This window comes from Lentzea sp. HUAS12 (assembly GCF_024125735.1).
Lineage (GTDB): Bacteria > Actinomycetota > Actinomycetes > Mycobacteriales > Pseudonocardiaceae > Lentzea > Lentzea albida.
The window spans coordinates 4804814-4895000 of sequence record NZ_CP099738.1 but is presented as its reverse complement, the minus strand read 5'-3'; the positions used below and the strand labels follow the sequence as shown (position 1 = coordinate 4895000).

The following is a 90187-nucleotide window of genomic DNA, read 5'->3' as shown; positions in this document are numbered from 1 at the left end:
GTAGAGAATACCGAGGCGATCGGGCGAACTGTGGTTAAGGAACTCGGCAAAATGCCCCCGTAACTTCGGGAGAAGGGGGGCCGTAGCGCTTGAAGCCTCTTGCAGGCTAGGGCGAGACGGCCGCAGAGACCAGCGAGAAGCGACTGTTTACTAAAAACACAGGTCCATGCGAAGTCGCAAGACGATGTATATGGACTGACGCCTGCCCGGTGCTGGAACGTTAAGGGGACCGGTTAGTCCTTCGGGGCGAAGCTGAGAACTTAAGCGCCAGTAAACGGCGGTGGTAACTATAACCATCCTAAGGTAGCGAAATTCCTTGTCGGGTAAGTTCCGACCTGCACGAATGGCGTAACGACTTCTCGACTGTCTCAACCGCAGGCCCGGCGAAATTGCATTACGAGTAAAGATGCTCGTTACGCGCGGCAGGACGGAAAGACCCCGGGACCTTTACTATAGCTTGGTATTGGTGTTCGATTCGGCTTGTGTAGGATAGGTGGGAGACTGTGAAGCGCTGACGCCAGTCAGTGTGGAGTCATCGTTGAAATACCACTCTGGTCGTATTGGATGTCTAACCTCGGTCCGTGATCCGGATCAGGGACAGTGCCTGGTGGGTAGTTTAACTGGGGCGGTTGCCTCCCAAAGAGTAACGGAGGCGCTCAAAGGTTCCCTCAGCCTGGTTGGCAATCAGGTGTTGAGTGCAAGTGCACAAGGGAGCTTGACTGTGAGACTGACGGGTCGAGCAGGGACGAAAGTCGGAACTAGTGATCCGGCCATGGCTTGTGGAAGCGTGGTCGCTCAACGGATAAAAGGTACCCCGGGGATAACAGGCTGATCTTCCCCAAGAGTCCATATCGACGGGATGGTTTGGCACCTCGATGTCGGCTCGTCGCATCCTGGGGCTGGAGTAGGTCCCAAGGGTTGGGCTGTTCGCCCATTAAAGCGGTACGCGAGCTGGGTTTAGAACGTCGTGAGACAGTTCGGTCCCTATCCGCCGCGCGCGTAGGATACTTGAGGAAGGCTGTCCCTAGTACGAGAGGACCGGGACGGACGGACCGCTGGTGTGCCAGTTGTTCTGCCAAGAGCATTGCTGGTTGGCTACGTTCGGAAGGGATAACCGCTGAAGGCATCTAAGCGGGAAGCTCGTTCCAAGATGAGGTATCCCACCCTTTGTGGGTTAAGGCCCCCAGCTAGACCACTGGGTTGATAGGCCAGAGGTGGAAGACCGGTAACGGTTGGAGCTGACTGGTACTAATAGGCCGAGGACTTGTTGCAAAGACGCTACGCATCCACTGTGCGGTTCTGGAAGAACAACCAGAACCGATCGAGCAGGCCCTTCTCGGGGTTGCTGGTTGTAATTTCATAGTGTTTCGGTGGTTATAGCGTTGGGGAAACACCCGGTCCCATTCCGAACCCGGTAGTTAAGCCCTTCTGCGCCGATGGTACTGCACTGGTTACGGTGTGGGAGAGTAGGTCGCCGCCGAACTTAATTTGCCCTGCGGGTCGAGCGCCACAAGCGCTCCCCGCAGGGCTTTTTCGTGTCTCCGCGCAGGTGGGTCGTCCTCATTGAGCGGCTGACCGGGTGATGAGACCCCGGCGAGCGGGTGACGTGCCTCAGGCCCCTGCCGTTCCTCCCTACCGTGATCGTCATGAACGAGCAGTGGGCAGGGGAGGCACCTTTGCGGTGGCGAGCGCGCAGGAGGCGGGGCAGGCACGCCCGCGAGCCCGCGCCGTCCTCGCAGTCGGTCCTGCCCGCAGTGCTCGGCGTCGTGCTGCTGGTGTGCCTGATCCTCCTCCTGCTGACGTACCTCTAGTCCTAGCGGGACTGCAGCGCGTCGAGCGCCACGGCCTGAGCGATCACGAGCCGGCGGTCGATGCCAGGATCCTGGATCGTGACCAGGTAGTGGTCGCGGACCCAGGTCTTCTTGTCGACGCTGAACACGGGAGCGCCGTTCTCCGTCGCGAAGTCGAAGTGGTAGCGCATGGGGAACGGCGCATCTCCGATGTACGGGATCCAGTCCCACAACCGGCGGAACCCCGCGAGCCACTTGTTGCGCTCCGCCCCGGTCGCCGTGCCGCGGCCCGGCTGCTCGAGGTGCCAGGTCGAGCGCAGCAGCGACTTGCCGAAGTCCTTGCGGAACAAGCCGATCGACCTGCCCTGCTCGTCGACGACGTCGTAGCCGCTGCCCAGGTCGATCACCTTGCGGGCGTTGAACTCGAACAGCACCCGGCTCTTCGACGAGTCGGTGTAGACGGTGACCCGTTCCTTGATCTTGAGCCGCTTCTGCTCGGCGAACCCCACCAGCGCGCCCGGTGCGCCGTTGTCGTCCAGGAAGACCTCGTAGCGGTTCACCATGAAGGTGACCTTCTGGTGCACGTGTAAGGCGTGCGCGTCCTGCAAGCTCACAGCTCCCCCTTCTCCACCGGCACGGGAGTCAGGCTCCCGGTCGGGAATCGCCGCTCGTTGCGGTCGATCTTGGCGAACGCGGCCTCGACGAGGTCGACACCGAGCTTGTCCGCCAGCCTGGTGAGGTAGTGCATCACGTCCGCGAGCTCGTCGCGGACGTTCCAGGCGAGGTCCGGATCCTTCATCGCGTCCCGCGCCTCTTCGGGCGTCAGCCACTGGAACAGGTCGGTCAGCTCGCCGACCTCCGCGGACAAGGCCATCACCAGGTTCTTGGGCGTGTGGTAGCTGTCCCAGTCACGGGCAGCGGCGAACGCGCGCAGGGCGTCCCTCAGGTCCACGAGATCACGCTGACTCATGCACCACTGATTACCACGTGGACGAACGAGCAAGGATGGCGGCCGATCAATCATGGATCGTCCGCATCAACGTTGATTAGCTCTGGTCATGTCAACATTGAGCGCAATCAACACCCCGTCAACGGACGACACCGTTCTCGTCCTCGGCGCCACCGGCAAGACCGGCCGCCGCGTCACCGGTCTCCTCGGTTCCGCCGCACGTCCGGCGTCGAGGTCGTCGGCCACGAGGTTCGACTGGTCCGCCCCGGACACCTGGGAACCCGCGGTCAGAGGCACGACCGTCGTCTACGTGGTGCCGCCGGAGAACCCGGTGCAGTTGGCCGACTTCGTCGGTGTCGCCGTGAAGGCCGGCGTCACCCGGCTGGTGCTGCTGTCGATGCGCGGTGCCCCCGACGACGACCCGTTCGAGGCCGCGGTCAAGGGCGCTGGTGTCGAGTGGACGATCCTGCGCCCCACCTGGTTCATGCAGAACTTCGACGAGGACATCTTCGCGGAGCCGGTGCGCCGAGGTGAGCTCGCCGTCCCGGCCGGTGACGGCGTCCACCCCTTCATCGACGTGGTGGACATCGCCGAGGTCGCCGTCGTCGCGCTCACGCGGCCCGGTCACCACGGGAAGACCTACGACCTCAGCGGACCTGAGGCGCTGTCGTTCCCCGAGGTGCTGGCGCGGATCAGCGAGGTGACCGGTGAGCCCGTCCGGTACGTGGACGTCGCGCCCGAAGAGTTCACCGCTGCCTTGCGCGGGCTCGGCTTCTCGGAGGAGATCGCCGACCTCGTCACGATGCTGATCGTCCTCATCCGCAAGGGCGAGGAGGCGCACGTGTCCGACAACGTGCAGCGGGTGCTCGGGCGTGCGCCGCGGACGTTCGCCGACTACTTGGGCAGCAGCAAGTTCGCCTGAAGGCCGCGGGTCCCCTCGTTGGTGATGACGGCTTCGCAGAGCGCGCGCCCCGTGCGGGCGCGCCACTCCTGCGCCATGTCGCAGTAGCGAAGCCCCATCGCGTACGTGAGCTGGCCGACGCATTCACCTTCGAGCAACACCTCGAGGGTGTGTTCACCGACGTGAGAGCCTCTAACGATCCTGCAGTCGCGCAGTTCCGCGATGACGTGGGCGGGCGTGCGGCCGTTGACGACGCGGTGCAGCACGTGCTGGTGGACCTGCTCGCCCACGACGGCGACCTGCTGTTCCGCGGGCAGCGTCGGTGCCGTGCCGAGTGCCTCGTGGTCGAGCAGCAGGAGCCGCGGGGCGCCGAGGTGCAGGTGCACGCCGTAGCGCTGGTCGCCGCCGACGATGCGGGCAGGGCACGAGCCGATCTCGCCGCGGCCGGCCAGGTCGAGCAGGAGCGGCCGGTAGTCGATGGCCTGCTCACCGCGCAGGTAGCCGGCGGTGACGGCGGTGCCGTCGCCGCGCAGGAGGTCGACCCGGACCGCCGTGAGGTCGTGCCGGGTGGCGGGTTCCGGCACGAGCACCGCGGTGGCCGGAACGGCGGTGCCGTTCCCTGTGTCGGCTTTGAGCTCGTGGGTGGCGAGCGCGGCGATCTCCGCGATGGCGTCCTGGTGGTGCGACTCGCCGACGATCGCGACCCGTCCCGCCGTGGACAGGCGGCGCAGGCGGGACCGCGTGCGCACCGGGGTGATCTGGTCGGCAGTCTTGTTCTTCGTGCCGACGAACATCAGGCCGAACAGCGCGAGGCCGATGACGAAGCCCAGAGGGCCGAAGGCAACGGTCAGAACCAGGGCGAGCACGGCGACGGCGATCAGGACGGCGGCTGGCGAAGGTTCTGTGCGTTGCTGCATCGTCATGGGGCATCCTCACGACTCGGCTTCACGTCACTCTCAGTGTCGGACAAGCCGGGCGATGCGTTTCACAAATCGCTCGTTTGGCCCAGCATCGTGGGCCGAGAACTCCAACCAGTGACGGAAATCCGTCGCGGATCGGGATCGTCCGCCAACGGTGAGTGAGAGTTCTCCTCGGCCATCGCCGCCGTGAGGACGCTGAGCACCAGCCCCTGGGCCCCAGCTTCGGCGGATCAGTGGACCAGGGTGAGGCGTGCACGTCCTCGCGGCCCGGGTTCTCCGCCACCCGGCAGGGCGGTCATCACCAGCCCGAACACGAGACCGTTGAGCTCTTCCAGCCCCAGGTTCAGTTCCTTGGCCACGTGCAGGGGTGTCGTGCCGTTCTCGCGGAGGACCTTGAACACCTTCGTGAGCAGTTTGGACGTCTCACGGCGCGTCATGCCGCCCTCCACGAGGCTGTGCAGGTTCGCCCACTTCGTGAACTGGTCCCTGCCCACGTGCCAGTGGCGGTGGTCGGTGCCGGCCAGGTGCCGCTGGGGCATCAGGAACTCGGCGGCGAACTCGTGCGGCTCGTCGTGGCCGAGCAGCACCGCGAGCTGGACGGCCGCGTCGAACCGCGCCTGCTCCGGCGTCGCCGACGGGATGAGGAACACGAACGGCGTTCCGTTGTGCCAGCAGGAGAACGCCTCCTGCTCGGTGCAGTCGACCGGCAGCGAGAACACCCGCACGCCGTGCGACTCGAGCAGCTGCACCATGTTCGGCGCCGGCCCGGTGGCGAGCCGCCACGCGTCGCGCGTGCCCTGGGGCGACGTGCGCGGGGCAGGCAGGTCGGGCTGGGGCAGCACGAACAGCCGTTCCAGCCAGCCGCCGAACTCGATCGCGAGCTGCGCCGCCGCCGTGGCCTGCGCGTCGAGCGCCTGCCTCGGCACGGTCTGGGGCCGGGGTGGCTCCGGCGCCGCCAGGAACGCGGCCGGGAACCCGAGCGCCCCCGCCAGCGACTCGACGGTCGAGGACTTGGGCGTGCGCAGCCCCCGCTCGTACTCGCCGATGGCCCGCGCCGGCACACCCGACTTCCGCGCCAGCTCGGCCGCGGTGAGTCCGCGCCGGGTGCGGGCGAGCGTGAGTCGCGTGGGCGTGAGCATGATCCGGTCATTCTCGCCCCTGCCGCGGCGCGTTGCCAGGCGGGTCCCAGGTACCGGTCGGTCGTCCGGACGTTCCGGCATCGCAGGCGCGCGTCGCGTCACCTCGACGCGTTCTCACCCTTCACGGCGAGGCAGGCCGAGCTCGGCACAGCCTCCGCCGAGGCACTGCGCCCGCCGGGCTCACCGCCGCAACGAGATCGGGAAGTCCACCTCCTCCGGACCGTCCACATTGGGGGCCTTGAGCTGCGGGAACTCCATCGGCGGCAACGGGATCCGGTGCGCCCACCGCTCGATGACCTGGTTCTGCGGCGTGGGCTCCGGCTGCGACACCTCGCGCAGCACCACAAGCCGGTCCTCGAGCTGCAGCGGGTAAGTCACGAGGAACCACAACTTCAGCCCCTCGTTGCTGCGGACGTTCTCGAACAGCGCGAACTGGTCGTGGTCGTTGTCCCGCATCATCGCCGCGATGGCGGGCCCCTTCGCGTAGTCGCTGCGCAGCGGCGCCTCGGCCGACCCCGTCCCCCGGTTGCCCTGCAACGTGCCCAGCAGCACGGGCCGGGACGGGTGCCGGATGAGACCCGCGTTCCAGTGGTCGAGGCGCTGCCACCCCTCCGCCGCCAGCAGCTGCCGCAACGTGCCCACCCGGTGGATCCAGTCGAGCAGGCCGGGCGCGTTCGTCGGCCCGAACGGCGGCGAGGCGGCGCGGGCGTCGATCCCGGCGGCGATCGCGCGGTCCAGGACGGCCTGGCGCAGGCCGAGGTCGGCGAGCTGCTCGTCGGCGGTGGGGGTGAGCTTGCGGAAGGCGGCGCTGGTCATGGGACGACGGTAGCGACGGGGTCTGACATTTCCGGGAAACTGCTGGTCGTGTACCGCTACGTCGACGCGGGCCCCGCCCCGCCCGCCACGTCCGAGGCGACGTCGAAGGTGATGCGCCGCACCCGCCGCACCGGCACGGCGCCGGAGCTGGCGGTCAGGCGGGCGCTGCACCGCCGGGGACTGCGCTACCTGGTCGACGTCGCGGCGCCGGGCACCAACCGGCGCAGGCGTGTCGACGTGTTGCTGCGAGGCGCGAGGATCGCGTTGTTCGTCGACGGGTGCTTCTGGCACTCGTGCCCGGAACACGGCCAGCTGCCGAAGGCGAACCGCGAGTGGTGGCGGGTGAAGCTGCACGGAGTCGTCGTCCGCGACCGCGACACCGACGCCCAGCTCACAGCAGCAGGATGGCGCGTCGTCCGCGTGTGGGAGCACGAGGACCCCGAGGACGTCGCCGACCGGATCGTCGAACTCGTCTCACCCAAGACGTGAGTGCGGTGCCCAGGGGGAGAGGCCCTGGACACCGCACGGGCGGCCTGCGGACAGGTCAGGCCGCCACCTGCGTGAGCTCGTGCAGCACGTCCCGCTCACCCAGCCGTTCCCGCGCCCACTCGGCCACCGCGGCGTCCTGCGCGAACAGCACGATCTGCCGGTCCGCGGACAGACGGAGCAGCAGGTCCAGCAACGCGAGGGTGCGCTCCGCGTCGGCCTGCACGGTGACGTCGTCCAGCAGGAGGGGGCAGGGTTCCGCGGCCAGGTGCTGGGCGAGGGCCACGCGCAGCAGCAGGTAGATCTGTTCTGCCGTGCCCAGCGAGAGGTGTGAGGCCTCGTGCCACGCGTCGGAGGCCGTGCACACGCGCACGGTCAGGGTTGACGCGTCTACGGCGGCGTCCACGTAACGACCGTCGGTGACTGACGGCAGCCACGCGCGGAGGGCTTCCTCCAAGGCGGGGGCGATGGTGCTGTGCACCTTCTCGCGGGCGGCGGTCAGGTAGTGCGAGGCGAGGTCGATGGCCTCGACCTCGGCGGTCACCTCGGCGAGCACGAGGGTGGCGGCCTGCACCGCCTCTTCGGCGTCCGGGACGCTCGGGAGTGAGCGGGCCATCTCGGTGACGGTGGCCGCCAGCGAGTCGGCGTACGACGCCAGGGACGGGTCGGCTTCGCAGGCCGCGTAGCGGAGGGCGGCCTCCTGCAGCGACGCCAGGTAGGTCTGGGCCGCCGAGAGCGTGGCCTCCAGGTCGTCCGGGGTGCCGGAGGCCAGCAGGGACTGGAGTTCCGCCCACGCGTTGCGCTCGTCCTCGGCCTCGCGGAGCAGGCGGTCCCAGTCCCGCTGCCACTCGGCGATGGCGCGCATCAGGTCCTCGGGGCGCTCGCCGGTGCGGCCGATCGCTTTCACGGCCTCGCGCAACAGGTCGAGCGCCTGGCCGCGGACCGCGGTGGCCTCGGCGACGGCGGCCTCGGTCGCGCGGCGGTCGGCCAGTGCCCTGGCGAGGAGCGGGCGCTGGGCGGCCATCAGCGCCTGGCGGCCGCGCACCTTGCAGTCCGTCTCGTAGTCGACCAGCAGGTCCGGCACGGACATGGAGGCGTCGACCTTGCCGCGTGCCGCCAGTTCCACGCGGACGGCCTTCTCGGTACGGGCGACCTCGGAGACGAGGTCGGCGTGCTCGGCCTCCCACGCGCCGCGGTTCGCCAGGCGCCACAACGTCTCGCGGTCCGCCGGGATGCCGAGGCCCGCGCAGCCGGCGACGGCCTCGTCGTGCGCCCGGACCGCCTCCGCCGCGATGGCGCGCTGGCCTTCGGCCTCGGCCAGGGCGCGGTCCGCGGTGAAGAGCCTGCCGCGCGCCTGGGACGCGGTGGCGGCGCGTTCGGCGGCGAAGGCCACGGCGGCCTCGCGTGCCGGGGCGTCACCACGCGACATCGCGCCGGCGATGCCCGCCACCAGCGCGGCGACGAGGACCCCCGCGGCCGCGAGGTGCTGGCCCGTCAGGATCAGCAGGCCGCCGACGAGGGTCGTCAGGCAGCTCAGCGCCAGCAAGGCGTTGCGCAGGAACGGGTTCGGCATCGCGATCTCCTGCACGTGCGCCGCGGCCACGTCGGCCTCGACCTGCGCGCGGGCCGCGTCGGCCGCCGCTTCGTCCTGGTGCACGCGCGCGGCGTCCACCTCGATCGACGCGGTGGTCAGGCGGCCACCGGCGGCGGGGTCGAGCCGGGTGGCCAGGCCGCGCAGCACCGACGGTTCCGCGGTGGTCGGCGGGGACGGGCGGCGTTCGTCGTGCGCGGCGGCGACGGCGGACGCGGTCGCGTAGGCCGAGGCGACGACGCGGAGCTCGTCGTCCAGCGCGGTCTCGCCGACCGGGACCTCCGGGAGGGAGTCGAGCTCGTGCTCGAGCGCCTCCGCCGACGGACCCGTCAGCACACGGGGGTTCGGTGCGGCACGCCACGCGGCCGTCGCTCGGTTCACCAGGCGCGCCAGTTCCTCCTGCGCGGCGATCCCGGACGGCGGCGAGTCGCCGAAGCGCTCCTGCAGCTCGGCGATGCGCGCCACGCGGGCGGTGAGCGACTCGACCGCCGCGGTGTGCTCCTCGACCTCCAGGCGGGCACGGGCGGCCGCCGCCGAACGGGCCTGCGCGCTCAGTTCCAGGTACCGGGCGTGCTCACGGCGGGCCACGGCGAGGTCGGTCTCGGCCTCCCTCAACCGGTTCCGCGCCTCCTTCAACGCGTCCACCGGCGCGGTCAGCCGTTGCAGCGCCTGTTCCACCGTGCCGTCGGTGCCCGCGGTGGCGGCCGCGCGCCGCAGGTGGCCCTGCAGGCCGTCCGCCGCGTCCAGCACGGTCAGCAGCTGCGCCTGGCCGACGCACGCGGTGGCGGTGAACGACGTGCGGTCGAGACCCAGCCGGCGCGACACGTCCGGCACCGAGTCGTCGTTGAGATCGCGGTCCACCGAGACGACCTCACCGGACTCCAGCGACACCATCGCCGCCACCCGCCACGACTCGCCCTCCCACGGGCGGTGCCGCGCGGACGGGTCACCGCACAAGGCCGCGCGGATCGCGGCGTGCCACGACGACTTCGCCGACTCGTTCACCCCGGACACCACGGTCAGGCCGGGCGCCAACGGCAGCGTGCGGTCGTGCAACGGCCCGAACGCGTGCGCGGTCACGGACTCGATCTTCATCGTTCCTCCAACGCCCGCAGACCGGTGGCGAGCACGCGGCCGCGCAGGGCCTCGTCCAGTCCCGTGTCCGCCAGCACGTCGCGCACGAACTGGCCGCGCACGGTCCGTTCCGCGGCCACGGAGTCGAAGTCCAGCAACGGGAACGCCTTCTCCGAGTCCATCCAGTCGAGCGACCTCGACGCCGACACGTCGAACACCTCGCGCGACACCGAACCGTCGTCGTGGACCGTGCACAGCACGGCCCCGCGCTCGCCCGTTTCCCCCGGTGTCAACGGATCCGGGTTGCCGGGGAACGTGTAGTCGACGGCGTGCTCGGGCGTGTGCACGTGCCCCAGGAAGGCGTGGTCCAGCCCGGTGATCGCGACGTCACCTGGCGCGGAACCGTGGCACAGCGCCAGGTTCACGCCACCGCGGGTCACCGCGAAACCGTCGAGCACGTCCCGCGCCGGGCCGGGCCCGACGTGCGCGGCACCCCACAGCGTCAGACCGTCCGCGAGGTCCACGGGCGTCATCGTCCGCGACGAGAACACGTGCACGTTCGGCGTCCAGTCCACCTGCTGGTAGACCGACTCCCGCCCGTACCAGTCGTCGTTGCCGGGAGCCAGGAACACCGGTAGGGAGCAGTCGAACGACGACCGCAGGAACTCGGCTGTGGAGGGGGAACAGCGGTCGTGCTCGTACAGGTCGCCGGCGCAGAGCACCGCGTCGGCGCCGGTCTCCCCGGCGAGCTCCACGATGCGCCCCAACGTGTCGCGCAACGCCTTCCGCCGCACCGGACCGGCGCTGGGGAAGCGCGTGTCCAGGTGCAGGTCAGCGAACAACAGCAGTTTCACCGGTGCCTTCAGGGATGTCGATCGTGCCGGACAGGGTCAGGTGCAGCTGGAGGGCCTCGGCCACGTCGGCGGTGTCGGCGTGCCAGCCGGCCAGTTCCTCGACGGTCGGGGTGAGCTCGTAGCCGTGGTGGCGGATAGCGCGGCTCAGCGCGTGCCACAGCTGGGAGACGTCGTACGCCACGTCGACGTCGACGTGGGACGCCAGGTTGATCAGCAGCGCCTGCACGGGCTCGTCGGAGTTCTCGGCACCGCACGCGCGGGCGACCGAGCGCTCCACCGCGGTGCGCAGGAGCTCGGCGCAGCAACGGATGCGCACGCCGTCGAGCTGGTCGGGGCGCGCCAGCAGGTTCGCGACGCAGGTCAGCCGGTCCTGGACGTCGGAGGAAAGGGTCATCGCTGCAACCATCCCGCGAGCAGTTCGGTGTCTCTGATCAGCACGTCCAGGTCCCCGCTGTCACCGCCGACGCGGCACGCCTGCAGCAGGTCGACGGCCCACGACCCGACGACGTCCTCCAGGTGCGGCAACAACTTCGCCGGCTCCGCCAGGTCGTCGAGCACGGCGAGCGCGAGCTTCTGCCGGGTCGTCATCGCGAGCTCCAGCTGGCGTTCGACCTCGGCGTGCGGCATCCCGCGCACGAGCCGTTCGCGCCGGAACCTCGCGTGGGAGGCCGATTCCAGGGCCGTGCGGCAGCAGGACGCCACGAGCTCGGCCCGCAGCGCGTCCGGCAGGCTCTCGTCGGTGCGCATCGCGCGGGCGTCGCTCAGGCACCGGCCGACCGGGTCCTCGGCCATCCGCACCTGCACGAGGGACGCCTCGCCGCGGTAGACCTCCCAGACCGTGCTGCTCAGCCGCAACCGCCGCAGCGCCTCCACCAGCCGTTCGTCGTGGGTGAAGACCACGACCTGGCGGGTGAGACCGACGTCCGCGAGCACCTGCGCGAGACCATCCACCTTGGACGCGTCCATCGCCTGCACGGGGTCGTCGATCACGACGAACCGGAACGGGCTCTCGTCGACCATCGCGCGCGGCAGGAACAGCGCCAGTCCCAGCGAGTGCAGCTCGCCCTGGCTCATCACCGCGAGCGCCGAGTTCGAGACCCCGTCGACGGACACGTCCAGCTCGACGTTGCGGGTGCCGCCGAGCCGCACCGCGCCGAGGTCGACGTTGCTCTGCTGGCGCAGCCGCTGCCAGATCCGCTGCGACTCCTTGGCGAACGGCGCGCTGCGCTCGGCCCGCAGCCTGGCCGCGGTCTTGCGGATCCAGTTCTCCGCCTCGGTCACGTCGGCGAGCACCTCGGAGTCGGCGAGTGCCTGCTGCGCCTGGGAATGCCACTCGAACAACGCGATCGCCATCGGCCGCCACACCAGGTCGTGGCGCTCGATCTGCTCGCGCGCCACGGCTTTCAGCTGTTCCACCGCCTGCGCGAGCTCGGCGTACCGGTCGAACATCACCTGTCGCAGCCGCACCGGGTCGTCGATCGACACGCACGCCTGCCACGCCTGCCATGCCTGCACCACCGCTGTCGTGTCGAGCACGTCCTGGACCTCGGTCAGCACGTGCGGCACCGGCTGGCACAACGCCCGCGCCGCGGCCACCGCCACGTCCAGCCGGTCCGCGGCCTCGTGCAGCTCCGCGGCCGCCTTGGCGAGGTGCTCGGCGCGTTTCTTCGCCTTGGTGAGCCACTTGCCGTCGAGCTTGCCGAGGTTGCAGACCGGGCACTCCTGGTTGCCGCCGGACTCCTGCAACTGGATCGCGAGCCGCAGGATCTCGCTGCACCGCAACGAGTCCTGCGCGTTGTCGGTCGCCACCGCGCTCACCGTGCCGAGCGCGAGGTCGAAGGCCTCGCGGACCCGGTCGACCTCGTCCGCCGCGGGCAGTGCCACGTCCATGATCTGCTGCAGGAGGCTGGTCCCGGTGCCGACGTCGGCCCGCAGCGCGAGGTCCGCGATCGCGTCGAGGTCGGGGGAGTCGCTGCCGAGCAGCTCGGCCGCGCGGTGGGCGCGTTCGTCCTGGGACGCCGCGAGTTCCGCCCGCACCCTCTCCCGCCGGTCGTAGGGGCGGGCGACGATCTCGGCCAGGCGTTTGCGGTGCTCGGCGAGCGCCTGCTGCGCCTCGGTGATCGCTTCCAGGCCCAGAAGGCGGTGCATCGCCTCGTAGAGGTCTTCCGGCTGGGCGTCGAGCACGGTTCCGAGCTCGCTGTAGGGCAGGAACGGCCGGTAGGTCTCCAGCGCGTCGCGCCACCTGCGGTCGTCGAACGGCTCGCCGTCCTGCGTCCACTCGCCCTGCGTCGGTTCCTCGCCGGGCGACCAGCGTCTTCGGATCGTCGTCCTGCCCTGCCGCTGCGCCTGCACGAGGTCCAGCTCGACGGCGGTGTCGGGCTGGTGCAGGTTGCGCCAGCCCTGCCGCCACACGTCGTGCCGCGCACGGGTCCAGCGCGCGTTGTGGCCGGTCAGCGCCAGCTCGGCGGCCTCGGCGAAACTCGACTTGCCCGAGCCGTTGCGCCCGGTGACGACGGTCAGCCCCGGCCCCGGCGCGAGCGGCAGGCGTGCCTGGGGGCCGATGCCCCGGAAGCCGCGCACGCGGATCTCCGACAGGTAGATCCCCTGGCCGGGGCCGTCGGACCGCTCGTGCGCGGGTGGTTCCTCGGCCGGCACACCGGTGAGCGCGCGGTCCAGCGCCGCGTCGCCCCGGCACGCCGCCAGCACCAGTTCTGCCGCACGTGGGGTGAGTTCGTACTTGGCCAGTCGCCCGGCCATCAGTTCGAGTAACCCGGCTTCACCCGCCACGGTCACATTTCCTCCAGCTGCCACCACTCGATAGGGCGGCAACTTAGGCACGAAAGTGGAGCTACTGGTGAGTACTCACACGATCGAGTGGTGTTACATAGGGTGACTAAAGGAGGGTTCGGTCGTTAGGGACCCCACACCTGCAGGCCCCTGATCACGAAGTAGGCGTCCGGGACGTAGGTGCCGTGCTTCGGGTAGGTGGTGAACTCGGCCTCCGTCGAGCAGTTCTCCCGCTGGTACACGGTCGCGTCCCTGCTCAGGCGGTTCGCGAACGACTTGCCGGTCAGCGTGAGGGTGATGCACTCGCCGGGATTCGCCGATTCCACGTCGAGGCGCTGCACGGCCCCCGTGTAGTCCGGGCCGGCCCACACGCAGAACTCGCCCTTGTCGCAGCTCTTGTCACTCTGCGCTACGGCGATCCCACTGGAGGCGACCGCGCCCGCAGTGATCACCAGGGCAGCGATGAGGCTCTTCGTGGACATGGGCGCACCTCCGTCGCAGACGAGTGTGCGTCCGTTCGGGTCAATCGGCCAGACGATCTTGGAGCGCTTTCGCGTCGCGCGGGGCGTAGGCCTTGGCGTCGTTGTCGAAGTAGACGAACACGTCACCGTGCTCGCGCCACGCCCTGACCTTCTCCGCCCACCGGTCGAGGCCCTCGTCGGTGTAGCCGCTGACGTAGAGCTCGTCGTGGCCGTGCAGGCGGACGTAGACGAAGTCGCTCGTCACCTCTTCGATCAGCGGGAACTTGCCGGCGGCGTCCGCGACGACGAGCGCGATGTCGTGGCGCTTCAGGAGGTCGATGAACTCCGGTGTGGTGAAGCTGTCGTGGCGCACTTCGAGGGCGTGGCGCATCGGCCGTTCGGCGTCCGTGGTGGTGTGCGCCGGGTCGACGCGGTGGTCGTGGCGCTTCGCGATCTCGGCGGCCTCGGTGGTGGTGCGGGGGAGGCCCTCGAAGAAGCTCGTCAGCAGGTCCGCGTCGAACCGCAGGGTGGGCGGGAGCTGCCAGAGGATCGGGCCGAGCTTGGGGCCCAGCGCGAGGACGCCGGACGCGAGGTAGTTCGCGAGGAGCTCGTCGCCGTCCTTGAGGCGCTTCACGTGCGTGATGAAACGGCTGCCCTTGACCGAGAACACGAAGTCGTCCGGTGTCTCGGCGGCCCACTTCCGGTAGCTCGACGGGCGTTGCAGCGAGTAGAACGAGCCGTTGATCTCCACGGAACCGAGCTGCTCGCTCAGGTACGCCAGCTCGCGCTTCTGCGTGACGCCCTTGGGGTAGAAGACCCCGCGCCAGGGCGGGTAGACCCATCCCGAAGTGCCGATCCTGACCTCGCCCATGTGGTTATGTTGGCACGGTGGACGCATACCTACAGCGCATCGGTGCCGCACGCACGTCGTCGTTGGCGGAGCTGCACGAGCGGCACCTGCTGAGCGTCCCGTTCGAGAACCTCTGCACGCACATGGACACGCGGATCGTGCTGGAGATCCCGTGGCTGCACGACAAGATCGTGGTGCAGCGGCGCGGCGGGTTCTGCTACGAGCTCAACGGGTTGTTCGCGGAGCTGTTGCGGCACCTGGGACATCACGTCGACCTCCTCGGTGCCCGGACGATCGGCGAGGAGCAGCGGCTCGGCCCGCCGCTCGACCACCTGGCGCTGCTGGTCGACGGCACGTGGCTCGCCGACGTCGGTTTCGGCTCGTTCACGCTGCACCCGCTCTCCTGGGAGTCGCGAGAGGACCAGCGCGATCCGTTCGGCGTGTTCCGGCTCGTGGACGTCGGCGACGACGTGGAGGTGCGGATGGACGGCAGGCCCTGCTACCGGCTGGACCGCCGCCCGCGCGAGCTCGCCGAGTTCGTCCCGACCTGCTGGTGGCACCAGACCGCGCCGGAATCGCACTTCCGCGCCGGGCCGATGGCGTCGCTCGCGTTGCCCGCCGGGCGGATCACCGTGACGGACAAGAAGGTGGTGCGGACGGAGAACGGCCGCAAGACCTCAACGGATGTCGAGGATCCCGCGGCCGCTTTCCTGCAGGAGATGGGACTTCACTTCCGGCAGAGCAACGCGTCCGGTGTCCTGCGCCAGTTGTAGGCGACACCGGCGATGTGCTCGTCCTGCGCGCACTGTCCCTTGTAGTGCCCGTTGGCCCAGTCACCGCCCTGGTCGGGCCTGTTGTCACCGCGGTCGAACCAGAGGACACGGGTCTGGTTCCCCTGTGCGACGGGCGCGCAGACCAGCGTGAAGTTCGCGTAGCCGACGGCCGCGTTCCCGTTGGGGCACTGCAGCTTCGTGTACCCGGACGCCCAGTCGTTGGTCACGTGCTGCTCGTTGGTGACCCTCGTGGTGTTGCTCCACTGTGGACCGCTGACGCACAGGCCGCGGTTGCCGGTGTGGCTGATGCCGACGAGCTTCTCGCTCTGCGGGCAGGATTCCTTGAGCAACTGGTTGAACCGGGTCTCGCGCGGGATCTGCCCGGTGCGGCTCGGAGCGTTGACGAGGCGGTTCCACGCACCGGCGCGCCAGTCGTCGCCGTCGTTGACGCCCATGCGGTTGCCGGCGGCGTCCCAGTGCAGCAACGCCCAGCCGTTGCCACCGCGGTTGGTGTGGAAGCCGACCAGCGGCCAGTAGGCGAAGTCGGTGTCGTTCGCGACGAGCTGGTTCACGAACCGCTCGAACCAGTCGCGTGCCTTGGGGTTGTTCTCGCCGCGGCCGCCGACGCCGAACTCGCTGATCCACAGCGGTGCGGTGAAGTGCTTCTGGGCCTCGGTGATGAAGAACGCCTGGCGCTGCAACACGTTGATGTGGTCCTGCGGCGACAGGTCCTGGTACCGCGGGTCGGTCGTCTCGCCGATTCCCGTTGCGCCGCTGTGGTTCGGGCCGGTGTAGCCGTAGAAGTGGGCGGAGTACACGAGCTTCTCGGGGTTGGCGAGCGTGTGGCTGAGGAACCGCGCCGGCTCCAGCGTCGGACGCCCGTGTGCGAAGCCGTCGACCGGGATGCCCGTCCAGTTGATGCCCTCGACGATGACGAGCAGGTCCGGTGCCACCTGCTGGAGGCGGTCGGCGGCCTGCTGCGAGGCCTTGTGCCAGTCGTGGTCGTTGCCCCAGCCCCAGTTCGGGTCGTCCCAGACGTTGCGGCGCACCTCGTTGTAGAGGTCCGCGCCGACCACGCGCTTGTTGGCCTTGTAGCGGTCGGCCACGAACGCCCAGTCGTTGATCCACTGGTCGGTGCTCTGGCTGGTGTTCCAGCGTTCGTTGCCGTCGACGCCGCAGCACCACCGCGACGTGGTGGTGTGGTTGTTGAGGATGACGGCGAGGTTGTTGCGCGTCAGTTCGGCCACGACCGCGTCGTAGACCTCCAGCGGCCGCTTGCCGTTGAGCTGCGCGTCCTTGAGGCCGTTGACGGGGTTGGTGTCCTTGAGCATCTGGTTGGAGAACGGCAGCCGGATGCTGTTGACGCCGATCTCCTTGAAACCGCTGATGATCGTGGCCATCGTCGCGCGGTCGAGTCCGAGCGGGACCTGGTCGGCCTTCTCGCCGGAGTGGTGGTTGGCGGGGTCGTTGATGTCGCCGGAGCCGGTGTAGGTGCCGCTCGCACCGTGCCAGTTGCCGGACTTGAGCTTGAAGCGGTCGCCGTTGGCGTCGACGATCCACCGGCCTCGGGTGCTGAGGGGACCGGTCCAGGTCGCCTCGTCCGCGTTCGTCCCGACGGGGTCGGCGTGCGCGGGCGCCACGAGACTCGCGGCCAGGAGCAGGGGAGCCAAGACGCGAATTGGTTTCACATATGTGACCGTATAGGCGTGCCGAGGCGTTGCGCTAGAGCCAGTGCGTTGTACGGCGCCGCGCCGTGCATGGTGTTGTCGAAGTAGACGTACGCGTCGCGGTCCCAGCCGCGGATCTTCTCCGCCCACTCGTCGAGCGCGCGGTCGTCGTAGGAGCTGATGTACAGCTCGTCGTGGCCGTGCAGCCGGACGTAGGCGAAATCGGCGGTGACGCCCTCGATGCACGGGAACGTGGGTGCGTCCGACACGACGTGGGCGACGTTGTGCGCGCGCAGCAGGTCGAAGTAGGCGTCGGTGCGAAACGACTCGTGGCGGGGTTCCAGGGCGTGGCGTCGCGCTGGCAGTGCGGCGAGGAAGTCCTGCACCAGGGCCCGGTCGAACCGCAGACTGGGTGGGAGCTGCCAGATGATCGGACCCTGCTTGGCTCCGAGCGCCAGGGAGTCGAAGAACGTCCTGAGCGGCTCCTCGACGTCGCGCAAGCGTTTGACGTGCGTGACGAGCTTCGGTCCCTTGACGGAGAACGTCAGGTCCGGCGGGGTCTCCGAGACCCACTTGAGGTAGTTCGTCCGCGGCTGGAGGCGGTAGAACGAGCTGTTGATCTCGACCGTGTCCACGTGCTCGGCCAGGTGGGCGAGCCACCGCCGCTGGGGGACGCCGCGGTAGAAGCCCTCGCGCCATTCCGGGTAGCGCCAGCCCGACGTGCCGATCCTGATCACACGCCCCGGATAGCCGCGAGAGCCTGTAGCTACTCTGTAGCACTTTTTGGCGAACTGCGCTACGATGGTGGCATGCAGCAGCTCCGAGCCATCGGCCAGCGTGAGCTCCGCAACGACAACGCGGAGATCATGCGGCGCGTCGAGGCGGGTGAGAGCTTCGTCGTCACCCGCAACAACAAACCCGTCGCCCAGCTCTCGCCGTACCGGGAGGACCCCGTGAGCCGTCCGCCGCTCGGTGACGTGCAGGTGCTCTTCGGCACCCTGCCGCCCGTCGACGCGGACCGCTGGGAGGCCGACCGGCGAGCCGCCGACCAGGTGTTCGGCGAGGACGACCCGCTGGAAGACCCGTGGCAGAGCTGAACTGCCTGCTCGACACCTGTGTGCTGATCAGGCTCGAGCGGGCGGACCTGGGCGAGTACGTGAACGCCCAGCCGTTCCTCAGTGCCGTCACGGTCGCGGAGCTCGCGTTCGGCCTCGACACCGAGGACCCGGTCGAGCGGTTCGCGCGCACGGAGCGGTACTACGCGGCGCTGCAGACGTTCGAGGTGCTGCCGTTCGGCGTCGAGGAGGCCAAGGTCTACGGCCAGATGGCGTCTCTGGTGAGGCGCGCCGGCCGGTCGCCGCGTCCTCGGCGGATGGACCTGCAGATCGCGGCTACGGCGGCGGTCGCGGGCCTGCCGGTGCTGACGATGAACGTCAAGGACTTCAAGGACGTCGGCCGGCTCGTGGAGGTCGTGCCGATCCGTCAGGTGTGAACGGCCTGCGGGTTCGCGGGACACGGGAACATGACCTGATCGAAACATCCCAAGTGCTAATGATCCCGTGATTCATCCCGATACGTCACACATGACTGTCACGGACATCGCGGCGTGGGGTACGGCGGACCACGTGCGAGCCGCGCTCGAACGCCATCTCGAAGGCGCGCTGGTGGAAGTGCCGGAAGGCGACGGGTCTCCCCGGTGGGCGTTCGGCGAGGCGCTGCGCAGGTCGTTGATGCTGCGCCAGAACCACCCGTTCGACACCGTCGCGATCGGGCTGCCCGACTCGACGCGCTACCGGGAGCTGGTGGCCGGGTCCGAGGTGACGCTGCGCGCCACGAACATCGACGCCTACTTCATCTGCGAGGCCGGCGAGGTCGAGCTGCACCGGCCGGTGATGGTGCCGGAGGCCTAGACGCGACGAAGCCCCGGCTCCGTCGAGGAGGAGCCGGGGCTTCGTGTGCCCGGAACTAGGCGGGCACGGAGGCCACGCCCGGCGCCAGGAAGCGCTTGCCCGTGACCTTCTCCGAGATGCCGGTGCGGTCCAGGTACGGCGTGATGCCGCCCAGCCAGAACGGCCACCCGGCGCCCAGGATCATGCACAGGTCGATGTCCTGCGCCTCCGCGACCACGCCCTCGTCGAGCATGATGCGGATCTCCTCGGCCAGCGCCTCGAGCGCGCGGGTCTTCACCTCTTCACCCGTCAGGGGCGAGGAGCCGAACTCCCACAGCGCCAGGACCTCGGGGTCGACGGTCTGCGCACCGGTGGAGTCCCACTGCCAGACCGCGCCCTTGCCGGCGGCGACGAACTTCTTCATGTTCTCCGACACCGAGAAGCGGTCCGGGAACGCGCCGTGCATCGTCTCCGACACGTGCAGCGCGACGGCGGAACCGACCAGCTGCAGCAGGATCATCGGCGACATCGGCAGGCCCAGCGGCTCGGTGGCCTTGTCGGCGACCTCGAACGACGTGCCCTCGTCGACCGACTTGATGACCTCGCCCATGAACCGGGTCAGCAGGCGGTTCACGACGAACGCGGGCGCGTCCTTCACGAGCACCGAGGACTTCTTGAGCTGCTTGCCGATCGAGAACGCCGTGGCGAGCGTGGCGTCGTCGGTCTGCTCGGCGCGCACGATCTCCAGCAGCGGCATGACCGCGACCGGGTTGAAGAAGTGGAAGCCCACGACCCGCTCGGGGTGCTTGAGCTTCGACGCCATGTCCGTGATCGACAGCGACGACGTGTTCGTGGCGAGGATGGCCTCGGGGGAGACGTGCTCCTCGACCTCGGCGAACACCTGCTGCTTCACGGCGAGGTCCTCGAACACGGCCTCGATCACGAAGTCGGCGTCGGAGAACGCGGACTTGTCGAGCGAGCCGGACACGAGCGCCTTCAGGCGGTTCGCCTCGTCCGGCGAGATCCGCTTCTTCGACGCCAGCTTGTCGATCTCGGCGTGCACGTAGCCGACGCCCTTGTCGACGCGCGCCTGGTCGATGTCGGTCAGCACGACCGGCACGTGCAGGCGGCGGATGAACAGCAGCGCCATCTGCGAGGCCATCAGGCCCGCGCCGACGACACCGACCTTGGTGACCTTGCGCGCCAGCGACTTGTCGGGAGCACCCGCCGGTCGCTTCGCGCGCTTCTGCACGAGGTTGAACGAGTACAGGCCCGCGCGCAGCTCGTCGCTCATGACGAGGTCCGCGAGGCCCTCGGTCTCGGCGGCGTAGCCCTTCTCGAGGTCGTTCTCGCGCGCCAGCTCCAGCAGCTCCAACGCCTTCAGCGCACCCGGCGCCGCGCCCTTGGTCTTGCCGTGCACGATGCCCTTGGCGCGCGCGACGGCCGCGTCCCACGCCTCGCCGCGGTCGATCTCCTTGCGGGGCACGGAGATCTCGCCGCGCACGACGCCGGACAGCCACAGGAGCGACTGCTCCAGGTAGTCGGCGGAGTCGAACAGGACGTCCGCGATGCCCAGCGCGAGAGCTTCCTTCGGCTTGAGCATCTTGTTCTGGTTCAACGCGTTCTCGAAGATCACCGTCACGGCGTCGTTCGCGCCGATCAGGTTCGGCAGCAGCTGCGTGCCGCCCCAGCCCGGGAACAGGCCCAGGAACACCTCGGGCAGTGCGATCGCGGCCGCGTTCGACGCCAGCGTGCGGTAGTGGCACGACAGCGCGAGCTCGAGGCCGCCACCCATGACCGCGCCGTTGACGAAGGCGAAGGTCGGGATGTCCGAGTCGGTGAACTTCTTGAAGACCTCGTGGCCCAGCGCACCGATCGTGACGCCCTGCGAACGGTCGGAGGCCTTCTCGACGGCGGTCAGGTCCGCGCCGACGGCGAAGATGAACGGCTTGCCCGTCACCGCGATGGCGGCGGGGGAGGCCGCGTAGGCCTCGTCGAACGCGGCACCCAGCGACACCAGCGACTGCGGGCCGAACGTCGACGGACGGGTGTGGTCCAGGCCGTTGTCGATCGTGATGAACGCGACCGGCTTGTCCAGGCCGGGAACGCTGATCAGACGCGTCTTGGCGTGGGTGACGACCTCGTCGGGGAAGATCGCCTTTGCTTCCTCAGCGGTGATGGTCACTTGCCACTCCAGTTCGGGTTCTCCCAGATGACGGTCCCGCCCATGCCGATGCCGATGCACATGGTGGTGAGGCCGTAGCGCACGTCCGGGCGCTCGGCGAACTGACGCGACAGCTGCGTCATCAGGCGCACGCCGGAAGAAGCCAGCGGGTGGCCGGTCGCGATGGCGCCGCCCCACTGGTTCACGCGGGGGTCGTCGTCGGCGATGCCGAAGTGGTCGAGGAACGCGAGCACCTGGATCGCGAACGCCTCGTTGACCTCGAACAGGCCGATGTCCTCGATGGACAGACCGGCGCGCTCGAGCGCCTTCTCCGTCGCGGGGACCGGGCCGATGCCCATGACCTCGGGCTCGACGCCCAGGAACGAGTAGCCCACCATCCGCATGCCGATGGGGAGACCCAGCGAACGAGCGGTCTCCTCCTCGGCGAGGATGCAGCCGGTCGCGCCGTCGTTCAGACCGGCCGCGTTGCCCGCGGTGATCCGGCCGTGCGGGCGGAACGGCGTCTTGAGCTTCGCCAGGTCCTCGACGGTGGTGCCCGGACGCGGCGGCTCGTCGGCCGTCGCGAGGCCCCAGCCGTTCTCGGCGGAACGGGTCGCGACGGGCACGAGCTCCGGCCCGATCTTGCCGTTCTTCAGCGCGTCGGCGTACTTGGCCTGGGAGGCGGCCGCGTAGGCGTCCGTGCGCTCCTTGGTGATGTGCGGGAACCGGTCGTGCAGGTTCTCCGCGGTCTGGCCCATGACGAGCGCGCTGGTGTCGACGATCCTGTCGGACAGGAAGCGCGGGTTCGGGTCGACGCCCTCGCCCATCGGGTGGCGGCCCATGTGCTCGACGCCGCCCGCGATGGCGACGTCGTAGGCGCCGAACGCGATGCCGCTCGCGGCCGTGGTCACGGCGGTCATCGCGCCCGCGCACATGCGGTCGATCGAGTAGCCGGGCACGGACTTCGGCAGGCCCGCGAGCAGGGCGGCGGTGCGGCCGAGCGTCAGGCCCTGGTCGCCGATCTGCGTCGTGGCCGCGATCGCGACCTCGTCGACGCGCTCCGGCGGCAGCTCGGGGTGCCTGCGCAGCAGCTCACGGATGACCTTGACGATCAGGTCGTCGGCACGGGTCTCGGCGAAAATCCCCTTGGGGCCGGCCTTGCCGAACGGCGTGCGGACGCCGTCGACGAAGACCACGTTCCGAACCCGTGCCGGCGCTGCTGGTGCGGCCACGGCGTCTCCTCCACTTGTGGTGACAACTCTGTCCACTCCGGCCGGGCTGCGCGACATCCCTACCGGTCGGTAACGCCAACTCTAGCCCTAGTTACTGGCCGGTAACCACAGCGGCACCCCTGTTCGTTGTGTCACACACCTTGCGCACGATCAGGAACAGCGGCAACCCGACCGGGGCCAGCAGGATCGTGATCACCAGAACGGGTGCCATCACCAGCGGGTGGACGTCCAGCCGGCGTCCCTCGAGGTACATCCAGCGGCCGACGAACAGGTCCCACGCGAGCATGTGCGCCCACACCAGCGCGGTGCCGGCGGGCGTGGCCAGGTAGTCGGCCAGCGGACCGATCTCGGGCCGGGTGACCAGCGGCAGCACCGTGGTCAGCTCCGGGATCAGCAGCACGACGTAGATCAGGGCCGGTGGCAGGACGATCAGGTACGACTCGGCGATCCGCTTCGTCCACGACCACTTCGGCGCGAGGATCATGAGCGCCCAGAACGGCGCGGCCACCAGGAACGTGAGGTCGAACAGCAGGGCGGTCATGCGGACACGAGCTCCTTCTTCGGTTCACGCGCCCACACCAGTCCCAGTGCGGTCGCGACGACGATTCCGGCGAGCGCGAGCAACGTCGTGCTGTCCGGCTGGACGAGCGACTGGCCGCGCAACGCCTGCCAGGTCACGAGCAGGAAGATCCCCAGGAACGACGCGCTGGTCACCCAGGCGATCCTCGTGGTGGCGCGGGCGCCGAGCAGGGCGATGACCACCGGCAGCACCTGCAGCGCGTGCATGCCCACGAAGTGCCCGACCCGCAGGTCGCCGTGCTCGGTGCTCCACCCGGTGAGTGCCATGTAGGCGCCGCCGTCGGGTGCGCCGACCGTGTGCGAGCCGAGGGTGTCGCCGTCGAGCGCCTGACCGGGCTTCGGGCTGGTCATCAGGAACCCGACGCCGAGGCCGAGGAACGAGATCACGAGCCCGAGCCGGATCGACCACGAGAGCGCCTTGTTCTCGATGTCGGTGCGCCACAACAGGATCGCGATGATCGCGTGCGTCACCCACAACACCACGATCGTGGAGCCCATGATCGAGAACAGCGTCGTGTCGAGCGGCGTCTCGAAGTTGAAGTGGCTGCGCCGGCCGCGGATCACCTGGCCGACGATCACGACCATCTCGATCGCGCCGGCCGCCGCCAGCACGGTGCCCGCCCACCAGCCGACGCGCTGGAACCTCTTCAGGTACGTCAGCAGCCACGCCAGCGTGAACGAGTAGAGCGCGAGCGACACGGCGAACTTGAACGGCTTGAGCCAGATCGGCGAGTTGACCACCGTCCGGTCGTCGACCAGCAGCCCGACGAGCGCGACGGGGATCAACAGCACCATCAACGACCCGAAGACCACTAACGGACGGTGCCACGTGCGGAACATCTCGATACCCCCTGAATGGATAGCGGCACTCTCTACTATCCGGAAGCTACACTATCCATATGCGTGTTGGCGAGCTTTCGAAGAGAAGCGGCGTTCCGGTGCCGACGATCAAGTACTACCTGCGCGAGGGACTGCTGCCCGCCGGCGTGCTGACCAGCCCCAACCAGGCCCACTACGACGACGAGCACCTCCGCAGGCTGCGGCTCGTCCGCGCGCTCGTGGACGTCGGCGGCCTGTCGATCGCGTCCGTGCGGGAGGTCCTCGAGGTCATCGACACCCGCGAGGAGTCGTTGCACCGCAAGCTCGGCGCCGTGCAGGAGGCCATCAGCCAGCCGAGCCCGGTCGAGCTGGACCCGATGGCGGTCAAGGACGTCCAGGCCTTCTTCGAACGCCAGGGCGAGACCGAGTGCGCCGACGTCACGGCGAGCAACGTGACCCACATGCTCGCCGCCGCGCTGTCGGTGGCCCGCTCGATCGGTCACGACCACTTCCAGGACCTGCTCGACCCCTACCTGGAGGGGCTGAAGTTCATCGCGCGCGCCGACCTCGAGTACATCGCCACGCGCGGATCGCGCGACGACGTCATCGAGGCCATGGTGGTCGGGACGTTGATCGGCGACACGGTCATCAAGGCCGTCCGGCGGCTCGCCCACGCCCAGGTCTCGCGCGACGTGATCGGCGAAAGGCCCCCTTCGGACGAGGTCTAATCTCCGTTAGACCCCTTAACAGACACATCCGCTTGCAACTCCGGTGAAAGAGCGGGCGTCCTGCCGGACATGACCCGGGGTGGAGCAGGTGGACGTGGAACCGCGCCAGACGGGCTTCGAGGCCGTCGCGCAGGCGCTGATCGAGCCGCTGCGCCGGTACCTGGCGCGCCGGACCGACGCCGCGACCGCGGACGACGTGCTGTCCGAGACGCTGCTGGTCGCGTGGCGGCGGCGCGACGAGATGCCGGCCGAACCGCTGGCGTGGGCGTACGCCGTGGCGCGCAACTGCCTCGCCAACGCGGAACGGTCTCGGCGCCGGCAGGACCGGCTGCTCGTGCGGATCTGGCAGCTCGCCAGACCGCCGGAGCACACACCGGCGCGCGACGACCCGGATCCGGGGCTGGCCAGAGCGCTCGCGCGGCTGTCCTCCGCCGACGCCGAACTGGTGCGGCTCTGGGCGTGGGAGGAACTGGGGCCCGCCGAGATCGCCCAGGTGGTCGGGACGACCGCCAACGCCGTGAGCATCCGCCTGCACCGGGCACGCCGGAAGTTGAAGTCCCTGCTGGACGAGCAGGCGGAAGGAGAGCGGCCATGACCGACGACGACCTGCGCGACCGGATGCGCCGCGCCGACCCGGCGCGCTCGGTGCGGCCCCTGCCGGACGACGAGGCACGGCGGCTCGCCGCCGGTGCCGCGCTCGACGCCCCCGCCACGCCGAGGCCGGCCTCGCGGCTGCTGCCGGTGCTCGTCGGCGCCGTCGCCGTCATCGCGGTGGTCGCCGGGGTGGTGGTGCTGGGCGGCGGGGACTCCGAGCAGGCGCCCAGGCCGGACGTGGCGCTGCCGACGACCACCCGGCCCGGTCTGGAGAACGGGCCGGGCCTGCCCGACACCAGCGGGGGACGGCCGGCGACCAGCGCCCCGGCCCCGTCCGGTACCAGCACGACCCAGGCGCCACCGACGACGGCGACGTCGTCCAGTGGCCGCAAGACCACGGTCGCCGTGCTCACGGCGGCGCCGCCGGACGGGGACGTCCGGTGCCGCGCGCCCGAGGCGGCGGTGCTCGCCGAACAGGCGGGGATGGCGTTCGAGGCCACCGCCCTGAAGGTCGAGGCCGACGTCGTGACGCTGCAGGTCCACCGCGCCTGGACGGGGGAGGCCGATGTCGTCGAGGTCAGGAACACCACCGGCGCGCCCGTGCTGCTCGGGTTCGAACCCGAGGCCGGCAGGAGGTACCTCGTCGCGGCCAGCGACCTGAAGGTGATGGGCTGCGGGTACAGCGGGCCCGACGAGCCGTCCCTGCGGGCGCTTTACGAGGCGGCGTTCCCGAAGCGCTGAACGGCGGGCGCCCGAGGGCGCCCGCCGCAGCACCCGCTACTTCGCCAGGTAGGCGTCGATCACGGTCTGGGTGACCGAGTCACCGCCCTTGCCGACGGCCGTGGCCCGCAGCGAGACGCTGCCACCGCGGCCGGGGTTGACCACGATCATCGAGCCGCCGATGACCAGCGTCCGCTGCCAGGTGCGGCCCTTGTCGTAGGACACCTGCGTGGACAGCGACTTCACCTTGCCCTGCACCGTCAGCGGGATCTGCTGGACCCGGTACGCGGGCAGCGTTCCGTCGAGGCCGAGTTCCGGCGTGAACCGGACCATCGACAGCGGCACCTGCGTGACCGCCGGCGTCGTGGCCGAGTCGAAACCCCACGTCGTGGTGACCGAGGTGCTGATCGCCGCGACGCCCGACCGGTTCGCCGTGGTCGTCAGCTCGTAGCGGCCGGGCGTCGCCGGCAACGAGAAGAACGTCTCGAGGTCCAGCGGCCGGTCGGTCGAGTCGACCACCTTCCCGCCCCGCTTCATCACGGTCGACCCCGAGTCCACGATCGAACCGCCCGAGCGGCCCTGGCCGTCCGCGAAGAACGGCAGGCTGCCGAACAGGACGTCCCCGTCGCGGTAGAGGCCGACGCGGCGCTCGTTCGTCAGCGCCGGGCCGAAGACGCCGGTGTTGAACGTCCTGCGGTAGGTGCGGCCCGGCTTGAACTGCTCGTCGGCCGCGGCCCAGAACGCCTCGGTGCCGGCGCTGGTGTCCTGCTCGAAGCGGAAGCCCCACGTGTGCGTGGGCGAGTAGAGGTACATCTTCCTGGAGTGCGGCAGCGCGTGCCCGAACGCGACGCCGAACAGCGGGCTGTCACCGACGGCGGCGCTGGCGTACAGGTAACCCGTGCGGTCCGGTGCGGTGGTGCCCGACGCGGCCTCGACGGTCACGACGTCCTTGGACTTCAGCTGCTTCTGGTAGCCGGTCCAGAACTTCGTGAGCGTCGTCGACTGGTCGGCGAGGTGGAACTCCTCCCGGTCGGCGCCGGTGTAGGAGGCGACGAGCAGTTCGTTCATCTCGCCCTGCCTGCCCTCCGGGCCGACGTGCGCGGTGTTGAGGAAGCGCAGCGGCACGCCCAGCAGGCCGAAGCCGTACTCGGTCACCGGCATCTTGTGGCCGACCCTGATGTACGAGTGGCGCTCCTCGGCCTTGCCGGGCCAGGTGACGTCGACCGGCTTGGCCTGACGGGCGTCGAGCGTGATCGTCGTGTCGGCGGCGATGTCGATGTCGGTGCCGTTGAACCAGTTGTAGTTCGGGTTCGGCTGGGTCGGCTCGACCCAGCTGCGGCCGGTCATCAGGTAACGGCCCTTCGGCACGCGCAGGGACTCGAGCCCGGTGCCGAGGCCCGCGAAGCCGCCCTGCGCGTCCCCGGTGACGCCCTGCAGTTCGGCCCGCCAGTCCGCGGCGGGCTTCCCGTCGCGGCCGATCGCCTTGATCGTGAGCGTGTAGCGCTCGTCTTCCCGCGTCACGGCCGCAGGGGTGACGACGGACTGGCCGCCGCCGCTCGCGTTGACGTACGCACTGAACGCGCCGGACGCGTCGCCACCGATCTTGGTGTCAGCGGTGAGAGTGGTGGTGGCCGTGCCGTGCGCGGGCACGGTCAGAGTGGCGTCCTTCAGCGTGAAGAAGCCCTGCGGCGCCGCCGTGTCGAGCTTGAGTGCGAGCGTGACGGGCTGGTCGCCCTCGTTGCGGTAGACGACGTCGCGCGTCATCGGGACGTCGTCGTTGTGCGGCCACAACGCCGTGCCGAACGAGACCGAGCTCGACGTGACGGTCTGCTTGATCGCCTTGGCGATGTCGGCACGCCCGGCACCCTGCTCGAACGGGGTGTGCGCGCCCGGCTTCGCGGACGCCGTGAGCGCGGCCTTGAGCTGCTCGCCGCTCCAGTCCGGGTGGACCTGCGCCAGGATCGCCGCCGCGCCCGTGACGTGCGGGGTCGCCATCGACGTGCCGCTCAGCGCGATGTAGCCGTCGGCGGGCTTGGGCCTCGTCTGTCCGAGCACCCCCGCCGCGGCCGCGCCGATCTCGACGCCGGGTGCGGTGATGTCGGGCTTGATGGCGCCGTCACCGTTGCGGGGACCGGTGCTGGAGAACGGCGCGAGCTCGTCATCGCGGTCCACGGCACCGACGGTGAGCGCGGCGTCCGCGCTTCCGGGTGACCCGACGCTGTTCGGGCCGGAGTTGCCCGAGGCGATGACGAACAGCGTGCCGGTCTCCTGCGACAGCTTGTTGACGAGGACCTCCATCGGGTCGAGCAACGGGCCGTCGTCACCGCCGAGGCTCATGTTGACGACGTCCGCCTGCTGCTCGACGGCCCACTCCATGCCCGCGAGGATCCCGGACTCGAACCCGGACCCGTCGTCCCCGAGCACCTTGCCGTCGAGGATGCGCGCGCCCGGCGCCACGCCCCGGAACTTCCCGCCGGACTTCGCACCGGTGCCGGCCGCGATGGACGCGACGTGCGTGCCGTGCCCGACGCGGTCGACGTTGTCGGGGGAGTCGGTGAAGTTCTTCTCCGCGATCTCCTGCGTGGCGAGGTCGGGATGGGTGTTGTCGACACCGGTGTCGAGCACGGCGATCTTGACGCCCGTGCCGTCGAACCCGGCCTGCCACGCCTGCGGCGCCCCGATCTGGGCGGTGCTGCGGTCGAGCGCGGCCTTGCGCACCGCGTCCAGCCAGATCGTGGTCTTCGCCGTGCGTGCGTTCGTGAGCGACTTCCACACGTCCGGCGCGGTCTCGGCCGTCACCGTGACGGCGTCCACGCCGATGCGGCTGAACTGGCGCGCGTTCCGCAACCCGGTGCCGCCCGACACGAGCACGCCGAGCCCCTTGCGCTTGGTGTACTCGGGCCTGCTCAGCAGCGCGAGGTCGAACAGGCGCCGGTCCAGCCTGCCCTCGGAGATCATCGCTTCGACGTCCTGAGGCACGGCGTAGAGGTGCGCGCCATCCTCTCTCGTGGCGACCATGATGTGCTCACGGCCCGGTGCGGGCTTCCACTGCTTCGGCTTGCCCTTGTCGTCGGTCAGCACCTGGTCACCGGTGACGAGGGTGATCCACTGCTCGCTCGCCGCGCCCTGCTGGGGCCCGGCGGTGGTGTTCGCGGTGGTTTCTGCGGTGATTTTTGCGGTGATTTTTGCGGTGGTCGCGGCGGCGGGGGTGGCGCCGCTCAGTGCTGTGGCCAGGACGACGCCGGCCACGGCGAGGGGGAGGTTTCGCTTCAACGGAGGCCTCTCTGGGGACGGAAAACTCCTCGGCGGCATATGTCCGTCACCCCGGCCCGATATTTCGCAACGGCAACTTTCAACACTTCACCGTTGTCGCGTGCGTACCCGCCAACTCGGCCTGATGCGTCAGGTGAGGTGCAGCCGCCAGCGGATCTCGCCGTCGTGCACCTCGTGGGTGGCGGTGAGACCGGCGGACGCGGCGACGGCGGCGGACGCGTGGTGGTCCGGGTGGACGTGGGCGATCACGGTGTGGACCGGCTGGGTCCGGAGCCAGGTGACGAGGCCCTGGGCCGCTTCGCGGGCGATGCCCCGGCCCTGCCACGGGGTGCCGACGACCCAGGCGATCTCGGCCGTGCCGTCGGCGACGGTCGCCTGGACGGTGCCGGTGAGGCGGTTCTCGTCGCGCAGGCGGATCACCCAGTTCAGCCAGCGGACGGCTGGGTCGGGGGAGCCCGCGGTCAGTCGTTCGTAGCGGGCCCGGAGGGCTTCGGGGGTGTGCGGGGTGCCGCCGGTGAAGGTGTGCAGGGCCGGGTCGGCGAGGACCTCGGCCATCTCGCCGGCGTGCTCGACGGCCAGGGGGAGCAGGGTGAGGCGGTCCGTGGTGACGGGTGAGGGGGCGGTAGGGGAGGGGCCGGTGTTTGTTGGGCTGGTGGCTGCGGAGCCGCTGCCCCCTAGATCGCTGCCCCCTTGACCGGTCATCGCGGCCCCGCCCGGTGGCGGTCCAGGAAGGCGGCGACGAGGTCGTCGGTGAACTCGCGGGTGACCGGCGCGCCGGTCACCAGGACGCGGTAGTGGATCGGGCCGACGAGGTGGTCGAGGGCCGTGTCGACGTCGAGGTCGGCGGGGAGGTCGCCGCGGGCGATCGCGCGGCGCAGGGGGAGGGCGTCGCGGGTGCGCTGGTGGCTGAGGTGGTCGTCGCGCAGGCGTGCCGCCAGCTGGGGGTCGTGCTGGGCCTGGCCGGTCAGGGCGCGGAAGACCGCGCCGGGGTCCGACTCCGTCAGGAAGTCCGCCAGGCGTGCCAGGTGGACGCGCAGGTCGGCGCCCAGGTCGCCGAGGTCCTCCGGGGTGAGGTGTTCGGCCATGTCCTCGGTGAACGCCTCCAGCAGGACGTCGACCTTGGACGGCCACCAGCGGTAGATCGTCTGCTTCGCGACGCCCGCCCGCGCGGCGATGCCCTCCATCGTCACGCCGGCGAAGCCCCGTTCGGCGAGGAGGTCGTCGGCCGCCTCCAGGACAGCCTGGCGCGCCTCTTCGCTGCGGCCGTGCCTGTTGCCGCGATGCCGGGTGTTGTCGCTGTGTGCGGTGCTGCTCCCCATCGTTCGCCTCCCTGGGGCCGTACCTTAGTGCGAGCTAGTCAAGACGCAACGTTGCGTCTAGTCTAGCCGTCATGACGAACACTTTGAGGGAGCCGCGGGTGCGGTCGGTGCTGGACCGGTTGTTCGACAGCGCCGGGGGAGACGACGACACGTTCGAGGCGCTGGAGTGGGACGCGGTGCGGTCGGCCGGGGCGCAGGAACGCGCCGACCTGCTGGCCGGCATCTACATGCCGATCTCGGCGCGGGGCGGCGACCTGCTCTACGCGCTGGTGCGGGCGAGCAGGCCGAAGACCGTGGTCGAGTTCGGCACGTCTTTCGGCATCTCGACGCTCTACCTCGCGGCGGCGGTCGCGGACAACGGCGAAGGGCACGTGTACGGGACCGAGATGTCCGAGGCGAAGGTCGCCACGGCGAGGAAGAACCTCGACGAGGCGGGGCTCGGAGGCGTCGCGACGATCCTGCCCGGCGACGCCCGCCGCACGCTGGCCGACCTGAAGGGGCCGATCGGGCTGGTGCTGCTCGACGGGTGGAAGGAGCTGTGCCTGCCCGTGCTGCGCGACCTCGAACCGCGGCTCGCGGCCGGGGCGATCGTGGTGGCCGACGACATCGACCAGGAGTCGATGGCCGGCTACCTCGCCTACGTGCGGGATCCGGCGAACGGGTACGTCAGCGTCGCGTTCCCGGTCGAGGACGGCATGGAGATCAGCTGCCGGGCATGAGTACGAGCACCTGGACGACGGCACCCGGCCTGCGAAGGGCCGGGTGCCGTCGTCAGCGAACGGTTCGCGCCTAGCCGGCCGGAGGAGGCGCTGACGCGGCCAGCGCCTTCGTCAGTGCTTCCAGCGTGAGGTCGATCTGCCACGACCGGGCCCCGCCTTCGCGCAGCACGGCGGCCACGGACTCCGGGGAGAGGTCGGCGGGCGGTTGCCAGCAGGTGCGGCGCACCAGGTCCGGCAGCAGCAGGTTCTCCACCGGGAGGGTGTTGGCCTCGGCGATGGTCGCCAGCGCCGCGCGGGTCGCCGCCAGGCGGGCCGCGGCGTCCGGGTCCTTGTCCGCCCAGCGGTTGGGCGGAGGCGGGCCGTCATGCTGGCCCGCGGGTTCGGGGAGCTCCGCCTTGGTCAACGCGCCGGCCTTGCGCAGGGCGTTCATCCACACCCCGGCCATGCGGCGCTGGGAACGGCCGCGGAAGACGGGCAGGGCGAGCAGCTCCGCCTCGTTGGCGGGGTTGCGGGAGGCGGCTTCCATCAGCGCGGAGTCCGGGAGGACTCGGCCGGGAGCGATGTCGCGTTCACGGGCCACGGTGTCGCGGGCTTCCCAGAGCGCGCGCACGAGGGCCAGTTGCCTCTGGTTGCGCACGCGGTGGATACCGGACGTGCGGCGCCAGGGATCGGTGCGGGGACGCGGCAACGGCGCCGTCCGCACGGCCTCGAACTCCTCGAGCGCCCAGGCGAGCTTGCCCTGGCGCTCCAGTTCGGCTTCGAGGACGTCGCGCAGCTGCACGAGCAGCTCCACGTCGAGAGCGGCGTACGTCAGCCAATCGGCAGGAAGAGGCCGGCGCGACCAGTCGGCCGCGCCGTGCCCCTTCTCGAGCCTGTAACCGAGTAGCCGTTCCACCAGCGTGCCCAAGGCGACGCGTTCGAACCCAGCCAGCCTGCCCGCCAGCTCGGTGTCGAACAGCACGCCGGGTCGGAGACCGAGTTCGGCGAGGCACGGCAGGTCCTGAGACGCCGCGTGCAACACCCACTCAGTGCCCTCCAACGCCTGCACCAGGGGATCCAGCCGACCGCCGAGGGCGATCGGGTCGACCAACCAGGTGCCGGCGCCTTCCCGGCGCAGTTGCACCAGATAGGCACGCTGTGAGTAGCGATAGCCCGAGGCTCGCTCGGTGTCCACCGCGACCGGGCCCTTCGCCCCGGCGAGCGCGTCAGCGGCTCGCCGGAGCGCAGCTGGATCGGCGACCACGGGCGGGACCCCATCAGCAGGTTCCGTCAGCGGTACCGGTTCTGGTCCGGTTGGTGCGGTTGGCTCGTCGGCGGGTACATCCACAGCGGATGACCCTACGACGATCGCACCACTCACAGGTGTTCTCGGCCGGTTCAGTGCTTCAAACCGGTATCTAACGGATCACGCCGGCACGCATGGCCAGCGCGACCATCTGAGCGCGATCTCCTGTGCCCAGCTTCCGGCCGATCCGCGACAGGTGAGACTTCACCGTCAACGCGGACAGGCTCAGAGCCTCGCCGATCTCCTTGTTGCTCTGGCCATCGGCGACCAGCTGGAGCACCTCGACCTCACGCGCGGAGAGTTCCCGCGGCGTGTTGTCCGTGCCCGGCACCCGAGTACCCGCTGCGAGTACTGGTGCCACGCTCGGATCTGCGTAAACGCCGCCGTCGAGGACCCTGCGCACCCCGTCGGTGACCACCATCGGCGAGGCGGACTTCAGGAGGTACGCCTGGGCGCCCGCCTGGAAGGCCGACCTGACCGCGTAGGGGTCGTCGGAGGATGCGAGGACCACGATGCGGGGCCAGCCCTGGGCACGGAGTTCCGTGACCAGGTCGATGCCGGTGCCATCCGGCAGGCCCAGATCGAGGATCGCGAGGTCGCAAGGACCGGTTGCAAGTGCCCGCGCCCGAGCCTCTGCCACCGATGCGGCCTCATGCACTGTCCCGGCTCCCATTTGGGTGAGCCGAGCTGATATCGCCTCCCTCAGCAGTGGGTGGTCGTCGACCACCAGCACTGAAAAAAGCTCTTCCCGCGGGTGCGGGACCATGTTCGCCGGCAACGAGCCGGCTGGCGTGGTACGAACGGCCTGACCTAAGCCGACGGCAGCCACGTCACTACCTCCCTGGAGTCGGTCGTGCCCCCCGACCGGCACCGGAGACTTTCGTCCAATCAGCCGCGCCACTGATCGACCGAAAGTGGTGTCGTCTGGGGCAGCGTAGCCGCCCATGCGGGTCTACGGGACGATCAATCGGGTATCTATCCCTATTGAGTTGTGACAGATGGCCTCATGTGTCACACGATTGGATGACAACTGGATAGGGGGTGTAACGCGAGCCCCTCTCAGAACGACATCTAGGAGTTGGTTGTGCCGAGCGGTTCCGGTCTCGAGCGAGCGCGGGCTTTGCTGCAGCGTGTGCCCCTCGTCGACGGCCACAACGACCTGCCGTGGGCTCTTCGCGAGTTCGGTGACGGAACGGGCGAGGACGTCTACACGACCGCCGCGAAGATCGATCTGACCGAACGTCACCCCAGCCTGCACACGGACCTCGTGAAAATGCGCGAGGGCGGTCTCGGGATGCAGTTCTGGTCCGTCTGGATTCCCGGCAGGCTGGCGGGCGACGGAGCCGTCACCGCCGTGCTGGAGCAGGTCGAACTGGTCTACGAGCTGGCGGAGCGGTACTCCGATCACCTCGGCGTCGCCACGACCGCCGCCGAAGCCGAAAAAGTCTTCGAGTCCGGGCGTGTCGCTTCTCTGCTCGGGGCCGAGGGCGGACATTCCATCAACTCTTCACTCGGCGTTCTGCGCGCGTTGCGCCGCCTGGGCGTCCGCTACATGACGCTGACCCACAACGACAACACCCCGTGGGCCGACAGCGCCACTGACCAGCCGGAACACGGCGGTCTGACCGAGTTCGGCCGCGACGTCGTGCGCGAGATGAACCGGATCGGCATGCTCGTCGACCTGAGCCACGTCGCGCCCAGCACGATGCACGCCGCGCTCGACACCAGCGTCAAGCCGGTGATCTTCAGCCATTCGTCGTGCCGCCAGGTTGCGGACCACCCGCGCAACATTCCGGACGACGTGTTGATCAAGCTGAGGACGAACGGCGGTGTGGCCATGATCACATTCGTCCCGGACTTCGTCTCAACTGGTGTCGCTGAATGGGACGCAGCCCTTCGTGAGGCCATGACCGCCGCCGGCGCGAGCCACGCCGACATGGACGAGCGGAAGGCGTTCACCGAGAAGTGGGTGGTGGACCACCCGAAGCCGCCCGCGACGCTCGACGACGTCGTCCTGCACCTCGAGCACGCGCGCGAGGTCGTCGGCATCGACCACCTCGGCATCGGTGGCGACTACGACGGCGTCCAGGCGCTCCCGCGGGGCCTGGAGGACGTGTCGGCCTATCCGAACCTCTTCGGCGCGCTGCTCGACAAGGGCTGGTCGGAGGACGACCTCACCAAGCTCGCCGGGGCGAACGTGCTCCGGGTGCTGAAGGACGCCGACTAGCGCTGCCCGAAGAGGGTGACGCCGACCGGCGGCAGCCCCACGGCCGTCGCCATCAGCTCGTAGAAAGCGGTGCCGTGCTCGGCGAGTTCCCCGTCGAGCGCGGTCCACGACGCGCGCAGCTCGAGGTCGTCGGTGCGAGCAGGACCGGCTATGTCGCCGAACCGGGCCGACGACGTCTGCGTCACGGTGCCGCCCAGCGCGGTGAACCCGGCCCCGGACTGCTCCAGCGCCTCGGTCAGCCACGACCACCCGACCTCGGGCAGCAGGGGGTCCGACGCCAGTTCGTGGTCCAGTTCGACCCGCACGTACGCCACGACGCGAAGGACACCGCCCCACGCCTCGTCGCCGTCCGGGTCGTGCAGCAGCACGAGCCTTCCTGTCGACAGTTCGTCCGACGGGCCGGTGACCTCAGCCGTCAGCGCGTACGCCCACGGAGCGAGCCGCTGCGGTGGGCGAACTTCGGTGAGTTCGATCTCGGGCCTGTGGCGAACCGACTTGAGCGTCCCCACCGCCCGGCGGAAGATTTCCGGCTCGGTCACGCAACTGACTGTATGCCTCGCAATCCGGCCGAGTGACGGCGGCACGCCGGGACGTGGGACCATGAAAGAGATATGAGCACTCAAGTCCCCCTCCTCGTGGCCGCAAGTGGCGGCACCCCGTCGCACACCCCTGTCTGGTTCATGAGGCAGGCGGGACGGTCGCTGCCGGAGTACCGGGCCCTGCGCCAGGGCACCGCCATGCTCGACGCGTGCATGGACCCGGAGATGGTCTGCGAGATCACCATGCAGCCGATCCGGCGGCACGGGGTCGACGGCGCGATCCTCTTCTCCGACATCGTCGTGCCGCTCAAGGCCGCGGGCGTCGACCTCGACATCGTCGCGGGCACCGGTCCCGTGGTCGCGAACCCGGTCCGCACGCTCGACGACGTGAAGTCGCTGCCCGAGCTGCACGCCGAACAGGTCCAGCCGGTGCAGGACGCGATCGGGCTGCTCCTCAAGGAACTGCCGCAGGAAGTCGCCCTGATCGGGTTCGCGGGCGCGCCGTTCACGCTCGCCTCGTACCTCGTCGAGGGCGGGCCGAGCAAGAACCACGAGCGCACCAAGGCGCTCATGCACGGCAACCCCGAGCTGTGGCACGCGCTGCTCGCGAAGATCGCCGACGTCACGGCGGCCTTCCTGCACGCGCAGCTCGACGCGGGCGTCCAGGCGGTCCAGCTGTTCGACTCGTGGGCGGGCGCGCTGTCCGAACGCGACTACCGCGAGTTCGTCCTGCCGCACTCGAAGCGCGTCCTGGAGACGATCAGCACCGTCCCGCGCATCCACTTCGGCGTCGGCACGGGCGAGCTGCTGCCCGCCATGCGCGAGGCCGGCGCGGACGTCGTCGGCGTCGACTGGCGCCTGCCGCTCGACGTGGCGGTCGAGCGGTTGCAGCGGGCGCACCCCGAGCTGCCGAAGCCGGTCGTGCAGGGCAACCTCGACCCGGCGCTGTTCTTCGCGGGTTTCGAGGCCGTCGAACGCGAGGTGCGCCGCATCCACGCCGAGGGCAAGGCCGCCGCGGGCCACATCTTCAACCTCGGCCACGGCGTGCTGCCCGACACCGATCCGGAGATCATCACCCGGACCGTCGAACTGATCCACAGCTTGTAATGCACGCCAGAGCGCCGCACGTCGCCGTGGTCGGGGGAGGAGTCTCCGGCCTCGCCGCCGCACACCGGTTGCGCATGCTGCTCGGCCCCGACGCCAGGATCACGGTGGTCGAGCAGTCCGACCGCCTCGGCGGCAAGCTGCGCACGACCGAGCTCGCCGGGGTGCGGTTCGACGTGGGCGCCGAGGCGTTCCTGCACCGCAAGCCCGAGGCGCAGGAGCTGATCAACGAGGTCGGCCTGCAGGACCACGTCGTGCACCCCACGGGCGCGAAGGCCTCGGTCCACGCGGCCGGGCGCACGCACCAGCTGCCCGCGCACACGTTCATGGGCGTCCCGGCGAGCGTCGAGACGGTGCGGCACATGCTGTCGTCCGAGGGCGCTCTGCGCGTGGAGATGGAACCGACGCTGCCGCCGGTCGAGCTCCAGGGCGGCGACGTGGCCGTCGGCGCGCTGATGAAGGACAGGTTCGGCTCCGAGGTCGCCGACCGCCTGGTCGGCCCGCTGCTGGGCGGCGTCTACGCGGGCCGCGCGGACGAGCTGGGCCTGCGCGCCACGATGCCGCAGATCGCGACGCTGCTGGACAAGGGCGTCGGCTCGCTGCTCGCGGCCGCCGCGATGATGATGCCCGCGCCGCCCCAACCGCGCGTCGCCCGCCCGCCGGTGTTCGCCTCGCTCGCGAACGGCGTGTCGTCGCTCGTCGACCGGCTCGCCGAGGTCGCGCGGCCCGAGGTCAGGCTGGGGCTGCCGGTCCGCGTGCTGTCGTGGCTCGGCCACGGCTGGCGCCTGGAGATCGGCTCGGCCGCGACCCCGGAGTACCTGGAGTGCGACGGCGTCGTGCTCGCGGTCCCGGCGCCGTCCGCGCGCAAGCTGCTGCACGAGATCGCCCCGCAGGTGTCCGCCGCGTACGGCAAGGTCGAGGTCGCCTCGATGGCCGTCGTCGCGCTGGCGCTGCCGCCGGGCACGGAACTGCCGCAGCGCTCCGGCATCCTGATCGCGGAGGGGGAGCGGTACTCCGACCGCATCACCCCGTTCACCGCCAAGGCGTTCACGTTCTCCAGCCGCAAGTGGTCGCACTACGGCGACCCCGTGATCCTGCGCGGCTCGGTCGGGCGGCACGGCGAGACGGCGCTGCTGCAGCGCAGCGACGCCGACCTGGTCAAGGCCGTGCGCAACGACCTGCACGAGTTGACGGGCATCAAGGCCTCGCCGATCGACTCCGTGGTGCAGCGCTGGGGCGGCGGGCTGCCGCAGTACGGCGTCGGTCACGTCGACCTGGTGGAGACGATCGAACGCGGCATCGCGGACGTGCCGGGCCTCTCCGTGGCGGGCGCCACGCTGCACGGCGTGGGCGTGCCGGCCTGCATCGCGTCCGGCGACGCGGCCGCCGCCCGTGTCGCAGCACACCTGCTGGGCCGCGTTCGCCGTTGAGGGGCGCGTGCCAAGATGGACGTATGGCGCGCTTGAACTACAACGAGCTCAACGACACCATCCGCTACACGATGTGGTCGGTGTTCCGGGTCGAACCCGGCAAGCTCCCGGACGACCGCTCGGCGGCCGCCAGCGAGACCCAGAACTACCTGGACGCGTTGGAGGGCAAGGGCGTCGTCGTCCGCGGCGTGTACGACGTCGCCGGCCTGCGCGCCGACGCCGACTTCATGATCTGGTGGCACGCCGAGGAGATCGAGCAGGTGCAGCAGGCCTACACGGGCTTCCGCCGCACGCCGCTCGGCAAGGTCTCCACGCCGGTCTGGTCGCAGGTCGCCCTGCACCGCCCCGCGGAGTTCAACCGCAGCCACATCCCCGCGTTCCTCGCGGGCGAGGAGGCGCGCAAGTACATCTGCGTCTACCCGTTCGTGCGGTCCTACGAGTGGTACCTGCTGCCGGAGGAGGACCGCCGCAAGATGCTGGCGGACCACGGCAAGGAGGCCCGCGACTACCCGGACGTGCGCGCGAACACCGTCGCGTCGTTCGCCCTCGGCGACTACGAGTGGCTGCTCGCGTTCGAGGCCGACGAGCTGCACCGCATCGTCGACCTCATGCGGCACCTGCGCGGCACCGAGGCGCGGCTGCACGTGCGAGAGGAGATCCCCTTCTACACGGGCACCCGCGTCCCGGCGTCCGAACTCGTGCTCAACCTGCCTTAGGGCTGAGAGGTGACCTTGTAAGCCCGGATCACGGTCACCTCAACGGTTCCACCCCTGGCGTCCGTCGCAGTGGCCTTCAGTGAAGTCCACTGCGCGTTCGCCGGGTTGTAGACCAGCGCGCTGTTGCCGACGACGCCCGCACGGCGCCACGTCCTGCCGTCGTCGTGCGAGTACTCGACACCGGTGATGCGCACCTTGCCCGCGTCGCCCTGCGTCTGCGTGAGCAACCCGATGCGCTGCAACGTGCCCGCGGGCACCGCGCCGTTGTCGTCGAGCTTCGGCTCGAAGCGCACCACCGACAGCGGCGGCGACTCGACCCGGCCCTCGACGCCCTGGGACTTGAACGTCCACACCGCGGACACCTTGGTGCTGAACTCGAACTGCGAGCTCCGGTCGAGGCTCACCTCGGCGCGGAAGTCACCCCGCGGCAGCGGCACGTCCGAGAACAGGCCGCCGGGGGTGGTGGTCTCCCCGAGCAGCACACCGTTGCGGTACAGGGCGGCCCTGGCGCTGTCCACAGTGGACGAGCCGGTGCCGTGCGTGCCGTCGCTCGTCATCGGCGGGCTGACGTAGAGCTGCGTGCCGTACCGCTCGACGAAACCGTACGGCGACTCGGGCAGACCCGGCGAGAACACCGGCCGGACTTCCCTCTCCCGATAGGTCTTGCCCGCCGTGTACTTGCGGTTCGACGAGGTGATGCGTTCCTGCGCGCCGTTGGCGTGCCGCGTCATCACCGCGGACTGCCAGAGCACGTCCTCGGTCGACACGTAGTCCACGGAGGTGGCGCCCACGGCCACCGGGTAGAGCGCGGTGCCGCTGCTCACCCCGAGCGCGGTGACCGGGAGCTCGCCCTTCTGGGCGAGGCTGTCCGGCTTCAGGCCCCCGATCGTGGACTCGACCCTGGCCAGGTCCTTCTTGGCCGGCGCCTTGTCCAGGCCGACGGGGAAGCCGCCGGGAACCGGGTAGGCGAGCCGGTAGTACGTGTGCGGGTCGGCCGTGGTGTTGGCCTGGAGCATCGCGATCGAGGACAGGTCGGCGGGTGGCAGCGGCCCGCCGGCCTGGGCGATCGCGAGACCGTCGAAGCCGCCGAACATGAACAGCGTGCCTCCCAGGCGGTCCTGTCCGTCCACCGAGCGGCGGAAGCTGATGATGCCCAGCGTGAAGTCACCGGTCTCCTCCGGCGCCTTCACCGACACCGGCTGGGCCTGGCGGGCGTCCTGCGTGATCGTCAGGTCGCGGGTGAGTTCCACGTTCGGCTGGTACAGCAGGTCGAAGCCGCGTTCGCCGTTGGACAGGGAGGTCTCGACGAAGTACCTGCCCTTGGGCAGGCGCACCTTCAGGTCCCCCGCGCCACCGATGGGCTTGAACACGCTGTTGTCCAGGCCGACGAGGAGCGAGGACGACTCGGCCGGGTCAGCGCCGTCACGGCCGATCGAGTCGATCGTGAGCGTGTAGCTCTCGACCTCGCGGTCGATGCCGACGAGCGTGCGGACGGTGTGCGTGCCGGACGTGGCGACGACCTCGCCCGAGTACGCGGCGTCCTGGGTGCCGGCGCGGGTGTTCCCGGTGACGTTGACCGACGCGGTGCCCTTGGCCGGCACGGTGACCTTCTTGGCGCCCAGGGTGAACATGCCGGTCGGCGCGGTGGTCTTGAGCGCCAGGTCGAGCGTGATGGCCGCGTCCGTCGGGTTGGAGTAGGTGACGGGCTTGGTCACCGGCTTGTCGTCGCCGTGCGGCCACTCGTGCAGGCCGAGGTTGACGGTCACGTCGCCGGTCAGCACCTGGTCGATCGCCTTGGCGACGTTGACGCGGCCCGCGCCCTGGTCGAACGCGCTGACGCCCTCGGTCGGCTTGGCCGTGGTCGCGAGCACCGACTTGAGCTGCGCGGGCGTCCACTCCGGGTGCTGCTGCCTGAGCAACGCCGCCGCGCCCGCCACGTGCGGGGTCGCCATCGACGTGCCGCTGAACGCGACGTGGTCGGAGGAACCGGCCTTGGCGGCGACGATCTCGACACCCGGTGCGGTCACCTCCGGCTTGAGGCCGCTGTCTCCGGTGCGAGGGCCTCTGCTGGAGAAGTCGGCGAGCTTGTCGTCGCGGTCGACGGCGCCGACCGTCAGGGCCGCATCGGCCGAACCCGGTGAGCCCACCGTGCCCGGTGCACCCGAGTTGCCCGCCGCGATGACGAACAACGTGCCGTACTGGGCCGTCAGGTCGTTGACCGCCTGCTCCAGCGGGTCGACCTCCGGGGTGTCGGTGCCGCCGAGGCTCATGTTGATCACCTGGGCGCCCTGCTCGGCGGCCCAGCGCATGCCGTCGAGGATCCAGGACTCCTGGCAGCCGAATTCGACGCAGACCTTCGCGTCGATCAGTTGCGCGCCCGGCGCGACACCGCCGTACTTCGCGTCGTGGCTCGCGACGGTCGACCCGACGTGCGTGCCGTGGCCGACGTTGTCGGTGTTGTCGGGGTCGGTCGTGAAGTTCTTCTCCGCGATCTGCTGACCCACGAGGTCGGGGTGCTTCTCGTCGACGCCCGTGTCGACGACGGCGACCTTGATCCCCTTGCCGGTGATGCCCTTCTGGTGGGCGGCCGGCGCGCCGATCTGGGCGACGCTGCGGTCGAGGCTCGGCTTGCGGATGCCGTCGAGCCAGACCTTCTCGCCCCGCTCCGCCGTGGAGCGCAGCGCCGTCCAGTCGTTCGACGACCGGGCGCCGACTCTCGCCCGGCCGTCCACGATCAACGGCATGCGGTCGCGGTAGCCGAACTCCAGCAGCGTGGTGACGTCGAAGAGCCTGCGGTCGAGCCGGCCCGCCGCCAGGGGCTCGAAGGCGTCCTTCGGCACCACCATCGTGTGACCGTCCGCGGTGCGGGCGGTCTTGAAGACCATCTTCTGGCGGCCCTCGCCGGGCTGGATCGCGACGACCTGCCGGTCGTGGCCCAGCAGGACCTTGTCCCCCGTGACGAGCGTGACCTCGTCGACGGCCTTGCCGGGTGCGTCCGCCGGTGCCGCCGTGGCGACGGCCGGTGCCGCTGTCAGGGCGAGCGCCGCGACGGCGCCCAGCACTTTCGTTTTTCCGCGCATTCGAATCCCCTTGACGGTTCGAATTTCTGCGCGCTGTGGTCCGCGCAGGCCGGAAGGCCTTTGCGGCAATGTTGACGCAATGGAAAAAGTGCCCCCCGACCCTTTCGAACGTATCGATGGCGATCTGGGTCACACAGGGCCGAACGGGGGATTCTGGCCCTCGGATCACTCGCCCGTCAGTTCGACTGCCAGAACTTCCAGCGTGCCCTGCGCTTCTCCGGCAGTTCTCCGCGAGCGCGGCACCATTCCGCGAACGCCGCGGCGTCCTCACGGGCCCGAGAGCCCGCACGACGTGGGTTTTCGACGGCGTACGCGTCGAAGAGCGGCCGGAACCGGTCGCCGAGCTCGTCCGCGACCGCCGGACCCAGCATCCGCACGATGCCGCGCCGTTTCGACAACAAAGCGCGGCGTTCGACACCGAGGCGTTGTTCGTCGAATCCCGCCGGTGCCGGTCCGTTCGCGAGCAATGCTTTTAGCAGCTCCGCCTGCTGCTCGGCAAGCCTTTCGCGTGCAACCAAAAGTTCATTCTCGTTCACGATTTCAGCCACGGTGCTTGTCCACGACGGCGCGGATCGCGGCCAGTTCGCTCGCGATTTCGGTGTCGGACGGGTAGTTGTCGTCGCGTTCCAGCAGAACTCCGGGCGGCGCGACGCGGGAGCACAGTTCGTCGAGCACTTCCAGCACTTCGGGCAGAACCGCGTGGGCGTGCGTGTCGTGGTAGATGTCGCCGTGCTGCTCGCCGCCGGCCACGTGCACGTACGCCAGGCGTTCCAGCGGGATCTCGTCCAGGAACCGCTCGGGGTCCGTGCCGATGTTGCGGGCGTTCGCGTAGAGGTTCGCGACGTCCACGAGCAGCCAGCAGTCCGTGCGCTCGACGAGTTCGGCGAGGAACTGGCCCTCGGACAGTTCGCCGTCCGGCCACTCCAGCAGAGCGGCGACGTTCTCCAGCGCCAGTGGGACAGGCAGGTTCGCCTGGGCCAGCTCGACGTTCGCGACGAGCACGTCGAGCGCGTCCCTGGTGCGCGGCACCGGCATCAGGTGGCCCGAGTCGAGGCCGCCCGCCCGCACGAAGCACACGTGGTCGCTGACCATCGGCGCGCCGACCGCCTCGGCGACCGCGCCCAGGTGCTCGACGCGGTGCAGGTCGACGGGGTCCGCGCCGCCCAGCGACAGCGACACGGCGTGGGGGAGCACCGGGACGCCGCGTTCCAGCAGCAAAGTCACCGACTCCGGCAGGTGTCCGATGTGGAGGTTCTCGGCGACGACCTCGACGAAGTCCACGCCGGGCAGCCGTTCCACGGTCAGGTCGATCTCCGAGCGCCAGCCGATGCCGACGCCCAAGTCCTTGATCCCCGCCATCAGTCGCCTCCTCCGCCGCCGCCACAACCGCCGCCGCAGCTACTGCCGCCCGACGAACAACTGCTACCACAGCTGCTGCTGCCACACCCGCTGCCACAGCCCGCGCTGCCCGACGCGGTGCCGCCGCCCGTGCCCCGTCTCTTCCTCTTGCGGGGCAGGGTCTTGACGACGCTCTGCGGCAGGTCGAAGAGGTCACCGACCGGCCGGCCGCTGACCTTGCCGCGGAAGCCCTCCAGGGCCACCGCGATGACGCGGTCGCTCGTGCTCGCGTCCTCCAGCGCCGCCCTGCCCACCCTGGTGAGCGGTTTCGCGCCGTACGTCCACCAGGCGGACCCCAGGAAGCCCACCGTGCCGATGAGCAGCCACGGTTCCGTCAGCGAGGCGAGGGCGAGGACACCCCCGATCACGAGGAAGATCCACCACACCCCGAGCCGGGGACGGGCCCTGCGGGTCAGCCCCTCGGCGCGCAGCCGGTCGTGCAGATCACGCATCTCCTTGCTCTTCGCGGCGTTGCGCACGACCGCGTCGAACCTCACCGGCCTGCTCAGGCCGGTGAGGATGCACACCTCGACCGGCGTGGTGGTGTCGTAGGAGCCCTGGTGCACGGCCGAGACCAGCCCGTCGCGCGAGACCCGGACCAGGCCGGCGTCGAGCAGCCTGGCCAGCGCCGTCTCCGCCGCCCTGCCGGGCCCGTCCGCCAGGTAGCCGATCCGCTCCGGGGGAACCCGCGTTCCCCTTTCCGTCGCCGGTGTCGCCATCAGTCGCCTCCGCCTCCACCGCCGCCGCAGCCGCTCCCGCCGCCGCAACTGGAACTGCTCGAACCACTACAACCGCCTGCGCTGCCGCAACTGCTGGACGTGTTGCCACACCCGCCGGCGTCGCCCGCCCAGTCAGTCCGGCGGCCTTTCGGGGACGGCCGCCGCCCCACCGCGGGCGACGACCGCCGCTCGTCGCTGGGCGGGACCATTCTCGCCACGGACTCGGGGAGGTCGAACAGCGCGCCGACGCGTTGGCCGCCCACCGTGCCGGAGAACCCGTACAGCGCCACCGCGTGCACCCTGTCGTGCGCGGTCACGTGCTTCAGCGCGTCCGCGCCCGCTTGGGTGATCGGGCTGCGGCCGTACTGCCAGACGAACAACCCGAGTGCGATCGGCACGCCGAAGAGGAACGCCGGTGCCGGGATGCCCGCCAGGACCAGCAGGCCCGCGACCGCGAGGGAGAACCACCAGCCCTCGTTGCGACGGCGGCCCCGTTGCATCAGGTTCCGGTCGAGCAGGTGCCGGTGCAGCTGCGTCATCTCGGCGCTGTGCGTCGCCGACAGGATGACCGCGCCGAAGCGCACGGGTGTCCGCGCGTGGTTCAGCATCCGCGCCTCGATCGACGTGGTGGCGTCCTGACCGTCCTGGTGCACGGCGGAGACGAGGCCGTCGCGGGACACCCGCACCAGGCCGGTGTCGATCAACCGGGCCAGCACCGTCTCCGCCGCCCGTCCGGGACCCGCCGCCAGGTAGCCGGCCTCCTCCGCGGACAGCCACGGCCCCCGCGCCGCTGCCGGTGTTCCCATCTGCTTCCCCCTCAGCTGCTGGAACTTCCGCAGCTGCTGCTACTGCTGCCGCAACTCGAGCTGCTGCAGCTGCTGCTACTGCTCGAACAACTGCTTGAACTACCGCAACTGCTCGAACTGTTGCAGCTGCTGCTGGAACAGCTCGACGAGCCGCCGCAGTTGTGGTGGCTCCAGTCGTAGGAGCTGCAGCTGCTGCTCGCGATGTACGAAGTGGACGTTGCGGTGTTCATGCGCTGTTTGCCCCTGCGCAACCCGAACAGCGCCACCGAGTCGGCACTGCTGCGCGGATTCCTCAGCGCGTGCAGCCACATGGTCTTGCCGTTCCTGGTGAGCCTGCCCGGTTTCCGCAACAGGATCGCCAGGAACACCAGCAGAGCCGTCACCAGGAACAGTCTGGTGTCGATCGCGAACGCGACGAAGACCGAGACGAACGCCAGCAGGAACAGCAGCACCCGCAACGCGATCTTGCCGCCGCGAGGCCGGCCCCACTGGCGTTGCACCATTCCGCGTTGCACGAGGCTCTCGTGCAACGCGCCCATCTCGTGGCTCGCCATCGCCACCTGCACGACCTGGTTGATCGGACGCGCGGCGCCGCGGAGTCCGGCGAGGACGTACGCCTCCAGCGGACTCGACGCGCCGTAACCGTTCTGGTGGACGGCGGTCACGAGACCCTCGCGGGAGATGCGCACGAGACCGCCGTCCAGCAGCCGGGCGAGGACGGCCTCCGCCGCCCTGCCCGGTCCCCCTGACAGGAACCCGATCTCCTCAGCGGACCAGGTGGCCCGGTGCGGTGCCGAAGACTGGGACATCAGCACTCCCCTCACTGGTGTCAGTGCATCTTCGACGTGAGATCTACCCCTGGGTTCCTGTCGTTACCGGAAAAGGACCGAACACCGGATCAGCTGCCGCCGCCGCAGCCACCACCGCAGCCGCCGCCACCGCCACAACTGCTTCCGCTCGAACACGAAGAAGAACTGGACGAACACGAGCTGTAAGTACCGCTGCTGTACGTGCCGGATCCCGACGAGGCGAGCAGCGAACTGCGCACCGCCAGGTCCGGGTAGACGACGAGCCCGCCGAACAGCACCGCGCCGGCCGCACCCGTGTACATGACCTCGTCCAGGGTTCCCGCCCGCGCCTTGGAGCTGTTGCTGGTGCGGGCGGCCGCGAGCACGTCGTTGCCCTTGCCGGTGCGCATGACGTTCTTGCCGCGGCGCGTCAGCAGCAGGATGAGAAGGCCGGTGAGGACGAGCTGGAGGGTGAGCCAGCCGACCGCGGCACCGATCGCGATGCCGTTGACCCAGCGCGCGATCCCGATCGCGAGCAACACCCACAGCGCGATGGATCCCTTGCGCACCGCGCTTTTCACGACGTCCGGGTTGACCAGCAGGCCCATGTCCTCGAGCCGCCGGCCGATGCCCGTGACCACGCCTTCCTTGGCGACGGCCGGGATCATGAGGTTGACGGTGCGGTTGGTGTAGCGCTGGCTGTCGGTGATGACGGCGCGGTCCACCGCGTTGAGCGACTGGGTGCTGGACGTGACCTGAACGGTGCCACGCCGTGAAGTCCTGAGCTCACCCGCGGTGAGCAGCCGCGCGATGGACGTTTCGACCACGCGCCTTGGACCGCCCGCAAGATAGGCGAGCTCGTCCATGTCCAGGGAGCGCACGGGCTGGGTGCTGTGACCCGCCCGCACGCGTACCCGAACGACGATCGAGACCAGCACGGCCAGCGCCAGCCCGACCCAGTACAGCTGAAGGAACTCCGGCCCGGACAACCCCCAAGGCTCCATGCGACCCACCCCCTGACTGCCCCGAAAGTGCTTCGGTGCGTCAATGGTGTGGCCCGCGCCACAGGCCCACAAGGCTTGTTGACGAAGCCTTAGGGTTGCCGGCCTTCTGCCTGTGTTCCCCGGTTGTGGCTCTCGGCGGGCTAGCTCGACGAACCGCCGTCGACTCCGCTGGAGCCTTCACCGTCGGTGCCGAAGAAGATCATGATGCCTCCCAGGTCCGTCCGATCGCTGCTGACCGGACCGAGCCCAGTCTCCTATTCGGACGGAACGAGTTTCAAGGAGACGGAGTTGATGCAGTAGCGCTGGTCCGTCGGAGTGGGGTAGCCCTCGCCCTCGAAGACGTGCCCGAGGTGGCTGTGGCACGTGGCGCAGAGCACCTCCACGCGCTTCATGCCGAGCGTGCGGTCCTCGCGCAGGATGACCGAGTCACCGGCCAACGGCGAGAAGAACGACGGCCACCCGCAATGCGAGTCGAACTTGGTGTCGCTGCGGAACAGCTCCGCTCCACACGCACGGCACTCGTAGAGGCCCTCGGTCTTGGTCTCGGTGTACTCGCCGGTCCACGGACGCTCGGTGCCTGCCTGCCGCAGCACCGCGTACTCGGCGGGGTTGAGCTGGGCGCGCCATTCCTCTTCGGAACGCACGACTTTCGGGGTGGCGCCGACAACAGGTTCCATGTCTCTTTATAACTCCGCGGGGGCTGTGGAGCTTCCCGGGCGGGGGATCCTCGGGGGCGGTCGTAAGACCCCGTTAAGGAGTCGGGCCCGTTTGGCCTGGAAGGGCTGGGGTGCGAGGGCCGGGTGTGGGTTGTGGGGCGGGCGGCTGAGGCGGGTGGGCTGAGGCCGGCGAGTTGGGGCGGACCGGGCTGGGCTGGGTGAAGCGGGAGAGCGGAGGTCGGGTGGGGCGGAGGCCAGGTGGCGCGACATCCGCCCGGCGGGGACGGCGTGGCAGTGCTGCCCTCATGTCGCGGTTCACACGACACGGACCACACGACGCAGACCAAGCGCGGACCGAGAGCCGCCGGTCGGCGCGGCCGCGGCTCAGAAGATGATGGCGATGATGTCGCCCAGCGCGAACCAGATCGTCAGGATCACGCCGAGCAGGATGAGCCCCACCACGATGACGGCGACGAGCCGCTGGTGGCCCGTCGTGCGGTTCGCCGAGTCGGCGAAGTCCTGCACGCCCTGCAGGTAGCCCTCGACGGTGTAACCGGGGCGTTGCCGCTGCATCCGGTCCAGGTGGTCGGCGAACGCCTTCGTCTCGGGGTCGTGCGGGTCGAGGCCGATCAGCTCCTCCTGGAACTTCTCGCTCTCGTCCTTCGAATCGCCCATAAGCCCCAGCCTAGTGGCTGGGGTGGGGGATTCCCGTGTGCCGGGCGTTGACGGCGGGGGTGACCGTCAACGTTGACTTGGAGGTTGACGTGTTGATCCGCAACGTTGACCGGCTCGACATGTTGACGCGTCCATGTGCAGGTGGACGCGTCAATGTCGGATCAACGTCGGTCGTCAAGTTCAGCTTGCGAGGGCGAGTGACGGCTTGACGGCGCCGACCGCACGGCCGTGGCCCAGGACCGGCACGGTGGCCAGGCCCTCGACTGCGCTGACGTCCACGCCGAGGCGCTTGAGCACCGCGATGACGACCACTGCGCGGGCGCGGGACGAGCCGTCGGCGATCTTCAGGGCGACGCCCTCACCGGTGGGCAGGCCCACGGCGTAGACGCCTTCGGCGCCGTCCTTGGCGATGACGCCGGGCAGGGCGTTCATGAGTTCGGTGACGTCGCGGCCGGTGCCGCCGACCCACTGCGGGTGGGCGTTCATGGCGGCGGCCACGCGGTGTTCGAGGGTGCCCTCGGGGGCGCTCGCCAGGCGGCCGAACGCGCGGGACAGGCCGGTGAGGGTGAGTGCGAAGATCGGGGCGCCGCAGCCGTCCACGCCCACCTCGGTGACGGGCTCGCCGGTCACGTCCTCGATGGTCTCGCGGGTCGCGACCTGCAGCGGGTGCGCCGGGTCGAGGTAGTCGGCGGTGGACCAGCCGTTGGCCACGCAGGTGGCGAGCATGGCGGCGTGCTTGCCCGAGCAGTTCATGTACTTCGGTGCGGCGGGCAGGCCGGCGGCGAGGTGGCGGGTGCGGGCGGCCTCGCCGATGGGCAGGTCCGGGGTGCACTGCAGGGCGTCCTCGGTCAGGCCGGCCGCGGCCAGGATCCGCAGGGCGCCGGCGACGTGGAAGTCCTCGCCGGAGTGGGAGGAGCAGGCCAGGGCGAGCAGTTCGCCGTCGAGGTCGAGGCCGCTGCGCAGCATCGCGAGGGCCTGGAGCGGCTTGTTCGACGACCGGGGGAACGCGACGTCACCGGGGCGGCCGACCGACAGCACCGGGGCGCCTGTCGCGTCGGTGGCGACGACCGTGCCGTGGTGCACGGACTCCAGGAAGTCGCCCCGCCAGACCTCTGCCACCACTTCGTGTCCCATGCCGCCCCTCCAGTCCTGAATGACATCCCTGAATCGACGTCCCTGGTCGACGTCACCGATCGACATCGCCGAGAACTCAAACTGCCAACTGTCGACAGTTGACATGTTCGCTAGTTTAGCGGGAGGACGGCCGGTGCCGTCCAGATCAGGAGACGAAGGTGACACCCCCGACCCCACTGCACCTCAGCCTCGCCGGGCAGGCCGTCGACGTGCTGCGCGAGCAGGTGCTCACCGGGGAGATCCCCGCCGGGTCGCGGGTCAACGAGGTCGAGGTGGCGCAGAAGCTCGGCATCAGCCGCGGGCCGCTGCGCGAGGCGATCCGGCACCTGGCTTCCGAGGGGCTGCTGACGCTCGTGCCGCACCGCGGCGCGTTCGTGCCGGCCGCGACTCCCGAGGACGTCCGGGCGCTGTTCGAGCTGCGCACCGCGCTGGAGTGCGCGGCGGCCGAGCTGGCGGCGTCGCGGCGGACCGACGTCGACCTGGTGCGGTTGCGGGACGTGTGCGCGGAGAGCCGCCGCAACTACCGGGCCGGGCAGCCGTTCCCCTACCGGCTCGACCTCGCGTTCCACCAGGCGCTGCTCGACGCCGCCCGCAGCCCGTACATCGCCGAGCAGGTGCGGCTCGTGCAGCAACGCGTGGTGCTCCTGCGCAGCGCGCTGGCCGACGACCCGCCGCACCAGCAGGCGTCACTGGACGACCACGACGAACTCGTCGAGGTCATCGCGGACGGCGACGCGGCCAAGGCGTCGACGGTGATGCGCCGGCACCTCTCGCGGGTGTGCGCGCAGATGTTGACGAGTTCTACCCACTAACTTCGGTGACATGATGTTCGGCGCCCGCCTCCTGCAGCACCGCAAGAGCGCCGGGCTCAGCCAGGAGGAGCTCAGCGAACGGTCCGGCGTCAGCGTCCGCGCCATCAGCGACATGGAACGCGGCCGGGCCCGTTCCCCGCAGCGCCGCACCACCGAGGCCCTCCTCGACGCACTCGACCTCGACGAACGCGCCCGCGCCGAGTTGCGCCGCCTCGCGCGGACCGGCCGGGTCGCGCCGAGCAGCCCCGTCTGGTCGCTGCCGCTGTACGTGGCGGACCTCGTCGGCCGTGAAGCCGAACTCGAGGCCATCGCGAAGAAGCCGAACGGGCTCGTGGTCGTCCATGGGGCTGCGGGAACCGGTAAGACGAGCCTCGCCGTGAGGGCCGCTCATCTGCTGGAGGACCGCTTTCCGGATGGACAGCTGTTCATTGACCTGGAGGGCTCCGCCCAGCCACTGCAGCGGTTGCTCAAAGACCTGGGTGTGCCTGCCGAACACGTGCCTGAGGACGCCAACGGCCAGATGCGCCTCTACCGGTCGTTGCTCGCAGGCAAGCGCTTGCTGCTCGTACTGGACGGTGCGCGCACGGAGCAGGAGATCCGCACGCTCAGAGCCGACACGGGCTGCCTCACGATCGTCACGTCCCAGCGTCGCCTCGCGGGCCTGGAGGGCGCCACGTGGCTCCGGCTCGGCGGGCTCACCGAACCGTGCGCCGTCGAGCTGCTGGCGTCGATCGTCGGAACGCACCGCGTCGAGGCCGACCAGGAGACCGCGCTGCGGCTCGTCCGGCTGTGCGGGACGTCGCCGCTCGCCCTGCGGATCGCGGGCAACCGCCTCGCCAGCCGCCCGCGCTGGCCGCTGAGCCACCTCGTGGAGCAGATCGAGGAACGCCGCCTGGCCGCGCTCACCGCGGGCGACCTCGACGTGCGCGGCGCGTTCGAGGTGTCGCTGGCCCACCTGCCGGACACCGCGCGCCTGGTGTTCCGGCGGCTCGGTCTGCTGATCGGCACCCACGTCACCCCGGAGCTCGCCGCGGAACTGGCCGGCGTCACCGCCGGCGAGGCCGGACAGGCGCTGGAGGAGCTCACCGACGTCAGCCTGCTCGACCCCGACGACCGCGGCTACGCGATGCACGGCCTCGTCCGCACGTTCGCCAAGGGCCTGATCGACGCCACCGACGACGACGCGGACCGCAGGATGCTCTCCTGGCTGCTGGAGACGACGGTCGCCGCGGGCGTCCTCTTCGGACAGACGGGTGACGCGCGGCGCGTGAGCCCTCGAAAAGCACCCTTCTCCGACGTGACGACGGGACGGCGCTGGCTGGACGAGCATCGCGACCTGGTGCCCGAGATCGTCACGCGGGCCCAGGCCAGGGGCCTGCACGACGACGTGGCCCGCGCGGTGATCGCACTCTCGCACTACGCGGCCATCGAACCGGGCCTCGTCTGGGAACGCGTCTACCGCCTCGCCCTCACCTCCGCACGCCTGCCGTGGCAGGAGGTCGTGGTGCTGGGCCAGCTCGGCTGGGTGCTGTTCGACGTGGCGAACAGGCCGGGACCCGCGCTGGAGGTGCTGACCCGCGCGGCACGGGTCGCCGGGGAGTCGGGGGAGACCGGGCACCTCGGCTGGGTGTGGCTGATCGCGTCCGCCGCGCACAGCGGGCTCGGCCACTTCGACGAGGCCGAACGCGTGTGCCTGGAGGCGATCGAGCTGATGCGCGAACCGGCAGACGAGCACTACGCGAGGTCCGTGCTCGGCGTGCTGTGGCGGTTGATGGACCGTCCGATCGCCGCCGTCACCGCCCATGAAGAAGTAGCGAAGGAACAACGCGCCTACGCCGGCACCATCTACGAACTCTCCGCACTGGGCCGCACGCTCGGATGGCTCGGCCTCGCCCTGATAGACGTCGACAGGCCCGACGAAGCTGTGGAGGCGCTGACCGAGGCCGAAGACGTCTACGAGCGCGCACAGATGGCCTCATGGCTCGCACGCACGTTGTGGCACCGCGCCCTGGCCCACCGCGCGGCGGGACGGCTCGGCGAGTCCGACAGGGACCTGGCCCAGGCGCTCACGGGGTTCCGCGCGCTCGGAGACGTCCTCGGGGAGATCGAGGTGCTGCGAGCGCTCGCGGACAACGCTGAAACACGAGACGACGACAACGCGTACCTGCGATACCTGCGCGACTCTCTCGTGGCGTGCGAACGGTGGGACACGGACGCGACCCGCGAGATCGCGGCGGAGGTGCGGGAACGGGTGGCGGCAGGTCAGCGCAGGACGGTGCTCAGGAACGCGTCGGCGTCGAACCGCTCGGAACCGGGCGGTACGAGCCGGTAGGCGGCGTCGAGGAAGTTCCGCAGCGTGTCCCAGGGCAGCCGGAACACCGTGACGTGCTGGTCGGAGATCAGCTCCAGCAGCAGCACGCGGCTCGACAGCGGGCGCAACCGCACGTCGCCCTCGCCCGCCTTCATGCTCAGGCCCTCGGAGAGCAGGTCCCTGCTCATGATCCAGGTGGCGACCTTGCCGCCCGAGTGGAACAGCATCGTCACGGCGAACGGGTCCTCCGCCTGGTAGACCAGCTCGGTCTCGACCGGTGCCGTGGTGCCGCCGGGCCGGACGAAGTCGAAGACGGTGCGTGACGCGACCCGCATCGGAACTCCCTGAAGTTTCGTGTTGCCTACAAAGAACATCACGTAATGGGCGTCGAAATGGTTCACGTCTCGCGTTGTCGATTACCAATTGATTGGTCGAACACTTTTCGCGTTCCTCGTCCGCGCGGCCGCGGCGGGCGCTGTGCGAAGGGGCAGACCTGCGGAACTTCTGCTGGTGCTTCTGCATGGTCCCGCGCGCTGACCCGCGATTTGCTGGTGGGCATGGTCTCCCCACTTCGTCCCGGCCTCGTCGGCAGCGCCGTGCGCCACGCGGGTGGCCTGCTCGTGGGCCGGGAACGGGAGATCGCCGTCCTGACGGACGCGCTCGGCGGTGGCGCCCGGTCCTGCGTTGTGCATGGTGCAACTGGTATGGGCAAAAGCGCATTGCTGTCCGTTGCTTCTTCGATCGCGGTGCGCAGCGGGTTGCGGCCGGTGCGCGGATTGCGCGCGTTGAGCGGGGTCGACCGCCACACCGTGCTCGTGGTGGACGACGTCGAACGGCTTTCCGGGGACGAGGCCGAGCGGCTGGAACGGTTCCGGGGCGCGGTGCTGCTGGCGGGGGACTGCGATCCGGACGTTCTGGCGGTCGTGGACGCCGTGCGGGTGCCGTTGCGGCCGATCGGTGCCGAGGCGGTGGCGGAGATGATCCGGCGCCGGTTCGACGCGGAGGTCCCACCGGAGGTGGTCGCGCTGTGCCTGGAGTACAGCGGGGGAGCGCCGGGCGTGCTGAGCGACGTGCTGGACCTGGTCACCGACCTGGAGTCGGTGCGCCACGCGCTGCCCGGACTGCGCTTGCCGCGGCTCCTGCGGGCCGTGCGGCGGAGTCGGGAGGTGCTGGACGCCGACGCGGTGGCGGTCGGCCGAGCCCTCGCCGTGCTGGGGAGCGCGCCGCTGGACGTGCTGGGCGAGGTCGCGGGAACGGGGTCGTTCCGGACGCTGGCCGCGTTCGAACGGCTCGTCGACGCGCGTCTCGCCGTCGCCGAACCGATGCGCGTGCGGTCACCGGCCCTGCGTCACGCGATCCGGCACGAGATGGCACCCGAGGTCCGCGAACGCCTGCACCGCGCGGCCGCCCAGGTCCTGCACCGGCGGTGCGACCCGTCCGCCGCCGACCACGTGGTGGCGTGCGCGCGACCCGTCGAGGCGCCGTGGGTGGCGCCGGCGCTGCACGACGCGGCACGCGTCCACCGGGCCGCCGGACGGCCCGAGCAGGCGGCGAGGTGCCTGCGCGCCGCTCTGCGCGAACCGCGGACCGAGGTGGCGCAACAGGTCGCGGTGGCGATGGCGGAGCTCCACCTGCGGTGCGGGATCGCCCCCAGGGCGGACGAGCTCGCCCGGCAGCGCGCGGCCGCCGGGGAGTGGTTCGACGCCGTCGTCCTCGACTGGCAGTGCGACGAGGACCTGCTCGGTTTCGCCGGCGCCCCTGCGGTTCCCGACGATCCCGAACGGGTGCTGCGGGAACTCCCGGAGAGCGGGCCGCGAGTGGTCCAGCAGCTGGCGCTGGCCGGGTTCGGCCTGCTGCAGCGGGGTTCCGAGAAGGTGGTGCTGGAGCTCGCACCACAGCTGCGGTCGAGGCTCGTCGGCGCGGAACGGGACTGGCTCACCGCGCTGGAGATGTGGGCGCGGCGCGACGACCACGCCGCGGTTTCCGCGTTGATGCGCGATCTCGCCCAGGCGTCACCGCTGCGGGGCTGTGTGGCGTTGGGCGCGGCGGCGTTCGTCGCGTCCTGTGTGGACGCCGGACGTCCTGGCGAGGTCCGCGAGATGTTGGTGCGCCTCGGGTACACGGGAACGCTGCCGCCCGTGTGGACGTGCACGCTGCTGCTGCACCAGCGTGCCCGCCTGCACCTCGCGCTCGGCAGTGCCCGTGCCGCGCTGGCCGATGCCGAACGGGCGGGAGCCGCCGAGCTGGCGGACCAGGCGAGGGCGGCACTCACCAGGCGACCGCGGCCGGTGCGCAGTGCGGCGTGGGACGGGCTGACGCCGCACGAGTCGCGAATCGTCTCGCTGGTGCTCGAAGGCGAGACGAACCGGGCGATCGCCGCGCGGTTCGGCGTCACGCAACGGGCGGTCGAGCTGCACCTCACCCGCGTCTACCGCAAGGTCGGCATCAGCAGGCGGGTGCAGCTCTCGTCCGTCTTCGGCACCGCCTAGAGCAGACCGGACCGCAGCGCCCACGCCACCGCGTGCACCCGGTTGCGCAGCCCGAACCGCTCCAGCAACTGGTGCAGCGCGTACTTGACGGTCCGTTCCGAGCAGAACAGGCGCGCGGCGACCTCCGCGATCGTCGCCCCGTCGGCCAGCAGCCTCAGCAGCTGCAGGTCGCGGTCGCTGAGCACGGGGGCGCGCTCCTGCACCGCCTGACCGCCGACGAGCAGCTTGACCAGGCGTTCGGCGTTGACGTCTGCCCGCCGCAACGGGACCGCGAGACCGGCCTGGGCCGCGATCGACGGGGTGAGGTCGTGCACGCGGGCCGCGATCACCACGATCCTGGACGAGCCGCACGCCCGCAGCCGCGCGGCCTGCTGCGCGCACAGCTCGTTCACCAGGGCCAGCAGCACGTGCGCGTCCGAGCGGTCCTGCACCACCCGCACGCGCGGTGAGCTCTTCAGCAGGTGGGTCACACCGGCCGCGCTGATCAGGTCTCGGGACTCCACCGCCACGCGCACCGGTTCGATGCCGGGGTCCGCGGTTGCCAGGGCACCACTCATGACCCGATCGTGCGGGTTTTCAGCGGCCGTCCACTTCGGAAAACCGAACCGATCCGATCAGCACCTGCCTGCCGTTCGCGAACGTGCGGAACTCGCCGGTCGGCCAGCGCTCGATCCGCAGCTCGTCGCCGGGGGTCACGGGCGCGGTGAACCGGGCGTGCAGCTCGGTGAAGTCCAGACCGCTCACGGTGATCCCCAGCGTGCACAGGCCGTGCAGGATGGGCCGCTCGAACCCGGCCCGCCGTGCGAACTCACGATCGTGGTGCATCGGGTTCACGTCGCCGGTCTCGCGGTAGCGCAGCGCCTGGTCCGGTGTCGTCCGGAAGTAGCTGACCTCGTGCAGCCTCTCGGGCACGGTGAAGGTGCGCGTCTCGCCGCGTTCGCCGCCGAAGCCGCCCTCGCCCTTGATGAAGCAGGACGAGCGCGTGCTCGCGTACTCCGACTCCCAGGCGCTGACGACGAGAGCGCCGGATCCCTTGTCGTAGATGTGCTCGACCGTCTTGGTGACGACCGCCGAGCCCTCCGCGGGAAGCCTGCCGTGCAGCCACAACGACTGCTCGGCGTGCAGCACCCGGGTCATGTCGGCGCCGGTCAGTCCGAGCTGCGGGCCGCCGTGCTGCAGCAGGGGGATGGCGAACGCGGGGGACAGGCCGCCGGTCGCCGCTGCGTACGCCTCGGCGTCGCCGGACGACCAGGTGCGGACCTGTCGTTCGACGACGCCGAGGATGTCGTGGTCGAGCACCAGCCCAAGATAGGGCTAGCCGAGCGTGCCCCGCACGCTCGCGTGGCCCTTCAGCAGGTTGCGGGCGATCGTGCGGCGCTGGATCTCGTCGGTGCCCTCGTAGATGCGCAGCAGCCGCAGTTCGCGGTACCAGCGCTCGATCGGCAGCTCACGCGTGTAGCCCATGCCGCCGTGGATCTGCAGCACGCGGTCGACGATCTCGTTGGCCTTGATGCCGCCGTAGAGCTTCGCGATCGACTGCGCCTGCCGCGAGTCCTTCTTCTGGTCGACGAGCCACGCGGCGTGCAGCACGAGCCAGCGCAGCGCCTCGATCTCGACGGCGGAGTCGGCGATCATCCACTGGATGGCCTGGTACTCGGCGATGGGCTGGCCGAACGTGACGCGGTTCTTGGCCTGCTCGATCGCCATCTCGACGAGCCGCTCGACGCTGCCGAGCGCACGGGCGGGCAGCAGGTAGCGGCCCTGGCCGATCCACTGCATCGCGAGGTGGAAGCCCTTGCCCTCCTCACCGAGGATGTTCTCGTGCGGCACGCGCACGTTGTCGAACACGAGCGCCGCCGGACCCCACTGGCCCATGGTCGGGATGGGCTCGGACTTCCAACCCATGTCGCGGTCGACCAGGAAGCACGTGACGCCGCCGTCGGCGCCCTTCTCCTTGTCCGTCACGGCGAACACCATGACGAAGTCCGCCTCGTTGCCCTGCGTGATGAACGTCTTCTCGCCGTTGATCACCCACTCGTCGCCGTCCCGCACGGCGGTCGTGCGGATGGCCTTCGCGTCACTGCCGGCGCCGGGCTCGGTGATCGCGAAGCACGAGACGCGTTCGCCGGAGATCGTCGGCAGGAGGTAGCGCTGCTTCTGCTCCTCGTTGCCGTGGAACAGGATGTTGTCCGCGTAACCGCCGAAGCGGAACGGGACGAACGAGCGGCCGAGCTCCGCCTCGATGAGCGCGGTCATCGTGCCGCCGAGTCCCATGCCGCCGTACTCCTGCGGCGTCAGCACGCCGAAGAACCCGGCCTGCTTCGCCTTGTCCTGCAACGCCTTGAGCTCGTCGCGGGTGAGACCGGGCTGCCCGGCGCGCTCGCGGCGCAGGACCTCGGGCTCCAGCGGGATGATCTCCTTGCGCACGAAGGTCCGCACCCAGTCGCGGATCTCCTTCTGCTCGTCGTCGAGCGTGAAGTCCATTGCTTTCCTCTCAGATGAACGCGTTGACGCCCGTGAGCGCGCGACCGATGAGCAGTTTCTGGATCTGGCTGGTGCCCTCGTAGAGGGTGGTGACCCTGGCGTCCCGCAGGTACTTGCCCACGGGGTACTCGTCGATGTAGCCGTAGCCGCCGAAGACCTGGATGGCGCTGTTGGCGACCTTCACCGCGGCCTCGCTGGCGAAGAGCTTCGCCATGCTGGCCTCGGTGCCGAACGGTTCGCCGCGGTCGGCGAGGTCGGCCACGCGCCACGTCAGCAGGCGGGCGGCGTCCGTCTCCACGGCCATGTCGGCGAGGAGTTCCTGCACGAGCTGGAAGCCCGCGATGGGCTTGCCGAACTGCTCGCGTTCCTTCGCGTACTTCAGCGCCGCTTCGAGGGCACCTCGCGCGGCACCGACGCAGCCCGCCGCGACGGACATGCGGCCCTTGTCGAGCGCGCCCATCGCGAGCTTGAAGCCCTCGGTGCTGAGCAGCGCGTCCTCCGGCACGGTGACGTCGTCGAGGGTGATCTCGGCGGTGGCCTGGCCGCGCATGCCGAGCTTGCCCTTGATCTCGGTGGCTTCGAAGCCCGGTGCGTCCGTGGGCACGAGGAACGCGCTGATGCCCTTGGGACCTGGTCCGCCGGTGCGGGCGAACACGAGTGCGACGTCGGCCCACGTGCCGTTGGTGATGAAGACCTTGCGGCCGCTGATGCGGTAGCCGTCCGCGGTCTTCGTGGCCTTGGTCGCGAGGTTGCCCGCGTCGCTGCCGGTGCCGGGTTCGGTGAGCGCGAAGCAGCCGACCTGCGTACCCGCGGTCAGTCCGGGCAGCCAGCGCTTCTTCTGCTCCTCCGTGCCGTGCTTCGCGATCGACTTCGCGACCAGCCCGAGTGAGACGGAGATGATGCCCCTGACCGCGCTGTCACCACGGGCGACCTCCTCGAGGACCAGGCAGTAGGCGAGGTTGTCGCCCCCGCTGCCGCCGTGCTCCTCGTCGATGCCGAGCCCGAGGAACCCGACCTCGCCGAGCGCCGGGACCAGGTCCCGGTCGATCGCCTCGTCGCGGTCCCAGCGCGTGGCGTGCGGCACGATGCGCTCGTCAGTGAACCGCCGGGCCAGCTCCCTGAGCTGCCGGTGTTCGTCCGAAAGCGTTAGATCCACGAACCCTCCCGACTAACCGAACAGTGTTAGGTTAACTCACATGCCCCGGCCGAGCACCCCCCTGCTGAGCCCCGACCGCATCCGGTCGGTCGCGCTGGCCATCATCGACCGCGACGGCCTCGACGGCCTGTCCATGCGCAAGCTCGCCGCCGAGCTCGGCGTGCAGGCCGCGTCGCTCTACGGGCACGTCCGCACCAAGGACCAGTTGCTGAACGACATCGCGCAGTCGATCCTGTCGGCGGTCGACGTCTCGGGGTTCTCGGTCGACTGGCGCGAGGGCCTGATCCGCTGCGCGCGCTCGTACCGCGCGGCCCTGTCGACACACCCGAACATCGTGCCGTTCCTCGCGTACGGTCCCGCGGGGCGCGAGGAGTCGCTGCAACGCCTCGACCTGCTGCACGGCGCCCTGGTCGACGCCGGCTGGTCGCGGCGCGAGGCCACGATGATCGCCGCAGGCCTGATGTACATCGTGTTCGGCTCGGCGCTGAGCTCGTTCTCCAGCGGGTTCTCGTCCGACCCTGCGGACTACGTCGACCGCTACCCGCACCTCGACCGCGCGCACCTGCTGCCGGGCGTGGCCCGCGAGCTCGACCGCGACAGCTTCGAACTGGCGCTCGCGGCGTTCGTCCGCGGCCTTTAGTGTGCTGGCGTGGCTTCGAAGGCGATCGAGCTAGAGGTGGGCGACCAGCTCGTCCGGGTGTCCAACCCGGACAAGCCGTACTTCCCCGCGCGAGGCATCACCAAGGGGCAGGTGGTCGAGTACTACCGCACCGTCGCGCCGGTGTTGCTCTCGGTGCTGCGGGACCGCCCCGTGGTGCTGAAGCGCTACGTCGACGGCGTCGAGGGCGAGGCGTTCTACCAGAAGCGCGTGCCCAAGGGCGCCCCGTCGTACGTGGAGACGGTGCAGGTCCGCTTCCCGTCCGGCCGCCCCGCCGACGAGATCTGCCCGACCTCCGAGGCGGTGATCGTGTGGGCCGCGAACCTCGGCACGTTCGACTTCCACCCGTGGCCCGTCCGCCGCCCCGACGTCGACCGCCCGGACGAGCTGCGCATCGACCTGGACCCGCAGCCGGGCACGGACTTCTCCGACGCCGCCCGCGTGGCGTCGGTGCTGCGCGAGGTGCTCGCCGACGCCGGCCTGACCGGCTACCCCAAGACCTCCGGCGGCCGCGGCATCCACGTGGCCGTGCGCATCCGCCCGGAGTGGGACTTCGTCGACGTCCGGCACGCCGTCATCGCACTGGCCCGCGAGGTCGAGAAGCGCGCGCCGTCCCTCGCCACCTCGGCGTGGTGGAAGGAAGAACGCGGTGAGCGCGTCTTCATCGACTTCAACCAGGCCGCCCGCGACCGCACGATCGCCTCGGCCTGGTCCGTGCGCGGAACGCCCCGCGCGACCGTGTCGACCCCGGTCCAGTGGGACGAGCTGTCCACTGTGGACCCTGATGACTTCGACGTGCTGACCGTGCCGAAGTACCTCGAGGAGCGCGGTGACCCGCACGCCGGGCTCGACTCCGAGGCGTTCGGGATCGAGACGCTGCTGGAGTGGTACGCGGCCGACCCGCGCGGCGAGATGCCGTACCCGCCGGACTACCCCAAGATGCCGGGCGAGCCGATGCGGGTGCAGCCCTCTCGCGCCCGCAAGCAGGAGTAACGGCCGCCCGTCCGGTGCCGACCTTGTGGGCGTGACCGCGATCGCGACCGTCGTCGGGGGTTTGGCCGAGACCGCGCTCTCGTGGGTGCGCGATTCGCCGGTGCCGATGTCCGCGCTCGTGCGGCGCCGGATCTCGACGTACCTCTCGGGCCCGGACTGCGCCTCGTTGCTCGAACTGCTGTGCCAGCTCGAACACACCGAGCAGGGCGGGTTCCAGCAGGCCGCGGAACGGGCCGAGCTCGCCGAGGCGTTCCGCCGCGAGTTCCAGCGGGCGGTGCGGGTCGAGACCTCGGAGTCCGCCGACTTCGCGTCCTCGTTGTGGGGTGTGGTCGAGCAGAACGCGCCTTTCCGCGCCGCGGGCGTGCGGGACCGCATCCGGATCAAGGTGACGGGGCCGGAACGCCCGATCGCCGAACGCCTCGCGCTGGCCCTGGACACGGGTCGGCGCGGCGAAGCCCGGGCGACGGGCGAGGTGATCCGTGAGGCGACGGCGCGCGCGTACGACCGGATGGTGATGCCGCACTCGAAGGCGGACTTCCGCTTCCCCGTCGACCGGATCTACGTGCCGCGCACGCTCCTGTTCGCCGACGGGCCGGTCGGCGAGGACGAGGTGCCCGCCCGCCGGTTCGTGGTGGTGGGCAATCCCGGCGCCGGCAAGAGCACGTTGATCCGCCGCCTCCTGCACCGCGCCGAACTGGTGCCGTTGCTGGTGCGGCTCAAGCAGCACCAGAAGCTCACCGAGGACTTCGTCACGATCATCGTGCGGGAACTGCGCACGCTGACCCAGCGGGTGGAGGACCGCCGGCACGTGGCGGACCTGCTCGACGCGGGCGAGGCCGTGGTCGTGTTCGACGGGCTGGACGAGGTCGGCGACATCCAGTCGCGGCGCTCGGCGGTGGCCGCCATCGAGGCGTTCGCGGCGCGCTTCCCGTTGGCGCGCATCGTGGTGACGTGCCGCCAGGAGAGCTATCCGGTGGCGAAGCTCGACTCCGCGTTCCCGGTGTGCCGGCTGCCCGACTTCGAACCCGGACAGGTCGAGCACTACGTGCGCATGTGGTTCGCGCTGGTGCACGCGCCAGGTCGGGCCGGGGCCTTCCTCCGCGACAGCGAACACCTGGCCGACCTGCGCTCGAACCCGTTGATGCTTTCCCTGTTGTGCATGCTCTACCAGGGCGAAGGCTACATTCCGGAGAACACCGCGGACGTGTACCGCGAGTGCTCGGAGCTGATGCTCGTGCGGTGGGACGCCGTCAGCCAGGTGCCGTCGGTGATCCGTTCGGTGAAGCTGGCGAGGTTCCTCGTGCAGGAGCTGGCGCAGCACTTCTTCTTCACGCTCGACGGCGGGGGTGACGAGGGCGAGAAGACGTTGGAGCGCTTGGTGGTCGCGCACCTGGTCGAACGCGAGGAGGAGGGCGCGCAGTCGTACCGCCAGCAGGCTCGGGAGTTCCTGGACTACTGCGCCGAACGGGCCTGGGTGCTGACGCAGGTCGACACGTCGCCGGAGGGGGAGCGCCGGTTCGGGTTCACGCACCGGACTTTCATGGAGTACTACACGGCATGTCACGTGTTGCGCACCCACGAGACGGCCGAGGAGATCGTCGAGTGCGTGCTGCCGATGATCACGTCGGGCAAGAGCCTGGTCGTGCCGCAGATCGCCTTGCAGCTGTACGACACGTACCGGGCGGATGGCGGTGACGCCTGCATTCGGCTGCTGCTGGACAAGGCGCGCAACCGTGACTCGATCATCACCTTCTGTGTGGCGTTCCTGGAGCACAACAACCTCCGCCGTGGCACGACGGAAGCACTGCTGGAGCGCGCTTTCGAGGTGTTGGGGAAGACCGGTCAGCAGAGACTGCTCGAGGCGCTCAAAGCCGTGCGCCGGGTGAAACGCACGCGCACGGCCGCTGTCGCGCGTGCGGTGCTGGCGCGCGCAAGTCCGGGCAGTGACCTCAGGCTCGGCGCCGGGATGGTGCTCCGCGTGCCGTCCGTCGCGCACGAGGTGGCGGTGGGGGAGATGCGGCACGGGCTCATCCCGACGGCCGAGTTCCTGCGTCGGTACGGCGCCAGGGCCCTGCTCTACACCCGGCTGCCCGGCGTCGACGGGTTCGTGCCGGGACCGCTCGTCCAGGCCCTGCGGGACAGCTGGCTGTCGAACCCGGGCTTCCGGTACCTCGTCCCGTTGTGGGAGGAGGTGCTGCCGATCCCCGCCTCGGTGCTGTCCTCGATCGTCGAGGAGCTCGGGAAGGGCGACCGGCGTTCGGTGGCCATGTCGCACTCGAACGCCTCTCGCGCGTTCGCCACGATGATCGCGGCCGCGGCGTCGACGCCCAGTCCCGGAGTCGCCCGGCAACTCCTCGAGTGCTGCTCGGGCGCCGAGGAGTTGCGTCCGGTCCGGGACCTGCTGGAGCGGTGGGGACGCCGGGAGGTGGCGTTCGTCGATCCGGACCGCTGACACATGCGTTGAGCTGCAATGGAATCCGTGCGCGGGTGAGCCAACCGGATGTATCGGGTACGGATCGAGTCGGCGACCTCGTAGACTGGTCGTGAGAGGAGGTCGTCATGTCCCAGCCATATGTCGTGCGGTACGTCGGCGGTCCCCTCGACGGCAGGGTCGACTCGCTGCCGTCCACGCCGGACGACCCGAAGCAGACGGTCACGTACGTGCACCTGCACGGCGGGCCGAAGATCGTGCACGTCTACGACCTCTCGTACGCGGTCGAGTACGGGTGCGAGTACCGGCTGCGCGCCGAAGAGGTCGAGAAGGCCGAAGAGGCCTGACGCCCGTGTCGTGAGAGCGCTCTCACGGAACCTGTTGCCCGTTGATGATCTTGTTGTCGACCCTGTGCTCAGAATTGTCGGGGGTGTAGGGCATGCTGGGGCACAGGTGTTCGATTGGGGAGGCAGCGCGATGGCGAAGAAGAGCGGGCTGTCGGTGGAGGACGTCGCCGATCTGCGCGCGCAGTTGGACGAGGGCACTCAGCCGATGGTGTGGTTCACGGCGGCCGCGGTCGGCATGGAGGAGGGCAGGTCGGCGAAGCTGCTGGCCGTCACCGATCCTCCCGAGGGCGACTTCATCCAGGTCCGGCCCACGGGCTCGAAGGACGAGATGTCGTTCGGCCTGGCCGAGCTGACGCTGGAGAAGCCCCCGCCCCGCAAGAAGCCGGCCACCCCGCCCCCTGCGGCGCCGGAGCCGCCGCGCGAGACTGAGATCATCCACCCCTACGTCCCGGAGGCGCCGGTGAAGCCCGCGGCCCCCAAGCCGAAACCCGCACCCGCTCCCGTCGAGCAGGCGCCGCCGAAGCCCGCCCGCAAGCCCGCGGCGAAGAGCGCCGCCGTCCCCGAGGTCACCGTCACGCTGGTGACGACGGGCGAGGGCGAGTGGTCCGTGGAGGTGCTGCAGGGCACCCGCAGGGCGGTCAAGCCGACCCCGGTGCCGCCCGCCGCGGTGGCCCAGGCGGCGAAGCTCCTCACGCCCGAGGTGGCCGAGATCGTCGAGGGCGTCCTGAACGCGGCGCGTGCCCAGCAGCTCGCCCGGGTGGAGCAGTTGCGCGCTGAACTGGAGGCAGCCCAGAAGGCCCTGGAAGACCTGGGCGCGTAGCGGTATCACGCGCTGCGACTCCCCGGTGGTAGTCCCCACGCGTTCGGGTGAGGGGGGTTCCCAGGGCTGGTGGCGGGGCGGACCGTGAGGTGTGCGGATGTCCCGCGGCAGGTCCGGCTTGGAGGACGGGGAGGCCCTGATGGGTACGTGTGGGTGCTGTTCCGGGTGCACGGGTCCCGGCTGCGGCTGCTGTTCCAGCTGCTGACACGGTGTTTCGGGCGGGGAGCCCTCGTCGCGTCGAGGTCACGCGAAGGGCTCCCCGCGCCATGTCCGGAGACTCGGGCGGCGAGGTCGTGAATCGGGAGACCGCGGCCTGCCGGACCCGGATCAGGGCGGGCAGACGGTGCCGTTGGACGGCACCTTCGCGTCCACCAGGTAGTCCCGCGCCGCCGTGGTGGCGCACCCCGACAACCCCAGGGCGCCGTGCCCGCTGCCCTGCCACGCGACCAACGCCGACCCCGGCAGCCGCTGCGCCGCGTGCTCGGTGCCGGGCGCGGGGGTGGAGGCGTCGTTGGCCGTGCTCAGGACCACGATCGGCGGCGCGCTCTTGAGCGGCTCGACCTTCTCGGCCTTCGGTGGCACGAACGGGTTGCAGTGCAGCAACTGGCGGGCGAACAGGGCGCCGAACATCGCGTGCTTCGACTGCCAGTCCGCGGTGAGGGCCTTGACCCGGTCCGGCGGGATGCGGGTGGAGGTGTCGTTGCAGCCGATGATCAGGCCCGCGTCGAAGCGCGGCGGGTTCTCGTCCAGGTCGTTGACCAGCGGGTCGAGCAGGGCGAACAGGCCCGTGCTGTCGCCGGCGCGGGCCTTGACCAGCGAGTCGGCCAGTGCCGGCCACTTCGCGCGGTCGGCGAGGCCCGTGACGATCGCGTTCAGCGCCGAGCCGGGGGTGAGGTCGAGGTACTCGCCGCGCACGCGTCCGGACCGCAGCTGGGTCAGGAGCGCGGCGACGTCCTCGCGCGGGTTCGCCAGGGCGCAGCCGCGGGTCTTGCAGTCGCGGGCGAACGCGTCGAACGTCGCCTCGGCCGCCACGGCACGGGACTCGAGGACGCCGACCTGGTCGAGCGCCGGGTCGGGGGCGCCGTCGAGGACGGTGCGGCCGATGCGGTTCGGGTAGCGCTGCGCGTAGGTGGTGATGACGCGCGAGCCCTCGCCGAGGCCGATGGCGTTGAGGCGCTCGGAGCCGAGGAACTCGCGGAGCCGTTCGAGGTCGGCGGCCGCGCGCCACGAGTCGAACGCGGTCAGCCTGCCCTCGAGGTCGAGCACGCACTCCTGCGACGCCTCACCGGCGGCGACCACGAGGTTCGACTGCTCGGTCTCGGCCGGGTCGTATTCCATGAGCAACGCGCGCGTTGCCGGTGGCACGCACGACATGCCGTCCGAACGGCCCGTGCCCCGACGGTCCACGCCGATGATCGTGTAGGTGCTGAGGACGTCCTTGGGCAGCGCCGCCGCGAGCCGCGCGGCCTTCAGCGTGCCGGGCTCACCGCCGGGGTCGTTGACGACGACCAGCGCGCTCTTTCCCGTGCCGACGCGGGTCAGCGCGATGCCGAGCTGGCCGCGGCCGGGACGTCCCGGCGGGTCGAGCACGGCGGTCATGCGCGCGCATTCGTACTTCAGGTCGCCCTGGGGAGCGTCCGCGCCGAAGCGGTCCTTCATCTGCTCGTCGCACTGGGACCACTGCAGCGAGTCCGTCTTGTACTCGCCGAGCGGGGGCACGGGCTGGGGCCCTGCGAGCGCGCTCTGGTCGACGGGCTGGTTCTCCTCACCCCTGACCGCGATCACCGGCCGGTTCGAGGGACCCGCGCTGCACGCCGTCAGCACGCTCACCGCCACCAGGGCCAAGGCAGCGCGACGCACAGATTTCCTCACTCTCATCCACACTCCGGGAGCCTGAGCCTCGCACGGCACAGGTGAATTGAAGGTGAGACAGGATGGGGGCATGGACCACGCCGGCCGGTTGCCCGTCGCACGCCTCACGGGCGGCGTCCCGCCGACGGCGCTCGTACTGCTCGGCATCGTCAGCGTGCAGGTCGGCGCCGCTCTCGCGAAGCAGCTGTTCGTGGTCCTGGGCTCGTCGGGCACGGTGACGTTGCGCCTGGTCATGGCGGCGCTCATCCTCCTCGCCATCTGGCGCCCGTCGCTGCGGCTCGACCGCCGCACGCTCGTCACCGTCCTCACCTACGGCGCGGTGCTGGCGGCGATGAACCTCTGCTTCTACGCGTCCCTCGCGCGCATCCCGCTCGGCGCGGCCGTCACGATCGAGTTCCTCGGGCCGCTCGCGGTGGCGATCGCGGGCTCACGCCGCTGGCTCGACGGCGTGTGGGTGCTGCTCGCGGGCGTCGGCGTCGTGCTGCTGACCGGCGTGCAGGGCGGTCTGTTGTGGACGGGCGTGCTGTTCGCGCTGGCCGCCGGTGCCTGCTGGGCGGCGTACATCCTCGTGACGGCCAAGCTCGGCAGTCAGACGACGGACGGGGGAGGGCTCGCGCTCGCGATGGTCGTCGGGTCGGTGATCGCCCTGCCGTTCGGCATCACGTCGGCGGGTACCGCGATCCTCGACCCGCTGGTGCTCGCGGCGGGGTTCGCGGTCGCGCTGATGTCGTCGGTGATCCCGTACTCGCTGGAGCTCAGTGCGTTGCGGCGCATGCCTCCGCGCGTGTTCGGGATCCTGATGTCGATGGAACCGGCGATCGGCGCGCTCGCGGGCCTGCTGCTGCTCGGCGAGAACCTGAGGCCCGCCCAGTGGGTCGCCGTCTGCTGCGTCGTGATCGCGTCCATCGGTGCGACGCGATCGGCCAAGGCCTAACGGGCCCGCAGCTCGCCCTTCAGCACCGAGGCCACGTCGTAGCGGGCGGGGATCTCCAGCTGGTCGTAGCGGCACGACAGCGGTTCGCGGTCCGGCCGCCACCGCGCGAACTGGCCGTTGTGCCGCAGCCGCACGGGGTGCTCGCCCTCGGTCTGGGTGTAGTGGATCTCCAGCACGCGCTCGGGCCGCAGCGCCACGTACTCGGCCTGCTTGCCGCGCCACCGGTTGATCTCGCCGGGGATCCGCTGCCCGGAGACGGGACTCGCCCACGGGTGGTCGTCGGCCGTGGTGATCAGCGGCGCCAGCTCCTCGGCCAGCTCACGCCGTTCCGCGGCCTTGAACGACCCGCAGACACCGATGTGGTGCAGCACGTCGTCCGAGTCGTAGACGCCGAGCAGCAACGAACCGACCGCCGTACCGGGCTCGGTGTCCTTGTGCCAGCGCAGACCCGCGAGCACGACGTCGGCGGTGCGGGCGTGCTTCACCTTGATCATCGAACGCTTGCCCGGCGTGTACGGGCCGTCCGACGGCTTGCCCATCACCCCGTCGAGCCCGGCGCCCTCGAACAGCGTGAACCACTGCCGCGCCGTCTCGACGGACGTCGTCGCGGGCGTCACGTTCAGCCCCGGCAGCTCCAGCAACGCCTCGCGCCGCGCGACCGTCGGCGACTCCAGCAGCACCTCGGACCCGAGCGCCAGCAGGTCGAACGCGACGAACGTGGCCGGCGTCGACTCCGACAGCAGCGCCACCCGCGAGGCCGCCGGGTGGATGCGCTCGGACAACGCGTCGAAGTCCAGCTCCTCGTTCTTCGCGACCACCAGCTCCCCGTCGACGACCACGCGATCGGGCAGCACGTCGAGCATCGACGCGGCGACCTCGGGGAAGTAGCGGTTGAGCGGCTTGCCGCTGCGCGACTGCAGCAGCACCTCGTCGCCGGAGCGGAACACCACGCACCGGAACCCGTCCCACTTCGGTTCGAAGAACAGGTTCGCGTCGTCCGGGATGCCGTCCACGGCCGTGGCGAGCATCGGCTGCAGGGGTGGCGTCAGCGGTAGGTCCACGCGCACATCCTGCCTCTTCAGCTGGAATCCCGCCGCTGATAACGCAGCAGGAGCACGTCGTCCGCGCGCAGCACCGACGCCAGCGCCAGGTCCACGGGCGGGACCACCGGGCCGTGCGCGATCCGCGAGGCGTCCCCGGCAGCGAGCACCGGCGCGACGGTCAGGTTCAGGCCGTCCACCAGCCCCGCGGCCACCATGGACCCGAACAGCCGGGGCCCGCCCTCGAGGTCGATCCGGTGCAGTCCGCGCGCCGCGAGCTCGGCGACGGCCACCTCCAGGTCGACCTCGGTCTCCCCGGCGACGACCACGTCCGCCGGCAGCGCGGGCATCCGGGCCGCCTCGGTCGTGATCACGATCGGCGGCACGGCCGTGTCGGTGAACAGCGGCAGGTCCGGCGTGAGGGACCCGCTCGCCGTGACCACCGCGATCGGCAACGGCCTCGCGCGCCTGGCACCCCGGTACCCCTCGGCCAGCACGGTCCCCGCGCCCACCAGCACCACGTCCGCGAGCTCGCGCCCGAGCAGGTAGATCTTCCTGTCCGCGGGCGAGCCGAGCCCGGCCGACCGCCCGTCGACCGACACCGCACCGTCCACGCTGGACACGAAGTTCGCGGTCACCCACGTGCGGCCCGGCGGGTAGGCGTAGAGCGACTCGAGTGCTGTGTCGGTCATCTCAACGCCCGGTGAGGGCCACAACATCTCCACTGGGCCATCCCACCACGCGGATAAGCTCCCCGGCATGCGCTTGTCCGACCGGGATCCCCAGATCAGTCCAGACGAGCTGATCGAGAACCTGGTGCCGCCACCGAGGTTCGACACGGTCAGCTTCGACACCTACATCCCCAACCCGGACGAGCCGTCCCAGGCCGCCGCGGTCGAGGCCGGCCGCCTGTTCGCCGCGCGGGTCGGCGCCCGCCGCAGGAAGTGGTCGCTCTTCGGCTCGCGCGACGACGAACCGGGCAAGCTCGGCCTCTACCTCGACGGCGGCTTCGGCGTCGGCAAGACCCACCTGCTCGCCTCGCTCTGGCACGCCGTCCCGGGCCCGAAGGCCTACGGCACGTTCGTGGAGCTGACGAACATGGTCGGCGTCCTCACCTTCCCCGAGGCCGTGAAGCGGCTCTCCGGCCACAAGCTGCTCGCGATCGACGAGTTCGAGCTCGACGACCCCGGCGACACCATGCTCGTCACGCGCCTGATCAAGGAGCTGATGGCGGCGGGCGTCCACATCGCCGCCACCTCGAACACCCTGCCGGACAAGCTCGGCGAGGGCCGCTTCGCCGCCGCAGACTTCCTGCGCGAGATCCAGTCGATGTCGTCGAAGTTCGACGTCGTGCGCGTCGACGGCCCCGACTACCGCCACCGCGGCCTGCCTGACGCCCCCTCACCGATGTCAGACGGTGAACTGGTCGTTAGAGCCTCTAACACCGACGGGTCGACGCTCGACGACTTCGACGAACTGTGCGTGGCGCTCGCCCGCATCCACCCCTCGAAGTACGGCAGGCTGCTCGACGGCGTCAGCGCGGTGCACCTCAAGGACGTCAAACCGGCGCCCGACCAGAACGTCGGCCTGCGGCTCGTGGCGTTCGGCGACAGGCTCTACGACCGCGACATCCCGGTGGCGGTGTCGGGGCAGCCGCTGTCGGAGCTGTTCACCGACGAGATGCTGCGCGGCGGCTACCGCAAGAAGTACCTGCGGGCGGTGTCGAGGCTCGTCGCGCTGAGCCGTTGAACATCATCACCGGATCCAATGGCGTGAGATCCGGCTGAGGCGAGTTTGACACCCCCGGTGTTCGAGTATCCACTGGATGCGGGCGGGAATGCTGACGTCCCGACGCCCTCCGGAGGCACTGATGCTGAGTGAAGCCGAACGCCGCTCGCTCCAGGAGATCGAGCAGCGGTTGCTGGCGGACGAGCCGAGACTCGCCCGCACGATGAGCCGAGGGGTCCGTCCCTGGCTGTTCTACGGACTGCTGCTCGTCTTCGGCGGCCTCACGGTGCTGCTGACGGTGATCGGCGCGTTCGGCCCCGCCTTCCAGTGCCTGCTGGTCACGGCCGCGGTGCTGGTGTTCCGCAAGTACCCGCTGCGCATCCGCTAGCGGCGAAACTCGCTGGCTTTCCCGGCCGGAGCACCCGACCATCTCCGGCGTGGGACATCTGGAAGCGAACGGGCTCGCGTACACCCTGCCGGACGGCAGGGAGCTGTTCCGCGACGTCTCGTTCAAGGTGAGCGGCGGGACCGTGGTCGCGCTCGTCGGCGCGAACGGTGTCGGCAAGACGACGCTGCAACGGATCCTGTCGGGGGAGCTCACCCCGAAGCAGGGCAGCGTGCACGTGCAGGGTGGGCTCGCGGTGATGCCGCAGTTCATCGGCTCGGTCCGCGACGACAGCCTCGTGCGCGACCTGCTGCTCTCCGTCGCTCCCGCCGCGTTGCGGAAGGCGGTGGAGGAGCTCGACGACTCCGAGCTCGCGTTGATGGACACCGACGACGAAGCCGCCCAGATGCGCTACGCCACCGCGCTGACCAGCTACGGCGAGGCGGGCGGGTACGACATCGAGGTCCTCTGGGACACCGTCACCGTCGCGGCTCTGGGCCTGCCCTACGACCGCGCCCGGTTCCGCGAGGTGCGCACACTGTCGGGTGGTGAGCAGAAGCGGCTGGTCCTCGAGACGTTGCTGCGCGGCCACGAGCAGGTCCTGCTGCTCGACGAGCCCGACAACTACCTCGACGTCCCCGGCAAGCGGTGGCTGGAGGAACGCCTCGAAGCCACCGACAAGGCCGTGCTCGTCGTCAGCCACGACCGCGAGCTGCTGTCCAACGCCGCCACGCACGTCGTCACGGTCGAGGCGCACTCCGCGTGGACGCACACCGGCTCGTTCGGCACCTGGCACGCGGCCCGCGCCAAACGCATCGAGAAGCTGCTGGAAGACCATCGCCGCTGGAACGAGGAGCACGAGCGCCTGAAGGAACTCGTGCGCACCCTGCAACAGCAGGCCAAGTCCTCCGAGGTGATGGCGCAGAAGTACCGCGTGATGAGCGCGCGCCTCCAACGGTACGAGGACGCCGGCCCACCACCGGAGATCCCCACGGACGAGAAGGTCCACCCACGCCTGAAGGGCGGCCGCACGGGCGTTCGCGCGATCACGTGCGAGCAGCTGGAGCTGACCGGCCTGATGAAGCCGTTCTCGCAGGAGATCTTCTTCGGCGACCGGGTGGCGGTGCTGGGCTCGAACGGCTCCGGCAAGAGCCACTTCCTGCGGCTGCTCGGCGGCGACGAGGTGCGCACCTCGGGTGCGTGGAAGCTCGGCGCGCGGGTCGTGCCCGGCCTGTTCGCGCAGACGCACGAGCACCCGGAGTGGCTCGGCCGCACGCTCGTCGACATCCTCTGGCACGGCGAGGGCCGCCGCGCCGGCAAGGACCGCGGTGCCGCCATGTCGGTGTTGCAGCGCTACGGCCTGCACCACGCCGGCGACCAGCGCTTCGAGAACCTCTCCGGCGGCCAGCAGGCGCGGTTCCAGATCCTGCTGCTGGAGCTGTCCGGGGCGACGTTGCTGCTGCTCGACGAGCCGACCGACAACCTCGACCTGGCCTCCGCCGAGGCGTTGCAGAACGCCCTGAACGACTTCGAGGGCACGGTCGTCGCCGTCACGCACGACCGGTGGTTCGCCAGGTCGTTCGACCGGTTCCTGCACTTCCGCGCCGACGGCAGGGTGTCCGAAGTGGACGAACCGGTCTGGACCTAGCTTGAGTTTTAACCTGTTCGGCGTGGTCGAGGGTTCGTCGATTTGGCCTTGTTGCCGCGCTTGGGTTTCTGCTTGTTCGTGCTGGTGACGGTGTGGACGTCGTGGCGTATTGCAGGCTGGTGGTTGGGTAGTCCCGGCGGGCGTCCTGTGCCGGGTCTTGAGGGTTTCGGGACACGGGCCGGACAGTCCAGTTGTGGACGCAGGTTCCGAAACCCCCGGCGGATTCGTGCCGGGCTCAGTCGCCGGGTCGGCCGGGGTCTCTCCCAGGGGTGGCGCAGATCGATGGTGTGATCGCGGGCGAGGCGGAGCTGGGTGTAAGCAGTCAGCAGCAGCCAGGTCCAGCGGTCGGCCGCGTCGGGTGAGCGGAGCTTCGGGGTGGTCCAGCCGAGGGTCTGTTTGAGCATGCGGAAGGTGTGCTCGATGTCGAAGCGGCGCAGGAACGCCTGCCAGGCCAGGTCGACCTCGGCGTGGGTGAGACTGGTGCGGGAGTGCCAGAGCCACACGGGTTTCGGGATCGCGCCGGAGGGCAGCCGCTCGACCTGCAGGAGGATCACGGTGCCATCCAGGATGGGAAGGTCTCCGGTATGGCTCGCCCAGGCGGTGCGGGAGGTGAGCTTGGGGTGTAACCGGTCCCAGGCCCGGATCCGCGCCGGTCCGTAGAGCCGGGTCGTGGTCTCGAGGGTGCTGTCCGGCTCGCCCCACGTGTTCGGGTCGCCGAAGGCGAACTCTGCGCCGTGACGGGCGGGGCGACCTGGGCTGGGGCCGGGCCGCAACGGTGGTGCCGGACGGCGCAGCACCCGGTCTGAGCGCATCCGCACCAGCACGATGATCGGAAGATCGGCGAGCACGTGAGCAAGCCGGGGTCCGTCGTAGCCGGCGTCGGCGACCAGCAGGATCTCCGGATCACCTGGTGACCAGTGTCCGGCGGTGATCAGCCTGTTCACGACGTCGCGAATCTGCCGGGCGGTCACGCTCGCGGCGTCGTCTCCGGGCGCGAGCCGGACCGCGTCCAGCGGCGCGGTCCAGGAATGCCGCCCGCTCTCCAGGGCGACGACGACGGAGTAGGGCCAGCCCGGCACCATGATGTGCTGGTCCTTGCCCCGGCCGTAGGTGTGACACAGGATCCGTTGCGGGCACGTGTGTGCTTCCGGGCGCAGCCAGCAGGTGACGTCCACCGCCAGCACCAGCCGTCCGTCCGCGGCGCGAGGCAGCGACACCGCCGCCAAGGCGGTGCGTAACCGGTCGAAGTCCACCTGGCCCCGGGCCAGCGCGGCGTAGCCGCTGCCATGCCCGCGGCGGTGCTCACCGATCAGTGACAGCTCCGCGATCGAGCGGGTCGGACCGTCAGCACACAACACAGCGTCGGTCAGCTCGAACAACGCGTCCGCACGCCGCGTCAGGCACCGGTAGAACTCCTGCCGCAACGCCGATAACTCCCTGAACGCGGCGGCATCCCGGGCATGGTGCACACTTATCAACTGAAGCCCTTGGTCTCGATCTTCGTCTGTCGCAAGAAGAAGAATCGACCAAGGGCTTCACTCATGATCAATGAGGGTGCCGACCAACCCCTCAGAGGTTAAAACTCAAGCTAGGGCGTGTGTCGAAGTCCGGTTCGATGAGGGTCGCGCTTGGGGTTCCTGGTGGTGCGCCGTGCCGTCAGGGGCCGCCTCGGGCTCGGCTGTCACGGATCGGACTTCGACACACGCCTCAGAGCTCCCAGGAGACGAAGGCGCCGTCGTCGACCGACCCGCCCGCCTTCTTGTAGGTGGCCTGCGCCGCCGCGTCGCCCGCGGCGGTGCCGGTCCACATCGCGTAGCAACCCCGTTCCACCGCAAGGGCTTTCAACGCCTCGACGAGAGCCGTGCCGATGCCGCGCCGCAGGAACGAGTCGTCCACGCCCAGCTCGTAGAGGAACATCTCGGTGCCCTTGTCCGGGTGCGTGGTCTCCACCCCGGACACGAACCCGGCCGGCTGGTCGCCCACGTACGCGATCAGCAGGTGGCTGTGGTCCTGCGCCAGGAACCGGGCGGTCGCGTCGGGCCGCGGCGGCGCGTCGAACAGGTGCGCGGCGGCGAACACGTCGTCGGCGGAGGCGGCGCGGCGGATCTTCATACCGCCAGGTTAAGCATGCTCGGCGTTGATCTCCGTGCGGTGGAAGCGCTGGCGTGTCGGTCGACGCCTGCTGCGAACGCCCTCGGTGCGGGCCTGTGGGGCGAGCCGCTCAACGCCCTGACGAACCTCGCGTTCCCGATCGCGGCGCTCCTGCTGCTGTGGAGGCAGGCGCCACCCGGCCTGAGGGCGCTGCTTGCTCCGGGCGGCCTCGCCGGCCGGTGGCTCCGAGGCTCGCCGACAGGAGTGGGCCGGTGACACAGCGCGCCTCGGCGCCGGCACCGCCGTCGGTGGTCCGGAGCTCGGCGGTCCGGTGTCCCACGGCCGCGTGGAGGCTGCCCGCCCGCCCGGAATTGTCAGGCCTGCCTGCGACGATGGGAGTGGGCGCCTCACGCCCCCTGGGGGCCGGCGAGTCGGAATCGATTCGGCCGACGGGCCGGGTCGAGCGGGGGCTGAGTCGCTTGCGGTGTTCGGCGGACCCTGGGTACCGAGCCACTCCCGGCGTTCGGCGGATGCCAGGTACCGAGCCGCCCACAGCGCCGATCGAACCGCCGGTACCGAGGTCGTGAGCGGCAGCGCCGCTCGCGGCACCCCGGACACCGTCATGCCCGGCCGCCCATGTCGTCCCGCGTCAGCGGTCCTCGACGAGCGCCGGCAGCTTCCCGTTCTTGACGAGCCTCGTCAGCTCCTCGTGGTCCGCCTCGGTCTGGTCGGCGTAGTCGAACGCGTACTTCGCGAAGGCCTCGTCGAGGTCGTTGCCGCCGCCGTTCTGGAAGTACCCGGCCAGCAGCCGCGGGTCGAGCGACCTGGTGTGCGCGCGGGCCAGCAGCGCGCCCGCGAAGCGGCCGTAGTCATCGAGGTCGTCGCGCTTCAGGGTGGTCGCGTCGATCTCGCCCTTGCGGTTGCGGAACTGCCGCACGATGAAGTGCCGGCCCTCGATCGTCGTCCAGCCCAGCAGGATGTCGGTCTCCGCCTGGACGAGGCGGGCGCCGTGCACGATCCGCTTGCCCTCGTGCTTGGCCGGTTCGACGTCGAGGAACGGCTGCAGCGCCGACGGACGCGCTTCCTTGGCCTGCAGGACCAGTGCCTCGGAGCCGTTGCCGTGCAACAGGATCAGGTAGTTGCGCAGGCCGACGCTGCCGGTGCCGACGACGCGGAACGCCACGTCCGACACGCCGTAGCGCATGATCAGGTTGGTCCGCGACTCGCGCAGGGTGTCCACGTAGGACGGCAGCGCGGCGATCACGGCCGCCTTGGTCGGGGGAGTGGCCTCGGTGAAGGTCGGCGGGTTCGTGATGAACCGCCACTTCTCGCCGTCGTGCGCGGTCCACTTCGCGGCGAACCTCGCGCTGGTGTTCTTGCGCGACTTCTCGGCGGCCTTGGAGAAGTCGTTGATCAGGTCGTCGGCCTTCACCTTCGACAGCGTGGACTGGTCGCCCAGCGCGGTCCACGAGTCCATGAACGGCATCTCCGCGAGGCGCTTGATCACCGCCCGGTAGGCGCTCACCGCGTCCTCGGCGGCGTCGCGGCACCCCTTGTCCGACACGCCGCCGACGCGGCCCGCCAGCACCAGCGAGGCGACGAGCCGCTTGAGGTCCCACTCCCACGGGCCGGGCAGCGTCTCGTCGAAGTCGTTGATGTCCATGACGATCTGGCCCTCGGGCGTGCCGTAGAGGCCGAAGTTCGCTGCGTGTGCATCGCCGCACAACTGAGCGTGAAGGCCGGTCGCGCACCCGGCGGCGAGGTCGCCCGCCTGCAGTCCTGCCGACCCGCGGAAGAACGCGAACGGGTTCTCGAGCATCCGCCCGACCCGCAACGGGATCAGGTGCTCCAGCCGGCCCTCGTTGCTGGCGCGCAGGAACTCCAGCACGGACGGGCGGGACGGGGCCAGCGACATCGCGCGGTGCGCCTTGAAGTCCACTGAGGACCGCAGTGCGCGTCCCTCGGCGTAGACCTCTTCCGGCTCAACCCATCTGCCCAGAGCGGCAGCGGCCTGCGCACGCACCCGTTCACCCATACGAGTCATGATGCCTGCGGCGGACGGGCAACGTGGCCCGTCCGCCGCATTTGTGACCTAGGTGAGGACCAAATTCCCCCTAAACAGGACGAACGACCTCAGCGATCGCCCGCACGCCCAGGTCGATCTCGTCCTGCGTGATCACCAACGGCGGCGCGACGCGCAACGTCGACGCGTGCGTCTCCTTGCACAGCACCCCGCGTGTGGCCAGCGCCTCCGACGCGGTGCGGCCGACGGGGCCGCCCGGCGCGATCTCGACACCGGCCCACAGTCCGCGCCCGCGCACCTCGGCCACGCCGTGCCCGACCAGCTTGCCCAGCTCGGCGTGCAGGTACGCGCCCATCGTGCGCGAGCGTTCCTGGAACTCGCCCGTGGCCAGCAGCCGCACGACCGCGCGGCCGACGGCGCAGGCGAGCGGGTTGCCGCCGAACGTCGACCCGTGCTCGCCCGGCTTCAGCACGCCCAGCACCGCGCGCGACCCGACCACGGCGGACACCGGCAGGATGCCGCCGCCCAGGGCCTTGCCCAGCGTGTAGAGGTCCGCGCGCACGCCCTCGTGGTCCAGCGCGAACAGCTCGCCGGTGCGGCCGAGCCCGGACTGGATCTCGTCGGCGATCATCAGCACGCCGTGCTCGTCGCACAGGCGGCGGATCCCGGCCAGGTACCCGGCGGGCGGCACGACGACGCCGGCCTCGCCCTGGATCGGCTCCAGCAGCACGGCGGCCGTGCGGGGCGAGATCGCGGACTCGATCTCGTCCAGGGCGCCGTACTTCACGACCTTGAAGCCGGGCGTGAACGGGCCGAAGTCGTTGCGCGCCGTCTCGTCGGTCGAGAACGACACGATCGTCGTCGTGCGCCCGTGGAAGTTCGAACCGGCGACGATGATCTCGGCGGTGCCCTCCGGCACGCCCTTGACCTGGTACGCCCACTTGCGGGCGACCTTGATCGCGGACTCGACGGCCTCGGCGCCGGAGTTCATCGCGAGGACCATCTCGGTGCCGGTGAGGTGGGCGAGCTCCCGGCAGAACAGGCCGAACTGGTCGTGGTGGAACGCGCGGCTGGTCAGCGTCACGCGGCCGAGCTGCTCGACGGCGGCGGCCACCAGGGCGGGGTGTCGGTGCCCGAAGTTGAGCGACGAGTAACCGGACAGGAAGTCCAGGTAGCGGCGGCCCTCGACGTCGGTGACCCAGGACCCCTCGCCGTGCGAGATGACCACCGGCAGCGGGTGGTAGTTGTGCGTGCTCCACTCCTCGTCGAGTGCGACGTAGTCCGCGCTGGTGGTGGTGTTGTGCTCAGCGATGGCGGTCATCCTCCAAGGCTAGGGGCCGGAACAAGCGATTTCAGCCGCCAAGCATTGCGCACGGCCTCAGTTCGTTGCGTAGATTCACCAATCCGTGGTGATGTCTTGCTCAGCAGGCGGACGGCGCGGTGAATCGCTACGGTCTGATGATGGCGAAGAAGTCGGTGCGCGACGCCCTGCGGCTCGACGAGGTCGATCTCTCCACCCTCGACCCGGCCGGTCGGCCGATCGGCCCCAGGAACAAGAAGGAGGCGGCCGAGGACCTGGTCGCCACCGGGGCCGAGCTGGAAGACCTCCAGGAGGCGCTGTACGCGGAGGACGGCCGCGCGGTGCTGCTGGTGCTGCAGGGCATGGACACCTCCGGCAAGGGCGGCGTGGTCCGGCACGTCATGGGCCTGGTGAACCCGCAGGGCGTGCGCATCGCGTCGTTCAAGAAGCCGACGGCCGCGGAACTGCGGCACCACTACCTCTGGCGCATCCGCAGGGCCCTGCCCGACAAGGGCCACATCGGCGCGTTCGACCGCTCGCACTACGAGGACGTCCTCGTGCCCAAAGTAGAGCGCCTCATCACGGCGGCGGAGGTGCGGGGGCGTTACAAGGAGATCAACGCGTTCGAGCAGGAGCTCGCGGACTCGGGCATCACGCTCGTGAAGTGCTTCCTGCACATCTCGCCGGAGGTCCAGAAGGAACGGCTGCTCGCGCGCCTGGACGACCCGAAGAAGAACTGGAAGTACAACCCGGCCGACATCGACGTCCGGTCCAAGTGGTCGAAGTACCAGGACGCCTACACGCAGGCGCTGAAGAACTGCCGGGACACGCCCTGGTACGCCGTCCCGTCGGACCGCAAGTGGTACCGGAACTGGGCGGTCAGCCGGTTGCTGCTCGAGACCCTGCGCGAGATGGATCCGAAGTTCCCGCCGCCCGCCTACGACCTCGAGGCCGAGAAGGCCCGGTTGGTCAACAACGACCCGTTGCGCTAGCTGCAATCTTGATTGCGCCTATTGCCTGCCCGCAGTGGTCTGGGCCAGTGTGGAGTGCGCCGCCGCCGAAGAGAGTATCCCGGAGGTGCGGACGTGGGTGTGGACCGGCGACGTTTTCTCGGAGCCATGGGCGTAGGAGCGGGACTGCTGATGACCGGAGGGACCGCTGAGGCGGCTGCCGCCACGCGGAGAGTGTTCTTCGGCGCCTACACGACGTGGAGCGGGGGCGCCAAGGGCATCGGCACCGGCACCTACGACACCGTCACCGGGCAGCTGAAGACGACCGGCGTGATCACGGGCGTGGTCAACCCGTCGTTCGTGATCGAGTCGAAGGACGGCAGGTTCCTCTACGCCGTCAACGAGAACACCACCGGCGAGGTCACCGCGATCAACGCCGCCACGCTGAAGGTGATCAACAAGCAGTCGACCGGTGGCGCCGACCCGTGCCACCTGACGCTCGACCCGTCCGGGAAGTTCCTGATCACGGCCGACTACTCGTCCGGCTCGCTCAGCGTCTTCGGGGTCAACGCGGACGGCAGCCTCGGTGCGCGCACGCAGAAGGTGCAGCACAAGGGGTCGGGCCCGGACCCGGACCGCCAGGAGGGCCCGCACGCGCACCACGTCGTGTTCGACCAGGCCGGCCGGTACGCGGCCGCGGTCGACCTCGGCGCCGACTCGGTGTTCTTCTACTCGTTCACCGGCGGGCGGCTGACGCAGGTCTCGCAGGCCGAGGTCAAGCCGGGCGCCGGACCGCGGCACATCGCGTTCCACCCGGACGGCAGGACCGCGTACGTCGCGAACGAGCTGGACTCGACCATCGTGACCTGCGCCTACGCCGACGGGAAGCTGACGCCGGGCCAGGTGCTGCCGACCGCGCCGGCCGGTGGGGTGAAGAACTACCCGGCCGAGGTGCTGGTCTCGGGCGATGGCAAGCACGTCTACCTGTCGAACCGCGGGCACGACAGCGTCGCGCACTTCGCCGTCGGCGGCGCCGGGCTCACGCTCGTCGGCACCACCCCGGTGGGCGGCAAGTACCCGCGGCACATCACGTTCGACCCGTCCGGGTCGTTGTTGTTCGCCGCCAACCAGAACTCGAACAACGTCACGTCGTTCAAGGTGGACAAGGCGACCGGGAAGCTGACCCCGTCCGGCACGCCGCTGCAGACCGCCATCCCGGTCTGCGTGCTGCCCACACGTCTGGGTTAACGCACTACAAGTCGACCGTCCACAGTGGTAGTCCGGGTTCATGGGTTTCATGGCTGGAGTTCTCGCTGTCGCACTGCTGGCGCCCGCACCGACCGCACCGGAGTACGTCGCACTCGGCGACTCCTACGCGTCCGGTGCGGGCGCCGGTTCCTATGTGGAGGGCTCGTGCCGTCGCAGTTCGAACGCCTACCCGGCGTTGCGGGGTGCGGAGTTCCCGTCGTTCGAGTTCATGGCGTGCAGCGGCGCGACCACCCAGTCGCTCAAGCCGCAGATGCGGGCGCTCACGCCGGGCACCACGCTCGTCACGATCACCATCGGCGGCAACGACCTCGGGTTCACCGACGTCCTGACCACGTGCACGCTCAAGGGTGACGCGGCCTGCTCGAAACGGGTCGCCACGGCGGTCGACTTCCTCCACTCGCAACTGCCCGGCCGGCTCGACACCACCTACTCCACGATCAGGGCGGCGGCGCCGAACGCCACGCTCGTCGTGCTCGGTTACCCGCGGCTGTTCACGCCGGACGACGGCTGCCGCACGCTGTCGGTCGCCAAGCGCGCGGCGCTCAACGACGCCGCCGACCAGCTCTCCGGTGAGATCGCGCAGGCGGCCGGACGCGCCGGCGCGCGGTACGTGGACGTCAGGGAAGCGTTTGCGCACCACGGTGTGTGCTCGCCCAAGCCGTGGATCAACGCCCTGGTCCACCCCGCCGAGGACTCCTACCACCCGAACAGGACGGGGCAGGCCGCGTACTTCCAGGCGTTGACTTCCGCCGGTAGGTAAGTTCAGACTTACCGTTCGTGGAGACTTACCAAACGGCGTTCGCGGCGCTCGGCGACCCGACCCGCCGCGAGATCTTCACGCTGCTCGTGGCCGGGCCGCGGGCGGTGGGGGAGATCGCCGCCGAACTGCCCGTGTCGCGACCGGCCGTGTCCCAGCACCTCAAGGTGCTGAAACAGGCGCGGCTGGTCCGCGTCGAGGCCGAGGGGACCCGGCGGCGGTACTCGGTCGACCACGTGGGGGTGGCCGCGCTGCGCGACTACCTCGACGACGTCTGGGGTCAGGCGCTCGCGAACTTCGCTGCGGCGGTGGAGGAGTCATGACGGAGGTACGGCGGTCCGTGCTGGTCAACGCCTCGGCGGACCACGCGTTCAAGGTGTTCACCGAGAAGTTCGTGACGTGGTGGCCGCCGGCGCACCACATCGGCGAGGCGGACCTGCGCGACGTCGTCGTCGAACCGCGCGCGGGCGGCCGCTGGTACGAGGTCGGCGTGGACGGCACCGAGTGCGACTGGGGTTCGGTCACGGCGTGGGAGCCGCCGTCGCGGCTGCTGCTGGCCTGGCACCTCGACGGTGACTGGGATTACGACCCGGACCCGGCGAGGGCCTCCGAAGTCGAGATCACCTTCACCCCCGAGGGGCCCGGCACCCGCGTTGAGCTGGTGCATCGCGGTTTCGAACGGCACTTCGTCAAGCCGGACCGGCTCCGCGAGGGCGTCAGCGGGGAGGGCGGCTGGGGCGGAATCCTGCTCGGCTTCCAGCGTGCGTTCGTGTGATCATGCGCCGGTGAATGTGGCAGGGAGTTCTTTGCGGGAGGTCACGGCCACCCGGTACGTCACCCCGTTCCGCGAGGGCGGGTCGATGCCGGGACTGGTCGAGGCCGACGACCTGGGCATGTACGTGGTGAAGTTCCGCGGTGCCGGGCAGGGCGTGAAGGTGCTGGTCGCCGAGGTCGTCGTCGGCGAGCTCGCGCGCAGGCTGGGCTTCCGCATACCGGAGATCGTCCTGGTGCACCTCGACCCCGAGCTGGCGCGCGCCGAACCCGACCAGGAGGTCCAGGAGCTGCTGCGGGCCAGCGGCGGCCTCAACCTCGGGCTCGACTACCTGCCCGGCTCGTTCGACTTCAACCCGGTCGTGCGCGACCCCGGCACCGGGCTCGCCACGAGGCTGCTGTGGTTCGACGCGCTGGTCCTGAACGTGGACCGCAGCTGGCGCAACCCGAACATGCTGCTGTGGCACCGCGAACCGTGGCTCATCGACCACGGTGCCTCGCTGTACTTCCACTACTCGTGGAGCGAGGAGCGACCGGCCACCAAGGACTACCGCTACGACGCCTCGGACCACGCGATGCTGCCCAACGCGGCCTCGGTGTCCGAAGTGGACGCGGAGATGGCGGCACTGGTCACGCCGGAGGTGCTCGACGAGGTGCTCGCGCTCGTCCCCGACGAGTGGCTGGAAGGCGATCCGGCGGAACTTCGTCAGCGCTACAAGGACTTCTTCACCTACCGCTTGCAGAACCGCGGCTGGGTCGACTCGCTGGAGGCCGCGCGTGCCGCACGTGTTTGAGTACGCGCTGCTGCGGGCCGTGCCGCGGCAGGAGCGCGGCGAGTTCATGAACGTCGGCGTCCTCGTCTACTGCGCGCCGCTGGACTTCCTGTGCGCCAAGACCCATGTGGACGGTGACCGGCTGCGGGTGCTGGACCCGCACCTCGACGTCGAGGTGCTCGAAAGCAGCCTCGAGCACCTCGTGAACTCGTGCGACGGCGCGGCCGCGGCAGGCCCGGTCAGCCGGACGACGATCGGGCAGCGGTTCCGCTGGCTGACCGCGCCCCGCAGCACGATCGTGCAGACGTCCCCGGCCCACACGGGCTGGACCGACGACCCGTCCGCCGAGGTCACCAGGCTTTTCGAGGCATTGGTGCTGCCACCCCGGTAGGTTTCCTCGCAACCTAGGGGGACGAACGGCGTCCCTAGTTGCAAAGCGAAACTGAAGCGATCGGGGTTGGCGACACATGAGCGCTGGGTATCACCACGGCTACCAGCAGCCGCGGCGTCCCATGCCGCCGCAGCGGCCGATGAGGAAGAAGAGGCGTCCGGGACGCGTCATCCTGGTGCTGCTGCTCGTCCTGGTTCTGGGTGCCGTCGGGTTCGGGTTCTACGTCGACTCGACTCTCACGCGGATCAACGCGCTGCCGGACTACGAGGGCCGTCCCGCCGAGACGCCGGGCACCACCTGGCTGCTCGTCGGATCGGACGCGCGGGAAGGCCTGACGCAGGAGCAGAAGGACGCGCTCGCCACCGGTGACGCCGCCGGGAGGCGGACCGACACCATCATGATGCTGCACCTGCCGGACAACAGCGCGGCCAAGCCGGTGCTGCTGTCGATCCCGCGCGACTCCTACGTCTCCATCCCGGAGAACGGGCGCAACAAGGTCAACGCGGCGTACGCGTTCGGTGGTCCGCAGATGCTCGTGCAGACCGTCGAGGGTGCGACCGGCGTGCGGATCGACCACTACATGGAGATCGGCTTCGGCGGGTTCTCCGACATGGTCGACGCGGTCGGCGGTGTCGACATCTGCCTGGACGAGCCGATCAAGGACCCGCTGGCCGGCATCGACCTGGCCGCGGGCTGCCAGGAGCTCGACGGGCCGCAGGCACTCGGGTTCGTGCGGACCCGCGCGTTCGCGACGGCCGACCTGCAGCGCGTGCAGAACCAGCGCAAGTTCCTGTCGGCGCTCTTCGAGAAGGTGAAGAGCCCGGCGACGCTCGCGAACCCGTTCCGCGTCATCCCGCTGATGAACGCGGCGTCCGGAGCGGTGTCGGTCAACGAGGACGACCACGTGTGGCACCTGGCGAGCGTCGCGCTGAACATGAGTGACGCGACGAGCGGAACGGTGCCGGTCGGATCCACGCCGACGGTGCCCGGTGCGGGCTCGGTCGTGCAATGGGACAAGGAGAAGGCGTCCACGCTGTTCGACCTGATCAGCAAGGACCAGCCGGTGCCCGCCGAGCTGATCGCCCCTCCGAAGTAGCGCTCACGACTTGACGGGCTCGGGAGTGGGCTCCGAGTCGGTCAGACCGGCCTCCTGCGTGATGCCTTCGAGCTCGCGCAGGAGGTCGTCGTAAATGGGTGTGGCGGACATGGGTGTTTCCCCCTCGTAAAGATCTTCCCCCGTTCAGGTGACGGGAGCTTACGCCTCTATACCCAGTCTTCTGGCACATATGCCCTTTTCTTGCTAAATGGTGGCTAAAGCCACCTGGTGACAAGGCGTTATGTGGGTGAGCCACATGTCACGTCCGCTCCGGGACGCCTACCGTTCTGGGGCATGTCGAGTGTCACGGGTCACACCGCGCTGGTCACCGGAGCCGCGAGCGGCATAGGCCTGGCCTGCGCTCGCGCGCTGGCCGATGAGGGCGCCGAGGTCCATCTGGTCGATCTCGACCCCAAGGTCCACTCGCTCGCCGAGGAGCTCGGTGGCGTCGGTCACGTCCTCGACCTGACCGGTCCGGTCGACTCGCTCCCCACCGAAATCGACGTCCTCGTCAACAACGCCGGCGTGCAGCACGTCGCGCCCATCCACGAGTTCCCGGTCGAGCGCTTCTCGCTGATGCTCGACCTGATGGTGGGGGCCGCGTTCCGCCTCACCCGGCACGTCCTGCCGCACATGTACGAGCGCGGCTGGGGCCGGCTGGTGCACATCACCAGTGTGCACGGCATCCGCGCGTCCGCGTTCAAGTCCGCCTACACCGCCGCGAAGCACGGCCTGGAGGGGTTCTCCAAGGTCGCCGCGCTGGAAGGCGCGCCGCACGGCGTCACGTCCAACTGCGTGGCACCCGGTTACGTGCGCACCCCGTTGGTGGAGAAGCAGATCGCGGACCAGGCGAAGGTGCACGGGATCCCCGAGGCGGAGGTCCCGGAGCGCATCTTCCTCCAGCGCAGCGCAGTCAAACGGATGATGGAGCCTTCCGAGGTGGCCTCCGCGGTGCTGTGGTTGTGCGACAACAGTTTTGTCACCGGTACGTCGTTGGCCGTCGATGGCGGCTGGTCAGCTCAATGAGGAGTTGTCGATGATCAAAAAAGTGGTAGGCGCTTCGCTCATCGGAACAACTGTCGAGTGGTACGACTTCTTCCTCTACGGCTCGGCAGCCGCCCTGGTGTTCAACAAGCTGTTCTTCCCGACGGCGGACCCGCTGACGGGCACGTTGCTCGCCTTCACGACGTACGCGATCGGCTTCCTCGCCCGGCCGCTCGGCGGTGTGGTCTTCGGCCACTACGGCGACCGGTTGGGCCGCAAGAAGTTGCTGGTGCTGTCGTTGCTGCTGATGGGTGGCGCGACGATGCTCATGGGCGTGCTGCCGACGTACGCGTCGGTGGGCATCGCGGCGCCGATCCTGCTGACGTTCCTGCGCCTGGTGCAGGGCTTCGCGCTCGGCGGCGAGTGGGGCGGCGCGGTGCTGATCGTCTCCGAGCACGGTGACGCGAAACGGCGCGGGTACTGGGCTTCGTGGCCGCAGGCCGGTGTGCCGTGCGGGAACCTGCTCGCGACGGCCGTGCTGGCGGTGCTCGCCGCGGTGCAGTCGGAGGCCGACTTCCTCGCGTGGGGCTGGCGCATCCCGTTCCTGCTCTCCGGTGTGCTCGTGGTGATCGGTCTCTGGATCCGCCTGACGGTGTCCGAGTCGCCGGTCTTCCTGGCCGCGCAGGAGAAGCGCGCGAAGGAGCCCGTGCAGGAGAAGGCACCCGTCCTCGAGCTGCTGAAGCACAACTGGCGCGAGGTGCTGATCGCGATGGGCGCGCGGTTCGCCGAGAACGTGTCGTACTACGTGATCACCGCGTTCATCCTGGTGTACCTGACGACCGGGCTCGGGCTGTCGAAGTCGGTGGGGCTCAACGCCGTGCTGATCGCCTCGGCCGTGCACCTGATCACGATCCCGGTCTGGGGTCACCTCTCGGACAGGTTCGGGAGGCGGGCGATCTACCTGATCGGCGCGGTCGGCATCGGCGTGTGGATCTTCGTGTTCTTCCCGATGCTGGACACGAAGGACCCGGTGCTGATCACCGTCGCGGCAACGGTCGGCCTCGTCCTGCACGGCGCGATGTACGGGCCGCAGGCGGCGTTCTTCTCGGAGCTGTTCGGCACGCGGGTGCGGTACTCCGGGGCGTCGGTCGGCTACCAGCTGGCGTCGATCGCGGCGGGCGCGCTGGCCCCGTTGATCGCGACGGCCCTGCTGAAGGCCTACGGGACGTCGTTCCCCATCTCGATCTACGTCGTGATCACCTGCGTGATCACGGTCATCGCGATCCTGCTCGCCAAGGAGACCCGTGGTGCGGATCTGGAGGATCGTGACAGGGTTGGGGTGTGACACGACGGCGTGAGGCCGAACTGGCGGCGTTGTTCGAGACAGCGTCCGAGCTCGCGGGCATGCGCGAGCTGGACGCGGTCCTCCGCTCGATCGTGCGCAGAGCGCGGACGCTGCTCGGGACGGACGTCTCGTACCTGTCGATGAACGACCCGGCCGGCACCTACATGAGGGTGACGGACGGGTCGTTCTCGCCGTTGTTCCAGAAGGTCCGGCTGGGACTCGGGGAGGGGCTCGGCGGACTGGTCGCGCAGACCGCCCGGCCGTACGCGACCCCCGACTACTTCGCGGACGCCCGCTTCAACCACACGCGGCCGATCGACTCGGCGGTGCGCGACGAGGGCCTGGCGGCGATCCTGGGCGTGCCGCTGAAGCTCGACTCGAAGGTCATCGGCGTGCTGTACGCGGCCGACCGGACCTCGCGGGAGTTCCCGCCCGAGGAGGTCGCGCTGCTGCAGTCGCTGGCCGACCACGCGGCCATCGCGATCGACACGGCGTCGTTGTTCGCGACGATCCAGTCGCACAACGAGGCCATGAAACGGGCCGAGGAGGCGCACGACCGGCTCACGGACCTGGTGCTGCGCGGAGGTTCCTCGGCCGAGGTCGCCGCCGCGGTGGGAGAACTGCTCGGTGGTCCGGTCGAGGTGCTGGAGACCGTGCCCTCGCTGGCCGTGCGGGCCAACGGGCGTGCCGTGCTGCTCGGTGACGTGTGGGTGTGCGCGGTGCTGGCCGGGTCGGAGCTGCTGGGCGGGATCGCGTTGTCCGGGCGTCCCGGCCTGACCGACGCGGACCGGCGCGTGTTCGAGCGGTCGGCGGCGGTGACGGCGTTGCTGTTGCTGCTGCGCCGGACCGTGGCCGAGGCGGAGAACAAGGTCCGCGGCGAGCTGATCACCGACATCCTGGACGGGCGGGACGCGGCCGAGCTGCTGGCCCGCGGGCGCCGGGTGGGCGTGGAGCTGTCGGACCCGCACGTGGTGCTGGTGGCGGACGGGAACCTCTCCGGGGCGACGCACTACGCGTCCGTCCACAGGGGACTGGCCGGGTCGCGCGGCCGCGACGTCGTGCTGGCGTTGCCCTCGGCATCCACCCAGGTCGCGCGGGAGGTGGCCAAGGCGCTGGACGCCACGGTCGGCGCGTGCGGGCCGGTGGAGGGACCGGCGGCGATCGCCGAGGCCTACGAGGAGGCGCGGCGGTGCCTGAAGGCGTTGCGGCAGCTGGGCCGGGAGAAGGACGCCGCGACGATGGCCGACCTCGGGTTCGTCGGCGTGCTGCTGGGAGACCGGGCGAACGTGTCCGGGTACGTGCGGTCGGTGCTCGGGCCGGTGCTCGACTACGACGCCGAGCGCGGCACGGAACTGGTGCACACGCTGGAGGTCTACTTCCGCTGCGGCGCGAACCTCAGCCGTGCCAAGGCGGAGCTGCACCTCCACGTCAACACGGTCACGCAACGACTCGACCGGGTCACGTCGCTGCTCGGCGACTGGCAGTCGCCCGACCGCGTGCTGGAGGTGCAGCTCGCCCTGCGCCTACTGCGGTTGCAGGGGCCGTGATCCCCCGGCGGGCACCGCGTCCCCGGCCGCCGCGTCGGAGTTGCCGAACGGTTTGGCGACCACCATGTACACCAGGCCGATGCCCACGACCAGGACACCGCTCAGGATGACGATGTAGTTGTCGTACCAGGGCGCGTCCGGGGTGCGCGGCCACACCATGTTCACCATCGCCGCCACGCCGTACGCGAGCGCCAGCACGTTGACGACGAGACCCCACCGGCCGAGCGTGAACTCGCCCGACGGCGTCCAGCCCTTGAGCCTCGCCCGCAGCGCCGCGAACACCACCATCTGGAAGCCCAGGTAGATGCCGAGCGTCGCGAACGACACGATCTTGTCCAGCGCGTTCGTGGACAGCATCGACGCGACCACGATGACCGCCGGGATCACGCCGGCGAGCGCGAGCGCGTAGGGCGGGATGTGGCGTTTCCTGTTGAACTTCGCGAGTGCCCTGTGCCCGAACAGCATCTTGTCGCGGGCGTAGGAGTACGTCAGCCGGGAGGCCGCCGCCTGCAACGACATCGTGCAGGACAGGAACGAGATCAGCACGACACCGATCACGATCTTGTAGCCGACCGGGCCGAACGCGTTGGTGAGGATGTTCGTGACCGGGTCGGCGTCCTCGCCGGAGATGACCTTGCCGAAGTCCGGCACCGCGAGCAGCAGCGACAGGCACGCGAACGTGGCCGCCGCGCCGCCGATGTAGATGGTGCGGCGCATGGCCTTCGGGATGACGCGGCCGGGGTCCTTGACCTCTTCCGCGGTGTCGCCGCACGCCTCGAAGCCGTAGTACTGGTAGAGGCCGATGATGCCCGCCGCGAAGAACGCCGGCAGGTAGCTGCCCGAGCCCTCCGCGCCGAAGCTGTCGAACAGCACGCCCAGCCCGTGCACGCGGTTGTCGACCAGCAGCCAGATGCCGACCACCAGCGCTCCGACGATCTCGGCGGCGAACCCGAAGATGGCGGCCCAGGACAGGACCTTCGTGCCCGCGTAGTTGATCAGCGTCGAGACCACGATGATCGCGACCGCGCACAGCACCGTGTTGCCGACGTTGGCCGTGTAGCCGAGAAGCGTGGCCAGATAAGGGCCCGCGCCGTAACTGACGGACGCGATGGTGACCAGCAACGCGATCATGTAGACCCAGCCGGTCATCCACGCCCACCGCGTGCCCCACAGGCGGCGCGCCCAGGGGTACACGCCGCCCGCGACCGGGTACTGCGCCACGAGTTCGCCGAACACGAGCGCGACCAGGAACTGGCCGACGCCCGCGACGACGAAGCTCCAGATCATCGGCGGGCCGCCCAGAGCGAGGGCGACGCCGAACAGCGTGTAGGTGCTGACGACGGGGGAGAGGTACGTGAAGCCGAGCGAGAAGTTCGCCCAGGGACTCATGTCCCGCTTGAACTCCGACGTGTACCCGAGGTCCTTGAGGCGATCCTCCGCTGTCGCCGTCATCACGCCCCCTTGATCAGGTCGGCGGCGCGTTCTCCGATCATGAGCACCGTGACCATCGGGTTCACGGTGGGCATGGTGGGGAACACGGACGCGTCGACGACCCGGAGGCCCTCGAGCCCGATGACCTTCAGGTCACCGTCCACAACGGACCCGATGGCGCACGTCCCCGCCGGGTGGTAGACGGTGTGGGCAGCACGCCGGCCGTACTCCGACAGGGCCTCGTCGCTCGTGACGTCCGGGCCGGGCGCGATCTCCCGCTTGAGCCACGACTTCAGCGGCTCCTCCTCAGCGATCTTGCGAGCGATCCGGAAGCCGTCGACGAGGGTCTGCTCGTCGTAACCGTCCGGGTTCGTGAAGTACCCGAAGTCGAGCGCGGGCTTCTCGGCCGGGTCACTGGACTTCAGCCACAGCCTGCCCTTGCTGTGCGGGCGCGGGATGTTCGGCGTCATGCAGACCCCGTGCTCCACCGCCGGGTAGCCGAGGCGTTCGGTGTTGGTGGTGAAGGGGATCTGGTAGAAGTGGAACATCAGGTCCGGCCTCGGGTCGGAGGAGTCCCGCCGGATGAAGAGACCGGCGTCGGAGTCCATCACCGAGTTCTCCGGCAACGGCTTCGTGGTCTCCCAGACGATCACCGACTCCGGGTGGTCGAGCAGGTTCTCGCCGACACCGGGCAGGTCGTGCTTCGGCACGATGCCGATGCTGTCGAGGTGCTCCGCGTCGCCGACGCCCGAGAGCATCAGCAGCCGGGGCGTGTCGATCGCGCCGGCGCAGAGCAGGACCTCCTTGTTGGCCTCGACGTAACCCTTGTCGGTGTGCACGCCGATCGCTCGGTCACCGTCGAACTCGATCTTCCCGGCCCACGTGTTGAGCAGGAGGGTCAGGTTCCTGCGTTCGAGGATCGGGTGCACGTAGGCGGTGCTGGCGCTGGAACGCTGGTTGTTCTTCTCCGGGTGGTAGGCGATGGAGAAGAAGCCGACGCCGTCCTCGAACGGGGCGGCGTTGAAGTTCTCGACCTCGGGGACGTCGACGGCCTTGCGCGCGGCGGCGACGAAGTCCTTGGCGATCGGGTTCCTGTCCTTCTCCACCACCGGGATGATGTTGAGCTGGACCTTGTCGAAGTACGGCCCGACCGCCTCCCACGTCCAGCCGTGACCCCAGTCGTCGAGGTCCTGCGGCAGCGGCTGGAAGCAGATCAGCGTGTTGTGGCTGGAACATCCGCCGAGCACCTTCGCGCGGCTGTGCCGGATGTGCGAGTTGCCGCGCGGCTGCTCGACCGTCGGGTAGTCGTAGTCGTACTCGGTCTCGAGCAGGTTGATCCAGTTGCGCAGGTTCAGGATCTTCTCGTCGCCGACGTCGGACGGCCCGCCCTCGATGACCGCGACCGTGGTCGAGGGGTCCTCGGTCAGCCGCGCGGCGAGGACGCAGCCCGCGGTGCCGCCGCCGACGATGACGTAGTCGTAAGCGGTCACTGGGAGTCCTTTCGCGCGAACCAGTTCTGGGCTTGCGGCTTGAGGTTCTGGTACACGTGCTTGGGCTCGGTGTACTCCAGCAGACCGGCGGTGCCGAGCTCGCGGCCGACCCCGGAGCGCTTGAACCCGCCCCACTCGGCCTGCGGCAGGTACGGGCCGAACTCGTTGACCCAGACGGTGCCGTGGCGGAGCTTCTTCGCCACCCGCTGCGCCTTCTCGAGGTCCTGGCTCCAGACACCGCCCGCGAGGCCGTACTCGGTGTCGTTGCCGAGCCTGATCGCCTCGTCCTCGGTCTCGAAGCGCTCGGCGGTGATGATCGGGCCGAACGTCTCGTCCCGCACCAGCTTCATGTCCCTGGTGCAGTCCGCGTAGACGGTGGGGCGGAAGAAGAAACCGTTCTGCAGCTCGGGTTCGTCGGGCCGCCTGCCACCGGCCTTGAGGGTCGCGCCCTCCTGCTTCGCGATCTCGACGTAGCTCTCGACCTTCGCACGGTGCTCCGCGCTCACCAGCGGCCCGGACTCGGTGTCGGCGTCGAAACCGTTGCCCAGCTTGATGAGATCGGCCCGCCGGGCGACCTCGCCCACGAAGTCGTCGTAGACGCTGCTGTGCACGATGAGCCGCGTGCCGGACGAGCAGACCTGGCCCGCGTGGAAGAACGCGGCGGTGAGCGCGTAGTCGACGGCGACGTCGAGGTCGGCGTCCGCGAAGACGATGTTCGGGTTCTTGCCGCCGAGTTCCAGGGCGACCTTCTTCACGGTCTTCGCGGCCGACGCCATGATCCGCTGACCGGTCGCGAGGCTGCCGGTGAACGAGACCAGGTCGACGTCGGGGTGCTCGGACAGCGGCGCGCCGACCTCGGCGCCGGTGCCGAGGACGAGGTTCGCGACCCCGTCCGGGACCCCGGCCTCCTGCAACAGCTCGAACAGCTTGATCGTCGTGAGCGGCGTGATCTCACTGGGCTTCGCGACCAGCGTGTTGCCCGCGAGCAGGGCCGGCGCGATCTTCCAGGAGATCTGCAGCAGCGGGTAGTTCCAGGGGGCGATCAGGCCGCAGACGCCGACGGGTTCGTAGTCGATGCGGCTGATGACGTCTTCCGGCACCCCTGGGACGACCTTGGGGTGCAGCAGCCCGGCGAGGTTGCCGTAGTAGCGGAACACGGCGGCGACGTCGTCCACGTCGATGCGGCTCTCGACCAGCGTCTTGCCG

87 protein-coding genes and 2 rRNA genes (2 of these 89 cut by a window edge) are annotated in these 90187 nt (G+C 70.0%); 41 read left to right on the top strand and 48 right to left on the bottom strand.

Annotation, left to right across the window (positions count from 1 at the left end; all coding sequences use genetic code 11):
• The 3 genes from ND450_RS21625 to ND450_RS21615 form a co-directional block, all read left to right on the top strand.
• Positions 1 to 1272, top strand: a 23S ribosomal RNA gene (locus ND450_RS21625); it begins 1807 nt to the left of the window's first position.
• A gap of 94 nt (positions 1273 to 1366) precedes the next feature.
• Positions 1367 to 1483: ribosomal RNA gene (rrf, locus tag ND450_RS21620) — 5S ribosomal RNA — on the top strand.
• Positions 1484 to 1646: 163 nt separating this feature from the next.
• Positions 1647 to 1811, top strand: a complete 165-nt coding sequence (locus ND450_RS21615; protein ID WP_177230081.1) for a hypothetical protein — start codon at positions 1647 to 1649, stop codon at positions 1809 to 1811.
• Between the two features lie 2 nt (positions 1812 to 1813).
• On the opposite strand, the gene ND450_RS21610 is transcribed toward ND450_RS21615, so the two are convergent.
• Positions 1814 to 2404 (bottom strand): hypothetical protein, encoded by a 591-nt coding sequence (locus ND450_RS21610; RefSeq protein ID WP_253320611.1) that lies wholly within the window; start codon positions 2402 to 2404, stop codon positions 1814 to 1816.
• Entirely contained in the window at positions 2401 to 2760 is a 360-nt protein-coding gene (locus tag ND450_RS21605) for a nucleotide pyrophosphohydrolase (RefSeq protein WP_253320610.1), read from the bottom strand. Before ND450_RS21605 ends, ND450_RS21610 begins: the two co-directional genes overlap by 4 nt.
• A 97-nt stretch (positions 2761 to 2857) precedes the next feature.
• Between ND450_RS21605 and ND450_RS21600 the strand changes: the two genes are divergently transcribed.
• The gene (locus ND450_RS21600; RefSeq protein ID WP_253320609.1) at positions 2858 to 3661 is read left to right on the top strand and encodes an NmrA family NAD(P)-binding protein; all 804 of its coding nucleotides are present in this window, start codon (positions 2858 to 2860) and stop codon (positions 3659 to 3661) included.
• Here the strand turns inward: ND450_RS21600 and ND450_RS21595 are convergent.
• The 3 genes from ND450_RS21595 to ND450_RS21585 form a co-directional block, all read right to left on the bottom strand.
• Positions 3634 to 4563 (bottom strand): hypothetical protein, encoded by a 930-nt coding sequence (locus ND450_RS21595; RefSeq protein WP_253320608.1) that lies wholly within the window; start codon positions 4561 to 4563, stop codon positions 3634 to 3636. The genes ND450_RS21600 and ND450_RS21595 overlap by 28 nt on opposite strands.
• Before the next feature lie 227 nt (positions 4564 to 4790).
• A complete protein-coding gene (locus ND450_RS21590; protein ID WP_253320607.1) occupies positions 4791 to 5699 on the bottom strand; it encodes a helix-turn-helix domain-containing protein in 909 nt (302 codons plus the stop codon).
• A 180-nt stretch (positions 5700 to 5879) separates the two neighbouring features.
• Complete coding sequence (locus ND450_RS21585; RefSeq protein WP_253320606.1) at positions 5880 to 6515, bottom strand: hypothetical protein; 636 nt, start codon at positions 6513 to 6515, stop codon at positions 5880 to 5882.
• 48 nt (positions 6516 to 6563) lie between these two features.
• Between ND450_RS21585 and ND450_RS21580 the strand changes: the two genes are divergently transcribed.
• Positions 6564 to 7004 (top strand): very short patch repair endonuclease, encoded by a 441-nt coding sequence (locus tag ND450_RS21580; protein WP_253320605.1) that lies wholly within the window; start codon positions 6564 to 6566, stop codon positions 7002 to 7004.
• 55 nt (positions 7005 to 7059) lie between these two features.
• Here ND450_RS21580 and ND450_RS21575 read toward each other — a convergent pair whose 3' ends face one another.
• From ND450_RS21575 to ND450_RS21550, 6 genes are all read right to left on the bottom strand, one after another.
• Positions 7060 to 9687 (bottom strand): AAA family ATPase, encoded by a 2628-nt coding sequence (locus tag ND450_RS21575; protein ID WP_253320604.1) that lies wholly within the window; start codon positions 9685 to 9687, stop codon positions 7060 to 7062.
• On the bottom strand, positions 9684 to 10520 hold the full coding sequence (locus ND450_RS21570) for a metallophosphoesterase (protein WP_253320603.1): 837 nt from the start codon (positions 10518 to 10520) through the stop codon (positions 9684 to 9686). The genes ND450_RS21575 and ND450_RS21570 overlap by 4 nt, the downstream gene beginning before the upstream one ends.
• Entirely contained in the window at positions 10498 to 10914 is a 417-nt protein-coding gene (locus ND450_RS21565; RefSeq protein ID WP_253320602.1) for a hypothetical protein, read from the bottom strand. Before ND450_RS21565 ends, ND450_RS21570 begins: the two co-directional genes overlap by 23 nt.
• Positions 10911 to 13307 (bottom strand): AAA family ATPase, encoded by a 2397-nt coding sequence (locus tag ND450_RS21560; protein WP_253320601.1) that lies wholly within the window; start codon positions 13305 to 13307, stop codon positions 10911 to 10913. The genes ND450_RS21565 and ND450_RS21560 overlap by 4 nt, the downstream gene beginning before the upstream one ends.
• A gap of 125 nt (positions 13308 to 13432) precedes the next feature.
• Positions 13433 to 13789 (bottom strand): peptidase inhibitor family I36 protein, encoded by a 357-nt coding sequence (locus tag ND450_RS21555; RefSeq protein ID WP_253320600.1) that lies wholly within the window; start codon positions 13787 to 13789, stop codon positions 13433 to 13435.
• 40 nt (positions 13790 to 13829) lie between these two features.
• Complete coding sequence (locus ND450_RS21550) at positions 13830 to 14639, bottom strand: DUF72 domain-containing protein (protein ID WP_253320599.1); 810 nt, start codon at positions 14637 to 14639, stop codon at positions 13830 to 13832.
• A 17-nt stretch (positions 14640 to 14656) separates the two neighbouring features.
• Between ND450_RS21550 and ND450_RS21545 the strand changes: the two genes are divergently transcribed.
• The gene (locus tag ND450_RS21545; protein ID WP_253320598.1) at positions 14657 to 15391 is read left to right on the top strand and encodes an arylamine N-acetyltransferase; all 735 of its coding nucleotides are present in this window, start codon (positions 14657 to 14659) and stop codon (positions 15389 to 15391) included.
• On the opposite strand, the gene ND450_RS21540 is transcribed toward ND450_RS21545, so the two are convergent.
• The gene (locus ND450_RS21540; RefSeq protein WP_253320597.1) at positions 15346 to 17061 is read right to left on the bottom strand and encodes a glycoside hydrolase family 5 protein; all 1716 of its coding nucleotides are present in this window, start codon (positions 17059 to 17061) and stop codon (positions 15346 to 15348) included. The genes ND450_RS21545 and ND450_RS21540 overlap by 46 nt on opposite strands.
• A gap of 14 nt (positions 17062 to 17075) precedes the next feature.
• On the bottom strand, positions 17076 to 17795 hold the full coding sequence (locus ND450_RS21535) for a DUF72 domain-containing protein (RefSeq protein ID WP_253320596.1): 720 nt from the start codon (positions 17793 to 17795) through the stop codon (positions 17076 to 17078).
• A gap of 72 nt (positions 17796 to 17867) precedes the next feature.
• Between ND450_RS21535 and ND450_RS21530 the strand changes: the two genes are divergently transcribed.
• From ND450_RS21530 to ND450_RS21520, 3 genes are all read left to right on the top strand, one after another.
• Positions 17868 to 18155: a type II toxin-antitoxin system Phd/YefM family antitoxin gene (locus tag ND450_RS21530; protein ID WP_253320595.1), complete on the top strand. Its 288-nt coding sequence runs from the start codon at positions 17868 to 17870 to the stop codon at positions 18153 to 18155.
• Positions 18143 to 18550 carry a type II toxin-antitoxin system VapC family toxin gene (locus tag ND450_RS21525; RefSeq protein WP_253320594.1) on the top strand — a complete coding sequence of 136 codons (408 nt, stop codon included), beginning with the start codon at positions 18143 to 18145 and terminating at the stop codon, positions 18548 to 18550. The genes ND450_RS21530 and ND450_RS21525 overlap by 13 nt, the downstream gene beginning before the upstream one ends.
• Positions 18551 to 18641: 91 nt before the next feature.
• A complete protein-coding gene (locus tag ND450_RS21520) occupies positions 18642 to 18968 on the top strand; it encodes a hypothetical protein (protein WP_253320593.1) in 327 nt (108 codons plus the stop codon).
• 55 nt (positions 18969 to 19023) lie between these two features.
• Here the strand turns inward: ND450_RS21520 and ND450_RS21515 are convergent, their stop codons facing one another.
• From ND450_RS21515 to ND450_RS21500, 4 genes are read right to left on the bottom strand one after another with little or no spacing between them, the layout of a single operon-like run.
• Positions 19024 to 21132: a 3-hydroxyacyl-CoA dehydrogenase NAD-binding domain-containing protein gene (locus tag ND450_RS21515; protein WP_253320592.1), complete on the bottom strand. Its 2109-nt coding sequence runs from the start codon at positions 21130 to 21132 to the stop codon at positions 19024 to 19026.
• Positions 21129 to 22400 (bottom strand): acetyl-CoA C-acyltransferase, encoded by a 1272-nt coding sequence (locus ND450_RS21510; protein WP_371927391.1) that lies wholly within the window; start codon positions 22398 to 22400, stop codon positions 21129 to 21131. The genes ND450_RS21515 and ND450_RS21510 overlap by 4 nt, the downstream gene beginning before the upstream one ends.
• A 34-nt stretch (positions 22401 to 22434) precedes the next feature.
• Positions 22435 to 22884, bottom strand: a complete 450-nt coding sequence (locus ND450_RS21505) for an ABA4-like family protein (protein WP_253320590.1) — start codon at positions 22882 to 22884, stop codon at positions 22435 to 22437.
• A complete protein-coding gene (locus ND450_RS21500) occupies positions 22881 to 23762 on the bottom strand; it encodes a hypothetical protein (protein WP_253320589.1) in 882 nt (293 codons plus the stop codon). The genes ND450_RS21505 and ND450_RS21500 overlap by 4 nt, the downstream gene beginning before the upstream one ends.
• A 59-nt stretch (positions 23763 to 23821) precedes the next feature.
• Between ND450_RS21500 and ND450_RS21495 the strand changes: the two genes are divergently transcribed.
• The 3 genes from ND450_RS21495 to ND450_RS21485 all read left to right on the top strand — a co-directional run bounded on the left by ND450_RS21495 (position 23822) and on the right by ND450_RS21485 (position 25804).
• Positions 23822 to 24469: a MerR family transcriptional regulator gene (locus ND450_RS21495; protein WP_256557234.1), complete on the top strand. Its 648-nt coding sequence runs from the start codon at positions 23822 to 23824 to the stop codon at positions 24467 to 24469.
• An 88-nt stretch (positions 24470 to 24557) separates the two neighbouring features.
• The gene (locus ND450_RS21490) at positions 24558 to 25064 is read left to right on the top strand and encodes an RNA polymerase sigma factor (protein ID WP_218159847.1); all 507 of its coding nucleotides are present in this window, start codon (positions 24558 to 24560) and stop codon (positions 25062 to 25064) included.
• The gene (locus tag ND450_RS21485) at positions 25061 to 25804 is read left to right on the top strand and encodes a hypothetical protein (RefSeq protein ID WP_253320587.1); all 744 of its coding nucleotides are present in this window, start codon (positions 25061 to 25063) and stop codon (positions 25802 to 25804) included. The genes ND450_RS21490 and ND450_RS21485 overlap by 4 nt, the downstream gene beginning before the upstream one ends.
• Positions 25805 to 25840: 36 nt before the next feature.
• Here the strand turns inward: ND450_RS21485 and ND450_RS21480 are convergent, their stop codons facing one another.
• The 3 genes from ND450_RS21480 to ND450_RS21470 all read right to left on the bottom strand — a co-directional run bounded on the left by ND450_RS21480 (position 25841) and on the right by ND450_RS21470 (position 30375).
• The gene (locus ND450_RS21480) at positions 25841 to 29056 is read right to left on the bottom strand and encodes a S8 family serine peptidase (protein ID WP_253320586.1); all 3216 of its coding nucleotides are present in this window, start codon (positions 29054 to 29056) and stop codon (positions 25841 to 25843) included.
• A 129-nt stretch (positions 29057 to 29185) separates the two neighbouring features.
• Positions 29186 to 29644: a GNAT family N-acetyltransferase gene (locus ND450_RS21475; protein WP_256557562.1), complete on the bottom strand. Its 459-nt coding sequence runs from the start codon at positions 29642 to 29644 to the stop codon at positions 29186 to 29188.
• Between the two features lie 110 nt (positions 29645 to 29754).
• Complete coding sequence (locus ND450_RS21470) at positions 29755 to 30375, bottom strand: TetR/AcrR family transcriptional regulator (protein WP_253320584.1); 621 nt, start codon at positions 30373 to 30375, stop codon at positions 29755 to 29757.
• A 71-nt stretch (positions 30376 to 30446) separates the two neighbouring features.
• On the opposite strand from ND450_RS21470, the gene ND450_RS21465 reads away from it, so the two are divergent.
• The gene (locus ND450_RS21465) at positions 30447 to 31094 is read left to right on the top strand and encodes an O-methyltransferase (protein ID WP_253320583.1); all 648 of its coding nucleotides are present in this window, start codon (positions 30447 to 30449) and stop codon (positions 31092 to 31094) included.
• 70 nt (positions 31095 to 31164) lie between these two features.
• Here ND450_RS21465 and ND450_RS21460 read toward each other — a convergent pair whose 3' ends face one another.
• Both ND450_RS21460 and ND450_RS21455 read right to left on the bottom strand, forming a co-directional pair.
• Positions 31165 to 32421, bottom strand: a complete 1257-nt coding sequence (locus tag ND450_RS21460) for a ribonuclease D (protein ID WP_253320582.1) — start codon at positions 32419 to 32421, stop codon at positions 31165 to 31167.
• Positions 32422 to 32491: 70 nt separating this feature from the next.
• Positions 32492 to 33145 (bottom strand): response regulator transcription factor, encoded by a 654-nt coding sequence (locus ND450_RS21455; RefSeq protein ID WP_181320591.1) that lies wholly within the window; start codon positions 33143 to 33145, stop codon positions 32492 to 32494.
• Between the two features lie 357 nt (positions 33146 to 33502).
• On the opposite strand from ND450_RS21455, the gene ND450_RS21450 reads away from it, so the two are divergent.
• The gene (locus ND450_RS21450) at positions 33503 to 34606 is read left to right on the top strand and encodes a dipeptidase (protein ID WP_371927779.1); all 1104 of its coding nucleotides are present in this window, start codon (positions 33503 to 33505) and stop codon (positions 34604 to 34606) included.
• On the opposite strand, the gene ND450_RS21445 is transcribed toward ND450_RS21450, so the two are convergent.
• Positions 34603 to 35145 (bottom strand): DUF3000 domain-containing protein, encoded by a 543-nt coding sequence (locus tag ND450_RS21445; protein ID WP_030479951.1) that lies wholly within the window; start codon positions 35143 to 35145, stop codon positions 34603 to 34605. The genes ND450_RS21450 and ND450_RS21445 overlap by 4 nt on opposite strands.
• A gap of 72 nt (positions 35146 to 35217) precedes the next feature.
• Between ND450_RS21445 and hemE the strand changes: the two genes are divergently transcribed.
• From hemE to hemQ, 3 genes are read left to right on the top strand one after another with little or no spacing between them, the layout of a single operon-like run.
• Positions 35218 to 36252 carry a uroporphyrinogen decarboxylase gene (gene hemE / locus ND450_RS21440; RefSeq protein WP_253320580.1) on the top strand — a complete coding sequence of 345 codons (1035 nt, stop codon included), beginning with the start codon at positions 35218 to 35220 and terminating at the stop codon, positions 36250 to 36252.
• On the top strand, positions 36252 to 37679 hold the full coding sequence (gene hemG, locus ND450_RS21435) for a protoporphyrinogen oxidase (protein WP_253320579.1): 1428 nt from the start codon (positions 36252 to 36254) through the stop codon (positions 37677 to 37679). The genes hemE and hemG overlap by 1 nt, the downstream gene beginning before the upstream one ends.
• Before the next feature lie 23 nt (positions 37680 to 37702).
• Positions 37703 to 38395: a hydrogen peroxide-dependent heme synthase gene (gene hemQ / locus ND450_RS21430; protein WP_089923177.1), complete on the top strand. Its 693-nt coding sequence runs from the start codon at positions 37703 to 37705 to the stop codon at positions 38393 to 38395.
• On the opposite strand, the gene ND450_RS21425 is transcribed toward hemQ, so the two are convergent.
• The 10 genes from ND450_RS21425 to ND450_RS21380 form a co-directional block, all read right to left on the bottom strand.
• The gene (locus ND450_RS21425) at positions 38392 to 41475 is read right to left on the bottom strand and encodes a S8 family serine peptidase (RefSeq protein ID WP_253320578.1); all 3084 of its coding nucleotides are present in this window, start codon (positions 41473 to 41475) and stop codon (positions 38392 to 38394) included. The genes hemQ and ND450_RS21425 overlap by 4 nt on opposite strands.
• 176 nt (positions 41476 to 41651) lie before the next feature.
• Positions 41652 to 42023, bottom strand: a complete 372-nt coding sequence (locus ND450_RS21420) for a hypothetical protein (RefSeq protein ID WP_253320577.1) — start codon at positions 42021 to 42023, stop codon at positions 41652 to 41654.
• Positions 42016 to 42834 (bottom strand): DUF692 domain-containing protein, encoded by an 819-nt coding sequence (locus tag ND450_RS21415; protein WP_253320576.1) that lies wholly within the window; start codon positions 42832 to 42834, stop codon positions 42016 to 42018. The genes ND450_RS21420 and ND450_RS21415 overlap by 8 nt, the downstream gene beginning before the upstream one ends.
• The gene (locus ND450_RS21410) at positions 42834 to 43592 is read right to left on the bottom strand and encodes a TIGR04222 domain-containing membrane protein (protein ID WP_253320575.1); all 759 of its coding nucleotides are present in this window, start codon (positions 43590 to 43592) and stop codon (positions 42834 to 42836) included. The genes ND450_RS21415 and ND450_RS21410 overlap by 1 nt, the downstream gene beginning before the upstream one ends.
• On the bottom strand, positions 43592 to 44398 hold the full coding sequence (locus tag ND450_RS21405; protein ID WP_253320574.1) for a TIGR04222 domain-containing membrane protein: 807 nt from the start codon (positions 44396 to 44398) through the stop codon (positions 43592 to 43594). Before ND450_RS21405 ends, ND450_RS21410 begins: the two co-directional genes overlap by 1 nt.
• Positions 44399 to 44409: 11 nt before the next feature.
• Entirely contained in the window at positions 44410 to 45207 is a 798-nt protein-coding gene (locus ND450_RS21400; RefSeq protein WP_253320573.1) for a TIGR04222 domain-containing membrane protein, read from the bottom strand.
• A gap of 89 nt (positions 45208 to 45296) precedes the next feature.
• Positions 45297 to 46190, bottom strand: a complete 894-nt coding sequence (locus ND450_RS21395; RefSeq protein WP_253320572.1) for a TIGR04222 domain-containing membrane protein — start codon at positions 46188 to 46190, stop codon at positions 45297 to 45299.
• A 254-nt stretch (positions 46191 to 46444) separates the two neighbouring features.
• Positions 46445 to 46867, bottom strand: a complete 423-nt coding sequence (gene msrB / locus ND450_RS21390) for a peptide-methionine (R)-S-oxide reductase MsrB (RefSeq protein ID WP_089923159.1) — start codon at positions 46865 to 46867, stop codon at positions 46445 to 46447.
• Positions 46868 to 47230: 363 nt separating this feature from the next.
• Complete coding sequence (locus ND450_RS21385) at positions 47231 to 47521, bottom strand: hypothetical protein (RefSeq protein WP_253320571.1); 291 nt, start codon at positions 47519 to 47521, stop codon at positions 47231 to 47233.
• Positions 47522 to 47701: 180 nt separating this feature from the next.
• Positions 47702 to 48655: an asparaginase gene (locus tag ND450_RS21380; protein ID WP_253320570.1), complete on the bottom strand. Its 954-nt coding sequence runs from the start codon at positions 48653 to 48655 to the stop codon at positions 47702 to 47704.
• A gap of 158 nt (positions 48656 to 48813) precedes the next feature.
• Here ND450_RS21380 and ND450_RS21375 point away from each other — a divergent pair, with 158 nt between their 5' ends.
• Both ND450_RS21375 and ND450_RS21370 read left to right on the top strand, forming a co-directional pair.
• Positions 48814 to 49467 carry a GntR family transcriptional regulator gene (locus tag ND450_RS21375; protein WP_253320569.1) on the top strand — a complete coding sequence of 218 codons (654 nt, stop codon included), beginning with the start codon at positions 48814 to 48816 and terminating at the stop codon, positions 49465 to 49467.
• Positions 49468 to 49477: 10 nt separating this feature from the next.
• Complete coding sequence (locus ND450_RS21370) at positions 49478 to 51799, top strand: XRE family transcriptional regulator (RefSeq protein ID WP_253320568.1); 2322 nt, start codon at positions 49478 to 49480, stop codon at positions 51797 to 51799.
• Here the strand turns inward: ND450_RS21370 and ND450_RS21365 are convergent.
• Positions 51730 to 52113: an SsgA family sporulation/cell division regulator gene (locus ND450_RS21365; RefSeq protein WP_253320567.1), complete on the bottom strand. Its 384-nt coding sequence runs from the start codon at positions 52111 to 52113 to the stop codon at positions 51730 to 51732. The genes ND450_RS21370 and ND450_RS21365 overlap by 70 nt on opposite strands.
• A 222-nt stretch (positions 52114 to 52335) precedes the next feature.
• Between ND450_RS21365 and ND450_RS21360 the strand changes: the two genes are divergently transcribed.
• Positions 52336 to 54267, top strand: a complete 1932-nt coding sequence (locus tag ND450_RS21360) for a LuxR family transcriptional regulator (RefSeq protein ID WP_253320566.1) — start codon at positions 52336 to 52338, stop codon at positions 54265 to 54267.
• Here the strand turns inward: ND450_RS21360 and ND450_RS21355 are convergent.
• The 4 genes from ND450_RS21355 to ND450_RS21340 are packed head-to-tail and all read right to left on the bottom strand — an operon-like array spanning position 54264 to position 57907.
• Positions 54264 to 54824, bottom strand: a complete 561-nt coding sequence (locus tag ND450_RS21355) for a helix-turn-helix transcriptional regulator (protein ID WP_253320565.1) — start codon at positions 54822 to 54824, stop codon at positions 54264 to 54266. The genes ND450_RS21360 and ND450_RS21355 overlap by 4 nt on opposite strands.
• Before the next feature lie 19 nt (positions 54825 to 54843).
• A complete protein-coding gene (locus tag ND450_RS21350; protein WP_253320564.1) occupies positions 54844 to 55566 on the bottom strand; it encodes a MaoC/PaaZ C-terminal domain-containing protein in 723 nt (240 codons plus the stop codon).
• Between the two features lie 15 nt (positions 55567 to 55581).
• Positions 55582 to 56751, bottom strand: coding sequence for an acyl-CoA dehydrogenase family protein (locus tag ND450_RS21345; RefSeq protein WP_089923140.1), 1170 nt, complete (start codon positions 56749 to 56751; stop codon positions 55582 to 55584).
• 10 nt (positions 56752 to 56761) lie between these two features.
• On the bottom strand, positions 56762 to 57907 hold the full coding sequence (locus ND450_RS21340) for an acyl-CoA dehydrogenase family protein (protein WP_253327828.1): 1146 nt from the start codon (positions 57905 to 57907) through the stop codon (positions 56762 to 56764).
• 40 nt (positions 57908 to 57947) lie between these two features.
• Here ND450_RS21340 and ND450_RS21335 point away from each other — a divergent pair, with 40 nt between their 5' ends.
• The 5 genes from ND450_RS21335 (at position 57948) to ND450_RS21315 (ending at position 63156) form a co-directional block, all read left to right on the top strand.
• A complete protein-coding gene (locus ND450_RS21335; RefSeq protein ID WP_089923136.1) occupies positions 57948 to 58547 on the top strand; it encodes a TetR/AcrR family transcriptional regulator in 600 nt (199 codons plus the stop codon).
• Between the two features lie 9 nt (positions 58548 to 58556).
• Positions 58557 to 59558, top strand: coding sequence for a non-homologous end-joining DNA ligase (gene ligD / locus ND450_RS21330; RefSeq protein WP_253327827.1), 1002 nt, complete (start codon positions 58557 to 58559; stop codon positions 59556 to 59558).
• Between the two features lie 31 nt (positions 59559 to 59589).
• A complete protein-coding gene (locus tag ND450_RS21325) occupies positions 59590 to 62010 on the top strand; it encodes an NACHT domain-containing NTPase (RefSeq protein WP_253327826.1) in 2421 nt (806 codons plus the stop codon).
• Positions 62011 to 62117: 107 nt separating this feature from the next.
• Positions 62118 to 62336, top strand: a complete 219-nt coding sequence (locus ND450_RS21320) for a hypothetical protein (protein ID WP_253327825.1) — start codon at positions 62118 to 62120, stop codon at positions 62334 to 62336.
• 130 nt (positions 62337 to 62466) lie between these two features.
• Complete coding sequence (locus ND450_RS21315) at positions 62467 to 63156, top strand: DUF6319 family protein (RefSeq protein WP_253327824.1); 690 nt, start codon at positions 62467 to 62469, stop codon at positions 63154 to 63156.
• 327 nt (positions 63157 to 63483) lie between these two features.
• On the opposite strand, the gene ND450_RS21310 is transcribed toward ND450_RS21315, so the two are convergent.
• A complete protein-coding gene (locus ND450_RS21310) occupies positions 63484 to 65016 on the bottom strand; it encodes an alpha/beta fold hydrolase (RefSeq protein ID WP_253327823.1) in 1533 nt (510 codons plus the stop codon).
• Positions 65017 to 65098: 82 nt separating this feature from the next.
• On the opposite strand from ND450_RS21310, the gene ND450_RS21305 reads away from it, so the two are divergent.
• On the top strand, positions 65099 to 65962 hold the full coding sequence (locus tag ND450_RS21305) for a DMT family transporter (protein WP_253327822.1): 864 nt from the start codon (positions 65099 to 65101) through the stop codon (positions 65960 to 65962).
• Here the strand turns inward: ND450_RS21305 and ND450_RS21300 are convergent.
• Both ND450_RS21300 and ND450_RS21295 read right to left on the bottom strand, forming a co-directional pair.
• A complete protein-coding gene (locus ND450_RS21300) occupies positions 65959 to 67023 on the bottom strand; it encodes an ATP-dependent DNA ligase (RefSeq protein ID WP_253327821.1) in 1065 nt (354 codons plus the stop codon). The genes ND450_RS21305 and ND450_RS21300 overlap by 4 nt on opposite strands.
• Before the next feature lie 17 nt (positions 67024 to 67040).
• On the bottom strand, positions 67041 to 67694 hold the full coding sequence (locus tag ND450_RS21295; protein ID WP_253327820.1) for a pyrimidine reductase family protein: 654 nt from the start codon (positions 67692 to 67694) through the stop codon (positions 67041 to 67043).
• A gap of 67 nt (positions 67695 to 67761) precedes the next feature.
• Between ND450_RS21295 and zapE the strand changes: the two genes are divergently transcribed.
• The 3 genes from zapE to ND450_RS21280 all read left to right on the top strand — a co-directional run bounded on the left by zapE (position 67762) and on the right by ND450_RS21280 (position 70763).
• Entirely contained in the window at positions 67762 to 68751 is a 990-nt protein-coding gene (zapE, locus tag ND450_RS21290; RefSeq protein WP_089923044.1) for a cell division protein ZapE, read from the top strand.
• A 121-nt stretch (positions 68752 to 68872) separates the two neighbouring features.
• Positions 68873 to 69118, top strand: coding sequence for a DUF3040 domain-containing protein (locus ND450_RS21285; protein WP_253327819.1), 246 nt, complete (start codon positions 68873 to 68875; stop codon positions 69116 to 69118).
• A 49-nt stretch (positions 69119 to 69167) separates the two neighbouring features.
• Positions 69168 to 70763 (top strand): ABC-F family ATP-binding cassette domain-containing protein, encoded by a 1596-nt coding sequence (locus ND450_RS21280; protein ID WP_253327818.1) that lies wholly within the window; start codon positions 69168 to 69170, stop codon positions 70761 to 70763.
• An 8-nt stretch (positions 70764 to 70771) separates the two neighbouring features.
• Here the strand turns inward: ND450_RS21280 and ND450_RS21275 are convergent, their stop codons facing one another.
• Both ND450_RS21275 and ND450_RS21270 read right to left on the bottom strand, forming a co-directional pair.
• On the bottom strand, positions 70772 to 72232 hold the full coding sequence (locus ND450_RS21275; protein ID WP_253324838.1) for an NF041680 family putative transposase: 1461 nt from the start codon (positions 72230 to 72232) through the stop codon (positions 70772 to 70774).
• A 238-nt stretch (positions 72233 to 72470) separates the two neighbouring features.
• Positions 72471 to 72875 carry a GNAT family N-acetyltransferase gene (locus tag ND450_RS21270; protein WP_253327817.1) on the bottom strand — a complete coding sequence of 135 codons (405 nt, stop codon included), beginning with the start codon at positions 72873 to 72875 and terminating at the stop codon, positions 72471 to 72473.
• 15 nt (positions 72876 to 72890) lie between these two features.
• Between ND450_RS21270 and ND450_RS21265 the strand changes: the two genes are divergently transcribed.
• A complete protein-coding gene (locus ND450_RS21265) occupies positions 72891 to 73130 on the top strand; it encodes a hypothetical protein (protein WP_253327816.1) in 240 nt (79 codons plus the stop codon).
• Positions 73131 to 73503: 373 nt separating this feature from the next.
• Here ND450_RS21265 and ND450_RS21260 read toward each other — a convergent pair whose 3' ends face one another.
• Together ND450_RS21260 and rocD are read right to left on the bottom strand one after the other, a co-directional pair.
• The gene (locus ND450_RS21260; RefSeq protein WP_253327815.1) at positions 73504 to 74889 is read right to left on the bottom strand and encodes a DUF2252 domain-containing protein; all 1386 of its coding nucleotides are present in this window, start codon (positions 74887 to 74889) and stop codon (positions 73504 to 73506) included.
• Positions 74890 to 74968: 79 nt separating this feature from the next.
• Complete coding sequence (gene rocD, locus ND450_RS21255) at positions 74969 to 76198, bottom strand: ornithine--oxo-acid transaminase (protein ID WP_253327814.1); 1230 nt, start codon at positions 76196 to 76198, stop codon at positions 74969 to 74971.
• Between the two features lie 140 nt (positions 76199 to 76338).
• Between rocD and ND450_RS21250 the strand changes: the two genes are divergently transcribed.
• The 11 genes from ND450_RS21250 to ND450_RS21200 all read left to right on the top strand — a co-directional run bounded on the left by ND450_RS21250 (position 76339) and on the right by ND450_RS21200 (position 86060).
• Complete coding sequence (locus ND450_RS21250; RefSeq protein WP_253327813.1) at positions 76339 to 77169, top strand: PPK2 family polyphosphate kinase; 831 nt, start codon at positions 76339 to 76341, stop codon at positions 77167 to 77169.
• 150 nt (positions 77170 to 77319) lie between these two features.
• On the top strand, positions 77320 to 78375 hold the full coding sequence (locus ND450_RS21245; protein WP_253327812.1) for a lactonase family protein: 1056 nt from the start codon (positions 77320 to 77322) through the stop codon (positions 78373 to 78375).
• Between the two features lie 49 nt (positions 78376 to 78424).
• Complete coding sequence (locus ND450_RS21240; RefSeq protein WP_253327811.1) at positions 78425 to 79156, top strand: SGNH/GDSL hydrolase family protein; 732 nt, start codon at positions 78425 to 78427, stop codon at positions 79154 to 79156.
• Between the two features lie 17 nt (positions 79157 to 79173).
• The gene (locus ND450_RS21235; protein ID WP_253327810.1) at positions 79174 to 79476 is read left to right on the top strand and encodes a helix-turn-helix transcriptional regulator; all 303 of its coding nucleotides are present in this window, start codon (positions 79174 to 79176) and stop codon (positions 79474 to 79476) included.
• The gene (locus ND450_RS21230; protein WP_253327809.1) at positions 79473 to 79928 is read left to right on the top strand and encodes an SRPBCC family protein; all 456 of its coding nucleotides are present in this window, start codon (positions 79473 to 79475) and stop codon (positions 79926 to 79928) included. The genes ND450_RS21235 and ND450_RS21230 overlap by 4 nt, the downstream gene beginning before the upstream one ends.
• Before the next feature lie 31 nt (positions 79929 to 79959).
• Positions 79960 to 80718 (top strand): HipA family kinase, encoded by a 759-nt coding sequence (locus tag ND450_RS21225; protein ID WP_253327808.1) that lies wholly within the window; start codon positions 79960 to 79962, stop codon positions 80716 to 80718.
• Positions 80702 to 81088, top strand: coding sequence for a DUF3037 domain-containing protein (locus ND450_RS21220; RefSeq protein WP_089923025.1), 387 nt, complete (start codon positions 80702 to 80704; stop codon positions 81086 to 81088). The genes ND450_RS21225 and ND450_RS21220 overlap by 17 nt, the downstream gene beginning before the upstream one ends.
• Positions 81089 to 81164: 76 nt before the next feature.
• Positions 81165 to 82184, top strand: a complete 1020-nt coding sequence (locus ND450_RS21215) for an LCP family protein (RefSeq protein WP_253327807.1) — start codon at positions 81165 to 81167, stop codon at positions 82182 to 82184.
• A 294-nt stretch (positions 82185 to 82478) separates the two neighbouring features.
• A complete protein-coding gene (locus tag ND450_RS21210; protein WP_253327806.1) occupies positions 82479 to 83210 on the top strand; it encodes an SDR family oxidoreductase in 732 nt (243 codons plus the stop codon).
• 10 nt (positions 83211 to 83220) lie between these two features.
• The gene (locus tag ND450_RS21205; protein WP_253327805.1) at positions 83221 to 84513 is read left to right on the top strand and encodes an MFS transporter; all 1293 of its coding nucleotides are present in this window, start codon (positions 83221 to 83223) and stop codon (positions 84511 to 84513) included.
• On the top strand, positions 84510 to 86060 hold the full coding sequence (locus tag ND450_RS21200) for a GAF domain-containing protein (RefSeq protein ID WP_253327804.1): 1551 nt from the start codon (positions 84510 to 84512) through the stop codon (positions 86058 to 86060). The genes ND450_RS21205 and ND450_RS21200 overlap by 4 nt, the downstream gene beginning before the upstream one ends.
• Here ND450_RS21200 and ND450_RS21195 read toward each other — a convergent pair.
• The 3 genes in view from ND450_RS21195 to ND450_RS21185 are tightly spaced (each overlapping or abutting the next) and all read right to left on the bottom strand, a layout consistent with a single transcriptional unit that may run on beyond the window.
• Positions 86037 to 87512 (bottom strand): APC family permease, encoded by a 1476-nt coding sequence (locus ND450_RS21195; RefSeq protein WP_253327803.1) that lies wholly within the window; start codon positions 87510 to 87512, stop codon positions 86037 to 86039. The genes ND450_RS21200 and ND450_RS21195 overlap by 24 nt on opposite strands.
• On the bottom strand, positions 87512 to 88981 hold the full coding sequence (locus tag ND450_RS21190; protein WP_253327802.1) for a GMC family oxidoreductase: 1470 nt from the start codon (positions 88979 to 88981) through the stop codon (positions 87512 to 87514). The genes ND450_RS21195 and ND450_RS21190 overlap by 1 nt, the downstream gene beginning before the upstream one ends.
• Positions 88978 to 90187 carry the 3' portion of an aldehyde dehydrogenase family protein gene (locus tag ND450_RS21185; protein ID WP_253327801.1) on the bottom strand. It continues 230 nt past the right edge of the window, so only the last 1210 of its 1440 coding nucleotides appear in the window; the start codon falls outside the window, past its right edge; it ends in the stop codon at positions 88978 to 88980. Before ND450_RS21185 ends, ND450_RS21190 begins: the two co-directional genes overlap by 4 nt.

What these genes read in the sequence shown, in the direction of transcription:
- ND450_RS21615 (WP_177230081.1), top strand. Translation starts at nt 1,647, where the DNA reads ATGAACGAGCAGTGGGCAGGGGAGGCACCTTTGCGGTGGCGAGCGCGC.
- ND450_RS21605 (WP_253320610.1), bottom strand. Translation starts at nt 2,760, where the DNA reads ATGAGTCAGCGTGATCTCGTGGACCTGAGGGACGCCCTGCGCGCGTTC.
- ND450_RS21595 (WP_253320608.1), bottom strand. Translation starts at nt 4,563, where the DNA reads ATGACGATGCAGCAACGCACAGAACCTTCGCCAGCCGCCGTCCTGATC.
- ND450_RS21590 (WP_253320607.1), bottom strand. Translation starts at nt 5,699, where the DNA reads ATGCTCACGCCCACGCGACTCACGCTCGCCCGCACCCGGCGCGGACTC.
- ND450_RS21585 (WP_253320606.1), bottom strand. Translation starts at nt 6,515, where the DNA reads ATGACCAGCGCCGCCTTCCGCAAGCTCACCCCCACCGCCGACGAGCAG.
- ND450_RS21575 (WP_253320604.1), bottom strand. Translation starts at nt 9,687, where the DNA reads ATGAAGATCGAGTCCGTGACCGCGCACGCGTTCGGGCCGTTGCACGAC.
- ND450_RS21565 (WP_253320602.1), bottom strand. Translation starts at nt 10,914, where the DNA reads ATGACCCTTTCCTCCGACGTCCAGGACCGGCTGACCTGCGTCGCGAAC.
- ND450_RS21555 (WP_253320600.1), bottom strand. Translation starts at nt 13,789, where the DNA reads ATGTCCACGAAGAGCCTCATCGCTGCCCTGGTGATCACTGCGGGCGCG.
- ND450_RS21550 (WP_253320599.1), bottom strand. Translation starts at nt 14,639, where the DNA reads ATGGGCGAGGTCAGGATCGGCACTTCGGGATGGGTCTACCCGCCCTGG.
- ND450_RS21530 (WP_253320595.1), top strand. Translation starts at nt 17,868, where the DNA reads ATGCAGCAGCTCCGAGCCATCGGCCAGCGTGAGCTCCGCAACGACAAC.
- ND450_RS21520 (WP_253320593.1), top strand. Translation starts at nt 18,642, where the DNA reads ATGACTGTCACGGACATCGCGGCGTGGGGTACGGCGGACCACGTGCGA.
- ND450_RS21510 (WP_371927391.1), bottom strand. Translation starts at nt 22,400, where the DNA reads ATGTCGCGCAGCCCGGCCGGAGTGGACAGAGTTGTCACCACAAGTGGA.
- ND450_RS21505 (WP_253320590.1), bottom strand. Translation starts at nt 22,884, where the DNA reads ATGACCGCCCTGCTGTTCGACCTCACGTTCCTGGTGGCCGCGCCGTTC.
- ND450_RS21500 (WP_253320589.1), bottom strand. Translation starts at nt 23,762, where the DNA reads ATGTTCCGCACGTGGCACCGTCCGTTAGTGGTCTTCGGGTCGTTGATG.
- ND450_RS21495 (WP_256557234.1), top strand. Translation starts at nt 23,822, where the DNA reads ATGCGTGTTGGCGAGCTTTCGAAGAGAAGCGGCGTTCCGGTGCCGACG.
- ND450_RS21485 (WP_253320587.1), top strand. Translation starts at nt 25,061, where the DNA reads ATGACCGACGACGACCTGCGCGACCGGATGCGCCGCGCCGACCCGGCG.
- ND450_RS21470 (WP_253320584.1), bottom strand. Translation starts at nt 30,375, where the DNA reads ATGGGGAGCAGCACCGCACACAGCGACAACACCCGGCATCGCGGCAAC.
- ND450_RS21465 (WP_253320583.1), top strand. Translation starts at nt 30,447, where the DNA reads ATGACGAACACTTTGAGGGAGCCGCGGGTGCGGTCGGTGCTGGACCGG.
- ND450_RS21455 (WP_181320591.1), bottom strand. Translation starts at nt 33,145, where the DNA reads ATGGTCCCGCACCCGCGGGAAGAGCTTTTTTCAGTGCTGGTGGTCGAC.
- hemE (WP_253320580.1), top strand. Translation starts at nt 35,218, where the DNA reads ATGAGCACTCAAGTCCCCCTCCTCGTGGCCGCAAGTGGCGGCACCCCG.
- hemG (WP_253320579.1), top strand. Translation starts at nt 36,252, where the DNA reads ATGCACGCCAGAGCGCCGCACGTCGCCGTGGTCGGGGGAGGAGTCTCC.
- hemQ (WP_089923177.1), top strand. Translation starts at nt 37,703, where the DNA reads ATGGCGCGCTTGAACTACAACGAGCTCAACGACACCATCCGCTACACG.
- ND450_RS21425 (WP_253320578.1), bottom strand. Translation starts at nt 41,475, where the DNA reads ATGCGCGGAAAAACGAAAGTGCTGGGCGCCGTCGCGGCGCTCGCCCTG.
- ND450_RS21415 (WP_253320576.1), bottom strand. Translation starts at nt 42,834, where the DNA reads ATGGCGGGGATCAAGGACTTGGGCGTCGGCATCGGCTGGCGCTCGGAG.
- ND450_RS21410 (WP_253320575.1), bottom strand. Translation starts at nt 43,592, where the DNA reads ATGGCGACACCGGCGACGGAAAGGGGAACGCGGGTTCCCCCGGAGCGG.
- ND450_RS21405 (WP_253320574.1), bottom strand. Translation starts at nt 44,398, where the DNA reads ATGGGAACACCGGCAGCGGCGCGGGGGCCGTGGCTGTCCGCGGAGGAG.
- ND450_RS21400 (WP_253320573.1), bottom strand. Translation starts at nt 45,207, where the DNA reads ATGTCCCAGTCTTCGGCACCGCACCGGGCCACCTGGTCCGCTGAGGAG.
- ND450_RS21395 (WP_253320572.1), bottom strand. Translation starts at nt 46,190, where the DNA reads ATGGAGCCTTGGGGGTTGTCCGGGCCGGAGTTCCTTCAGCTGTACTGG.
- msrB (WP_089923159.1), bottom strand. Translation starts at nt 46,867, where the DNA reads ATGGAACCTGTTGTCGGCGCCACCCCGAAAGTCGTGCGTTCCGAAGAG.
- ND450_RS21385 (WP_253320571.1), bottom strand. Translation starts at nt 47,521, where the DNA reads ATGGGCGATTCGAAGGACGAGAGCGAGAAGTTCCAGGAGGAGCTGATC.
- ND450_RS21380 (WP_253320570.1), bottom strand. Translation starts at nt 48,655, where the DNA reads ATGGGACACGAAGTGGTGGCAGAGGTCTGGCGGGGCGACTTCCTGGAG.
- ND450_RS21370 (WP_253320568.1), top strand. Translation starts at nt 49,478, where the DNA reads ATGATGTTCGGCGCCCGCCTCCTGCAGCACCGCAAGAGCGCCGGGCTC.
- ND450_RS21365 (WP_253320567.1), bottom strand. Translation starts at nt 52,113, where the DNA reads ATGCGGGTCGCGTCACGCACCGTCTTCGACTTCGTCCGGCCCGGCGGC.
- ND450_RS21360 (WP_253320566.1), top strand. Translation starts at nt 52,336, where the DNA reads ATGGTCTCCCCACTTCGTCCCGGCCTCGTCGGCAGCGCCGTGCGCCAC.
- ND450_RS21355 (WP_253320565.1), bottom strand. Translation starts at nt 54,824, where the DNA reads ATGAGTGGTGCCCTGGCAACCGCGGACCCCGGCATCGAACCGGTGCGC.
- ND450_RS21345 (WP_089923140.1), bottom strand. Translation starts at nt 56,751, where the DNA reads ATGGACTTCACGCTCGACGACGAGCAGAAGGAGATCCGCGACTGGGTG.
- ND450_RS21335 (WP_089923136.1), top strand. Translation starts at nt 57,948, where the DNA reads ATGCCCCGGCCGAGCACCCCCCTGCTGAGCCCCGACCGCATCCGGTCG.
- ND450_RS21320 (WP_253327825.1), top strand. Translation starts at nt 62,118, where the DNA reads ATGTCCCAGCCATATGTCGTGCGGTACGTCGGCGGTCCCCTCGACGGC.
- ND450_RS21315 (WP_253327824.1), top strand. Translation starts at nt 62,467, where the DNA reads ATGGCGAAGAAGAGCGGGCTGTCGGTGGAGGACGTCGCCGATCTGCGC.
- ND450_RS21305 (WP_253327822.1), top strand. Translation starts at nt 65,099, where the DNA reads ATGGACCACGCCGGCCGGTTGCCCGTCGCACGCCTCACGGGCGGCGTC.
- ND450_RS21295 (WP_253327820.1), bottom strand. Translation starts at nt 67,694, where the DNA reads ATGACCGACACAGCACTCGAGTCGCTCTACGCCTACCCGCCGGGCCGC.
- zapE (WP_089923044.1), top strand. Translation starts at nt 67,762, where the DNA reads ATGCGCTTGTCCGACCGGGATCCCCAGATCAGTCCAGACGAGCTGATC.
- ND450_RS21285 (WP_253327819.1), top strand. Translation starts at nt 68,873, where the DNA reads ATGCTGAGTGAAGCCGAACGCCGCTCGCTCCAGGAGATCGAGCAGCGG.
- ND450_RS21270 (WP_253327817.1), bottom strand. Translation starts at nt 72,875, where the DNA reads ATGAAGATCCGCCGCGCCGCCTCCGCCGACGACGTGTTCGCCGCCGCG.
- ND450_RS21265 (WP_253327816.1), top strand. Translation starts at nt 72,891, where the DNA reads ATGCTCGGCGTTGATCTCCGTGCGGTGGAAGCGCTGGCGTGTCGGTCG.
- ND450_RS21260 (WP_253327815.1), bottom strand. Translation starts at nt 74,889, where the DNA reads ATGGGTGAACGGGTGCGTGCGCAGGCCGCTGCCGCTCTGGGCAGATGG.
- rocD (WP_253327814.1), bottom strand. Translation starts at nt 76,198, where the DNA reads ATGACCGCCATCGCTGAGCACAACACCACCACCAGCGCGGACTACGTC.
- ND450_RS21250 (WP_253327813.1), top strand. Translation starts at nt 76,339, where the DNA reads ATGGCGAAGAAGTCGGTGCGCGACGCCCTGCGGCTCGACGAGGTCGAT.
- ND450_RS21245 (WP_253327812.1), top strand. Translation starts at nt 77,320, where the DNA reads ATGACCGGAGGGACCGCTGAGGCGGCTGCCGCCACGCGGAGAGTGTTC.
- ND450_RS21240 (WP_253327811.1), top strand. Translation starts at nt 78,425, where the DNA reads ATGGCTGGAGTTCTCGCTGTCGCACTGCTGGCGCCCGCACCGACCGCA.
- ND450_RS21230 (WP_253327809.1), top strand. Translation starts at nt 79,473, where the DNA reads ATGACGGAGGTACGGCGGTCCGTGCTGGTCAACGCCTCGGCGGACCAC.
- ND450_RS21215 (WP_253327807.1), top strand. Translation starts at nt 81,165, where the DNA reads ATGAGCGCTGGGTATCACCACGGCTACCAGCAGCCGCGGCGTCCCATG.
- ND450_RS21210 (WP_253327806.1), top strand. Translation starts at nt 82,479, where the DNA reads ATGTCGAGTGTCACGGGTCACACCGCGCTGGTCACCGGAGCCGCGAGC.
- ND450_RS21205 (WP_253327805.1), top strand. Translation starts at nt 83,221, where the DNA reads ATGATCAAAAAAGTGGTAGGCGCTTCGCTCATCGGAACAACTGTCGAG.
- ND450_RS21195 (WP_253327803.1), bottom strand. Translation starts at nt 87,512, where the DNA reads ATGACGGCGACAGCGGAGGATCGCCTCAAGGACCTCGGGTACACGTCG.